Annotated in this window: 69 protein-coding genes and 5 pseudogenes; 20 read left to right on the top strand and 54 right to left on the bottom strand. The window is 39.9% G+C overall.

Going from position 1 to position 82,037, the window contains the following annotated elements; translation table 11 throughout:
• Positions 1-428 precede the first annotated feature (428 nt).
• Positions 429-1,712, bottom strand: coding sequence for a carbohydrate porin (locus AB1A03_RS08215; protein ID WP_354624183.1), 1,284 nt, complete (start codon positions 1,710-1,712; stop codon positions 429-431).
• A 458-nt stretch (positions 1,713-2,170) separates the two neighbouring features.
• Between AB1A03_RS08215 and AB1A03_RS08210 the strand changes: the two genes are divergently transcribed.
• A complete protein-coding gene (locus AB1A03_RS08210; protein ID WP_354624182.1) occupies positions 2,171-3,169 on the top strand; it encodes a LacI family DNA-binding transcriptional regulator in 999 nt (332 codons plus the stop codon).
• 364 nt (positions 3,170-3,533) lie between these two features.
• On the opposite strand, the gene AB1A03_RS08205 is transcribed toward AB1A03_RS08210, so the two are convergent.
• From AB1A03_RS08205 to AB1A03_RS08170, 8 genes are all read right to left on the bottom strand, one after another.
• On the bottom strand, positions 3,534-3,959 hold the full coding sequence (locus tag AB1A03_RS08205) for a hypothetical protein (protein ID WP_354624181.1): 426 nt from the start codon (positions 3,957-3,959) through the stop codon (positions 3,534-3,536).
• Between the two features lie 8 nt (positions 3,960-3,967).
• Positions 3,968-7,423 (bottom strand): 1,3-beta-D-glucan phosphorylase, GH149 family, encoded by a 3,456-nt coding sequence (locus tag AB1A03_RS08200; RefSeq protein WP_354624180.1) that lies wholly within the window; start codon positions 7,421-7,423, stop codon positions 3,968-3,970.
• A gap of 65 nt (positions 7,424-7,488) precedes the next feature.
• Positions 7,489-8,472 (bottom strand): ABC transporter ATP-binding protein, encoded by a 984-nt coding sequence (locus AB1A03_RS08195; protein ID WP_354624179.1) that lies wholly within the window; start codon positions 8,470-8,472, stop codon positions 7,489-7,491.
• Between the two features lie 10 nt (positions 8,473-8,482).
• Complete coding sequence (locus AB1A03_RS08190; protein ID WP_354624177.1) at positions 8,483-9,439, bottom strand: ABC transporter ATP-binding protein; 957 nt, start codon at positions 9,437-9,439, stop codon at positions 8,483-8,485.
• Positions 9,436-10,416, bottom strand: coding sequence for an ABC transporter permease (locus tag AB1A03_RS08185; protein ID WP_354624176.1), 981 nt, complete (start codon positions 10,414-10,416; stop codon positions 9,436-9,438). The genes AB1A03_RS08190 and AB1A03_RS08185 overlap by 4 nt, the downstream gene beginning before the upstream one ends.
• A 12-nt stretch (positions 10,417-10,428) precedes the next feature.
• Positions 10,429-11,403 (bottom strand): ABC transporter permease, encoded by a 975-nt coding sequence (locus AB1A03_RS08180; RefSeq protein ID WP_354624175.1) that lies wholly within the window; start codon positions 11,401-11,403, stop codon positions 10,429-10,431.
• Between the two features lie 53 nt (positions 11,404-11,456).
• A complete protein-coding gene (locus tag AB1A03_RS08175) occupies positions 11,457-13,103 on the bottom strand; it encodes an ABC transporter substrate-binding protein (protein ID WP_354624174.1) in 1,647 nt (548 codons plus the stop codon).
• 607 nt (positions 13,104-13,710) lie between these two features.
• Positions 13,711-15,126 carry a GH1 family beta-glucosidase gene (locus AB1A03_RS08170; RefSeq protein WP_354624172.1) on the bottom strand — a complete coding sequence of 472 codons (1,416 nt, stop codon included), beginning with the start codon at positions 15,124-15,126 and terminating at the stop codon, positions 13,711-13,713.
• A 312-nt stretch (positions 15,127-15,438) separates the two neighbouring features.
• Here AB1A03_RS08170 and AB1A03_RS08165 point away from each other — a divergent pair, with 312 nt between their 5' ends.
• From AB1A03_RS08165 to AB1A03_RS08155, 3 genes and pseudogenes are all read left to right on the top strand, one after another.
• Positions 15,439-16,374 (top strand): helix-turn-helix domain-containing protein, encoded by a 936-nt coding sequence (locus AB1A03_RS08165; RefSeq protein ID WP_354624170.1) that lies wholly within the window; start codon positions 15,439-15,441, stop codon positions 16,372-16,374.
• Positions 16,375-16,514: 140 nt separating this feature from the next.
• A pseudogene (locus tag AB1A03_RS08160) lies at positions 16,515-18,393 on the top strand (DUF294 nucleotidyltransferase-like domain-containing protein).
• Between the two features lie 10 nt (positions 18,394-18,403).
• Complete coding sequence (locus AB1A03_RS08155) at positions 18,404-19,120, top strand: 3'-5' exonuclease (RefSeq protein WP_354624169.1); 717 nt, start codon at positions 18,404-18,406, stop codon at positions 19,118-19,120.
• A 53-nt stretch (positions 19,121-19,173) separates the two neighbouring features.
• Here the strand turns inward: AB1A03_RS08155 and AB1A03_RS08150 are convergent, their stop codons facing one another.
• From AB1A03_RS08150 to frsA, 18 genes are all read right to left on the bottom strand, one after another.
• Positions 19,174-20,754 (bottom strand): BCCT family transporter, encoded by a 1,581-nt coding sequence (locus AB1A03_RS08150; protein WP_354624168.1) that lies wholly within the window; start codon positions 20,752-20,754, stop codon positions 19,174-19,176.
• A 347-nt stretch (positions 20,755-21,101) separates the two neighbouring features.
• Entirely contained in the window at positions 21,102-23,414 is a 2,313-nt protein-coding gene (locus tag AB1A03_RS08145) for a putative bifunctional diguanylate cyclase/phosphodiesterase (protein WP_354624167.1), read from the bottom strand.
• Positions 23,415-24,347 carry a transporter substrate-binding domain-containing protein gene (locus tag AB1A03_RS08140; RefSeq protein ID WP_354624166.1) on the bottom strand — a complete coding sequence of 311 codons (933 nt, stop codon included), beginning with the start codon at positions 24,345-24,347 and terminating at the stop codon, positions 23,415-23,417. It lies immediately after the preceding gene.
• Between the two features lie 130 nt (positions 24,348-24,477).
• Positions 24,478-24,906 (bottom strand): aminotransferase class V-fold PLP-dependent enzyme, encoded by a 429-nt coding sequence (locus AB1A03_RS08135; RefSeq protein WP_354624165.1) that lies wholly within the window; start codon positions 24,904-24,906, stop codon positions 24,478-24,480.
• Positions 24,907-24,972: 66 nt separating this feature from the next.
• Positions 24,973-25,233, bottom strand: a complete 261-nt coding sequence (locus tag AB1A03_RS08130) for an aminotransferase class V-fold PLP-dependent enzyme (protein WP_354624195.1) — start codon at positions 25,231-25,233, stop codon at positions 24,973-24,975.
• A gap of 26 nt (positions 25,234-25,259) precedes the next feature.
• Positions 25,260-25,886, bottom strand: a complete 627-nt coding sequence (locus AB1A03_RS08125; protein WP_354624164.1) for an aminotransferase class V-fold PLP-dependent enzyme — start codon at positions 25,884-25,886, stop codon at positions 25,260-25,262.
• Positions 25,887-26,042: 156 nt separating this feature from the next.
• Positions 26,043-27,173 carry a DUF6701 domain-containing protein gene (locus tag AB1A03_RS08120; protein WP_354624163.1) on the bottom strand — a complete coding sequence of 377 codons (1,131 nt, stop codon included), beginning with the start codon at positions 27,171-27,173 and terminating at the stop codon, positions 26,043-26,045.
• A 19-nt stretch (positions 27,174-27,192) separates the two neighbouring features.
• Positions 27,193-29,415 carry a DUF6701 domain-containing protein gene (locus AB1A03_RS08115; RefSeq protein WP_354624162.1) on the bottom strand — a complete coding sequence of 741 codons (2,223 nt, stop codon included), beginning with the start codon at positions 29,413-29,415 and terminating at the stop codon, positions 27,193-27,195.
• A complete protein-coding gene (locus AB1A03_RS08110) occupies positions 29,412-29,822 on the bottom strand; it encodes a hypothetical protein (protein ID WP_354624161.1) in 411 nt (136 codons plus the stop codon). The genes AB1A03_RS08115 and AB1A03_RS08110 overlap by 4 nt, the downstream gene beginning before the upstream one ends.
• 36 nt (positions 29,823-29,858) lie before the next feature.
• Positions 29,859-30,593 (bottom strand): prepilin-type N-terminal cleavage/methylation domain-containing protein, encoded by a 735-nt coding sequence (locus AB1A03_RS08105; RefSeq protein ID WP_354624160.1) that lies wholly within the window; start codon positions 30,591-30,593, stop codon positions 29,859-29,861.
• A complete protein-coding gene (locus AB1A03_RS08100) occupies positions 30,593-31,201 on the bottom strand; it encodes a prepilin-type N-terminal cleavage/methylation domain-containing protein (RefSeq protein ID WP_354624159.1) in 609 nt (202 codons plus the stop codon). The genes AB1A03_RS08105 and AB1A03_RS08100 overlap by 1 nt, the downstream gene beginning before the upstream one ends.
• Positions 31,194-31,700, bottom strand: coding sequence for a pilus assembly FimT family protein (locus AB1A03_RS08095; RefSeq protein WP_354624158.1), 507 nt, complete (start codon positions 31,698-31,700; stop codon positions 31,194-31,196). Before AB1A03_RS08095 ends, AB1A03_RS08100 begins: the two co-directional genes overlap by 8 nt.
• Before the next feature lie 167 nt (positions 31,701-31,867).
• Positions 31,868-32,308 carry a prepilin-type N-terminal cleavage/methylation domain-containing protein gene (locus AB1A03_RS08090; RefSeq protein ID WP_354624157.1) on the bottom strand — a complete coding sequence of 147 codons (441 nt, stop codon included), beginning with the start codon at positions 32,306-32,308 and terminating at the stop codon, positions 31,868-31,870.
• Between the two features lie 82 nt (positions 32,309-32,390).
• Entirely contained in the window at positions 32,391-32,864 is a 474-nt protein-coding gene (locus AB1A03_RS08085) for a prepilin-type N-terminal cleavage/methylation domain-containing protein (RefSeq protein ID WP_354624156.1), read from the bottom strand.
• Between the two features lie 257 nt (positions 32,865-33,121).
• Positions 33,122-34,369: a glutamate-5-semialdehyde dehydrogenase gene (locus AB1A03_RS08080; protein WP_354624155.1), complete on the bottom strand. Its 1,248-nt coding sequence runs from the start codon at positions 34,367-34,369 to the stop codon at positions 33,122-33,124.
• An 18-nt stretch (positions 34,370-34,387) separates the two neighbouring features.
• Positions 34,388-35,503, bottom strand: coding sequence for a glutamate 5-kinase (gene proB, locus AB1A03_RS08075; RefSeq protein ID WP_354624194.1), 1,116 nt, complete (start codon positions 35,501-35,503; stop codon positions 34,388-34,390).
• Between the two features lie 163 nt (positions 35,504-35,666).
• The gene (crl, locus tag AB1A03_RS08070; RefSeq protein WP_354624154.1) at positions 35,667-36,062 is read right to left on the bottom strand and encodes a sigma factor-binding protein Crl; all 396 of its coding nucleotides are present in this window, start codon (positions 36,060-36,062) and stop codon (positions 35,667-35,669) included.
• Positions 36,063-36,107: 45 nt separating this feature from the next.
• On the bottom strand, positions 36,108-37,367 hold the full coding sequence (gene frsA, locus AB1A03_RS08065) for an esterase FrsA (RefSeq protein ID WP_354624153.1): 1,260 nt from the start codon (positions 37,365-37,367) through the stop codon (positions 36,108-36,110).
• Positions 37,368-37,410: 43 nt separating this feature from the next.
• Between frsA and AB1A03_RS08060 the strand changes: the two genes are divergently transcribed.
• A complete protein-coding gene (locus AB1A03_RS08060; RefSeq protein WP_354624152.1) occupies positions 37,411-38,604 on the top strand; it encodes an NnrS family protein in 1,194 nt (397 codons plus the stop codon).
• Between the two features lie 150 nt (positions 38,605-38,754).
• Here the strand turns inward: AB1A03_RS08060 and AB1A03_RS08055 are convergent, their stop codons facing one another.
• From AB1A03_RS08055 to AB1A03_RS08045, 3 genes are read right to left on the bottom strand one after another with little or no spacing between them, the layout of a single operon-like run.
• A complete protein-coding gene (locus AB1A03_RS08055) occupies positions 38,755-39,078 on the bottom strand; it encodes a TrkA C-terminal domain-containing protein (protein ID WP_354624151.1) in 324 nt (107 codons plus the stop codon).
• On the bottom strand, positions 39,015-39,230 hold the full coding sequence (locus AB1A03_RS08050; protein WP_354624150.1) for a hypothetical protein: 216 nt from the start codon (positions 39,228-39,230) through the stop codon (positions 39,015-39,017). The genes AB1A03_RS08055 and AB1A03_RS08050 overlap by 64 nt, the downstream gene beginning before the upstream one ends.
• A 38-nt stretch (positions 39,231-39,268) precedes the next feature.
• Positions 39,269-40,717 (bottom strand): cation:proton antiporter, encoded by a 1,449-nt coding sequence (locus AB1A03_RS08045; RefSeq protein ID WP_354624149.1) that lies wholly within the window; start codon positions 40,715-40,717, stop codon positions 39,269-39,271.
• A 171-nt stretch (positions 40,718-40,888) separates the two neighbouring features.
• On the opposite strand from AB1A03_RS08045, the gene AB1A03_RS08040 reads away from it, so the two are divergent.
• Entirely contained in the window at positions 40,889-41,785 is an 897-nt protein-coding gene (locus tag AB1A03_RS08040) for a GGDEF domain-containing protein (RefSeq protein ID WP_354624148.1), read from the top strand.
• A 54-nt stretch (positions 41,786-41,839) separates the two neighbouring features.
• On the opposite strand, the gene AB1A03_RS08035 is transcribed toward AB1A03_RS08040, so the two are convergent.
• Genes AB1A03_RS08035 through AB1A03_RS08020 form a run of 4 tightly spaced genes read right to left on the bottom strand, consistent with a single transcriptional unit; the run spans position 41,840 to position 44,937 of the window.
• Positions 41,840-42,388: an FtsX-like permease family protein gene (locus AB1A03_RS08035; protein WP_354624147.1), complete on the bottom strand. Its 549-nt coding sequence runs from the start codon at positions 42,386-42,388 to the stop codon at positions 41,840-41,842.
• Entirely contained in the window at positions 42,385-43,026 is a 642-nt protein-coding gene (locus AB1A03_RS08030; RefSeq protein ID WP_354624146.1) for an ABC transporter permease family protein, read from the bottom strand. The genes AB1A03_RS08035 and AB1A03_RS08030 overlap by 4 nt, the downstream gene beginning before the upstream one ends.
• Complete coding sequence (locus AB1A03_RS08025; protein ID WP_354624145.1) at positions 43,023-44,258, bottom strand: ABC transporter permease; 1,236 nt, start codon at positions 44,256-44,258, stop codon at positions 43,023-43,025. The genes AB1A03_RS08030 and AB1A03_RS08025 overlap by 4 nt, the downstream gene beginning before the upstream one ends.
• The gene (locus tag AB1A03_RS08020) at positions 44,251-44,937 is read right to left on the bottom strand and encodes an ABC transporter ATP-binding protein (protein WP_354624144.1); all 687 of its coding nucleotides are present in this window, start codon (positions 44,935-44,937) and stop codon (positions 44,251-44,253) included. The genes AB1A03_RS08025 and AB1A03_RS08020 overlap by 8 nt, the downstream gene beginning before the upstream one ends.
• Between AB1A03_RS08020 and tesA the strand changes: the two genes are divergently transcribed.
• Positions 44,936-45,535, top strand: coding sequence for a multifunctional acyl-CoA thioesterase I/protease I/lysophospholipase L1 (tesA, locus tag AB1A03_RS08015; protein WP_354624143.1), 600 nt, complete (start codon positions 44,936-44,938; stop codon positions 45,533-45,535). The two genes, AB1A03_RS08020 and tesA, sit on opposite strands and share 2 nt — an antisense overlap.
• On the opposite strand, the gene tilS is transcribed toward tesA, so the two are convergent.
• The 20 genes and pseudogenes from tilS to AB1A03_RS07915 all read right to left on the bottom strand — a co-directional run bounded on the left by tilS (position 45,532) and on the right by AB1A03_RS07915 (position 70,649).
• Positions 45,532-46,761: a tRNA lysidine(34) synthetase TilS gene (gene tilS, locus AB1A03_RS08010; protein ID WP_354624142.1), complete on the bottom strand. Its 1,230-nt coding sequence runs from the start codon at positions 46,759-46,761 to the stop codon at positions 45,532-45,534. The genes tesA and tilS overlap by 4 nt on opposite strands.
• A 163-nt stretch (positions 46,762-46,924) precedes the next feature.
• Positions 46,925-50,443: a DNA polymerase III subunit alpha gene (dnaE, locus tag AB1A03_RS08005; RefSeq protein ID WP_354624141.1), complete on the bottom strand. Its 3,519-nt coding sequence runs from the start codon at positions 50,441-50,443 to the stop codon at positions 46,925-46,927.
• Between the two features lie 12 nt (positions 50,444-50,455).
• The gene (gene rnhB, locus AB1A03_RS08000; RefSeq protein WP_354624140.1) at positions 50,456-51,070 is read right to left on the bottom strand and encodes a ribonuclease HII; all 615 of its coding nucleotides are present in this window, start codon (positions 51,068-51,070) and stop codon (positions 50,456-50,458) included.
• Positions 51,071-51,088: 18 nt separating this feature from the next.
• Complete coding sequence (gene lpxB, locus AB1A03_RS07995; RefSeq protein WP_354624139.1) at positions 51,089-52,231, bottom strand: lipid-A-disaccharide synthase; 1,143 nt, start codon at positions 52,229-52,231, stop codon at positions 51,089-51,091.
• A gap of 73 nt (positions 52,232-52,304) precedes the next feature.
• Positions 52,305-53,093: an acyl-ACP--UDP-N-acetylglucosamine O-acyltransferase gene (gene lpxA / locus AB1A03_RS07990; RefSeq protein ID WP_354624138.1), complete on the bottom strand. Its 789-nt coding sequence runs from the start codon at positions 53,091-53,093 to the stop codon at positions 52,305-52,307.
• Entirely contained in the window at positions 53,093-53,545 is a 453-nt protein-coding gene (gene fabZ / locus AB1A03_RS07985; protein WP_354624137.1) for a 3-hydroxyacyl-ACP dehydratase FabZ, read from the bottom strand. The genes lpxA and fabZ overlap by 1 nt, the downstream gene beginning before the upstream one ends.
• Before the next feature lie 4 nt (positions 53,546-53,549).
• Complete coding sequence (gene lpxD / locus AB1A03_RS07980; RefSeq protein WP_354624136.1) at positions 53,550-54,578, bottom strand: UDP-3-O-(3-hydroxymyristoyl)glucosamine N-acyltransferase; 1,029 nt, start codon at positions 54,576-54,578, stop codon at positions 53,550-53,552.
• Positions 54,579-54,668: 90 nt separating this feature from the next.
• On the bottom strand, positions 54,669-55,103 hold the full coding sequence (locus AB1A03_RS07975; RefSeq protein ID WP_354624135.1) for an OmpH family outer membrane protein: 435 nt from the start codon (positions 55,101-55,103) through the stop codon (positions 54,669-54,671).
• A 90-nt stretch (positions 55,104-55,193) separates the two neighbouring features.
• Positions 55,194-57,615, bottom strand: a pseudogene (gene bamA / locus AB1A03_RS07970) (outer membrane protein assembly factor BamA).
• A gap of 187 nt (positions 57,616-57,802) precedes the next feature.
• Complete coding sequence (gene rseP / locus AB1A03_RS07965; RefSeq protein ID WP_354624134.1) at positions 57,803-59,179, bottom strand: sigma E protease regulator RseP; 1,377 nt, start codon at positions 59,177-59,179, stop codon at positions 57,803-57,805.
• Positions 59,173-60,372 (bottom strand): 1-deoxy-D-xylulose-5-phosphate reductoisomerase, encoded by a 1,200-nt coding sequence (gene ispC, locus AB1A03_RS07960; RefSeq protein ID WP_354624133.1) that lies wholly within the window; start codon positions 60,370-60,372, stop codon positions 59,173-59,175. Before ispC ends, rseP begins: the two co-directional genes overlap by 7 nt.
• Before the next feature lie 3 nt (positions 60,373-60,375).
• On the bottom strand, positions 60,376-61,227 hold the full coding sequence (locus AB1A03_RS07955; protein WP_354624132.1) for a phosphatidate cytidylyltransferase: 852 nt from the start codon (positions 61,225-61,227) through the stop codon (positions 60,376-60,378).
• 35 nt (positions 61,228-61,262) lie between these two features.
• Positions 61,263-61,985 carry a polyprenyl diphosphate synthase gene (gene uppS, locus AB1A03_RS07950; protein WP_354624193.1) on the bottom strand — a complete coding sequence of 241 codons (723 nt, stop codon included), beginning with the start codon at positions 61,983-61,985 and terminating at the stop codon, positions 61,263-61,265.
• 102 nt (positions 61,986-62,087) lie between these two features.
• Positions 62,088-62,645 (bottom strand): ribosome recycling factor, encoded by a 558-nt coding sequence (gene frr, locus AB1A03_RS07945; RefSeq protein ID WP_354624131.1) that lies wholly within the window; start codon positions 62,643-62,645, stop codon positions 62,088-62,090.
• Between the two features lie 42 nt (positions 62,646-62,687).
• Positions 62,688-63,431 (bottom strand): UMP kinase, encoded by a 744-nt coding sequence (gene pyrH / locus AB1A03_RS07940; protein ID WP_354624130.1) that lies wholly within the window; start codon positions 63,429-63,431, stop codon positions 62,688-62,690.
• Positions 63,432-63,752: 321 nt separating this feature from the next.
• Positions 63,753-64,625, bottom strand: a complete 873-nt coding sequence (gene tsf / locus AB1A03_RS07935) for a translation elongation factor Ts (RefSeq protein ID WP_354624129.1) — start codon at positions 64,623-64,625, stop codon at positions 63,753-63,755.
• Between the two features lie 100 nt (positions 64,626-64,725).
• Positions 64,726-65,464 (bottom strand): annotated as a pseudogene (gene rpsB / locus AB1A03_RS07930) (30S ribosomal protein S2).
• 487 nt (positions 65,465-65,951) lie between these two features.
• Positions 65,952-66,251: a hypothetical protein gene (locus AB1A03_RS07925; RefSeq protein ID WP_354624128.1), complete on the bottom strand. Its 300-nt coding sequence runs from the start codon at positions 66,249-66,251 to the stop codon at positions 65,952-65,954.
• Positions 66,252-66,397: 146 nt separating this feature from the next.
• Positions 66,398-67,285 (bottom strand): response regulator, encoded by an 888-nt coding sequence (locus AB1A03_RS07920; protein WP_354624127.1) that lies wholly within the window; start codon positions 67,283-67,285, stop codon positions 66,398-66,400.
• Positions 67,275-70,649 (bottom strand): hybrid sensor histidine kinase/response regulator, encoded by a 3,375-nt coding sequence (locus AB1A03_RS07915; protein ID WP_354624126.1) that lies wholly within the window; start codon positions 70,647-70,649, stop codon positions 67,275-67,277. The genes AB1A03_RS07920 and AB1A03_RS07915 overlap by 11 nt, the downstream gene beginning before the upstream one ends.
• 232 nt (positions 70,650-70,881) lie before the next feature.
• Here AB1A03_RS07915 and urtA point away from each other — a divergent pair, with 232 nt between their 5' ends.
• The 13 genes and pseudogenes from urtA (at position 70,882) to AB1A03_RS07845 (ending at position 81,861) form a co-directional block, all read left to right on the top strand.
• Positions 70,882-72,165 (top strand): urea ABC transporter substrate-binding protein, encoded by a 1,284-nt coding sequence (urtA, locus tag AB1A03_RS07910; protein ID WP_354624125.1) that lies wholly within the window; start codon positions 70,882-70,884, stop codon positions 72,163-72,165.
• Between the two features lie 75 nt (positions 72,166-72,240).
• Positions 72,241-73,859 (top strand): annotated as a pseudogene (gene urtB, locus AB1A03_RS07905) (urea ABC transporter permease subunit UrtB).
• Entirely contained in the window at positions 73,859-75,025 is a 1,167-nt protein-coding gene (urtC, locus tag AB1A03_RS07895; protein ID WP_354624122.1) for an urea ABC transporter permease subunit UrtC, read from the top strand. The pseudogene urtB and the gene urtC overlap by 1 nt, the downstream one beginning before the upstream one ends.
• A complete protein-coding gene (gene urtD, locus AB1A03_RS07890) occupies positions 75,025-75,834 on the top strand; it encodes an urea ABC transporter ATP-binding protein UrtD (protein WP_354624121.1) in 810 nt (269 codons plus the stop codon). Before urtC ends, urtD begins: the two co-directional genes overlap by 1 nt.
• Positions 75,835-75,836: 2 nt before the next feature.
• Positions 75,837-76,532, top strand: coding sequence for an urea ABC transporter ATP-binding subunit UrtE (gene urtE / locus AB1A03_RS07885; protein WP_354624119.1), 696 nt, complete (start codon positions 75,837-75,839; stop codon positions 76,530-76,532).
• A 34-nt stretch (positions 76,533-76,566) separates the two neighbouring features.
• Positions 76,567-77,475 (top strand): urease accessory protein UreD, encoded by a 909-nt coding sequence (locus tag AB1A03_RS07880; protein WP_354624117.1) that lies wholly within the window; start codon positions 76,567-76,569, stop codon positions 77,473-77,475.
• A 12-nt stretch (positions 77,476-77,487) separates the two neighbouring features.
• Positions 77,488-77,790 (top strand): urease subunit gamma, encoded by a 303-nt coding sequence (locus AB1A03_RS07875; RefSeq protein WP_354624116.1) that lies wholly within the window; start codon positions 77,488-77,490, stop codon positions 77,788-77,790.
• 11 nt (positions 77,791-77,801) lie between these two features.
• A pseudogene (gene ureB / locus AB1A03_RS07870) lies at positions 77,802-78,037 on the top strand (urease subunit beta); the annotation flags it as partial.
• Positions 78,038-78,107: 70 nt separating this feature from the next.
• Positions 78,108-79,811 (top strand): urease subunit alpha, encoded by a 1,704-nt coding sequence (gene ureC, locus AB1A03_RS07865; RefSeq protein ID WP_354624115.1) that lies wholly within the window; start codon positions 78,108-78,110, stop codon positions 79,809-79,811.
• Between the two features lie 14 nt (positions 79,812-79,825).
• Positions 79,826-80,299, top strand: coding sequence for an urease accessory protein UreE (locus AB1A03_RS07860; protein WP_354624114.1), 474 nt, complete (start codon positions 79,826-79,828; stop codon positions 80,297-80,299).
• Positions 80,253-80,984, top strand: coding sequence for an urease accessory protein UreF (locus AB1A03_RS07855; RefSeq protein WP_354624113.1), 732 nt, complete (start codon positions 80,253-80,255; stop codon positions 80,982-80,984). The genes AB1A03_RS07860 and AB1A03_RS07855 overlap by 47 nt, the downstream gene beginning before the upstream one ends.
• A gap of 42 nt (positions 80,985-81,026) precedes the next feature.
• Positions 81,027-81,638 (top strand): urease accessory protein UreG, encoded by a 612-nt coding sequence (gene ureG / locus AB1A03_RS07850; RefSeq protein WP_354624112.1) that lies wholly within the window; start codon positions 81,027-81,029, stop codon positions 81,636-81,638.
• Positions 81,639-81,672: 34 nt separating this feature from the next.
• Positions 81,673-81,861 carry a hypothetical protein gene (locus AB1A03_RS07845; RefSeq protein WP_354624111.1) on the top strand — a complete coding sequence of 63 codons (189 nt, stop codon included), beginning with the start codon at positions 81,673-81,675 and terminating at the stop codon, positions 81,859-81,861.
• The last annotated feature ends 176 nt before the right edge of the window (positions 81,862-82,037 follow it).

The following is an 82,037-nucleotide window of genomic DNA, read 5'->3' as shown; positions in this document are numbered from 1 at the left end:
ATTACGGAAGTTTGTCTATTTATTTTTAGCATATTTTTAAATTCCATTCTGAAAACAACCTCTCTCACAAGTAAACGCTTACTCTTTTTATTTATTAACTAGCAGTACATTTAGGGAATAATTGGTAGGATATATTACGGGGCACTATTATTTTATTTTTCAAAATCAGCCATTTCACAGCACCTAGAAAATTAAAAAATCGAGCTGTTTTCATCGATAGCAGCAATAACTACTGCCCAGATAAATGTAAGTTTACAGTCGCATCCTTGATATTATTTTTGTAGGCTAGTCAATTTATCTAATGATTTCAAAGCAACTGGGCAATCTATTGCCGAAAGCGTAGCGCTACAAATGCTGCAATATTAATAAAATAAAAAGGGCCATTACAATCGCGTATGGCCCTTTAAAGTGACAAAACTACTTATCGTTTACCACCACATGTCAGCTTGTAAACCAAGTATAAAGTCACTATCACCATTATTAGTTCCTGCATGGTCTAAATATGTACCTAGCAGTCTAATTTCAGGTGCAGGGCCTTGACCTGTTCCTATAATCCACGTTGGGGCAAGGGTTGCTTTCGCGTTATTGCCCTTATAAGTTTCATTACCGTTTGAGTCTTCTGCATAGGCATGAGACACACCAAATTCAGTTGCGATAAAGAAGTTATCAAAAACAGGGAAAGTTGGACGGATCATTGCCGAAGTCCAGTAATTATAGCTGCTATCATCATTATCATTGTACTGAGCTTGTAATGCAGGGAACAAGTTAATGCCGTTCTCTAGGAAGTAACCACCCCAAAGTAAAAAGCGCGCTGACTGATCCTTTTCGTCAATATAAGTCATTCTATCTGGACCTGGACCACCAGCAACCCAACCGTTATAAACATTAAGCGTACCACCAAGTAATTGATGAGAGCCTAAACCACGACCGGCTTGCAAAATAACTTTAGAGAAGCCATTACCAGGTAAACCCACGAAACTATCTAGATGAACAATACCTGTTACATCAAAGCCCTTTTCTGCGTATTCATTCCCAGCCTCATCCCAGTTATCTGGCATGCCCTTTAACTGGCCATGTAACTCGAAACTGCCAAAATTTGCACCGACGTGAATAGAGTGCATTAAATTATTGGTATTATTACCCCAACGACCATCTGGATTATTACAATCACTGGTCATGTATGCAAAATCATATTTAACATCACCAATTTCATAATCAGCCAGACCAATACCTAAGCCTGACATTTGTGTGTAGAAGAAATCCGTCATAAAGATATAATTGTCTTTACCGTAATCGCGTTTACCCGCCCAAAATGTTCCCGTTTCAGTCAAACCACCAAATTCAACATAGGTTTGTCCAAAACCCATACTATTAGACGTTGAATCAGCATCTACCGAAGAACCCAGTGCTTTATCATCCCCTGTACCAGCAACCGCAACATGAATACGGATAGATTTACCATCATCAAAGGCCCATTTTTTTACTAATTCAAAGTTCATATCATTATCAGACTCAATACCTAAACGCCCTAACTGCTCTTTCGATGCGGGGAATTTAGCGCGTTTATAATCATCCTTTGAACTAACTAAAACACCTGAACGAAAGTAACCGTGAAATTCTATACCATCTGTTGTAGCAGCATTAGATGTAGTCGTAACGGACAATGTTGATGTAGCAAGAAGACATGCGAGTGTTAATTTTGATAGTTTCATTGTAACTCCATAATGTATTTGTATTTCCGTGTATTGATCAAGATAACAACAAAGCGCACTGAAAGCGCTTTCTTTGATTGTTAAAAAAAAAGCCAAATATGATAAGGTAACAGTCAATAGAGCAGTTAAAATCCATTAGCTAACTTCAGATGCAAGTATAAAGAAAAAAAAGCAGATAAAAAGTGAGCCACATCACCAATGTAAGCGCTTTCATGTGATTATGATCTCACTCTATTAATTACGCAGTGAACTAATATTTACAACAACAATAAAGGTAGCGCATTTCTTAAAGCTTAAACTTACCTGTTAAACGATCACCTTAATAAAAAAATATATGTGCAGTCAACACCATAAATGTGTTTTCTTTACCATAATTCAACGAAAGCGCTTGCGCTGTATCCAAGCTAAGTTCAAAATCATCCACTTAGGTGTCACACAACATAGATAAGGAGAGTAAGTTGATCACCATCAAAGAAGTCTCAGAGCTTGCCCAGGTTTCGCAAGCAACGGTTTCAAGAGTATTAAATGGCCATCCAACGGTCAAGGACTTCAACAAAAAGAAGGTCTTTGAAGCAATAGAACAATTAGGTTACAAGCCCAATGCCTTCGCACAGGCACTCGCATCTAGCCGCTCAAACAGCATTGGAATGTTAGTAGGCTCTCTTGAAGGTCCCTTTTATGGGCCTTTGATGCATAATGCAGAAGATACACTTCGAAAAAAAAATATGCATTTAATTGTAACGAGTGGGCAAGAATCCAAGGAAAAAGAGAAAGATTCGATTCGATTTCTTCAGTCTAAGCAAGTAGATGGTTTGATTATTCATTCAGATATGTTGTCTGATGATGAATTGATAAAAATAGCAAATGACACGCCTGCCACCGTCATTTTAAACCGTTATATACCTGAATTAGCCAGCCAATGTATCTGTATCGATAATGAACTTGGCGGTTATCTGGCGACTAAGCACCTACTTGAATCAGGACACAAAATCATTGCATGTATTACCGGTCAGCTTAGTAAAATTGATAGCCGTGATAGGTTACAGGGCTATCGTAATGCTCTGACTGAGTATGGCGTTCAATACGACGCGAGCTTAATTGTCGAAGGACGTTTTGACCATGATGGGAATCATGAAAAGGTCAGACGTTTATTAGATAGACGTAATGATATTACAGCTATTTTCTGTCAAAACGATAATATAGCACTGGCAGCCTATGATATATGTAGTGAAAGAGAGCTAAAGGTGGGTAAAGATATCTCGATTGTTGGTTACGATAATGATACTTACAGCCAACATATACGGCCGAGACTCACCACGGTTCACTTTCCTGTTATAGAAATGGGTAGAGAGGCAGCCACTAGTGTACTTTCGCTGATCAGTAAATCAAACAATGCGTTACAGAACAAGTTGGAACCCGAACTTATATGTAGAAATTCAGTAAAAATTATAAAATAATTAAACTAACTTTTTAATCATAATCTCTTTTGCATTCTAAGTAATTATCAATAAAGAGGTAATGATATAACTCCTGTTTATATAGCCAGCCAGACTGGCTTCCCTCCTGTTTAACTTTTCAGACCAACCCGCATCAGCTCTATCTTATTGGTTAAAGCTAATCCAATAGTTTAGCAAACTGTGCCAACAATATTAAGCACCATTCTATATCTACTTTGGGAAAATTGTGTGCAAAAAAGGCAGTAAAACTGCCTTATATACATGCTGCTTCAAGATGCAAAGTCAGTAAGAGCAAGCGTGGTGATATGTGAAGCATAAAATTGCTAATGATATACTTTGCTCTCCCTCATTTTTCCTCAACAAGCTATGACCAAAGTTCAGTCGTTATTGCTAGCAACTGATGACGGACAGTATCGTCAATCATTATCTTTGGAGAATTAGCATCATCGGTATCCTGATTCTCGACAATTAAGACTTTAGCATCAGCACTTAGTGTATGAGTATGGTAAATACCACGCTTAATGTTATAGACCTTGTTAATTTCCATATTCCAACTCGCGATCCCAGCAATGTTATTTTTTTCATCTAGCTCTGCACAAAATAAAATACACTTACCAGATAACAATACAAACACTTCATCAGTTTCATTATGGCACTGAAAATTATCAATTTTATCTGCCTCTAATTCATTGATATAATTGAGCATTGCAACTCGCCATGTCTGAAAATCAACGACGGGAGCATATCCCGTCGCATTAAATTCAGACACCTCTAATAGGTGACTGTTCACGCTGACTCCTAATGAGATGGCAATAGCATACTTGCAGGAATATAAACATGTACCAGCTCAATGCCACCTTGACGAGAAAATATTTGACGACTTATCAATGTACTCAGTGCTAATGTATTTAGTTGCAGATCAGCACCACTTTCATTCGTCACGACCACTCTAGCAGCCCCTTCCTCTACAATTTCATAGACAAAAGGTACTTGGCAGTATGTGAATGCTAATTGTTTTTCCGTCAGCCCCAATATTTGTACTTTATTTTTGATATTAATGAACTCAAATTCATCGTTAGCAGAAAGGAATTCGGTTTGCTTAAGCAACGTAGGTTGGAAATAAATTTTACCATCCTCAACAAGCAAGCCTAATTCGCCGAAGCGTGTTAATATTTCCTCTTTAACTTGCCCTGTCATGCCAGGTTGCTGTGCCCCTGCTTGCTTAGGTGTATGTGAGTAAGGATCAGTTGGAAAAGCACCATAGACAGCGGGTGTTTTATTAAAGCCAATACCAGCACGTACTTTATAGTAATATTCAGCCAGTTTTTGCGTTGCTTCAGATTTAGCATCTATTTTCCAAGCAGCGAAATAATTTTCCTGAACGGCAAGTAGTAACTTAGAAACCATGTGCCAATAGATTGAACCTAAACCTTCATAGCCAAACATCGTCCCAGAACGGCCTGTAAACGATTGATGATTAAATACTTTTTCGTAAATAGTCAAAACATTCGCGATAACAGCGCTATCTGCATCTTGATAATCAGATGCAACTACTTTCAATGCTGCGGAAAGAACCCCTGCATTTTCAAAATTTGCATTGAAATGGTAAGCCCCTTTAGTATCTTTATCAATAATACGGCGGTCTCCCTTAGCTAGCATCTCTTTAAGAAGAGGATTAGCGTTGACCAGTGCTGCATTGATACAATTTTTTTCGGTGAAATGAGCTAAATCACGGTCAGGATAGAGCATGAAGGTGTTCTGATCTTCACGGAACATGTCACTCGCATACAAATTATCTAGCAAAGCAACCACTTGCTGTGGCGATAAGACACCCGCTGACAATACAGCTACTTGACCTTCAAGCATCGGATATAATAGATCTACATTTACGTTATTTTGCGTATAATCAATAATGTTATAGGCATTATATAGTCCATCTTTACGCAGATTAGCGGTAATACTTTCATCTAGCACCTGTAGAGACACTTCAAGCATAGCGAGTAAAGATTCACTTGTAACGTTGACCTTTCCTGAGAAACCTTTTGCATAAACATTTGCACGATAATCGGCCGCAGCCCCCGACAGTTGACGCAACACTTTACTACGTGCTTCACTGCTTACCGTACCTTGATTGATAATCGCATTCGCTTCTTGCAAAATTTGTGCTGTTGCACGAACCCATTCAGCCAACTCTGAAGAAAGTTCAACACTGCCTGAATTATCTTCTAGTAACGATTGCAAAAATGCAACATAACGGCGCATGTAGTACAGCGTCACCATTGAAAGACCCGTACCAACAATCGCATTGTTTGCATCATTCCACTCAGGTCTTTGTGTATTTAACCAAATACCACCTTCAACCACCAAATTACCCAATTTAGCCAGTAACGGTACAAGTAGTTTTTCAGTTAAATTAACCATATAAACACTATTATCAGCGTTTAATAAGAGCCTGCCATCACTTCCAAATTGGCTAACACGTTTTTCAATAACAACTTGTTTATCATGGTTAAAGATAACGGTATTTTTAGGATCGGCAAATAGTTTATCAACGCCTTCAATTTCATAGGGAACATTTGCATAACTAAATATTGCAACATTTAATAGATTTTTTAACTCTTCAGGTTGATATTTGTTAGATAATTCTAAAAATTTCAATAGATAAATAATCTGATGATCACCCCAATAACCGATATTACTCCATGGATCATCCGATTCTAACAGCTCCCAATCGATGCCTGCTTTAGTAATACGGTAAGGGTTATAGCCGTCTATCGTTGAAGCATTAACAAACTTAGAAATAAATGATTTGATAAAATTCGGATAACTTAGACCTAATGCTTCCCAGTTTTGGAAAATATCACGCCAGTTGCCCTGATAAGAGAGTAGGCGATCACCATTTTCATCTTTTAGCTTAATTTCAAAATGATTCCAAGGACGGCTAGGATCACCATGACGGCGGCCAAATGTCAACGGCAGATATTCATAGCAAAGGCGAACTAGTTGCGTATCATTTTGTTCCGTCACTAATGCAATTAATTTCTGATAATCAATGCGCTCCGGAAGTGTCTCGAAAAATGCGCGATGTTTTTCAGCAACAACTTGGTTTGAACGGAATAATGTCTTTTTAAAATCTTCTTTTTCTACCCAATATTGGTCAACAACAACACCGCCACGCATATTGTTAAATAACACATTGGCATAGTGATGTACGGTAGTCGATTCCTCTGCCGTTTTTTGGTAAGCATCGCTACCTGCCATTAGCATTAAAAGTTCACGATGATTAGCATCAATCGATTTATCAATATTCGACGTAACAGCATCCCCTGCCTGTAAAGCACTCTGTAAAGCGGCAATATCACTGTGTGTTTTGTCGATATCAGCGATGATCTGCCAGCTATTTTCCTGCCCAGCAGCAAGCTGACAACATTTATGGATAAAGTAAGCACCTCTTAAACCACGGCGCAGTGTTTCATTAACGATTTTTTCACCACGACGAAATGCACCAAGCTGCTCACTTGATAATAGAATTGACTGGCACTCATCAACAACACTAAATACCGTTGTCGCACGTAACGATTCTGCTGGCTCTGCACGGTCACTTAATTTGGCATATAAGCTGTATGTTGCTAACGTTGACTCAGGTAATAACTCATTCCATTTATAAGCATCTAATAACGCACTACTGCTCTGCATAAGTGAAAGCGGAGCATTAGGTGGTAAAATATTTTGAATACCATCGACAATTTCAAATTCAACAGCTTGCTGTGAATGGTTAATCACAGTTGAGGTGCGTACAAAACCATATTGTTCACTGGTCGCCCATTGATATTTGAACGTTAGCCCTAGCTCCTCGTTTATTTCTTCAAAAATAATCTTATCACCAGCCACATTTTTATAGAGGTTTCGTTGAACCTGATACAAACTATTATGTTGAAGATTAAACGGTTCCCATTGCTTACAACCATTTTCGGTTTGAACTCTTACAATGCTTTTACTACCCGTGTTTTCTGCACTTTCGTGAATATAATCGACCGATTTATATGGAAATAAAGCATTTTCTGGGCGAATTCTACCTGCAGATAAGCAACCTGTGGATGAAATAAATAACCAGTGGTCACTAGCTGATACAACGCTGATAAAAAAAGGTTTCATCTGATCTGCATTGGTAATTCGATAGTATTTATCGTCATCAATTGAAACAAACTGTCCTGTTATCTCTACTGATGAATTATTTAAATTATTGTTTGTCATGGCAATCCCAACCAAAAGTAAGCGCTTCCTAAAAAGCGCTAATTAAAAAAGAATATTAAAAAATATTAAATGTTATGACAGCGGATAAAATGATCGTCTGCTATTTGCGTTACTGCAGGGAAACTATCATTACAACGGTCTAATGCTCGTGGGCAGCGTGCTGAAAATGGGCAGCCTTTAGTATCGGGCTTCCACATTGGTATTTCACCTTTTTTAGCGCCCAACTCACGGCGTCCGCTTTTCCCCGCCTCGGGCACTGCGGAAAGCAGTAATTGCGTGTAGGGGTGCTGTGGTGTTTGTGTCACCTTATCACTGCTGCCCCATTCAACCATATGCCCAACATACATAACCGCTGTTTTTTCAGCAAAATATCTCGCTGTAGCAATATCATGGGTAATGTACATAAAAGAGATACCATGCTTATCTTTTAGGTCCGCCATCAAATTCAAAATGCCCAGACGTACAGAAACATCAAGCATCGAGATAGGTTCATCGGCTAAAATTACTTCTGGATCAACGGCCAATGCTCTGGCAATAGCAACACGTTGTCTTTGGCCACCACTTAATTCATGTGGATATTTTTCAGCGGTTTCAACGGCCGGATATAAGCCAACTAATTCCAACAGTTCATAAACCAATTTCTCAACTGTTTTTTTATCGCCGCGCTTGTGGATAAGCAACGGGCGTGCAATATGATGAAAAATAGAATGCACCGGATTAAGTGAACCAAATGGGTCTTGGAAAATCATCTGCACTTGACGGGCATACTCCAAAGTACCATGTTGATCTACATACTCCTTTAAAGGTTGCCCTTTAAAGAAAATATCACCCGCTGTTTTCTCATAAATACGCGATAACACACGAGCACCGGTACTTTTGCCTGAGCCTGATTCACCCACTATCGCTAAGGCTTCGCCTTTACGTAAATCAAATGAGACATCATTCACTGCGCGCATATAATTTTTTTTACTGCTAGATTGACCAATTGGAAAATCTTTAATCAAATTTTTAACCGAAAGTACAACTTCAGCTTTATTTGTTGTATCCATCATTGATTCCTTATAATTTATGACATGCGGCTTTGTAGTTGTCATGTAGCTCAGTCAGTATTGGATCATCTTTTTTACAGATTTCCATACATTCTGTGCAACGATCCTGGAAATTACAGCCTGTTGGTAAACGTAACAAATTAACGGGATCACCAGGAATACCATAAAGACGCTCTTTAGGTCCATGAATCGTCGGGAAAGATGCAATCAACCCTTTTGTGTAAGGATGCGATGGCTTGCTAAATACGGTTTTGGCATCACCGATCTCAATTAAGTTCCCCGCATACATCACACCAATGCGATCAGCAATTTCCCCCATTAAACTCAAATCATGACTGATGAACAAAATTGAGAATCCGAATCTTTCTTTTAAATCATATAACTCATTTAAGATTTCACGTTCCACTACCACATCAAGTGCCGTTGTCGGCTCATCCATGATAATGAGCTTAGGTTCAAGCGCTAACGCGACGGCAATAACGACACGTTGTCTCATACCACCACTCAGTTGATGAGGAAAACTCTTCATACGGTCGCCATGAATACCAACAATGCCTAGTAACTCTTTTGACTTTGCTACCGCTTCTTTGTAGGTGACCGGTTTATGCGCTAAAATTACATCCGTTAACTGCTCACCAATCGTAATTACCGGATTTAAAGAGTTCATCGCACTTTGAAATACAATTGAAACATCATTCCAACGAAAATCGCGTAATTCCTTATCAGACATTTTTAGAATATCACGACCATCGTAAATAATTTCACCTTCAGAAATTAGTGCAGGTGACTTATGCAGACGTGTTATCGCAAATGCCATCGTACTTTTACCGCAACCAGACTCCCCTGCTATGCCAACGGTTTCACCGGGAGCAATTGTTAAACTAACATTGTTAACCGCTCTTGCCACACCATTTGGAGAAACATAATCGACACATAGGTTTTTTATTTCTAAGAGTGGTTTTTTCATACTAGACCTCGACGTTTCTCTGTTTCATTTTTCATTTTTTTCCACAACTTAAGATGTGGGCCAGTTTTAAGTTTAGGGTTACTAACCTGATCAATCGACATATTGATTAGTGCTAATGCACCACCTGTTAATGCTAATGCCATTGCGGGTACAAGCATTTCCCACCATGCTCCAGTATATAAAGAAGATGATACCTGAGCCCAATATAACATTGACCCCCAACTAACCTCTGTTGCATCACCTAGCCCAAGAATACCTAGTCCAGCTTCTGCACCCATTGCATAAATAACTGTTCCAAGGAAACCACCGAACACAATAGAAATAAGATTAGGTAAAATTTCTACCAAAATAATGCGTATTTTAGACTCCCCCATTACCTCAGCTGAGATAATAAATTCTTTATTTCTAATTGCCATTGTCTGCGAGCGAATGACTCGCGCACCCCATGGCCAGGAAGTAACACCAAGCAACACAGTGATCACGGTCGATCCAACTTGCCCTAAGAAGGCTGCTAATACTATCAAGAGAGGAAGCTGCGGAAAAACCAGAAATACATTGGTAATAAAGTTCATCCACTCATCAATTTTTCCTCCCATATAACCAGATGTAACTCCAACGCCAATGGCAATAGTCATCGCAATAATTCCGGCAAAAAATGCCACCGTTAGCGATTTTCTTGCACCATGCAGCACCTGACTAAAGACATCTCGCCCATTTCGTGTTGAACCTAGTACATGCTCGGCATTTGGTGCTTCATGGGATCGAGCTACACGTTTCTCTGGATTATGGGTAGATAATACCGGTGCAAATAATGCCCCGAGTAAAATCACCGTAATTAATGACACACCAATAATTGCGGGAGGATTGCCATGAAAAAAATCTTTAGCTTTCTTCCATGCTACACGACACTTCTGTTTAAACACGCTTTGATGATTTGGGATGGATACATTCGCATCAGATGTATTTGAATTGTTCATCTCTTCTATACCTTATTTAGAAATTCGTGGATCAAGCCATACATAAAGCAGATCCGCTATGAAATTGGCTGTTAGAACAGCAGAAACAAGAATCAACAGGATGGCCTGAATAAGCGGGTAATCTCGAGCCATGATGCCTTTTAACAAAATATTTCCAAGGCCTTGGTAGTTGAACACTACCTCAGTCATAATTGAGCCTGCGAAGGAAAATCCAATCGCCATCGCGATAGCTGTTGCAACGGGTAATATTGCATTACGACCTGCATAGCGATACATCACACGAAAACTGCTTAATCCTTTTGCCTCGGCCATGGTGACATAATCTTCGCCAAGTACATTGATCATCGCGTTACGCATATTAAATACCCAGGTGGCAATCCCCACGACGATCATGGATCCCATTGGTAATACGGCATGTTTGGCAACACTGCTAATAAATTCCCAAGTAAAGCCAGGATCGATAGCTGGATCGTAGGTATAGGCGAGGGGCAACAGCTCAAGTTGTAATCCAAAAAAGTAAAACAGTAATAACGCCGTTACGATATATGGGAAGTTACTAATGAAAGCTAAAAATGGTGGCACAAATTGTCCGAAAAATCCTTCACGACGATATGACGCATAAGTGCCTATTGTGACACCAAGAATTAAAGCGACAATTAATGAGCCTAATGCTAAAAACATGGTCCAAGGCAGCGACATGCCGACAACTTTGGTTACATCAACAGGAAACATCAATACTGAAGGCCCAAGGTCCAGAGTGAACACACTTTGCATGTATGAGATGTACTGATCAAAAAGAGAACCATCCATAAAACCATACATTTCTCTAACGGCTTCCATTTGAGCTGGATCCATTTTACCTTGCGCAGCTGCAAACATTGCGTCAATAGGATCACCAGGCATCATTCTTGGTAGCATAAAGTTAAAAGAAATTGCTAACAGGAAGGCTGTGAAATAAAAACTAAGTCGGCGTAATATAAAACTCATAATTTGTTCCAATAATTAAAGAGCCACAAAGTGGCTCTTTTGTTACATCTAAGTTACTTGAGGTGAAGATTGTTAATAATCAAGTTACGGTTACCACCGCTGTAAAAAACAGGTTGAACGTAAGGGTCTTTCTCACTTGGCCAACCGACAAATTTAGCCGTGCTGTATTGGAACCAGGTAGCATTTGAAAACAGCGGGATAAAAGGTAGATTTTCAGCAGTAAACTCCTGTAATTCATCCAATATAACTTGCTGTTTTTTCGGATCATTAGTAAGACCAAAACTATTAATCAACTCATCAATTTTAGGAGAATGCACACCATGACCTGCATGCCAGCTTTTTCCTATTTGAGATGTTAAGAAATAAGTTTGATAAGCTTCAATCGGATTCGTACCTACCATCGACCAGTTGATAGACATTTTATATTTGCTATCTTTTAAGCCTGAATCATAAACAGCCCAATCGACCGTTTTCACGTTCGCTTTAATACCGATTTCTTCATAGTATTCAGTAACCATCTGTACTACTTGAATCCAATCAGTCCAGCCATTTACCACATTGATATCAAACTCGATGCGTTTGCCATCAGCCATATCTCTGAATCCGTCACCATCAAGATCTTTATAGCCGGCTTGGTCAAGCAACTGCTTCGCTTTTTCAGGGTTATAGGTAGTCAGATACTTATATTTTTCTGAGATAGATTTATTAATGAATGGTGCATATAACTCACCAATACCACCAGCATTAAAGTTAGCTGTTGGATAACCATAAGCGGCAATATCAACAATTTCATCACGGTTAAGTGCCATTGATAACGCTTTACGTACATCAAGGTTATCAAATGGTTTCTCTTTGGTATTAACATAAAGATGAATAGCATCATTGGCAGGGTACCAATAATGGTTATTTTTAGGATCTGCGGCGATAAAAGTATTATCAATATCAGCAATAAAGTTTGATCCCCAATCAATTTCACCTTTCATTAAAGCAGGCTGAATTTGAGAGTTATCATTGTATGAACGGAAAGTAATACAATCAATATAAGGACGGTTTTCTAAGTAATAATTGGCATTACGGCAAATTTCAAGTTGTTGTGCTTTAACATACTTGATATCAGTCATTGGACCACTACCAACAGGATTTGGATTAGTAAAGGTTGCTAAATCTTTAGCTGCGACTTTACTCCAAATATGCTCAGGTAGTATATGGTACTTAGGCAAGCCCCAAATAAATGTTGAATCGGCTGTATTTAATTTAAATACAATCGTAGTTCCATCCGTAGCAGTAACGCTCTCTAAGTTACCCGTTGACCAGATAGCTTTTTGATCAAATGCAGGTGCACTTTTAGTAATATTATAACTAAATGCCACATCTTTCGCGGTTAATGGCTTGCCATCTGACCATTTCAAACCATCACGCAATTTGACAGTGATAGTTTTAAGATCCGTTGAATATTCAGCTGATTTTGCTAAACGATATTCAACTTTGCCGGTCATGTTGTTAAACATCATTAATGGTTCAAATAACACACCGTCATATAACCCACCGGTTGTGTAAGGGTTGAAATTGTCAACAAAGCCAGTATTAATAATAGGAACAACTAATGTTCCCCCCTGTTTAATATCTTCAGCCATAACGGCATTTGAAGAGACCAATAGACCACAAATGATCGATGCTAAAATTTTTTTACTACTACGCATTAATTAATCCTTTTTAGTTTATGAAAACTGTAAGAAAGCGACCACTATTTGATGTATAAGCAAATACTATTCTCTCTATATAAAAACACACCCTCGAGAAAGCGCTTTCTTTTAATGATAATATGCTAGCAAATGCAGCGGATCAACCTGATAAATGATAAAGCGCTACTTCGATCACACTTCCCTTAATAGCTGTTAATCTCAGTAACGGGTGGGATACTTATAAGTAACTAAAATTCCATGGAATTATTAAAAATTTAACAAAGTTATTATTTAGGTCATAAGTAGCAACAGCGACTAACTTATTCATTTCGACGCAGTAAAAACAACGCCTACCACTGTCCCTCAAAATTTTTTTAGACGCTAGCTTGGATATCAAAGCATGGGCAACACAAGAAAGTTGGTTATATTTAACCGTTCGGTAATTTTTCATAATATCTCCCTTTTTTATATGATTCTTAGCTGAAAATAAATAAGAGAAATACAAAAAAGAAAGTGCTTACTTAATGTTTGGTAAATATCGAGATGGATAAATTGTGGTGCCATCTTTTATACTGAAACTCTACGTTTCCCGATAACAGCAACCACAATTAACTATTGTGCGAAATTATTTGATATTTTTATTAAAATTCTCAGGCTCGACCCAATTTTGTAGTGGCGAAGCGTTACCTAATTTTTCACCCTTTGATTCAATCACGCTCTTGTACCAATATCCAGAGTCTTTGATGGTGCGTTTCTGTGATGCGTAATCGACATGAACCAGGCCAAAGCGTTGCTCATATCCCTCAGCCCATTCAAAGTTATCAAGAATAGACCATTGGAAATAACCAATAATATCAGTGCCATTTTCAATCGCTTGTTTTGCACCTAAAAGATAACGGTGTAAAAAATCAACCCGCTTTGGATCATGTACTTTACCATCTAAACTGACCCAGTCATTGAGGCTTAGCCCATTTTCAGTCACTATAATCGGTTTATTATAACGTTCATACAAAAATTGCGTTCCCCAACGCAGTGATTCAGGACTAACTGGCCACTTGAAATAAGTCATTGGATGGTCATTAGGATACGCTACGACTTCCGGATTACCATCCTCGCCCGCTTTTACCAAAGTAGAAGAATAGACGTTAAAACCGACAAAATCTAATGGCTGGCAAATAATATCCATATCCCCCTCTTTGATAACGGGAGAATCATCTGCGAATAATGTTAAACCATCCATTGGATATTCACCTTTAAATGCAGGGTCCATCCACCAGGTCGCATTAAACATTGAATCATCCAACATACTAAAAGTATGCTGACGCGCCGCTTCAATATCCTCTGGCGAGTGGCTAAATGGCACTGCCGTTCTAAAGCATGGTGCAGCTCCTATTTTAGCTGGCAATTTAGCTGTTTCCCTTATTATTTTTACTGCTTTGCCATGTGCAAGCAGGGCATTATGCCATGCCTTGTTAACCTCTTTAGTCGCGAGTTGTAGCCCCGGTGCATGGATGCCTGTTTGATGCCCATGACCAATAAAACACGCTTGTTCATTTAAGGTAAACCAATGGCTAACCCGATCGGATAATTTTTCAACAATGATGCGTGTGTAGTCTGCAAACCAATCGCTTGAGTCATCATTTAGCCACCCTCCCTTGTGAAATAGAGCAAGGGGATAATCCCAATGGAAAAGCGTCACCCAAGGGTCGATTCCTTTACTTAACAATTCATCAATTAAACGGTCATAATAATCTAAGCCTTGTGCATTGACCTTTCCCACACCTTGCGGTATGACTCTTGGCCACATGATGCTCAATCGATAAGCCTGCAGTGACATTTCACTCATAATCGCTACATCATCTTTAAAACGATTGTAATGATCGCATGCAATAAATCCTGTATTACCACCTTTTACAAAGCCTTCTTTACGGCAGCACATATCCCAAACAGATTCCGCACAACCATCAATAAATTGCGTGCTGCCTTCGATCTGGTAACTTGCAGCAGCTGCTCCCCATATAAAATCATCTTTAAATGCCATGTAACACCTCAGTATTCGCAATTATATTAATTAACTCAGTTTTTGTGATGGTACTTTTTATGCCGCCGCATTCTCGCTAAGCTGCATCAATTTTAGGTGCGATTCCCACAAAAGGGATTAATTCATGATTATATTGATCATCATTAGTAATAATTTAATCACCAAAACAAAAACCATTACGTCCTACCTCTAACGTCTAAAAAAGAGAACGAAAAACACTATTTACATTGATTTGTAACAGTGATTAGCGTAATTTTTATTAGTCATCAGCATCCTTTTATATAACACAAACTATAAAATGGTAGTGAACAAATGAACATGTGCAAAAATAGAGAAAAGCTGTGTAAATCCGTCATAAGTAAAATGACACCGAAATCGATATGGGTTGATTATGTCTTTTTATCTGAGGCATGCAAGGAGCGATTTTTAACCCATTCAGACATTCCTGAATTAGCGCAAGATGATATTTTCATGGCAGGTATGGCTGATTTAAAAGATGGTTATCAAGTGGAGAGAGATGGTGTTAATGTACATACCATCTTATTTACACTCAAAGGAGGCGGCATATTAACCACCAACAATAGCATCTCACTTATTGAACCCTATACAATGGTAATACTGCCTGCCCATACCCCTTTCCGCTTTGAAATAAATCCAGTAGATAATGAATGGAAAATGGTATGGTTTCTACCTAACCCAACCGCAAAATGGCAGTTTGTCGAAACGATAGGCCAGAAAATTTTACCATTTAATCATTGTGAACAAATTTGGTCTTTAATGAATTTAATTCATTATGAAATTGGCGGACGCCCCAGTTTTAGGCGATTATTAGTAAGTGAAGTGTGCCGTTTGTTAACCGGTTTTGAAACAAAATCATCTCGTTCAGTTGCGCGCGTGCAGGCATTATTTAATGATGTAGAAAGTCAACTTCATTTAACTTGGACGGTAAAAGCGATGGCACAGAATTGCTACATTAGTGAAGAACAGTTTAATCGTATCTGTAAGTCTCTCTTTGGCCTTTCTCCTCGTGCAAAACTTATTCAATTGCGTATGGATAAAGCCGCCAACTTACTTAATTATAATGATTGGACCGTCACTATGATTGCACATCGTTTAGGCTATAAAGATCCTTATAATTTCACCCATCGTTTTGCAAAATATTTCGGTTGCTCCCCGAGTCGCTTTAGAAAAAAAATCAAAGCGCAACATGAGCAGCAAATGCAACAGAATGCGTTAGAAAATCAATAAAAATTGAAGAAGCAAAGTTAAAACCATTTTTTATTATGTTGAAAAAATGCCTTCACATACGGCGAGTATTTGTTCTACAAAATAAAAACGCTCCTTTTACAAACATTTTGAAATAAAGACAACTAAATATAGAGTAAATAATGGAAATCGAACTACTAGAAATTCAAGATTTTATTGGTCGACACGCCCCCTTTGACCAACTTCCAGAAGAGGCGTTACGCGAAATATCGCAAAGTGTCGAAATATCCTATTATCGTGCAGATAGCACCATTCTTACTTTTACTGATAAAATTCAGGAACTGTATATGATTCGCAGTGGTGTTGTGGAAATTTATCGCCGTAATGGGGATCTTTATAATCGTCTTGACCAAGGTAAACTGTTCGGACAAATGGGCTTACTGACTAATAATAAAGTTCGCTTTCCGGCAAAAGCGGTCAAAGATACGCTTTTATATTGCATTCCAGGCACTATCTTTAATGAATTATGCGAACGCTATGAAGATTTTGCAGATTTTGTTGAAATAGAGGACAGCACCCGTTTAAAACAAGCTGTTGAAAGTAAAAGTGATGATGCCAATGCACTAACCACTTCAAAAGTTAAAACCTTGGTCACCCAAGCACCGCTTATTTTGCCCTGCAGCAGCGCTATTCAGGCTGTTGCCCAAATCATGGCTGAAGAGAATGTTTCCGCCCTCTTAATTAACGATCCGGATATCAAAGATGATCAAAGCAGCAGTTTTGTCGGCATTATTACCGAGCATGACCTTTGTGCAAAAGTCATCGCTGTGGGGCTAGATGTAAATAATCCTATCTCACAGGTAATGTCTACTGAGCTAATTTCTTTAGACCATAATGCTTATATCTTCGAAGCGATGCTGTTAATGTTGCGTTACAACGTTCACCACCTACCTATTCTTAAAAATAAAAAACCGATTGGTCTCATTGAAGTTGCGGATATTATCCGTTACGAATCACAAAATAGTTTGTTATTTGTTAGCAGCATATTTCAACAAAAAAATAGTGAAGATTTAGCCTTACTATCAGGGCAATTGAAGGGCTGTTTTGTACGCATGGTTAATGAAGATGCAAATTCACATATGATAGGCCGGGCGATGTCAGAAATTGGGCGTAGTTTTAAACAACGTTTACTAGAGTTGGCAGAAGAAAAATTCGGCCCACCACCTATCCCCTACTGCTTCTTAGCCTTAGGTTCAATGGCTAGGGATGAGCAGTTAATTGTCACGGATCAAGATAATGCGATTATCCTAGATAATGCTTATCAAGCAGAATTGCATAATGATTACTTTGAAAAGTTAGCCAATTTCGTCTGTGATGGGCTCGCCTCCTGTGGCTACAGCTACTGCACTGGTAATATTATGGCAAGTAATCCAGAATTTCGTAAAACTCACTCAGAATGGGAAAATTGTTTTGCCGACTGGATAGATAATCCGAACCCGCAAGCGTTGCTTAATTGCTCCATTTTTTTTGATCTTGCAGGCGTCTATGGCCGCGTCAAATGGGCCGAGCAATTAAATGCCTTTATTCTGCGCCGTGCTAAAAAAAATAACCGCTTTTTAGCTTGCCTAGCACACAATGCACGAAATCGGACTCCTCCTCTGGGTTTCTTTAAAGATTTTGTGATGGAAAAAGATGGCCGCCATAATAACTCAATTAACTTGAAACGTCGTGGTACCGCTCCACTTGCTGACCTTGTACGTGTTCATGCATTGTCAATTGGTTCCTCATCACAAAACTCATTTGACCGCTTAGAGGATATTATCGAAAGCCGGTATTCTTCCTAAATCAAAGGCTGAAGATCTCAAGCATGCAATGGAACTTCTTTCGTTGGTTCGTTTGCGCCATCAAGCACTCGATGTCGAATCCAATATCGAACCAGACAATAATATCGAACCAGAAAATATGTCTGACTTTGAAAGACGCAACCTTAAAGATGCTTTTTTAGTGTTAAGTAATGCGCAAAATTTCTTGAAATACCGTTTTAGTGGCAATAAATTTTAAGGCTGAAGAGATGAAAAATTTTCATAACCATGAAATTTTAAACTGGTCTGCTTATCTACAACTACAGGCACGAAACAGTATCGATCCTCGTTTACAACATTTCTATAATGTCGCTACCTACCACGATGAAACACCATTAAGTGATATTGAATTTGTGGCATTAGATTTTGAAACAACTGGCTTGGATGCCCAACAAAATAGCATCATTAGCATTGGGCTTGTCCCTTTTGATTTACAACGTATTTATTGCCGTAAAGCCCAAAAATGGTATATCAATCCAGAGGATAAGTTACAAGAAAACTCCGTGATTATCCATGGTATCACCCACTCTGATTTACAGGGTGCACCTGATTTACTACGCATTTTAGAACAACTTTTAAATGAGTTAGCGGGTAAAGTGGTGGTGGTACATTATCGCCATATTGAACGTAATTTTCTCGATCAAGCTTTGCGCAGTTTGATTAATGAAGGGATCAGCTTTCCTGTGATTGATACCATGCAAATTGAAGATAACATACAGCGTGCAGCGTCAAGGGGGATTATTAATTGGATTAAGAGAAAGCAACCAGGTTCAATTCGGCTTGCCAATAGTCGTATCCGCTACAACTTACCATCCTACTCTCCTCACAATGCACTAACCGATGCAATTGCTACTGCAGAGCTATTTCAGGCGCAAATAAAGTATCATTACAGCACCGATACTGCGATCAAAAAACTGTGGTTATAAATAAAAAAACCGATGAACTACGCATCGGTTTTTTAATAACATCAAAGTGATGATTAGCTACGATTATGCTTTTCCGTACGCATTCCCATTAGCAAACTAACACACATCGCTAATAGAACAATAGTAAAGGGTAGCGCCGTCGAAATAGCCCCCGCTTGCAAAGCCTGAATTGCTTCTGTACCACCAACCCAAAGTAAAACGGCCGCAATAGCGCCTTCGGTTGTAGCCCAAAAAACACGTTGTGGCACAGGTGCATCGAGTTTTCCACCAGCTGTAATACTGTCGATAACCAATGATCCCGAATCAGAAGAGGTAATAAAGAAAACCAATACTAATACAATCGCTAAGATTGATAAAATATTGCCCAATGGCAGTGCATCGAACATCTGGAACATCGCCAATGGAACTTCCGTTAAGCCTGCACTTCCTAATGTTCCAACTTGATTGATAACTTGATCAATCGCCACACCACCAAAAATGGACATCCATAAAACAGTGACAACAGTTGGAATAATTAATACCGCAGTAAGAAATTCACGAACAGTTCTTCCACGAGAGATACGAGCAATAAACATACCTACGAATGGTGACCATGAAATCCACCATGCCCAATAAAATACAGTCCAACCATGCATCCAAGCTTCATCTTCGCGACCGACGGGATTACTTAACGGAATAATATTCTCGATATACCCCATCACCGTTGTTGGAATGGTTCCCATAGAAATAGCAAAGGTCACTAAAGCCACAAAAACAAGCAAGACAAAAGCAAGCAACATATTGATATTACTGATTACTTTCACACCACCATCAATACCACGTACGACCGATATAATGGCAATGCAGGTAACGACTGCAATAATGGTTACTTGTAAGGAAAGATCTGCATCAATACCAAATACATGTTGAAAACCACCAGCGGCTTGTTGCGCCCCTAAACCTAAAGAGGTAGCAAGACCAAATAGTGTTGCCAATACCGCTAAAATATCAATGATGTGTCCAGCCCAGCCCCAAGTACGATCTCCCAATAAAGGATAAAATACTGACCGAATCGAAAGCGGTAATCCTTTATTATATGCAAAGAAAGATAATGATAGCGCGACCACACCATAAATAGCCCATGGATGTAACCCCCAGTGGAACATCGTTGCACCTAATGCTAATTTGGCTGCTTCTGGTGTATTTGCAGCGACATTAAGTGGCGTTTCATACCAGCCTGTAAAATAGGCTAAAGGTTCAGCTACCCCCCAAAACATCAACCCAATCCCCATTCCTGCAGCAAAAAGCATTGCTATCCAAGAAAGTCTTGAATGATCCGTTTTGGCATCGTCACCACCCAAACGAATTTTACCATAGGGGGAGAATATTAATGCCAGGCAGAAGAGTACAAAAATATTAGCAGACCACATAAACAAACTGTCAAATGCGCCTATAATCTGCCATTTTGTCCCATCTAAAAAGGCCTTGGATGTTTGAGGATCAATTACTAAAATTGCAATTAAAAAAATAATAATTAAACCCGCACTAATACCAAAAACGGTATTGTGGATATCAAATCCCCATTTTTGAATATTATCCTGACCGACAGTATAATCGGTATTATCTATACTATATTTATCCTTATTTAAACTCATTCATCCTCATTTAGAGCACTTTCGCCCTGTTGGTGCATTTAGTATAACGAGGGACCGCAGAACTTTAATATTCGTTTTATCAACTATTTGCACATACTCAATGCAAGTTAAAGCCTTTACTGTCACGATTGTACATAACCAGGCGATAACGCAGTAAAAAGTGCAAAAAGATGCATACCTTAATGGGTTCATCTAAAAGCATCCTAGTCTATGTTGCTCGGTATACTTTCAAATTGAACAAATTCGAATAAGAAAGGTTCTCAGCCCCTAATTACCCTAACATTTTTGTCGCTTAATTTGCGAAAAAAATTTATAAAAGTGGTGATAACGCCTTATAATTAATCAATTTATTGGCAGTCGTTCATTAATAATTGTTTAAACTCATCTGCAGGAACGGCTTTGCTAAATAGATAACCTTGTCCATAATCACATTGCATCTCCGTTAACAGATTCGCTTGATAATTATCTTCTACCCCTTCCGCTATCACCTGTAAATTGAGCGCTTTAGCCATTGCAATTATTGCTTTAACTAGGGATTTATCTGCGGGATTACTTTGTAAGTTATTAACAAAAGCCTTATCAATTTTTAATTTAGAAAATGGAAAGCGTTGTAAATAACTCAATGCAGAATAACCTGTACCAAAATCGTCAATTGAAAGTGCGATACCACGTTGATCAAGCTTACCGAGCAATTCACTTAGTTCCTTATTGTGATTCACTAACAAACTTTCAGTTAACTCAATGGTTAGCTTATTGGCGGGCAGCTGACTCTCTTTTAATGCCGCTTCAATTTTTGTTAACAATTCATGGCAATAGCGAAATTGTACACTGGAAAAGTTAACGGCAATATCTATTGCCCGAATAGATTGCCATGACCCCGCGTGATAACAAGCTTGAGTGAGTGCTAAGTCCCCCAACTGATGAATCAACCCATTTCTTTCAGCCAGCGCGATAAATTCATCGGGAGAGACAAATCCTAACTGAGGATCATTCCAACGCATTAATGCCTCGGCTGCAATAATTTTTCGACTCTTCAGATCAATAATAGGTTGATAGTACATCTCAATAACATTCTGGTTAATTGCTAACCGTAACCGGCTATCTAATAATAAGCTCCGCTGTAAGGAATTATTCAAACTTGCATCGTAAAAACTAAAACCATTTCGACCAGAATCTTTCACTCTGTAGACCGCCATATCGGCATTTTTAAGCAATGTTTGAGGATCTTTTCCGTCCCTAGGATAAATGGCCATACCGATACTCGTTGTAGTAAAGAATTCATGGTCATTGACTTTAAAGGGTTCAGTAAAAATATTAAGAATTTGTGTGGCGAGGAGTGTCGCACCATCACTATGAAGCAGAGAAGGAATAATAAGTAAAAACTCGTCTCCCCCTAATCGAGCAACAACATCTGTTTTACGTACTGCATTAAGCAAGCGAGCGCTAGTAATTTTAAGTATCTCGTCCCCAGTTATATGCCCTAATGTGTCATTAATTTGTTTAAAGTTATCTAAGTCGATAAACATCACTAAGATTTCAGTCTGATGTCGCTGTGATTGTTGGATTGCTTGTGTTAAAAAAGTAATACTAAAATTTCTATTTACCAACCCAGTTAAGCCATCGTGAGTTGCTTGATAAGCCAGCTCTTGCTCTGAACTTTTGCGTTTTTTAATTTCGCTTTCTAATAAAAAATTCTGTTTGCGTAATTTATATCTCTCTTTAGATGAGACATCGATTTGAGTTTTTAATATGGTGTTACTTTTATCTATTTTTATTAAATAAAAGAGACCAAAAAGAACCGGAATGGCAAGTAGTGATATAGCGACAACAAATTGCGATGAAGTAAATAGTTCTCGGTCATAGACGGGTTCAAACCACGTCTTTAAAACCAGTTTTATTCCTGTAATTGGTCGTTCAATATAAATGCTTTGTGCTAACTCCTCAGCAACTTCTGCATCACCTTTATTGTCAGATAGAATGGAATCCCAGATTAATAGGGACATGCCACTTGATGAGGAGAGTTGTAAACGGCTATGGCTCTCTGCATGCTCTTGGATACTAAGTTGCTCTACGATTATTTTCATGTTGAGGTCTGCAATAAGTAACCCAACCGCTTTTTTTTGCTGAAATATCGTCCTTAAAAATTGAATTTTTAAACCTGAAGGTGCCTCTACAAGTAAAATTTTCGCTTCTTGATGCTGCATTTGGGCAAATGGAATCGGATTACTATCAAAATTTTCATCAGGATCGCTATCAACAATAACCTGTTTAGAAAAATCAGCTAAAACAACACGTTGAAATATTTTATAATCGTCAATTTGGCTATTTAAAACGAACAAGGTGAGCAATCTTTGCACATTTATTAAGCTCGATCCCAGTCCATATTCCATCGACATTCCAGAACTTCGATTGGCAAAAAAGGTACTAACCGTTTTATCATCCCCTAAATCATCAATATTATTTTTACTAATTGCAAAAATAAAATCGAGCGTTTTTACATAGTGGCTCACTTTGAGGTGTAACTCATTAATCTTTGACTGCTTAAGTTTACTTTGACCTAAATTAGTTACCGTTAAAATTAATGCAAGGTAAGCGGTCAGCAAACAAGCTCCAAAGAGAATTACGAATTTATTATTAAACCATTTGGCTTTTTTCATCATTTACTTATCTTTTTCTGTTGTTACAAAAAAATCATTATAGAAATAAAAGACATTCGGATAATATTTTTCTACTAATTGATTATAGCTACCATCGAATTGAATCATTTTAAAATAGCGATTAAACGCTTTTCTCAATTCTGGAGATCCCTTACGAAAGGCCACCGCCATGCTCTGCTGTTCTGATATCGGGCCAATGACTTTTATTTCCCCCGGCCATTTTTGCAATGCGATAAGCGAATCAGGCAGATCAAGTAGCGTACTCTCTGCATCATTATTCAAAATAGCAGGTACCATTTCATTTAATTTTCGTTCTTTTACAGGCAATACAATATTCGCCCCAGTTTCCTCTAAATTATAAAGATCCGCATCAAGACAAGATTGTTTCAATGCTAATACTTGCCGCCCAGTAAGCAGTAATTTTACTTTTTCGATATCAACACTTATTGAACCCGACGGTTTAATGGGTTTTAAATCAGAGTCTGCTCGGGCAACTAGCCAAACTTCAGAGGGAAAATAGACATCAGAAAAATCAACGAGTTGAGTTCGCCATGGCAGGATCGTGACCCCACTAGAAATTACATCACCTTGTATAGCCACCCGCTTACCGAGTACTATTTTTTTATCTATATAGCTGGCATTTTGGCCGTTTAATTTGCCGAAAACATCATTCCATGATGCACTAACAAATTGATATTTAACGCCTAAACATTCTGCAAACCCCTGCATGAGTTCGACATCCAACCCCTCATGGACAGTGATCTCTCCCTGCGTATATTGAATCACAAAATTCGCATAGGGTATGCCAATATGCCTAAGTACCCCCGCCTCTTTTACCTCCTTAAGATCATAGGCAAGGGTAGGTTGGCTAATAAGCAACAGACAACAGTAACCCATTATTTTCAATACAGTTAGATACACCCTTTTATTTAACATTATCTTTCCTTTTACTCAGCTCATAGAAGTACAGTAAAGACAAACAACGTGACATAAAAATGGCAAAAAATAGAGTAAAATACATTTGTTTTTAATAACTTACCAAAAAAAGTTACACTTTTTTGTAAATTCAAATGATCGCTTGATAAACATTTTGCATTGCATCAACCAGCCCAGCAATCTCCTTTTCATTGTTGAATAGATGTGTTGAAATACGAAGTGCATGCGTATCTAAGGGATCATCTATTCTAACTTTAAAACTTGTCGTGCGGATCACATACCCATACTCATCTCGTAAACGATCTCTAAATAATATTAACAATTGTTCATCATGCTGATCCGCAAAGGGATTAATAGTGCTCATGGCACTGGATAAGTCTTCCGAGGTCGGTGCATATAAATGGGCTAATGGGAAGGCTCGGTGTAACTGCACTTTACACAAATGACTTAAAGATAATACCCGTTTCTCTATTTTATCTCGGCCTATTTGATCCCACATTAAACATGCATCGGTTAATGCTTGTTTAGCTGGATAATTATCGTTACCAATATATTGCAATTGTAATTGTGTACCAAGGTAAGAAGCATGAGATAAAGAAGAGTTGATAAACCAGAGTGGGTTTTGTCAATCAGACCAATATTCATCTAAACGGCTGGCATTATCCCGTACATATAAAATACCCGTAGCCCCTGCTCCACATTGCCACTTATGACCTGAGCCACTATAAAAATCACAATCAATATCATGAAAATCAAGATTCAACATGCCAATAGTATGCGCACCATCAATCAACGTTGGAATATTATTGGGGATAGCAACTTCTTTACAAATACGTTTAGCGGGTAAGGTGGTACCTGTTTTATAGGTAACATGTGAAAATGAAATTAAACGTACACGCTGTCCATATTCCTCTACCGCTTTTTGAACACATCGACAAACTGTTGTGCACTGATCGGTTTATCGGTATACACCGGAATTTCAAGATAAACGACTTCGACAGCAAAACGTTTACTTATCACATCAAAGGGAGAAACGGCTGCAACATGCTCATGGTGCGTTGTTAAAATGACATCCCCCGCTTCAAAATGCAAACCATTAAGTATGGTGCACATGCCATCGGTGGTATTTCGAGAAAGTACTATTTCATTTGCATCCGCACCAAATCCAGGGGCTATAGCAGTAACCATATTGGTTACATAGGGCCAAGTTGAAAATTTATTTTGCATATCCCATGGATTACTAGCGACGATATTGTTATTACGATGATACTCTCTAAGGACATTTTTCGGCATTGATCCTGTTGTCCCCGTATTTAGGTAGACCGTATTTTTATCGAGGATAAACTCTTGACTAACTTTATGCCAAAATTTCTTATCGTCATGTTTATCATGAGCGTAGCCGCTGTAATCATCTATAGGTGCAGCCTGCAATTTATCATTGATTAGCGCGGCACTCACGCCTGCTAGCGCCAACCCTGATGTTTTTTTAAGAAAATCTCGGCGGTTAATTGACATAATACTCGATGACCTATTGCTCATGACAAATTCCTTTTTATTGAGTTCACACTAAAGCGTAGTATGAAAAAATTAAAATTTGACTACAAATTTACTTTTTATGTAAAAATGTTAGCAATAGCAAATTGTAACCTAGTAAATGTTTTTAATTTAGCAAAATACGATGTGCTAAGCAGCTTTTTAATTAAAGGTTTGTAAACGGTAAATAATGCGCTCATTACCTCGGTATAGGCCAAACTGTACCTGTCCCGCCACACAATTTTGTTCGCCAGTTGCAGGACAGAAAACAGCATTGCTGCTATCCAATAGCCATGGAGCAATGTCTTTTAAATCAATAAAATAATCTAATTTCCCTGGCGAATTAGGCGCTGAAAAATCAAAATAGCTAAGCCCATTAATTAAGCTTGTATTGATGACATTTAGTTGCGTTTTGCCACTACCGACTATTATTTCATTATTTGTGTCTTTTATCGGAACACTACTAATATCATCGTTGCCTATTGTCGTACATTGATCCCGGTACATAGGCGCAAAATCTACGCCATTAAAATAGGTCGTTCGTACATTAGTGCGAATCGCTTGAAATTCACTGCCGTAACCATTTCCCGCTTGTAAACGCCCGTACATTAAATCATTTAACTTGCCGATTTCACATCTGTCATCAGCGCAAAATTGAGATAAGCCAGTTTGTAATTTTTCACCATCAGTGCCTGTAAGCTCAATACGATAGCCTACTTCGTTGCCATTGCTAAATGGGCCATCAGGTACGATCTTATTAGTGCTATCGACTGTTCTTTTTAAACCGAGACTAAACTTTTGCATACTGCTAGATAGCGGATTATATACCCCCTGATTCCAAAGATTCGGATCATAGGAGTTATTCGAAAATATTCGGTTAAAATAAGGGTTGTCTTTAAAGCCAATCAGCTCAGTTCCGTTAGAATCGTAGGCAAAATGTTGAAAAGATGTCGCCACTGGATACGTATAATTAGCATCGTAATTACGCGTTATTTTAGCTTCGTTACCGCTATGTGTTTGTGCAAATGCCGCCAATTGATAACTAACAACTAAGGCGTCAGGTTGCCCCATATAGGCAAAATCGTTCGCACTACAAACAGGCTCACTATGATAACTATCCGCTGTAAAAGCCAAATAATCGGGATAAAAGCGCCCGATCTCTTTTACATCAACAGTGGAAATGGAGTTTCCGTTAGCAATATAATTATCACTATTAGCCATTAATCCTAATGTCCCCACTTCATCAAACGCTAAATCATGATAGGTTACACTGCCTTTATCTGATAGTTGCATTGGCTTCGTTAATCCATTTTCAGAGTACAGCGTCCCTTGCGCTGCAGAAGCTGAAGTCGGGAAAACAAGAAGGATCTAAAGTTATATCATTAGCAAAACTCGGTGTTTTATTCTGATAATTGGCTTCACCTTTGCAGTTCTTATTTGTTGTCTCATCATCACAGTACTTAAGCGCGTTCACCGTGACATTAAAGGTATCTACCGTTAAATCTGCATAATTAGGCACGCTTGCTCGAATAAATCCTTCATCAGAGACATCTCGAGTCGAGTCGACATTACGTGGCTGTTCGGTGACCGTATCAATCATTAGTTGATAGGGATTAACAATAGTAACGGCTGCACTTTGCATAGCGGCATCATCAACATCACTAACATGCACAGCTATTTCACCAGCATCGGGGTAGTTAGTAGAGACAGTTGCAACACCACCACTAAAAGGAATAGTAATTGCAGTCGGCGTGAGTGGGTCCTTAGAAATGGCATTTTCCGCAACCTCAACCGAGAGACCAACAGGCGCAGTTGGATTACGATATTCCGACCAAAAAGAGATGGCAGAAGGGTTATAATTGATACATTTGGAGTCTGCCGGATTCACTTTCAGTGCCGTTAACGTTAAATAAAAGGGGCGATTAGCAGTAGGAATACAATTATCTGCGATTGGCGGCTTATGACAATGAAATTCGCTTTTAATGATCGCACTGCCAAAATTAATATCGAAGCTGGCAGTCGCATCACTATTTGCAACGCTGATAGTGACATCCCCCGTTTGCTTGTGATCCAAAAAAAGCGTTATTTCACCATTATCAGCAGTCGAAAATAGGTAGCTGGCCACGCCATCGCCGGGAATACCATTGTCTAAACTGCCATTCGCGTCAGCAATGCGCCAATCACCAAAATCTGTACGGGTTTTTAACGTAACCTGCTTCGCGTAACTGGTGTCAATGCTATTCCCGAGCAAGACTTGGATTTTAACGGGGTGAGGTTCACAGCTTATTGCTGTGCTTTGTGTACCAGCAAAAGTGAAGGCATATAAATCAGTGGGAGGTGGGCTATCACAAACTTCTGTATTAATAATCTCGGCGTTACCTGTCATCGTTAAATTTTTTGCAGAGACTCTACCGGTAATTTTTACGCTATTATCAAGTTGTAAGTCACCATTAACGTAAATCGAAGCGGGTATTTGAGCATTACTATTAAATTGGACGGTTTTATTTAAAATAATATGCAGCTTATCGGGAAGCGAATTAACCTTAAATTGCATATTACTGGGGTTTTGAATAAAAAGATAAACTTCACCATCTCCTGCAATATTTATTGTCCCCCCTCCTTGCGCATTGAAATTATTAATAGCATAAACACCAGAATTAAAAGTCACAGAGGCTTTAGAATCCTCTAAGGTAAGAGTATTGATCATATATGGGCGATCAATAGCGTCATTTTGCTTTAAAAAAGTGATACTTGCTCCATTTTCAACGTTGTTCGCATTCACTTTTAAATCACCAAAAATAATTCCCTTATAAATACCATTAGTTATACCATCAACAGATGCGCCTAGCGTCAAATGAGAAGGTGTCTTCCATTGCACCGCTTCAATGTGCTGCCCTTGAATTGTCGGGATATAGAAAGGTGACAAAGGCGTAGATTTTCCACCATTTACAGAACATTTACTTCCTTGACAATTGGAGTCTCCTCCTTGAAGGGTTGTAAACTTAAAACTAGTGCTATCATCAACAATGTTAGAATCATTCCACATGGTTAATCTACTATTTTCGGTAAAACTCTGCGCTGCATCTGAAAAGATTTCGTTACATTGCCCAATTAATTCATCAACGGGAAGATCAATGGGCATGTTTTCACAAATATCTCCAATAATGACTGTATTACCATTATTTTCTTTATCAACACTCCCGTGTACATAGGCAGAGCCAGTAATTTCTGATTTTTTATTTAGCTTAAGATCCCCCAAAACATAAACGTTTCCATCTATCCTAGTAATACGATTGCCACTCGTTTCCGCAAGCGTCAAATTTCCGGTCACATAATAATTATTTACTAAAGTTGTACCGCTTGGCACGGTTAAATTGCCATCAATACGAATATAGGTGCTAATATCTGGCGGCGCATCACAAAATGATGTGGGTGTAGGTGTAGGTTTTGCAGTAGGCCTCCAACTCCAAGCATCAACAGAGAGCGCGGGATAAAAACAAAGCACCAATAAAAGTAGATAACTAAAACGCATCATAGCCCCGTTGCCTCCACCGTAATTTGTCGGCGTGTATTAATTTCGTTTGTTTGACACACAGCAGTGCTCACTATCTGATAACGCGTAGCCACACCTGCTGAAATAGGCAAAGTACAGGCAATATCTACACTACAGCCATGAAAACCAACATTGCCACTGGGTAAAACTGGTTTTTCGCTAACATTATTACAAGTTGCGACAGAGTCACTCATCCCTAATGGAAATAGCTCAAGCAGAGCCAATTCGGAGGCTGAGTATGCCGCCATATAAGCACGCGTTGCATAAATTTCATAACTCGTTCCCTTGGCATTATCACGCTGTAATGAGACTAAACTAGCCCCAAGTAAAGAGATGATAATGACAATAAATATTGCCAGAATAATTGCGCTACCCATTTGTTTTTTCACAAAAACCTCATTAAATCTATATGTATATTAAGCTCACTAGGGAACATTATTGATGGCTAGTGTTTGTAGGACAGATGCTGCTTTACCATCAAAATCCATGGTAAAGGTTGCTAATACTAAACCGTTTCGCTGTAACGTCGCCTCGCTTACTTGAAAAAAACCAGTGACATTCTCAGCCATTAATTGATCTGCACCACTATTAACACGACGATTAATGTTATTCCCACTAAAACAGTAGCTCACACTATCATTAATAAAATAGACCCGTTTAGCCGGAGAAGAAAAAGGAAAACTGATCGCACTGGGAAAAGTCACCTGAGACTCTCCGGCCGTATATTGCCCGATAGTTTGCACCTTACTGCTACTTAATTCACTCGCAGATAATAGATAAACAACCGCTTTCACATTAACCATATCGCTATTTATTGGCGCAATCGTACCTCTATTTGCAATTACGGGAAAAATAGGAAAGTTATCATTGTAAATAGTGCTTGTGATAATCGGTGTAAAAGTTAAACATTGGCCACTGGCATCAGTTAATGCGCTATTTGGCAATGCATTAGCAACTTCTCTACGTAAACGCTCCATCACGAACCGTACACTATTTAAAGATTCATCTCGTTCGGCATTGTCCGTGTAAATATCCACACCGGTGCTGATGTAAGTGCTGGTCATTATCCCCAATAGGGATAACAACACAATAACAACAACTAACTCGACTAACGTAAAGCCCCGGTGGATAATAGCCCCCCCTTTCATTTTACCTCGCATTAGTAATTTCCCTTCAACGCCGAAAATAAAATCTCTTCTCCGCTTGGTGTGCGAATAGTCACTTCAATTAACTTCATTGCCGTTGAATTTATATAAGGCGTAACGGCAATTTTCACCAAGTAGTTTGTGTACTCTGTCGCATAGGGTTGATCCAAGGCATCACCATAGTTTACGACGCTGACAAAATTCACCTCAATAAAATCATCGACATCATTATAGTGGCTATGATTATCGGGATCTTCACCACTATCTGGCCCATAATCAGCGGGATTAGTACAGGGCACAGCTTGTTGCGGTGAAATATCAACCCACGTTTTACTATTAGCGTCATACCACAAATCACCATTGCGCCATATTTCACCACAACGAAAATAACCGCCATTAGGATCGGAATTTTGATCAAAGGAGCGTGCTAATATATCTTGCAAAATGCTTTGCCCAAGTTGTGCAGCACGCAAACGATAGAGTGGCTCGAGTGCATCTTTACTTTGCGAGGTTAACATCGTATTCATGCTAAGCATAGCAATCGCCAAAACCACCATGCCAATGACCAACTCTACCAAGGTAAAGCCTCGAACTCTTTGCTCACAGAAGGGACGCTTATTCATGTATATAGCCCTCTGACTCAATTGATATACTACGATGATTATCACCATTTAGAGGAATAAATGACGGCCCCGCAATCGGTTTCCCATGTTGACCAAAGGTGTAATTATCAGCACTTAACATACCGTTCGAATAAGTAACAATATGGCGATCATCGTAACTATCACTATTACAAGTATTACTATTTGCGGAGGGAGGTGTTTTACAGAGGCCATTTTCTCTGGCTGTGTGTGTATTATAAAAACAATCCGCAGTTACCACCACCCAATAACAAGCATTACGCGTGGCGTTAGGGCTAGGATCTGCATTCATGTTTTGTAACTGTACTAAACGTAATCGTGCGATTAACTGATCTTGTACGGTGTAATCTTCAAAACTCGATTTACCAATAAATCGCGGTACTGCGGTTGCAGCCAATAACCCTAACACAATAATTACGATCACCAATTCAATGAGGGTAAATCCCTTTGCAGATGTAATTGATTTATTAGCTAATATCATTGTTAAAGGCTACCTAAAAAACAGGGTGAGATGGAGAAAGTATAAATGGCTTTGCAACGATTGTATCGCTAAGCGTCACTTTTTAACAAAGTAACAAATAAAAAAATGCCGCTCTCGGTGAACGGCATTGTATCGATAGTAAAATATGTTCTTTTATACTTTAACGATTAACAACCAGGAACAACGGTAATCGTTGGTCGAGCACCACTGCCAGCGGATTGGGTGTATCTCACCAAACAAGTTGAAGGTGAACCTGATACATCTGCTGAGAAAATAAGAGCCGCGCTTCCGCTAACAGAAATAGTCCAATCAGCAGAATCTAAATTAGCAGCGGTACCCAGTGCGTCTTCAGTAGCGGCAGGATAACCATTAACGATTGCGATCCCATCAACAGTGCCTGAGGATGCATTTTCAATCCCATCAATTGCCGCCTTTGAGTAAACGATGGTTGCCGCCCCTTCCAATGCACCTTTTACCCCACCTAATGCAGCCTCTCGCGCATCGCTTTGTAGGTTAATAAATTTTGGCACTGCCGTTGCCGCTAAAATGCCAAGAATAATAATGACAATGACTAATTCAATTAATGTAAAACCCGTTTGCTTTTTCATGGTAAACCTTTTTATTAGAAATAAACCAATGCAGTCTCAAGAGGAGTGCATCATGTAATGAGTAATATATATTATTAAATAATTAACAACCCGTCGCATCAACAGTGATAGTTGGTCGTGCATCACTTGTGTTGGCAAGTGTATAAGTAACCTGACAAGTTGCGGTTGAACCAGATACCGTGCCTTTTGAATAGATAGTTGCTGAGCTACCTAGGGCGCCAGCTGAGCCATTAATAATCCAATCCGTTGAGTCTAAATTAGCTGCAGTGCTCAGCGCTACCGACGTGGTGCTAGGGTAACCGTAGACAATTGCAATATCACCGTTTGGTGAATTAAGCGTCGTACTATCTATTTTATCAAGGCCGTCTATCGCCGCCTTAGAATAAACGATACTTGCAGCCCCTTCTAAAGCGCCCTTCACGCCGTCAAGCGCAGATGCACGAGCATCACTTTGTAAGTTAATAAATTTAGGCACTGCCGTAGCGGCTAAAATACCTAAAATAATAATTACAATAACCAATTCGATTAATGTAAAACCAGCCTGTTTTTTCATCATAATGCCTTAATGTTTAATAATAATGCTTGCTATTTTAATGATTAATGAACCATTTACTAGCTTACTTAATGTTGCAGATAAATAATTTGTGATACATATTTTATATCGCATCACAATCTAGCTATTCAATAACAAAGGTATCTCATTTGCATGCTTTGTCGAAATAGAGGCGGAATAGCTTGCTATAAAACAACTAGACCAATGAATTTTATTGCATTAATCATGCCAACATAACAAACCCGATAAAAAATATGCCTTTATTGACGTATTAAATAATCACCAATACCAATCCACTTATAGGTCGTCAGCTCTTTTAACCCCATTGGTCCACGCGCATGTAATTTTTGCGTCGAAACAGCCACTTCAGCACCTAGACCAAATTGACTACCATCGGTAAAACGTGTGCTCGCATTAACATATACCGCAGAAGAATTAACGGCATTAACAAACTGATTGGCAAGTGTGAAATCATTCGTCAAAATACCGTCAGAATGTTGTGAACTATGTTCGCGAATATGTACTAATGCTTGACTCAAATCAGCAACAACTTTAACGCCCAGATGTAACGACAACCATTCACGAGAGAAATCGCCTTCTTGGGCTGCTTGTGCATTGTCACCTAAAATAATTTTTGCCTGTTGGTCGGCAACTAACGTCACACCTAATGGTTGTAAATGTGCAGCTAATTTAGGTAAAAATAGATCCGCGATGGACGCTTCGACTAAGAGTGTATCTAAAGCATTACACACACTTGGACGCTGTACCTTGGCATTTTCAACAAGCAGTAATGCTTTATCTAAATCGGCACTTTGTTCAACAAATAGATGACAAATGCCAATCCCACCAATAATCACCGGTATGGTACTGTTCTCTTTACAAAATTGTTGTAACCCCGAATTACCGCGAGGAATGATCATATCCACGTAGTTGTCCATTTTAAGTAATTCAGAAACCAAAGCGCGGTCAGTATTTTCAATGTATTGTACCGCTGTTTTAGGTAAGCCACTTGCTTGCAGAGCCATTTGAATCACTTCAACTAACACCATATTAGAGCGGATTGTCTCTTTACCACCACGTAAAATCGCAGCATTGCCTGTTTTTAAACAGAGCGCGGCAATATCAATGGTTACATTAGGACGCGCTTCATAAATAACACCAATCACACCCACAGGTACACGACGCTTGCTCAGTTTTAATCCGTTTTCTAGTAATTTACTATCAAACTCTTCTCCCACAGGATCATCGAGCTGAATCACACTGCGCAAATCGGCAATGATCCCAGCTAAACGCGTTTCATCAAGTAGTAAACGATCCAATAGCGCAGCGCTTAAACCGGCCTCAACACCAGCTTGAATATCTTCTTGATTCGCGGCAACTATTTTTGCTTGATTTGCTTGCAGCGCCTGGGCAATAGCCTCTAACGCCGCATTCTTTTTCTTACTGTCGGTAATAGCAAGTTCATAACTTGCTTGTTGTGCTGCTTTACCCATCTTTTGTAAATTCATTTGCATTCCTTTATTAATTTATAACAGGACTAAATCATCACGATGAATGACCACTCGACCATGTTCAAACCCTAAACAGGCTTCAATTTGATCCGAATGTAAGCCTTTTATTTTATCGACATCAATACATTTATAACGAACGATCCCACGGGCTATTTCAGTGCCCGATTGAGCGCGAATAGAAACGACCTCCCCTCGTTGGAAACTACCTGATACCTTAGTAATACCTTTGGCTAATAAACTACTGCCAGACTCTATAATCGCCTTTTGGGCACCGTCATCAACAAGAATACTGCCCGCGGCCCGAGAACCGGCATGAATCCAATTTTTACGCGCTTCTAAGCGGCAATTCTGTGTTACAAAACGGGTACCTACGGGTACATTATTAACGGCATCAATAATCACATCTTTTTTATGTCCAGATGCAATAATAACTTCAATACCACCACGATGCGCCACCGTCGCCGACTCAATCTTAGTGGTCATGCCGCCTGTCCCTAAACCACTGACGCTGCCTCCCGCTAAAGCATGTATTTCATCGGTAATAATGGCGATTTCTGGCAATAACTTTGCATCGGGATTACTACGCGGATCAGCATCAAATAATCCAGCTTGATCAGTCAATAACAGTAGTTGATCCGCATCAGCTAGTAATGCAACTAATGCAGAAAGGTTATCATTGTCACCGACTTTAATCTCACTAGTTGCAACCGCATCATTCTCATTCACTAAGGGAATAATGCGGTGTTTGAGTAGTGTTTTAATCGTATCTCGTGCATTTAAATATCGAGAGTGGTCATCTAAGTCAGCACGCGTCAGTAGCATCTGCCCAACATGCAGACCATAAATTTTAAATAGATTTTCCCATTCTCGTACTAATTGCCCTTGCCCAACCGCCGCAAGCATTTGCTTATTGGCGATCGTCGGTGCGATACCGGGCATATTTAAATGCTCTTTGCCAGCTGCAATAGCACCAGAAGTAACAACTATCATTTGATGCCCTTGCTGCTGCAGATGTGCACACTGACGGACTATCTCAACCATATGAGCACGGTCCAATTTTGCAGTGCCACTGGTCAGCACACTGGTCCCCAACTTTACCACTATCGTCTTTGTATTGATTTTCATGTTTATTTCATTTTAAATTAGACGTAAAAAATCCCCCTGCCAAAAAAGACTCTTCGTAAGGGGTTATCCAGCAATAAAAAAACAGCAACGACATGTCGTTGCTGTTTTCAAGTATATCATTATTCATTATCGCTTCGCACGTATAGCCGTCAGCTTGATCGAAAATTAATTATGCCTCGGTTAAACTAACCTCTTCTAAGGCGATTAATTTGCTACTTGCTTCCACTTCAAGCATGTTAGATAAACGAGTTAAAAACAACTCAAATGCCTTATCTATCTGTATTTTTTGAGATTCATCGAGTGGATATGCAACCCAATTACCCGCTAAATTATAAATACCATCAAAGCGTTGATAACGGAATCCTGTTTCATCTAAAGTTACTAACATCGACCAACCTAAAAACTCTCGCTCTTCAGGCTCTTTATTATCATCAACACAAATTTCTAAACAATCAAAAAAGAAAGTCGAATCCGTTGAGCTTTGGCGACGAAAATAGGGTCCTAAATCGGTAAATAATTTATATAATCTACCTCGTGAAGGTCCACTGCTACTGTTTACTGTCATGAAAAACTATCCTTATTCGAGATTCATCGATGCTTAATTTAACATTCACTCAGCAAGATGTCTTGCTAGCCACTCACTAGAATACCGTAAAGAGTTCAAATATGATTCAAAAATGGGAGGTTTATCAATAATATGAGACTCCCCTTCGTGGCTTGTTCTCGCAATCATACGCAAATCATTTTCATTACAGACGATATCGTTTTTATGACCAATACTCAGTAACGGTGTATTGATACGTTTACGTCCTAATAAACCTTGCGTGACTAGCGAGAAAGGAACGCAATGTTGATAAAGCAATTCAGCATCGGAATTATTTAATTGCATACGTGAAGCAAGACAATCTAACAACATCGGTGGCAATTTTTTAAAGTTATCCAATTTATCAAATAAGCTTGCTACTGCGGCCCCAACTGCCACCACAGATTTGACCGATTTAGGCTCTAAAAAGGCCAATCTTGTGGCGATATTACCACCAAAACGCATGCCCATTAACGAGATTCGATTATGATCAACCCAAGGAACGTTTTTCAGTTGATGAATTATCTCCTGGTGTAGGGAGGATGAATCTTGACTCAGTTTAACATGCGTAGACAACCCTATACCCGGTAGGTCAACGGTCAACATTGCTATTTTTGCTGGTGCCAAATCCTTTTCAAATAGTGGTAACAAATCGCATTGTAGAGAATCGAGTCCACCACTAACAATGACCACGGGATGAATGGTCTCAGTATCGGGCAAATGCAAATAGCAAATGACATCTTTACCTTGAAAGGGAAACTTAACCTCTTTAATAATATATTGGTCGGTGAATTTAAAAGACTCACGATAATTTGAAAATGCTAACGCTTGAGACTGTCCTGCTAATTCATCGTTTCTTAAATGCGGATAACTGGCCACACTATAAAATTGCGAGGCGGTATAATAGGCTTTTCGTGCAGATTCCCGTTGTCCCAATTTAGCGAACTCATTAGCTTGCTTTTGATACTGCATGGCCTTTTGTGTCCACTCATAGTTCCAATTCCCCGATCGAAAACCAGTGACACTATCAAGAATATGCGGATCGCTACGTTTATTTGTAGCGGAGGTAATATGTGCAAGTACCTCGTAACAATCTATGATATCCAGCCCTTGCCAAGCCCAAAGCATAAACTTTAATAAACGATACCAGTTATCTTGCAACTCCCCTTCCATAATAACATTATTCGTTGCATGGTTTTTTTTACTGCTGGAATTAGCGATAATGGTTGACGTTTCTTGAACAGTAATTTTATCGCTAAAAAGTACTTCTGATAAGTTTTCTGACATAAGTTGCCCTCTAATCCACATTGACCAATATTAGGAATTAATTATGCTACAGATTACCGACAATCACACAGAACAGCAATTATTGCCTCTGTTTCGGCTAGCTTTTCGTCCATTTTTTTTAGTTGGCACATTATTCGCCATATTTAGTGCAATCACATGGGGGCTATTGCTCTTTGCTACCATCACGCTACCATCGCAATTGCCCCCGACACTGTGGCATGCCCATGAAATGCTCTTTGGTTTTGCTGGCGCAATTATTTTAGGTTTTCTATTAACGGCAGTACAGAACTGGACGGGGCATCCAGGGCTAAAAGGCTATAAATTAGGCGCTTTAGTCACGCTTTGGTTATTAGGACGTATTGCAATATTTACTTTTCCACCTAACCTATATTGGCTAACCATGATTTTAGAACTAAGTTGGATGCCGCTAGCAGCTATTGTATTAGCACGCTCTGTATTATATGCAAAGCAGTGGCGTAACCTATTTTTTGTGCCATTACTATTTGCCATGACGCTATTAAATGGCATTAGCCTCTACGCCTTTCAAAAATACGATTATCTACTCGCCCAAGATGCTATTTGGAGCATGCTTTTTTTAGTGTTATTTATTATCGCGGTAATGGGTGGACGCGTTATCCCCTTTTTTACGAGCAAAGGAACCGACTCAGAAAAAGTACAACCCATAAAAGTACTAGAGTATTGCGCGCTACTCCCTTTACTATTACTCGCATTCACTGTTTTTTTTACGCCACTAAATATCTTTAGTGGCTATTTGGCTTTACTCGCGGGAATCAGCAACAGCATTCGCCTAATACGCTGGCGACCACAAATAACTTTGCCTGTACCTTTACTTTGGTCATTACATTTAAGTTACTTACTGCTTGCCATCGGACTTATTCTCTATTCTATGGCACTATTTATTCCCGCCATTAACGCAATCACCATGATACACCTTTCAGCTATTGGTGGTATTGGCGGCGTTATTTTAGCAATGATAAGTCGCGTTTCTTTAGGCCATACAGGGCGACCATTAATTTCTGAAAAATGGATGAATATTGCCTTTGCGAGCACAGCAATATCGGGTTTAATACGCCTCATTTATCCATACATACAACCTAATTCTCCGATAATGGGGTATTGGTTGTCGATTATTTTCTGGTGCACAGCCTTTGTTCTGTTTGTTATCTGCTATGCCAAAATGTTACTGTCGGCACGAATTGATCAACGCCCGGGGTAGGTTATAACAATTCACATAATATTATGGTCATAGCATGTTGAGGAAAAATGATACAGAGCAAGGCGCATTTAATCGTAATCGCTAGCTTTTACGATTAAATGCAACGCGGTTATCTATTATTTTTAACCAACAAGATAATGCGGATTGCTATTAAATTGGCGATTCGTGGATTTGTCGTTGTAATATTCTTTCAGCTTCTAATAGGGTCGCTTTTTCTCCCTGTAATATGACCGTGTCACCCGTTACAAAGCGGGTATCATGGGAAAGAATAACTTCTTCACCATCTGCTCTGTGTAATGATTTAATGATCACACCTGACAAGCTAAAGTCAGCGATGTAACTGCCTATCATTTGTGACTGTGGTGATAAAACCACGGCATGAATTTGCTCAATTAACCAGGCATTCTTCTCTAATTGACTATCTTGTCCGTAGTAAAAGCCATGTAAATTTTGATATTTACTTTTCCTTTCCAATCCAAGCGCTCAATGATTTTACGATGGGGAATACCTGATAAAAATAGCACGTGGGCAACCAACATCAACCCCCCCTCTAACACCTCAGGAACAACTTGCGTAGCTCCAGCTTCCTGCAATTGATCTATTCCTTGGTCATTTTTAGTTCGCACCAATACCTTTACCTTTGGGTTTATTTGTCTAATTTGTCCTAACAAGGCCATCGAGCGCTTAGATCATCAAAGGTAATAATTAACAACTTTGCCTTTTCAATACCCGCAATAAGTAATATTTCACGGCGGCTTGCATCACCAAACTCAACCATCTCTCCGCCTTCTCGCGCTTCCTTAACACGCAGAGGATCTCTATCTAAAACAATGAATGGCAGAGATTCTGCCCTTAAAAAACGCGACAGTATTTGCCCAACACGACCATAACCACAAATAATCGTGTGATTAGCAAATTGGCCAGGCAAAGGCTGGCGAAAATTAAATACTTTGGCTGAATGGTGTAGCACTTCTACGGCTATTTTTTGGCTATAATTAACCAATAAAGGCGTTAAAGACATACTTAACACGCCAGTTGCTATCAATAATGAAGATAGTTGTTCATCAAGCAAATGATACTTATTGGCTAAAGCAACTAAAATAAAACCAAACTCGCCCATTTGTGCGAGTGCGATACCAACTCCCAAGGCTGTTTTAAGCTTTTCACGCATAATTAATGCCGCGCTAGTAATGGTCACAACTTTTGCCAACATCACACAAAAAACGATTAAAATTAACGTGCTCAAATCATTGCGCAGTACATCAAAATTCAGCAGGGTGCCAATAGAGATAAAAAACATCGCCATTAATATATCTTTAAATGGCCTTATATCCGCAGAGATTTGGTGACGATAATGACTCTCGGCAAGCATCATCCCAGCTAAAAAAGCTCCTAACGCCATCGATAAACCCAGTTTTTGGGTAAACCAAGCAGCAAACAGGCTAATAAATAGTGTTGAAAGAATAAAGGTTTCATCGAAACGTAGCCGCCCCATTTCATAAAAAAATCGCGGCAATAACCAATGTCCAATGGAGAGTAATAATGCAACAGCAAAACCGCCTTTCATCGCAGCAATGGATAATGGTACGACTAATCCACCTTCAACATTAGGCACAGCGATGATTGGAATAATAATTAAAAATGGGACAACGGCCAGATCCTGAAACAGCAAAATGGCAATAGACAACTTACCAACCTGTGAATGTAATTGCTGTTTGTCTGACAAAAGTTTGACGATAATAGCAGTTGAAGACATGGTCAACACAGAGGCAACGGCAAAGGATTCCTGCCAGCTCATGGCAAACAATTGACTTAATGCGAAAAATAGAAAAAACGAAACAACAACTTGTAATATACCTACGCCAAATACCGAACGGCGCATATCAATCAGTTTTTTTAGAGAAAACTCCAACCCCAGCGAAAACATCAAAAACACAATACCAAATTCAGCCACCAACTCTATCTCATGGTAAGAGGCTAGGTAATTCAGTAGAGACGGGCCAAGTACAAAGCCAGTAAAAAGATAAGCAACAATATTAGATAAACGTAATTGCCTGAAAATAATCACACTAATGATGGCAAAAAATAGTAGTAATAAAAGATCGTTAAGCACTTAGCTCCCCCTTTTTTTTTGCCAAAAAACAGATAACCAATATCCCTTTAAGCATAGCCAACATCTTAAAAATAAAAACACAACGAATTGTCAATATTACTTGGCATAGTTCATGCTTAGATAGGAGCAGGATAAAGGAAATCATTGGTTTGCCAAATAACGGGGTATTCTATGGAAGCAACCACACAAGATAAAATTCAGACACTACCGCTTAGCGACAAGATATTCACCGTATTTAGCAATGATACTTTGCTAAAGCCTGAGGATAAATTGTTGTCTATCGAGTTATTGCAGGAATCTTTTCAATTAAAGGAATTAATGAACAATTTTGCCACCTTAGTGGCAAGATTTGTCCGCCCTTTTAATATTCGTTTTCAATCGGCACATGGTTTCTTTAGTATCAAACTAGAAAAGAAATTTAATTATAGCCATACCTTCAATTTATCGCGCACGGAAAATGGTGAGCGAATAGGTGCGATTACCTACCAAAGCAGTAAACCTTTGGGTACGAAAGAGAGTAAAATATTAACCGAATTACATATATTATTAGTGCCTAACCTGCGCTATGTATTAAAGATATCAGAACTTAACGCGATGATATTTAAGGATCACCTGACCAATGTCGGCAATAGAGCCTATTATGATGAAGCGATTTTGCGGGCCATCGATCAAAGCAACCGATGTGAACAGGATTTATCTATCATCGTACTAGATATTAATGATTTCAAGATAATCAACGATACCCTTGGACACCTTAAGGGAGATCAGGTTCTACAACATTTTGCAGTGGTATTAACCAAGAGCGTACGTACGACAGACATGGTGTTTCGCTTAGGGGGCGATGAGTTTGTTATTATTTTGCAGCCAGGTGAGCAGCAATCGGTCAATATCGTTACTCGGCGTTTATTTAAAGAGATCAATCAAAACCATTTATTACGGGAAATTAATTTTTCCTGTGCCGTTGGCTTTAGTCATTGGCAAATGGGACAAACAGCAGATCAGCTATTTGCCATCGCCGATCAAAATTTATATGTCAATAAACTATCCCGCAAAAAAGCGCTCAATTAATAACCAAGCAAGGAGTTGTCAATAATTTGGCAACTCCTTTAGCGTTCACTACTGTCATGTTCGTAATAACTTTCTAATTACACGGCTTAAACTAATAAAGACAATCATAACGGCAATAGCGGGTACTGCAAACCATAAACTGAGATGCAAACTCGGTGTTAATTGAAATCCCCATTTCATTAAACTATAAATGACTATTTCAGCACCTAATGCAGCAATCACGCCAGCTGAAAGCGCCATCAAGCCGTATTCACTTAGCAAAGTTTGACGAATATATTTTCGACTCGCCCCCAAGGTGCGATATAGTAGAACTTCTTGACTACGTTGCTGCAGACTTAGCCGTAACAAAGTAAAAATAAGTAATATACCACTGATCACTCCTAGGGCTGCTAACACCGTTAATGACCAACTAATTTGCGCTAATAATGATTGTATTTTTTCCCCTATAACACGGAAATTTAGCAGGCTAACCGTGGGATAATCACGTCCAAGCTGATTTAATAAGGTATTTTGCTGCTCGCCAATATGAAAACTAAGTAACCAGGTGGCAGGTAGATCATGTAAAATATCCGGTGTAAATATAAAATAAAAATTTGGTTTCATACTTTGCCATTGCACCGTTCAATAGCATTAACACTTGCCATAATAGTTTGACTATTCACCGTAAAGGTTAATTTATCACCGAGATTAATATCTAAATTCTGCGCAACACTTTGCTCAATCGAAACACCATTTTTAACGCTCCACTGCCCAGCAACCACTTCATTATAGGAAGGCAGCTGCTCCGCCCAAGTAAAATTAATTTCTCGTTTTAATACATTGAAATTTTGCTGCTCTTGCCTCACGGCCTGTTTAATATCAACACCATTAATTTGTGTTAACCGTCCACGGACAATCGGGTAGGCAGCAGATCGCGCAACATTATTATCATCTAACAGTTGTAAATAGTCGCGATATTCAGTTGGTGCAATATTAATAGCAAAGACGTTAGGCGCATCAACAGGCATCGTTTGTTGCCAATCTCCAAGCAGATCATGGCGTAACAACCAAATAATCGCTACTAACATCAATGAACCAGATAGTGCAGCTAACTGCATCATGCTCTGTTTGGGCGATCTTCTAATTCGACTTAAGGCCAATGTCATCGCTGCATTCCATTGACGTTGATGAAGCAGATATAAAAGACCATAACTACACAATGCCAGTAGCAAAAACAGAGTAATTAATGCCCCAAAAATCATCCATACAAGCGTATTATTTCCATAATAGAGTATAAAAGCAGCAATCGGAAAGATAACAAGCCAACGCCCTTTACTCGATGATAGACTTTTTTTCCCTGCAATACCGCAATCGCCGGAGTATCTAGTAACCGCAAAAGGGGAATACCCAGTGACGGTAGTGCGATTAACAAAGCAACGCTAGCAGCTAGCAAAAAAGGTAAATAACCATAACTTGGTAACTCCGCCGGCAATACATCCGTTAACGGAAGACGTAATAAGATCTCCAATATAAAGCCGAACAAACTCCCTAACAGTAAACTACTTATAAATATCACACCAATTTGCGTTAATAACCAAGCGGATAACCACGTTTTACTCGCCCCCATGCTTTTTAACATGGCGACCATTTCAGTTCGGCTATCGGCATAATGCAAACACGTTAAAACAAGTGTTACCGCGGCCATTAAAATAACCATCACGATCGTTAACGATAAATACTGCTTCGCTTTAACAATCAAATCGGCACTCCGCCCTTGCGCATTTTCACTGCGCCAACGTTGTGATGGTTGCAAGGTGTAATTTTCTTGTAAGCGCGCTAAGTCACTCTCCTCTCCACTAAAGAAAGTACGATATTGAACACGACTACCTACTTGCAGCGCACCGGTTCTCGTTAGATCATCTTGATGGATGAAAACATTAGGTAACGCACGAAAAGGATTAAAGGAAAGTTCCGGTTGTTCAACAACCTTACCAGAGATGACGAACTGCGCATCACCAATGTCAAGTTGGTCTCCTACAGCGACAGATAATAGTGAAAAAAGCCGCTCTGAAAGCCATAATTCACCTGGCTGAACCTGTTCGTGTACTGCCTGATTCTCATCCGCTAGTATTAACTCGCCACGCAATGGATAATTCGATTGTACCGCTTGTACACTCACCAACTGCATCTCTTCATCACTAAAGGCCATGGTTTGAAAACGGGTTTGTATTGAACTGTTTAAATTGAGCTGATGCGCACTTTCTAGTAATAATGGCGGTGCTGGAGTATCCGAATGAAATACAAGATCTGCAGCAAGCATTGCGCGACTATGGTTTGTCATAACGCCTTCAACACGTAACGCTAATGCGGATAATGCAACGACACAGGCGACAATTAAAGTGAGGGCGGCAAAGACAGGCCAAAGCTGTCCATGATAGATTTCCCGCAAACTCCAACGTAGCACCATTTTTTTACCCGATATGACGTTACCCATTCTTTGACTCCTGCAACAATTGACCTGCGTGGATTGTCAAAATACGATCGCAGCGCTGCGCCAAAGCGGGATCATGGGTAATTAACACGAGCGTTGTGCCATGATTGCGATTCATGGCGAATAATAGCTCGATGATCTGCTCTGCCGTTTTTTGGTCTAAATTACCCGTAGGTTCGTCAGCAAAAAGAATTTTTGGTTGCGTCATAAATGCGCGCGCCAAGGCAACCCTTTGCTGTTCACCACCGGATAACTGTGCGGGTAAATGGGTTGCTCGGCCGGTTAAACCGACGGAATCAAGAAGCTGCTGTGCTCTTTGGCGATCTTCACCTTGCCCGCGTAAGATGGCTGGAAGCGTGACATTTTCAAGAGCCGTTAGGGATGGGATCAATAAAAAATTTTGAAACACAAAACCGAGTGATTCACTGCGGATTTTAGCACGCTGCTCATCATCTAATTGTGATAGGTTCTCGCCAAGCAATTCAACATCACCACAGGTTGGTGTATCTAATCCAGATAGCAATGTCATCAATGTTGATTTACCCGCACCAGATGTACCAATAATAGCGACACTCTCATTAGCGAAGACTTCAAAGGAGATATCGTTTAATATAGATAATTCACTGGCATTAGAAATGACCGATTTACTTAATGAACTCACTTTGATAATGGATGATGACATGGCAAAAGTTTCCCTTGGTATTATTGTTTTTCTCTTTTCAGCGATGGTAAATAGTACGACCTTACTCATCGTTGGAGACAGTTTAAGTGCAGGTTATAGAATGTCCAGTGAAGAAAGTTGGCCTGTATTGTTAGATAAACAACTACAACCCCTTGGTAAATCAGCAAAGATAATCAATGCAAGTATATCTGGCGACACCACCGGTAATGGTTTAGCCCGTTTACCTTCTCTATTGGCTCAACATACCCCTGACTCAGTACTCATTGAGCTTGGCGCTAATGATGGATTACGTGGTTTTCCCGTCGCACGCGTCAAGGAAAATTTGCAAAAAATGATACAACTCATTAAAGCACAAAATGCGCAACCACTGCTAATGCAAATTCATATCCCGCCTAACTATGGTAAACGATACACAACGGCTTTTAGTTCACTTTATATTTCGCTCAGTGAAAAAAATCAAATTCCATTGCTGCCCTTTTTCCTTGAACAGGTGATACAAAAACCACAATGGATGATGGAAGATGGGCTACATCCAACGCCACAGGCACAACCTTGGATTGCTGAATTTATGGCCAAGGAGTTAGCCCCCTATCTCTAATCATTTAACAGCTTGATATGTAACTGGCCAATTTCAGAACTTTCGTTAGTAATCTGACACTGCCATAAACCAACCGCAGCAGCTAACTCGCCATTTACTAAAATAAATGGTACTAAATCGCGTAACCAAGGCGCAACATGGTATTCATGCAGCAGTTTTTTAATACTACGGGATCCCTGTCGGCCTGTGGGTTGACAACGTAGATTGGTTGGTAAATGTGAGCGAAAACAGATCTCTATTTGCGCATCTTTAGGGCAATTAATCACCATGTCTGCAGCTTCGCATTGTTCGGAAAATGCCAACTGTAGCTGAATGCGATCATTCGCAAGACTAAGTAATGATTGCCCTTGCCAGTAAATTTTTTCACTGCGATTAATCGCGATATCTTGATCTTTTAGCAGATAAATATGGTCACGATAACGGCGCAGCGAGTAGTTTTTAAATTGCATAATTGGCGTGGCATCGTTTTTTGCCAACACGACATTCTGCCAAATAGCTTGCATCTGCGTTGCTGAAGGATAATCTATCTGCTGCAATTTAAACCATAAACGCAACACGTTATTACGCCGACCAACGCTCAACAATTTTAAGCCACTAACCGTTAATGCCTGCTGATTTAAACAGGAATACAGCACGGCGGCGTGATCCTGCGCGGCGAGTTCATCAAGGATCTGTTGTTGCTCTTGGCAAATAAAGGCGCTGCGTGCCACCGATTTACCAATACTAGGCCAACGCCCTTTTAATAGTGGCGTAATGCTATGACGAATGAAATTGCGATCAAAGTCTTGATTACTATTGCTCTCATCTTCAATCCATTGCAGTTGAAATAAGCTTGCATACTCCTCTAGTTGAGCGCGAGAAAAAACCAACAGTGGACGGATTAGAAAACCAGATGATAACGTTTGTCTTCCTTGAATACCTTGCAAGCCAGTAATACCAGAGCCGCGTTTAAGGGCTAATAAGACCGTTTCCAATTGATCATCTTGATGGTGAGCGGTCACTAAACAACTCTGTTCCGATAAGTTTTTTTGCAAAGCGTGATAACGCTTTTCGCGTGCAAGCGCTTCTAAACTAATACGATTTTTTTTATTTAATTGTACCTTCGTAAGAGTAAAACCCACTTGTAAATGACGACAATAATCGGCACAAAAATCACTCCAGCATTGTGCGTTCTCACTCAGTCCGTGATTAATATGATGGGCAAAAACAGCGATTCTTTTTATCACGTTCACGTAGACGTGAAAAAAGGTGCAATAACACAATAGAATCTAAACCGCCGCTTAAGGCGATGTGAAAATCGCCTCCATTTTGTAGAGTCAAAGAAGTTAATTGCTGCCTGAATGTTGTGAATAAATCATGCTTGTTCATTTTATAAATTTCATTAATCCATTAAGCAATATGGTCGAAATGTAAGGTGACATTTTCTTCCCCCAGCAGACGAGCTAAGGCGAATAACAAATCATCCGACGGCGTCACTGACCACGCTAATCCAAGAGAGAGTTCAACCTGCGCTTGTTGGTTAGTATACTCGATATAAACAGGGCATAATCCCCCCATAGCAGGCTCTAAAGCGGCATTTAATTGCGTTTGAAAGTCAGCGCCAACTTGTTGATAATGTATTTTTAAACGTAATTTACAGGCAAAACGTTCGCGCGCTTGGTCAATACTCATCACTTCACGCGCATTCATCTTTAAACCGCCATTAAAGTAATCTTCGCTCACTTGCCCTTGGATCACGATAACGTTATCGCTTACTAACAACGCTTCATATTGATCTAAAAGATCCGCAAATACCGTTATCTCCATACGCGCACTTTTATCGTCTAAGGTTAAAATGCCCATCCGTTTACCAGTTTTGGTCACCATCACGCGCATACTTAAAATCAAACCAGCAACACGGCTATTTTGACCGCGACGATTGGCGACTAGATTGGCCAACTTAGTACAATGGAATGCACTAAAATGCGCTTCGTACTGGTTGATTGGATGCCCTGTTAAATATAAACCTAGGGTCTCTTTTTCACCCGCTAGCCACTGCTTTTCAGGCCATTTAGCAACCGATGCAAATTTATGGGCAACTTCATTACTGTCGGTGGTTAGGACACCAAACAGATCGCTTTGGCCAAAAGATTCTGCTTTTTTATGCTGCATGGCCGATTGCAATGCATCGGGTAGTGTTTCCATTAATGCAGCACGATGCGGTCCTAATTTATCTAACGCGCCCGCCAAAATCAGTTTTTCAAGAATACGTCGATTACAACGTTTCAGGTCAATACGGTTACAAAAATCAAAAAGATCGGTAAACTTTCCGCCTGACTCACGCGCTTCTATGATTGCTTCGACAGGCGCTTCACCAACCCCTTTTACGGCACCAATCCCATAGACAATACGCAGGTCTTGATCAACATTAAATTTAAAGACCCCTTCATTAACATCGGGCGGACCGATCGTTAATCCCATACTTTGGCATTCAGCAACCAAGACAACGATTTTCTCGGTATTATCCATATCAGCAGACATGACTGCCGCCATAAAATAGGAAGGATAAAAGGTCTTCATCCATAATGTTTGATAGGAGACCAATGCATAGGCAGCAGAGTGCGATTTATTAAAACCATACCCTGCAAATTTTTCCACTAAATCGAAGATCTTCATGGCAAGCTCACCATCAATACCATTTTCAATAGCGCCCTGCTCAAAGGTTGCTCGCTGTTTAGCCATCTCCTCCGGTTTTTTCTTACCCATTGCACGGCGCAACATATCCGCACCACCGAGCGTATAACCAGAGAGCACCTGAGCAATTTGCATAACTTGTTCTTGGTATAAGATAATGCCGTAGGTCGGTGATAAAATACCTTTTAGTGACTCATGTTGCCATTTTTCATCGGGATAAGAGACAACTTCTCGACCATGTTTACGTTCGATGAAATTATCTACCATCCCAGATTGTAAGGGGCCCGGACGAAATAGGGCAACTAAGGCGATCATATCCTCAAAACAGTCAGGTTGAAGGCGACGTATTAAATCCTTCATACCACGCGATTCTAGTTGAAAAACAGCCGTTGTTTCATAACGTTTTAATAAATCAAAGCAAGCCGGTTCGGTTAGGCTAATTCGCTCAATATAAATAGGCTCTTCACCACGTGCTTTTTTATGGGCGTTAGCCATATCCAGCGCCCACTGAATAATAGTGAGCGTCCGCAGTCCCAAGAAATCAAACTTAACCAGACCGGCATATTCAACATCATTTTTATCGAACTGGGTAACGGGGTTATTACCCTCTTCATCACAATATAACGGAGCAAAATCGGTGATCGTCGTGGGCGAAATAACTACCCCACCAGCATGCTTACCGGCATTACGGATTGTGCCTTCAAGAATTCGGCACATATCAATTAACTCTTTAACATCATCACTACCGTCATAGCGTTCCTGTAAACGCGGCTCCTCTACAAAGGCTTTTGCCAACGTCATACCCGGTGTGGGGGGAATAAGTTTAGAAATGCCATCGACAAAGCCATAGGCATGACCCAATACACGCCCAACGTCGCGAATAACGGCTTTAGATGCCATTGTACCGAAGGTAATAATTTGTGAGACCGCATCACGGCCATACAATTGAGCAACGTGATCGATAACTTCATCACGTCTATCCATGCAGAAGTCGATATCGAAGTCGGGCATTGAAACACGTTCAGGATTCAAAAATCGTTCAAATAATAGCTCTAACTCGAGCGGATCGAGATCGGTTATTTTCAGTGCATAGGCGACCAATGATCCCGCACCAGATCCTCGACCAGGCCCAACTGGGATATTGTTATCTTTACTCCATTGAATAAACTCCATCACAATCAAGAAGTAGCCAGGAAAGCCCATATTATTAATAACATCTAATTCTATTTGTAAACGTTCATCATAGGGCTTACGAATTTCAGCAAAATCAGGACTATTTTTATCAAATAGAAACGCTAAACGCTCTTCTAGCCCTTCACGTGAGACCTTGCAAAAAAATTCATTAATTGGCATTCCATCAGTTGGAAAATCGGGTAAAAAATATTCGCCTAAACGTAAAGTAACATTACAACGTTTTGCTATTTCAACACTATTAATAAGCGCTTCTGGTATATCTTCAAATAACGCACACATTTCCGCTTCACTACGCAGGTATTGCTCAGGACTATATGCTTTAGGTCGGCGATCATCACCGAGTGTATACCCTTGATTAATACAAACTCGAATTTCATGGGCATCAAATAGCGATTGCTCCGCAAATACAACTTGATTGGTTGCAACAACGGGTAATTGGTATTTTTCTGCCCAAGCAATGGCATGATGAAGGTAATTTTCTTCATGAAGACGATTGGTACGAATTAGCTCGATATAGTAACGCTGCGGAAAATGGCGCAGGTAAAAGTGAGTGATCTCTTCGGCATGTTGCCTATTCCCTTTTAACAGCGCTTTTCCTAAATCCCCCTCTTTTGCACCAGAGAGTAAAATGACACCTTTGTTATGTTCAATTAGCCACTCTTGATCTATGATAGCGCGACCAGCGACATGGCCACGTAAATAAGCTTTAGAAATTAATTCGGTAATATTTTTATAGCCTTCATTATCCATGGCTAATGCCGTAAGACTAAACTGCTCACCTTCCATTAACTCACTTTGCACCCAAAAGTCAGTACCAACTATCGGTTTAATACCTGCTGCATGTGCTGCACCATAGAATTTAACTAGACCACAAAAATTCATTTGATCGGTTAATGCTAATGCCGGCATATTCATCGCTGCCGTTTTGCTTACCAAAGGTTTAACTTTACTTAAACCATCGACCATCGAATAATCACTGTGCACGCGCAAATGAATAAATTTAGGCTCTATACTGGTCGTGTTATTTAGGCTATCTGACATAAAATCTCTAGATTATTTGGTCGCAAGAATATTTTGTACGGGTTTAAAACTTTTTCTATATTCGGCAATCACGCCATACGTTTGTAATGCTTGAAAATGCGCCTTAGTGGGATAACCTTTATGTTTAGCAAAACCATATTGCGGATAACGGCGATCTAACTCAACCATCTCTCTATCACGGGTGACTTTAGCGATAATTGACGCCGCACTTATTTCCGCAACGCGCAAATCACCTTTAACTACCGCTTCACAGGGCATAGTAAGTTGTGGACACCGATTACCATCAATAAAAACAAATTCAGGCTCTATTGTTAAATTATCAACCGCTCGTTGCATCGCTAACATAGTCGCATGGAGAATGTTCAATTGATCGATTTCGGAGGGTGTGGCACGTCCTATCGAAATAGATAACGCTTTTTCTTGGATCTGATCAAACAGTAGAGCAAGTTTTTTTTCACTCAGCTTTTTAGAATCAGTTAAACCTGTAATCGGGTTATTTACATCTAAAATGACAGCGGCAGTCACAACGTCACCAACTAATGGTCCTCGCCCCACTTCATCAACACCGGCAATCAGCTGATAATTTGGATAAATAATATCGGGGTAAAACGTTTCAGATTTTGCCATGCTCATCTCTACTCATCACTATGGGGTCTTCAATAAATCGACAACGGCTTGAGCCGCCTGTTTATCAGCATCACACTTTATTAATTGGTGTAACTCACTAAATGTATTGATTAATTCTTGGTTATCTTCGCTTAGTAAACGCTGCAATTCTGCAACAATGTTCTCGACTGTACAATCTTCTTGGTTTAACTCCTTCACAACGGCTTTATCGGCAATTAAATTAGGCAAAGAAGTAAATTTAACTTTAACCAGTAATCTCGCGATCACCGCCGTAAACCAATTAACTCGATAGGCAACAACCATCGGCGCTTTCGCTAACATCGCTTCCAGAGCGGCAGTACCCGATGCGAGTAATACTGTATCGGCCGATTGCAATACGGCACTGGCTTGACCATCAAAGACGCGTATATCCAATCCAGCTGCATAGTCTGCTTTCAATGATAAAAATTGCGCTTTTCGTCTCGCATTGACCATTGGCACAATAAACTTAAGCGCTGGGAATTGCTCTCCAATAATCGCTGCAGCTTGCAAAAATATTGGCGAAAGCATTTGCACCTCAGCTTTACGGCTGCCAGGTAATATCGCTAATATTTTATCCTGTTCATTAAGCCCGAGTTTTTGCCGTGCAATATTTTTTTCAGGCTGGATAGGAAGCTGGTCTGCAAGGGTATGACCAACAAACTTACAGGGCACATTAAACCTATCATAAAAGGCTTTTTCAAAGGGCAAAAAAGCCAATACCAAGTCGGTGGCTTTGGCTATCTTATGGATACGCCACTGTTTCCACGCCCACACTGATGGGCTGACATAATGAATTGTTTTGATATTGCGTTGCTTTAATTTAAGCTCAACCGTTAAATTAAAATCAGGTGCATCAATACCAATAAAAATATCAGGAGGGTTATCAATAAAGTAGTTAATAATGCCTTTACGAATAGCTAAAATACTACGTAACTTGCCCAGTACTTCAGCAATCCCCATCACCGATAAAGCTTCCAGTGGATATAATGCATTACATCCTTGCGCAATCATTTTTGGGCCCGCGATACCTTCAAAAATAGCATCAGGATAATGGCATTTTAGCGCTTTAATTAGCCCTTCGCCCAATATATCACCAGATGCTTCACCTGCGATTATTCCAATTCTTAATGGTTTAGTCATACAACTCTTCTTCATTTAATAGTTAAAAAAAAAGGCTCCAACGAGCCTTTTAAGATAACTTTAACTATCAAGTTTACCGTACAATTCCGCGACTCTCTGCGCAAATAAAATCGTATAATACTTTTAGCTCAGGACAGCTATCTAATTTTGCGGCAATCTCGATTTTTGCTTGCTCAAGCGTAAGTCCTTGGCGACAGAGCAGTTTATATGCCCGTTTAATTTCCATAATCGCCGCACTGCTAAAACCACGACGTTTTAGACCAACAGAATTAATTCCCTGTGCTTGGACATAATTTCCACTCGCCATAAAATAGGGTGGAATATCTTTGTTAACCGCTGAACAACCACCAATCATTGCATATTCACCAACACGAGTGAATTGGTGTAAGGCAGATAACCCGCCAATAATAACATTATTCGCAAGTTTGGTATGCCCTGCTAGCGTTGCATTATTCGATAAAATAATATTATCACCAAGAATACAATCGTGGGCTACATGCACATAGGCCATTAATAAATTATTGTTACCAATGCGCGTCGTTCCTTGATCCTGTGCAGTACCACGGTGAATGGTACAACTTTCTCGAAAAACGTTATTATCGCCAATTTCTAAAAAAGTCTCTTCGCCATTGTATTTTAAATCTTGGCAATCTTCCCCCACAGAAGCAAATTGAAATATCTTGTTACCTTTACCCATTTTAGTTGGGCCTTTTACGACAACGTGTGGGGCGATCCAGCAATCATCACCAATTTCAACACGATCGCCAATAATAGAGTAGGGACCAATTTGAACATTTTTACCGATTATTGCATTTTCGTGAATAATCGCCGTTGGGTGGATTAATGCCGTTGAATCTGTCATTAGATTTCTCTTCTTGCACACATGATCATTGCTTCGCAAACGATTTCACCATCAACTTTTGCGACACATTCAAATTTTCCCATACCACGGCGATCTTTTAAATAGATGACATGTAAATGTAAAATATCGCCAGGAACAACGGGTTTACGAAAACGTACTTTATCTACAGATGCTAAGAAATATAGTTCATTATCAGCAGGCTTACCAAAAGTTGCGAAAGCAAGTATGCCTGTAGCCTGTGCTAATGCTTCAACAATCATCACACCAGGAAAAACCGGTGTTCCCGGAAAATGACCTTGGAATTGAGGCTCATTAAAAGAGATATTTTTAACACCATGCAAGGTTTCACGCGGTACATAATCTAATACTCGGTCAACCAGTAAAAAGGGGTAGCGGTGTGGTAAAAGATCCATTATCTCTTTAATATCTAGCGAATTTAACTCATTGCTCACGTTGTTATCCTTTATTTTTTTCTTTGAATATTTTCTCAAGCTCTTTTACCCGCTTGAATAAACTGTCTATTTTTAACGTATACGCAGTCGTTTTACGCCAATCTTTATTTTTTTGTGCTGGTACGCCAGAGGAGTAGATACCAGGTTCATCGATACTACGCACAACCATGGTGTTACCAGTAATAATAACATTATCAGCAATATTAATATGTCCATTCATTCCGACGCCACCACCAATAATGCAATTTTTCCCTATCTTGGCACTACCTGCGATGCCAGTACTGCCTGCTACTGCGCTATTTTCTCCAATACAGACATTATGTCCGATCTGACATTGGTTATCAATTTTGACGCCATTAGCAATAATAGTATCGGATAACGCACCACGATCTACAGTGGTCGAAGCGCCAATTTCAACATCGTCACCAATAATCACTCTGCCAATTTGTGGTATTTTCACCCATTTCCCTTGGTGGGGTGCATTGCCAAAGCCATCTGCCCCGATAACACTATTGGCATGAATGCAAGTCCGGTCACCTATTTGACTATCATGATAGATAGTAACATTAGGGTAAATTTTGCATTGCTGCCCGATATTTGAGTTTAAAGCAATCACTACATTTGCTGATATTTGACAATTGTCACCAATTTTGACACCAGCTTCGATGACAACATTATCCGCAATGGCAACATTTTCACCAATTTCAGCCGTCGGATGAATGCTCGCAGATGCTGCAATCGTAATGGGTAAACTAGGTGTTGTATCGAATAGTTTAGCCAATAATGCATAGCCTACGTAGGGATTATCCATAAAGATAGCGTTGCCTTGGTAATACGCTTTTGCTTCGTGAGGCAGGACAATGGCACTAGCCTGACATTGCTCTAGCTTAGCAAGTAATTTTTTATCGGAGACAAATGTAATATCGCCTAGGCCAGCGTTATCAAAGGTGGCAAGGCGACCGATCATTAATGCGGGCTCCCCATTTAGCTGACCATTTAATAGCTCAGCTAACTGCTGCAAACTGTATTTCATTGCAATAACCTATCTATTTTTTGCTAATTTCTTTAATGATTTTATCGGAAATATCTAGTGAAGGTTTAGAAAATACAATTTGTTCACCATTTAAAATAAATCATATCCCTCTTTTTCTGCCACAGCATTGATAACATCTCGAACCATATTAAGCGCCTTTTGCTGTTCTTCACCTTGACGACGACGATTATCTTCTTCAAATGCTTTACGTTTTAATTTATATTCAGAAACCTTCACTTCAATGTTGCGTTGCATACTCGTTAAATCGCTTTCAGCCATCATTTCAGCGTCACGATTCAGGGTCGTTTCAAGTGTTGATATTTCTTTACCTAACTTTTGCAACTCTTCATAGCGCCCTTTAAACTCTTTCTCTAACTGTTTAATGATTCTTTCGCGTTGAGGAGTTTGTTGCATAATTTTGCTCGGGAAAACCACCGCTATTTTGTCTGCTTTTTCAGCAGCACTGAATGTTGATACCGATGTTAATGCAACTGCTAATGTCACTGCCTTAAAAAACATATTCATTTTGTAATTCCTTAAAATAAGTAAAGAGTCAGAAATGATAACCGAGAATATGAAGGTTACCATTTGCAAATTATATTGATAAAAATAAAGTTAGAAAGTTTCACCTATATTGAATGAGAAAATTGTACTAACGTCGCCTTTATATTCTTTAATTGGTTTTGCTAAGGTAAAAATAAGTGGTCCCATTGGTGAAATCCAAGTTAACTGCGTTCCAGCTGACACTCGAATTCGCCCTGGTTTTGAATAATCACCTAAATAGTCACAGTTATAAGAACAACTTAATTGACTGTAGTAACTATGGTCATATTCAGTATCCCATACTTCACCAGCATCAACAAAAATACTACTACGTACTTGGCGTGTATATGCTTCATCTAAGAATGGGAGCGGATAAATTATTTCTCCACTAATCGTATATTTCGCATTACCACCGACAGCGCTATTACTTGCAACAATTGAACTATTACCACCATCACTACCTTTATAAATAGCACGAGGTCCTACTGTATTACTTTCAAAACCACGTATGGTTCTATAACCACCGACAAAATAGTTTTCAAAGAAAGGCAGTACTTGGTCTTGGCCTTTATGTGTTCCATAGCCATTACCATAAGCCGCAGAGAAACGAACTAGTGTTGTCCAATCGCCATCTTCAGTAATACGCTGGTAATTACTAAAATCATAATTAACTTTAAAATATTGTAAATCAGAGCCTGGAATAGTGACTTTACCCCCTAAGGTATGTTTCATACCTTGCGTAGCTAACTGACCTTTATCAAGCGTGTTTCTCGTCCATCTTGCAGTAAAATCAAAGTTTTGGAAATTAACCGTTCCATCTGAATCTAATTCAGAACTGTAGATGCTCCAAAATTTACTAATTTGCTCATAGGATTTTAACTGTGAAATACCATTATTCTCCCAACCAATACTGAAGCCCAAACGGTTGGTTTCATTAACTGGGAAACCTGAACTCAATCTTAGACCATAAGTGGTATTGGTATAATCAACAATATTAGCATCGCCAGCTGTAAATTTATCGTAATAAATACGACCGCCGCCACTCACACCGTCTTTGGTTAGATAGGGAGTCGTATGGCTAAGATTAACACCAATGCTATATTCATTCTTTTTCGCTTCAATAGCGACTTTATCACCCGATCCAAGAAAGTTATTTTGTTGCACACCAGCAGTCAAACTTAAACCAGACTCTGTCCCGAAACCAACCCCCGCATTAAATGAACCTGAAGGTTGCTCCTCTACCTTAATCGCAACATCAACCAAATCATCGGAAAGTCGTTCAGTTTCAATATCCACTTTGGAGAAAAAACCAAGGCGATTTAATCGCGTTTTAGATAACTCTATTTTTTCACTAGATAACCAACCACCTTCCATTTGTCGTCGATTCGCGACGTAACACGACATCTTTGGTCACTGTATTTCCAGAAATATTGATGTGGCGAACATAACCACGTTGTCCTGGCTCAACTGAAAAGTTAACCGCAACGGTCTTCGTTTCATCATCTATTTCGGGGTAGGTCGTTATTTCAGGGTATGCATAACCTAAACGACCAAAATATTTGCTGATACTCTGTTCGGCAAATGAGATTTCAGATGCGGAATAGACATCACCTTTTTTAAAGGGAATAAGCGAGGCAATATCATCATCTTTCCCTAATAAGTTACCAATGAATTTAACATCAGCAACTTTGTAAATGTCACCTTCTTTAATATTGACAGTGACATAGACACCTTTTCTATTTGGTGTTAATGCAACTTGTGCTTCATCAATAGCAAAGCGAATATAACCACGGTCTAGGTAATAACTTTTAATGACCTCTAAATCACCCGCCAATTTTTGCTTTTGATAATTATCATCTGCAAAAAAGTCCCACCAACCACCAGAATCACTTAACGTTAAACGTTTGAGGAGATGCTCATCAGAATAAATAGTGTTACCAACAATGTTAATTTGTTCGATTTTCGCTGTTAATCCTTCATGAAAAACGAACTGTAAAGAGACTCGATTACGTGGTAGATTCGTCACCTTTGTATCAACTTGTGCACTGTATTTACCAACGCTATGGTAAAAATCTTCGAGACTTTTAGCGATACCTGCAAGCGTTGTTCTATCTAATGTTTCACCCACTTGAATTGAAGATGCTTTTAAAGAATCAAGAATCTGTTCTTCAGTTAACTTATTATTATCAACCAAATCAATATTACTGATAGTAGGACGTTCTTCCACTTTAAATATCAGAACATCGCCTTCTTTGTATAACTCAATTGCGTCAAAGTGCCCACTGGCATAAAGCTTTTTTACCGCCTTAGATAAATCATAATCATCAACCGTATCACCTTCTCGAATAGGTAAACTTAACAAAGCAGCACCCAATGTTACCCTTTGTAAACCTTTAAACTGTAAATCGCTTATGGTGAATTTCTCAGCAGCGACAGAGAGAGAAAAACAACTGCTGATAATGAATGCAATTATAAATAGATGTCTATTGATCATTTTATTCGTTAGTCCTTTGCAACACTTATATTGGTGTTTTTTTATACAACGCGCTAGAGGCCGTTTTCTTATATAATCACAAGTTTCAACACAGGGAAAAAACCATTCGCGATCACGATATAATTATTATTTAAGTAATAATCGCAGTTAATAAAGTAATGTAGTGCAATTCATACAACCGTTCACTTTACAGTAAGTTAAAATCATTCAAAATGGCGACGCTCATTAACATCATTAAAAGTGCAGCCCCCACCTTAAAACCAATTTCCTGAACTTTCTCGGGAATAGGTTTTCCAGTTACTAGCTCAACAAAATAATAAAACAGATGCCCTCCATCCAATACAGGCAGGGGTATTAAATTCATTAACCCCAAATTAACACTAATTAAACCTAAAAAACCTAAAAAATATTCAATACCGTAGTTGGCACTCATTCCAGCGCCTTTGGCAATGGAAACAGGGCCACTCAAATTGGTAATCGCAACATCACCCGTTATCAATTTAACGAGCGTATCAAAGGTTAATTTTGTTAACTGTGCAGTTTTTTCTACCCCTTTAATAACAGCATCAATCGGTGAAAACTGTAATTTAACACGGTATGACTCAGGAAATGAATCAATTAATGGTGCAGCCCCAATATAACCTTGCAACAAATCCGACTCTACCCGCCTTGCATCTGGTGTCAAGTTTAATAGCGAGGTCATTGTGCCTCTTTCAATTTCAACTTTCAGCGTTTGATTAGCATTTTTCTGAATTAGTTCAACAAATTCATTCCAATCGCTTAATTTAACGCCGTTAATAGCTTGTAACTTATCCCCTACTTGTAGGCCCGCTCTCTGTGCAGCCCCTCCTTCAACGACATCTGCTATCTCAAGATGAATATTAGGAAAATAAGGAATAAATCCTAAACTTGAGATTATCGACTTTTTTTTGGCATCGAATGCCCAATTTTGTAATGAGACCACAAATGTTTGTGAAGGTTCACTAGCAGTTAAGCTATTATCACTATTTACAGGTTGAACGGTGATATTAAAAGCATTTTCGCCAATTTGCGCGACGAGTGCTAAGTTAAGTTCTTCCCAGTCATTTATTTTCTGGTCATTGATAGCAATAACTTGAAAAGGTGTTGCACTTTTAACAATACTAACGGGGCTATCAACGATAGTGTCATTAATAATAGGTTTGCTGCTATTGACTCCAATCATATACATCATCGCAAAGACAATGATGGCAAGTAAAAAATTTGCCAATGGACCTGCAGCAACTATCGAAATACGTTGCCATACACTCTTTTTATCAAACGCATATTGTTGTTCATCATCGGCAACGGATTCAACACGGCCATCTAACATTTTCACATAGCCGCCAAGTGGAATCGCTGCAATGACGAATTCAGTACCAAAACGGTCAATACGTTTATAAAGTACTTTGCCAAAACCGATAGAAAAACGATGCACCCGAACACCACAACGCCTAGCTACCCAGAAATGTCCAAACTCATGAATAGCAACTAGAATACTTAAGGCGATAACAAATGCCGCCAAATTCCATAAACCACCTAACATAAAATATCTCTTTTAATTATCTCTTTAGCCTGGCGCTTGGCATCGCCATCGACAAACAACAAATCTTCAATAGCTGTTATCTCTTGATGCGCAGTCAAATTTAGGACGCGCTCAACAAGCTGTGAAATTTGTGTAAATTTAATCTGCTTATTTAAAAATGCAGATACGGCGATTTCATTAACTGCATTTAGTATCGTGGTAGCATGCTGCCCTTGATAACAGGCATCTATCGCCAATTTCAAACAAGGGTAACGCGCATAATCAGGCTTTTCGAAGGTAAAATTAACACCGGAGGAAAAGTCAAAAGCCCCCGCCCCGCTGTTAATTCGCCTATTACCGCCCATTACATAGGCAATAGGAATGCGCATATCGGGATTCCCCATTTGTGCAATCACACTGCCATCTTTGTACTGTACCATTGAATGAATGACGGACTGAGGATGAATAACAACCTGCAACTGTTCCTGTGATGCATTAAATAACCAACGCGCTTCGATATACTCAAGCCCTTTATTCATCATCGTTGCGGAATCGACAGATATTTTTTGTCCCATCGACCAATTAGGGTGCTTAACTGCTAATGCGGGGGTAATTTCTGAGAATGAAGCAAGAGTCTTGTTAAGAAACGGCCCGCCAGAGCCGGTCAACAATATTTTATCAACACCGGCAGCATTTAAATCACAGGCGCCGATGCTAGTTTGTAGTTCAGGGGATAGCGCTTGATAAATGGCATTATGTTCGCTGTCCACTGGCCATAACTTGGCGCCCGATTTTAATACAGCCTCAATAAACAAAGCCCCTGACATGACCAATGATTCTTTATTGGCTAAGAATATTTCCTTACCTGCGTTTACAGCGGCCATCGTCGTTTTCAAACCAGCACCACCGACGATTGCGGCCATCACACTATCAATTTCATTGCTAGCAAGTAATTGTAACAGTTCAGATTCACTATCGAGTATATGACAGGGTAATTTAGCTTGTTTACACAACTCAGCCAAACATAATCGACTGACTGAATCACTCATTGAAACATAGCTAGGGCGAAATTCTTGACACAGAGAAAACATTTTATCAACGCTAGTCGACGCCCCCAATAACGTTATTTTGTATAACTCGGGATTAGCGCGACAAACTGCGAGTGTACTTGCTCCAATAGATCCTGTCGCACCTAAAATGGCCAGTTTTTTCATAAATCAATTAAGCCATGTTAAATAAATAAAAGCAAAAACAGGCACTGCGGCGGTTAAGCTATCAATGCGATCTAGAATACCGCCATGACCAGGTAATAAATTACCGCTATCCTTTAAGCCAGCTTCACGCTTTAAAATACTTTCATTAAGATCACCGAGTGCAGAAACGATGTTAGTAATCAAAGCAGCTACAAAAAAGATGACCATTTTATCATTAGGAATCGCAAAATAGAGACTGGCCAAAAAAGCCACCAACATCGAACTACATAAACCGCCAAAAAATCCCTCACGAGTTTTACCTGGGCTTACATTAGGAGCTAATTTATGTTTACCGAACTTTTTACCAACAAAATAAGCACCAGTATCGGCGGCCCAGACGATTAAAAATACCAACATTAAAAGTTGAGCGCCAAAATAAAAGTCATGGTGCATATTAATTGAGCGTATCGTGACCATTCCCCAGAAAAACGGAATCAAAGTGCATAAACCAAACAAGCTCTTTATGGTTTTACTATTTTTCCAAATAGCAGCGCTACGCGGGTAGGAACTCACTATTATTAATGAAATACCCCACCAAATAACCGCAGCCATTAAGCCATAATTAATATAAGGGTTAATGACGCCATTTACCCATATTAGCGGAACAGGCATAAACAATAACGTTGCACCTAAAATGAGTGCGAATGAATAAAATACAAAATTGCACCCACCTTGATTAACAAAGCCTCCCCACTCTTTACTTGCAAGCAAAAATATAGCAGCGCTAAGCAGCATAAATAATTTAAGTGGTAGAAAGAAAATGCCAGCAATTGCCAGCGGTGCCAAAATTAAAGCCGTTATAATTCGTTGTTTCACAGAAATACCCTGTTAAATTCAGTTGTTTTTTGCAACTAGGCTGAACTGTTGCCGTTTACCTGTTCACTTGTCATTCCGAAGCGGCGCTCTTTACCTGAGAATATATCTAATGCATGTTGAAAAGCCACATTATCAAAGTCTGGCCATAAAACATCTGTGAAATAAAGCTCGGCATAGGCAAGTTGCCATAGTAAAAAGTTACTTATACGATGGTCGCCACCCGTTCGAATCATGAGATCGACCTCAGGTAGTTGATGTAAAGTCATTAACTTACTTAGCAAAGCCTCATCAATATCTTGCTCAGCCAATTCCCCCTGAGCAACTAATTTAGCTATTTTTTTAGCCGCTTGGGTCATATCCCATCGACCACCATAATTTGCAGCTACATTAACGACTAAGCCTGTATTATTTTCAGTAAGTTGCTCAGCTTCAAGTACTTTTTTCTGTAAACGCTGACTAAACCCCGTTAATTCACCAATTATCTTTAATTTAATATTATGCTTATTTAATTTTTTGACTTCACTACCGAGGACAGTAAAAAAAAGTTCCATTAACATATTGACCTCGCGTTCGGGTCGTTTCCAATTTTCACTGCTAAATGCAAAAATTGTCAATGCTTGGATCTTTTTTTCTGTAGCAAATGCGATTGCCTTACGTAACGACTTTACACCATGTTTATGACCAAAAACACGATGTTTACCATTACGTTCAGCCCAACGTCCATTGCCATCCATAATAATAGCAACGTGTTGAGGCATTTTTTTTTGCAGATTTGATGCTACCACATAGAACCTTAATGATATAAAAATCTATTATTGTGGCCCAACGTAGCTAGAAAAAGCCACATTGGGCAAATTGAATTAAACTTCCAATAACTCTTTTTCTTTTACCGAGAGGATCTCTTCAATTTGTTTAATATACTCATCCGTTGTTTTTTGTACTAAATCTTCACCAACACGTAGTTCATCTTCACTAATATCTTTATCTTTTTCCAACGTTTTAAGGTCATTATTTGCATCTCGACGAATATTACGAATAGCAATACGCGCATTTTCAGCTTCACCACGAACGACTTTAATTAAATCTCGACGTCTTTCTTCCGTCAACGGAGGTAATGGAATACGGATAACCGTTCCAGCAGACATAGGATTTAATCCCAAATTAGATCCCATGATTGCTTTTTCAACTGGCTTAATTAGCGATGCATCAAAAACAGTTACCGTCAAAGTACGTGCATCTTCAGTTGATACATTACCGACTTGACGCAATGGTGCATTACTGCCGTAATAAGGAACAGTAATACCATCTAATAGGCTAGGATGAGCACGACCAGTACGAATTTTTGCAAGCTGTCCTTTAAACGACTCAACAGTTTTGCCCATGCGAACTTGCGCATCATTTTTCACTTCATTTATCATAATATTCCCCGTAATAACTTAATCTTCGTTGTTATATTATTGCTATTCATTCGGTTGGTTGCAATGCGTAATCGTTGTACCTTCTTGCTCACCTAAAACAACGCGACTCAATGCGCCTGGTTTGTTCATGTTAAAAACACGTATTGGTAAGCTATGATCTCTCGCTAATGTAAATGCAGCTAAGTCCATGACTTGCAGCTCTTTTTCAAGTACAACTGAATAGTCTATCTCAGTATATAGTTTTGCGTCAGGATTTTTAACCGGATCTGCGTCATACACCCCATCTACTTTCGTTCCCTTTAACACAGCATCAGCTTCAATTTCGATACCACGTAAACAAGCTGCAGAATCAGTGGTAAAAAAAGGATTGCCAGTACCCGCTGAAAAAATAACCACGGTACCTAATTTTAGATGCTTAATGGCAGCTGCCCAGTTGTAGTCATCACAGACTCCGTTCAGTGGAATAGCAGACATTAAACGAGAATTAACATGAGCGCGATGTAGGGCATCGCGCATCGCCAAACCGTTCATTACCGTTGCTAGCATTCCCATGTGATCGCCTACAACACGGTTCATACCTGCATTAGCTAAACCAGCGCCACGGAATATATTACCACCACCAATAACCAAACCAACTTGAACACCAGCTTCAACTAAAGATTTAATCTCTAACGCCATGCGATCCAATACTTTAGGATCGATACCAAAACCCTCTTCTCCGACTAATGCTTCACCACTTAGCTTTAATAGAATTCGACGATATGCAGATTTAGGATTTGTGCTCATAATGTGTGTTCCTCGATGTAAACATATTAGTAATCATGTTAATTAACTAACTTTCAACTCTTTTATATGAAATTAATGAATTAACAAAACAACTACTTATACCAATCGGATTAAGTATGTGATCTAAATTTTGCGCAGGAAAAATGGCTTAATTTGAGGCGTAAGTTGACGCAAATGGTTGTTCCCTTTGCGAAACTTACAACAAAAAAGTAAGTTATTTTAACCAGTAAAATAGAGCCGCTATTTATTCCGATTGGTATTATAATATAAAAGAACCGCAGGCTGGCCGCGGTTCTTTTCAAAAGCCTATTTTAAAATAGATTATTTAGAGCTAGCAGCCATAGTAGCAGCAACTTCAGCAGCAAAATCTTCTACTGGCTTCTCAATACCTTCACCTACTTCTAAACGGATGAAAGTAACAACATCTGCACCAGCACCTTTAAGTAACTTAGCAACAGTCATTGATGGATCTTTAACGAACGCTTGACCAGTAAGACTAACTTCACCAGTAAATTTAGCCATACGACCAGAAACCATTTTTTCAGCGATTTCAGCAGGTTTACCGCTATCAACTGCGATTTGTAGTTGAATTTCTTTCTCTTTAGCAACTACTTCTGCAGGTACATCTTCAGGTTTAACAAACTGAGGTGAAGCCGCAGCAACATGCATCGCAAAATCTTTAGCAAGATCTTCATCACCGCCTTTAAGTACAGTAATAACGCCTATTTTGCCACCATGCACGTATGCACCAAGGTTTTCACCTTCAACAATTTGCAAACGACGAATAGAGATGTTTTCACCGATCTTAGCGACTAAATTTTCACGAGCTTCTTCAACTGTGCCGCCATCGTATGCTGCAGCGCTTAACGCTTCTACAGAATCAATTTTGTTTGCAAGCGCAATATCAGCCGCTGCATTAGCAAACGCAACAAAACTTTTGTCCATTGCAACGAAGTCTGTTTCACAGTTAACTTCAGCAATAAGTGCCACATTACCAGCAACTTTAGCTAGTACCACACCTTCAGCCGCAATACGTCCAGCTTTTTTAGCCGCTTTAATTGCACCTGATTTACGCATATTTTCAATTGCTAGCTCGATGTCGCCATCCGCTTCAACTAATGCTTTTTTACAATCCATCATACCCGCTGCAGTGCGGTCACGAAGTTCTTTAACTTGCTTAGCCGTAATAGCCATTGTCGAATTCCTATTATTAGTTCTATAAAAAAGGGGCCACTAAGGCCCCTGATAACCAACCAGAGATTGGCTAATAAGAGCTTCTATATTATAGAAGTGCTTATTTCTCAGCTGTTTCTTCAACAAAACCGTCTGCTTCAGCCGCTACTACTAAATCTTGTGCACGACCTTCTTTAACAGTCAATGCAGCTGCATCTAAGTACAGTTTGATAGCACGGATAGCATCATCGTTACCAGGAAGCGATGAAATCGATGTTATCTGGGCATGAGTTAGTATCTACAACAGCAATAACAGGAATACCTAGGTTATTCGCTTCTTTGATTGCAATGTGTTCATGATCAGCATCGATTACGAAAATTACATCTGGGATACCACCCATGTTTTTGATACCACCAAGAGTTTGCTCAAGCTTCTCTAATTCACGAGAACGCATTAGCGCTTCTTTCTTAGTTAGCTTGTCAAAAGTACCATCTTGGCTTTGAACTTCAAGGTCTTTCAAACGTTTGATCGATTGACGAACTGTTTTCCAGTTAGTCAACATACCACCTAACCAACGGTGATTTACATAGAATTGATCACAAGCAATTGCTGTTTCTTTGATCGCTTCAGATGCAGCACGTTTAGTACCAACAAATAGAACTTTACCTTTTTTAGCTGCTTTAGCTTCTAAAAAGTTAAGTGCTTGGTTAAACATTGGAACTGTTTTTTCAAGGTTGATGATATGAACTTTATTACGAGCACCAAAAATGAAAGGTTTCATTTTTGGGTTCCAGTAACGAGTTTGGTGACCAAAATGTACGCCAGCTTGTAGCATATCGCGCATTGATACGTTTGCCATTAGAATTTCCTTTATAGGGGGTTAGGCCTCCACACATCCCATACGCTCGACCCCATATTCATTAGAATAAAAGGCACCCCGAGTTACGTGACGATGCGTGTGTGTTATGTAAAATAGTCCATCCGTTTTCATAGTGAAAAGTACGGTTAAACTAAAAATTAAGTTATCGAGATAAATGACAACAAACTGAAGTCATAAACTCGGTGCGCTTTATACCACATTTAGCTATGAAACTTCAAGATACAATATTCAAATGAGAAGGAAACGTTTCTAGTTAGTGTTTTAAAATTCCACATAAATCGCAGCACCTAAGTGGCATAATTAAACGTAAAACAAGGAATGGATTTAACTTCGTCATTGATAATAAATAGTGATAGCGATAACAGAGGTTATCGCTATCACTAACTAAAGCTGAGCGACAACCAATTTTATTAATAGGAAAAATTTTTTTGCACTGATTGCCCGCAACATAGCAGGTTGTTATTGCTTACTGTTCCTCCACATCTTGCTCAATGAACTCCTCTTGCTCTGCGGCCTCTTCGCTATATTCCTCTTGCTCTACAGGCTGCTCATCGGCGTATTCATCCCTCTCAGCCACCTCATCAATATATTCCTCTTGCTCTGCTGGTTGCTGATCAATAATTTCCTCTTGCTCAACGCCCTCATCTAAATATTCTTGTTGCTCTAATGTTGCAATATTTTCTTCACTTTCGTTATTATATTCATCGCTATAAGCAATGCTTGCTAGCATATTCATTGAAATAAAAACAACTAGGAATTTTTTCATTATAATCTCCATTTTAATTTTGTAATGACAAACTTAGTTCGTTCATCCAAGATATAATTTACTACATCAATTAAAGCAATTATTTACAAAAATAAATACGACGATTCAACTAACAAACATAAATTTCACAGCGCTTCTTTAGTAACTTAAGCTTCCAATATACGGATTGAAATTGCTGCGGCAGAGGTACGGTTATCAACCCCTAATTTTTTATAAATTTGCTCCAAATGTTTATTCACCGTGCGCGGACTCATCGCTAATATTTGCGCAATTTCCCAGCTAGTTTTACCATACGAGAGCCAATATAGAACCTCTGATTCTCTATTGGTGATCGGTAATTTTTCCTTTAGATCCTGTGGACTTTTCTGCAGTTGCTTTTGCACTATGCGCAAAAGATGCATGTTATCCTGCTGTCTTTCATACAGCACTTCAATCGCTTCTGCGAAACAAGTAACGGTTAAATTAGCGCGTTTCTCCTGACTTAGCCAACGCTCAATTAAACTGGCTAACGTTGCCCATGGGCTAATATCATCGGCTGATATTTTTTCTATTAGCTCATGCACATGAGGAGTGGCCCAAGATAAGCGCCCTGCGTTACTCACACAAAAAACATTTTTACCAGCATGGTCAAGCGCACTTTGTGCACTTAGCGCTAAACGTGCTGTTTCAATATGTCTTTTAATACGCACGATAACTTCATCGGGTAAAATAGGCTTGGTCACGTAATCGACGCCACCTGACTCAAAACCTTTGACGATATCCTCAACTTCACTTAATCCCGTCATAAAAATGATCGGAGTATGAGGTAGAATCGCTTTCAAACGCCGACAGGTTTCAAAGCCATCCATTTCAGGCATCATGGCATCCAAGAGCACCACATCGGGCGGCACTTTTTCAGCTATCGATAGTGCTTGTGCTCCATTGAGTGCAACAAGTGCCGTATAGCCTTGGCTATTAAGTGCGACATTTAGCATACCTAATGATTCCGGTGAATCGTCAACCACTAGTACTACATCACTGCTTTCATGCTTCATTGCTAAGCTCTCTTAAATATTCAATAATTTTAGGGAAATTACACACATCAACATACTCTATAATTTGTGCTGCGCTATCTTCCGGAAAATTATAGTTGCTTTCTATCTCAGCAAATTTATCTTTAAAACCAGAAAGATAACCGATTTCAGCAAGCGATATTAAAGCTTGATATTGTTCGCTTGGCACCGACGGCATACTGTTTTTAATCAAGCTTTCTTTCTGTAACAACGGATCAACTTCACTTTCTTGATAGCGCCATTGCAGATCCAATAATTGTGCTATTTTGCCTAGTAATGCATTTAAATTAACGGGTTTAGCAATATAACCGTTATGGTAACCTTCAGCCTGTAAATTATATTCTGCATCACGGGCATTCGCCGACACCATTAAGACAGGCAGAGTATAATGGTCGTCACGTATCATTTTGACCATCTGCCACCCATTGATATCGGGCATACGCACATCTAATAAAATCAAATCAACATTTCTTGTCTGCAAATGCACAAAACCTTGCTCAGCATTTTCAGCGAGCAACAGATCAAAACCGAGTGGGATGAGTAAATCAGACATTAAAGCCCGTTGATTCGGATCATCATCAACCACTAATAGCACTTGTTTTCTGCCCGTGTAGCCAACCACATCCGATTGGTTATATTCTGGTTCTTTGGGATCTTTGTGCAATTTGAATAACATTAAACGAAAATTGAAGGTAGAGCCTTGACCCACACCACTTGTTAAACTAATTTCCCCCCCCATTAACTCCGCTAATGAACGTGAAATCGTTAAGCCAAGCCCAGTTCCTGCAATTGCTTGGGTACGCGCATTGCGGATCTGTTCAAAGGGTTGAAAAATACGTGCTTGATTGCTTTTGGCAATACCGACACCAGTATCAATAATACTAAAATTAGCAACCTCACTGCGATAAGTAACCTTGAACGTGACGGAGCCTTGTTCCGTATATTTAATAGCATTAGAGATGAGGTTAATTAGAATCTGTCTAAATCTTTGTTTATCGGTTGCCACATAATCAGGCAAATTAGGGCTCGCGATATAATAAAATTTCAACCCTTTTTTACTTGCCTGCATCTGAAACATGGCGACCAGTTGCTGTAAAATCGCTTTTAAATTAAATTCATCGCGCTGTAAATTAACCCGCCCCGCTTCAATTTTTGATATTTCTAATAAACCTTCAATTAAATCGGCCAAATGCTCGCCATTACGCTTAACAATGGCAATGGTTTCGCGCTGTTTAGCTGGTAATGCTTGGTCACGACTTAATAGTTGGGCATATCCTAGCAAGACATTTAATGGGGTACGTAATTCATGGCTTAACCCCGCTAAATAACGACTTTTCGCTTCATTGGCAGCCTCGGCAACTTCCTTGGCACGCTGTAGCTCTTCCGAAGTCTTTTCATGGGCACTAATTTCATCGGCAAGGGCATCGGTTTGTGAACGCAACTCTTGCAACGCATATTGATTGCCACTTCGCGCAAGAATAAATAACCAACTCACCACACCAATAATAATCACCAACAGAAAAAAGATTTTTACTAAGGTAATAGCAAACACTTGCTTAACGTCGGGTTCATTGACCGGAACTTGTAGATAAATCAGAAATAAAATACCCGCTCCGATACAGCTTATACCAAGGGTAACCGCGATAAATTGCATTAACGGAGTGGTCATTTTTTGTAACAATTGCGTTGTAAAAAAACGGCTAAAAAAGTGCTGTGCTTGCTGTGAAATGGTTGCCTTAGCACGACATTTATCACCACAACGAACATCTAAACTACAACATAAGGAGCAGATAGCTTTACCATAAGCTGGGCAAAAGGTCATATCTTCACCATCGAATTCATTTTCACAAATATGACAGCGGGTAATTGATGTAATACGTTTGTTATCCATACCAACCAAATAATACTTCCCCTTGGTAAGCCAGCCAATTAAAGGGACCGTGATAAAAGGTATGAAACAGGCTACAAATGAGGCAAGAGCCTCAACCGTTTCTCCATAAAACCCCAAATGTGCAGTAAATCCAGCAAATGAAGCCAAGCACATTGAGCCAACACCAACGGGGTTAATATCGTAGAGATGTGAACGCTTAAATTCGATATGCTTAGGGCTAATCCCCAAGGGCTTATTAATGATTAAATCTGCAACCACAGAACTCAACCACGCCAACACAATAACCGAATACACCGATAACATACTGGCAATCGTTTGATAGATCCCCAACTCCATTAACAGCAGTGCGATGGCAATATTAAAAAGCATCCACACCACCCGCCCAGGATGGTTATGGGTCACCCGCGAGAAAAAATTAGACCAAGCTAAGGATCCCGCATAGGCATTCGCAACATTAATTTTAAGTTGAGAAATAACCACGAAAGTACAGGCAACAATCATACTGACATTGGGGTTATCAAAGACATAACCGTATGCCAATTGATACATGTGTGCAGGATCGCCCGCTAGATCAATCGCCACCCCTTGCTGCAAGGCAAAATATGCTAAAAAGGAGCCTAACAATAACTTCAAAGCACCAAAAATCATCCAACCTGGGCCGCCAGCAATCAGCGCAACCCACCAACGCCAAGCCTCTTGCTGCGGTTTCTCTGGCAAGAAACGCAGAAAATCAACTTGCTCACCAATCTGTGCCACTAGGGATAACAACACCGCAGAAGCGGCACCAAAGAGGAGTAGATTAAAAGAGCTAGCAGCCTGCCCAGCTTGCCCCGTAAAGGCAAGCCAATCATCAATCTGCGTATCTGCATGTGTAAAAACAAAAAATAAGGGCAGTAATTGTAATGCAATCCAGATAGGTTGCGTCCACACCTGAAAACGGCTGATATAGGTGATACCATGTGTCACTAAGGGGATGACTAATAGGGCGCTAAGCACATAGCAGATCGATAGTGGTATTGCGAAAAGAATATGTAACGCCATCGACATGATTGCCGCTTCTAGCGCAAAAAAGATAAAGGTAAAGGAAGCATATATCAGCGACGCAATTGTCGAACCAATATAACCAAATCCAGCGCCTCGGCTGAGCAAGTCAATATCAACGCCATATTTGGCGGCGTAATAACTAATCGGTAATCCCGTAAAAAAGATGATCAGTGTGACCGCTAAAATCGCCCAAGCGGAATTCTCAAAACCGTAATTTAGGGTAATAGCCCCACCAATCGCTTCGAGTACTAAAAATGAAATAGTCCCCAATGCCGTAATGGCAATGTGATTTAAGGACCATTTACGCGCCCGTTTTGCGGTAAAACGTAATGCAAAATCTTCCATCATCTCGTTAGCAACGAGCTTATTATAGGTACGACGTGCCGTTATTATTTTTTGGTTAGAGAGCATAGATTACTGCTTAGTTGAATTATCCATTTTTCATTTTTACGCGCTAATCTTCTCATATTCTACATCAATAAGAGCTAATCAATATGCGTAATTTTACGTAGTCCCTTGCGCGTTTTTACGCATTTATTGCTTGTCATAATTCATAGATACTAATTCCACTTGAAGAAAGGTTGTGATTAAGGTTTTCACATCTACACAGTTAACACGTCATCATAAAGAAAGGGAACTAACTATGAAACTTAAAAAATTAATTGTTGCAAGTTCGATTGTTGCGAGCGGATTAATGACCAACGTTGCACATGCTGCAGATAACATTAAAGTCGGTGTTTTACACTCGTTGTCAGGCACGATGGCCATCAGTGAAACGACCCTTAAAGATACGGTATTAATGATGGTCGCAGACCAGAATGCCAAAGGCGGATTGCTGGGTAAAAAATTGGAAGCCGTGGTGGTAGATCCCGCCTCTAACTGGCCGCTATTTGCAGAAAAAGGACGTGAGCTGCTAGCAAAAGATAAGGTCGATGTCATTTTCGGTAGTTGGACTTCCGTTTCACGTAAATCGGTATTGCCCGTTTTAGAAGAGCTGAACGGCTTAATGTTCTACCCTGTACAATACGAAGGTGAAGAGTCATCTAAAAACGTATTCTACACGGGTGCAGCGCCAAACCAACAGGCGATTCCAGCCGTTGATTATCTAATGAATGATATCGGCGCACAACGCTGGGTGCTACTAGGAACAGATTACGTATATCCTCGTACAACCAATAAAATCCTGGAAGCTTACCTTATTTCCAAGGGTGTGAAGAAAGAAGATATTATGATCAACTACACCCCATTTGGTCACTCAGATTGGCAAAACATCGTTGCTGACGTGAAAAAATTCGGTTCAGAAGGTAAAAAAACAGCCGTGGTTTCTACCATTAATGGTGATGCAAATATTCCATTTTACAAAGAGTTAGGTAATCAAGGTATCACAGCTGAAGATATTCCTGTGATCGCATTCTCTGTTGGTGAAGAAGAGTTATCAGGCTTTGATACTAAACCTCTTGTCGGTCATCTTGCTGCATGGAACTACTTCCAAAGCGTTGAAACGCCAGAGAACACAGCCTTCATTGCTAGCTGGAAGAAGTACATTGGCGATAGCAAACGCGTTACTAACGATCCGATGGAAGCGACCTATATCGGTTTCAAAATGTGGGTGAAAGCGGTAGAAAAAGCAGGAACAACTGATGTTGATGCCGTTGAACAAGCGATGATTGGTATTGCTGTACCGAACTTAACGGGTGGTATCGCGGTCATGAATGCTAACCATCACCTATCAAAACCAGTATTAATTGGTGAAATCCAAGAAGATGGTCAATTTGAAGTGGTTTGGTCTACTCCTGATACGGTTATTGGCGATGCATGGTCTGACTTTTTACCAAGCTCTAAAAACCTCATTTCAGATTGGACTGCGCCAGTTAAATGCGGCAACTTTGATGTCACTACTGCCAAATGTTCTGGTCAAAAATTCTAAGCAAAGTTAAATAACCTTGACGGGAGGTGAGTTCACCTCCCTTTTTATGTAGTAAAAAATATAAAGGAAGAGATCATGTTGCGACTTTTTTCTGTGTTATTTTTCTGTTTAATGTCGTCATATACCTCTGCTACTAGTGACACACAAGAAACATCAACACTGGCACCACTCATCAAACAGTTACCAACGACTTCATTAAGAGAGATGGATGCATTAATCGAACAGATAGCAGATATACCATCACCGCAAGCAAAGCTGCTTCTCGAGAAATTACTCGATGGTGACCTCTATTATCTAAAAGCGAACAAACAAATCGTAGCGGTACAAATCAATGCAGAAAACAAATATCAACTCACGGATATTTTAACTAACGAAACACTCAACGCTGTCAGTAAATCCGCTATCAAAAAAGTAAAAACCAATAACTCACTGCGCGGACAAATTCGCACCCTCTTAGCGAACCTAAACTTAAGCAACAGCGATAGAACAATACGACTCGATGCCCTTAATCAATTACTTAATAATCCCAATGAATTAGGCTTAAAAACAGTAAAAAAACGAGTTAAAACCGAACAAGATAGAGAGATCCGTGAATTAATGGCTGATTTGTTATTAATCCATCAACTCGAAGTGGGCAGTGATGCTGAAAAAATGGTCGCGGCAGCACAATTAAAAGATAGCCTACAACCCGCAGTGAAAAATGCACTGGTACAACAGTTAGATAAATTAGCAACACAAGGTGAAAAAACAGAATTAAAAAGTGCATTAACCAATGCGATTGACAAAATAGAGCAACAAGCGACCATCTATCAGTTCGCAGAGCATCTCTTTTTTGGTTTGAGTTTAGGCTCGGTATTATTACTCGCGGCGATCGGTCTTGCGATTACCTTTGGGGTAATGGGCGTTATTAATATGGCGCATGGCGAAATGATGATGCTCGGTGCCTATACCACCTATGTTATTCAACAAACTTTTCCAACACTGATTGAGTATTCGCTATTAATGGCCATTCCTGCAGCTTTTGTCGTTTCAGGGTTAGTCGGCATATTGATTGAGCGTGGCGTGATCCGTTTCCTAAAGGGACGCCCCCTCGAAACACTATTGGCAACCTTTGGTATTAGTTTAATTTTACAACAATTAGTTAGAACCATATTCTCCCCCTCAATCGTCAAGTAGAAGCCCCCCAATGGATGACGGGTTCACTGCAAATTAACCCTATTTTCTCATTAACTTATAACCGTTTATATATCATTCTCTTTTCGCTAATGGTGTTTTTCTCACTATTAATGATATTAAAGAAATCATCGCTGGGTTTACATGTGCGCGCTGTTTCACAAAATCGCGATATGGCCAGAGCACTGAGTATCAAAAGCTCATGGGTAGATGCCATTACCTTTGGTTTAGGATCTGGTATTGCTGGGATTGCCGGCGTTGTACTTAGCCAATTAACCAATGTTGGCCCCAACTTAGGACAAGCTTACATCATCGATTCCTTCCTCGTCGTGGTATTTGGCGGTGTTGGTAACCTATGGGGAACCTTGGTTGCGGCACTGACATTAGGTACATTTAATAAATTTTTAGAACCATGGATGGGGCCTGTACTGGCGAACATCATTGTTTTAGTCGGTTTAGTGCTGTTTATTCAAAAACGACCTAAAGGACTATTTCCACAGAAAGGGAGAGCAGCAGAATAATGAAAACTTTACTCAACTCAGCGACGTTTAAAGAACTTAAAAGTTTACATGTTGTTATCGCGATCTTATTTATCTCGACCCTTTATGTAAGCAGCTGTAATTTACTCTTTAGCGAGGGGACATTACTGCATGTCAGCGATTATACGGTTAGTTTATTAGGTAAATATCTCTGTTATGCCCTGCTTGCCCTCGCCGTTGACCTCGTTTGGGGCTATTGCGGTATTTTAAGCTTGGGTCACGGCGCATTTTTTGCACTCGGTGGTTATGCCATGGGGATGTATCTGATGCGTCAAATAGGGGATCGTGGTGTTTATGGCAATCCTGAACTACCCGATTTTATGGTCTTCTTAAACTGGACGGAACTGCCATGGTATTGGCTTGGTTCAAATAGCGTATTATTCACTATTGTGATGATCTTTGCGGGCCCCGGTTTATTAGCTTATATTTTTGGCAGCCTTGCTTTTCGCTCTCGGGTGAGTGGGGTTTATCTCTCGATCATGACACAGGCGATGACCTACGCACTGTTACTCTCATTCTTTCGCAATGAGATGGGCTTTGGTGGTAACAATGGATTAACCGACTTTAAAGAGATATTTGGTTTTTCATTGCAATCACCCAACACTAAATTAGCACTCTTTATCGCCACCGCTATTGCACTCGCGATTGGCTATGCGATCAGTGATTTCATTGTTAACTCGAAGATGGGACGCGTCGTGACCGCGATCCGAGATGCAGAAGATCGTGTACGCTTCGTCGGGTATAAGCCTGAGCACTATAAAGTATGGATATTTGTTGTCTCTGGGATGCTTGCTGGCTTAGCTGGCGCACTTTACGTGCCGCAGGTTGGTATTATTAATCCCGGTGAGTTTTCACCACTTAACTCAATTGAAATGGTTATTTGGGTCGCGATTGGTGGACGAGGAACCTTATATGGCGCATTGATTGGGGCGATAGTTGTAAGTTATGCTAAAACCCGTTTTACCGCCATCATGCCAGAAGCCTGGTTATTCGCTTTGGGAGGGTTGTTTGTATTAGTGACCTTACTATTACCAAAAGGTTTAGCGGGCCTACTTGGTAATCTACTTAATAAAATAGATCCCCCTCCCACATCCGACCAATTGGAAAAATCCCCCGCCACATCGACTCTTGCTGCGGAGAATAAATAATGATTATTGATAAAACAGGATCGCCCATCTCCTCAAAAGAGAATATCAGACCAGATACCACGCATGGCGTTATTCTTTATGTGGAAGGTGTTAGCGTTAGCTTTGACGGCTTTAAAGCCTTAAACGATCTCAATCTGTATATCAAAGATGGTGAATTGCGCTGTTTAATTGGTGCCAATGGCGCGGGTAAAACCACACTAATGGATGTCATAACGGGTAAAACTCGCCCTGATAGTGGCAAGGTAAACTTTGGTCAGCAGGTCGATCTGCTAAAATTAAATGAGTCGGAAATTGCACGTGCGGGTATTGGCCGTAAATTTCAAAAACCGACGGTCTTTGAGGCACTCTCTGTGGTTGAAAATATCGAACTCAGTCTTAAGGGCGATAAAGGTATTTGGACAGCACTGTTCCATAAATTAAGTGGCGAACAGCAAGATAAACTTGATGATGTACTTACAACCATCGGCCTCACCGCTGAACGCAACTATCCCGCAGGACGTCTATCACATGGACAAAAACAGTGGTTAGAGATAGGCATGTTACTCGCTGCTGAGCCTCGTTTACTCTTAGTTGATGAACCCGTGGCAGGTATGACGGCACAGGAGACAGAGCGCACGGCGGAACTATTAACCTCCTTAGCAGGAAAACATTCCGTTGTTGTGGTTGAACATGATATGGCTTTTGTTCGCTCCATTGCCCGTAAAGTGACCGTACTACACCAAGGTTCGGTGTTAGCAGAAGGAAGCATGGATGAAATACAAGCCAACAAAAATGTCAGAGAAGTTTATTTAGGTGAGGAGCAAGCTTAACCATGATTGAATTAAAATCAGTGAATCAAAAATATGGCGGCACACAAATTTTGTGGGATCTTGACCTAAAAATAGAGAAAGGCTCACGCACCTGTATCATGGGACGTAATGGGGTAGGTAAAACCACCCTACTCAAAACCATCATGGGACTATTACCCATTAGCTCAGGCAGCATCACCATTAACGATATCGACATGAGTAAAAGTAGCGTCGAGAAACGTCCAGAGATTGGGGTTGGCTACGTACCACAGGGGCGACACATATTCCCACAACTGACGGTAGAAGAGAATTTAAAAATAAGTTTGAACTGTTCACGCCAAGAGAGCCGTATCATCCCTACTCACATCTATCGACTTTTTCCCGTGCTAAAAGAGATGCTTAATCGTCGAGGGGGGGATTTATCCGGCGGGCAGCAACAGCAGTTGGCTATTGCCAGAGCCTTAGTGCTCAACCCAGATATTTTAATATTAGATGAGCCCAATGAGGGCATTCAACCCAACATCGTTCAACTCATTCGAGATGTGTTGTTGAAATTAAATAAAGAGATGGGGATGACCATTATTTTGGTGGAGCAAAAACTCCCCTTTGCACGCGCTGTGGGTGAAAATTTCCACCTCATGGAAAAAGGTCAGGTCATTGCCTCGGGTGAAATGAGTGAATTAACTGATGAATTAGTTGGCAAACACTTAGCAGTGTAATAAATTAACCCATAATGAAAAATGATAACCATGGATGTCTCATTTAATCATGTTAACAAGTACAGTAGAAAAACCGATAAAAAATCAATGGCTTGCTAGTTTAAGGTTAGAGTTTAGTGATACCGCTGTTGGTACACAACTAACCCGGACGCAACGCCAAGGGCCATTATCGGTCCAAAAAGCCTTTTATCCTGAAGGCCGAGATTGTGCACATATTTATCTGTTACATCCACCTGCAGGGATAGTCTCAGGCGATGAGCTACGTATCTCCGTTGCGATTAATACCAATGCCCATTTACTTTTCACCACCCCTGGTGCAGGGCGTTTCTATCGCGCGCGTGAAGATTTATCCATTGGTGATACTAAACAGAGTCAAATCACCACACTGCAAATCGCGAAACAAGGTAAATGTGAAAATTTTCCACAGGAAACCATTGTCTATGAAGGCGCAGATGGCTTTAACTGCGTTGATATTGAACTCAGCTCAGAGAGCACTTATCTGGGTTGGGACATTACCTGCCTTGGTTTACCCGATTCAGGGCAATATTTTAAAAAGGGTAAATATTGTCAATTAAATCGCCTTTTCTGCGATGGTAAGCTGATTTACCATGACCGTATCGCCCTATCAAGTGATAATAATATTCTCCACCATCCAGCAGGCTTAGCTGGTCATAGCGTATTTGCTACTTTTTTAGTTTACGCTCGTCAACAATTAGGCAGCGCCTTGCAACGTAAAGAGTTAGTCGAACAACTACGTGAACTAATGATTAAATCACAATCTGAACAAAAAATTAGTATCACCGATATTAATGGCTTATTAGTGATCCGCTATTTAGGCCAGCATGCACAGGAGTGCAAAGGGTTATTTATCTCTCTATGGCAGATATTGAGGCCGCTTCTGTTAGATAAAATAGCTATTCAACCGCGTATTTGGCATACATAAAAAGAGACCATTATGGATTTATTACCGAGAGAAAAAGACAAGCTATTAATTTTTACCGCAGCGTTATTGGCTGAGCGCCGTTTAAATCGCGGTTTAAAACTCAATTATCCAGAAGCGATGGCTTATATTTCGATGGAGATCATCGAAGGGGCGCGTGATGGAAAAAGCGTGGCTGAGATGATGGATTATGGCCGTACCCTACTGACTCGAGAACAGGTGATGGAAGGCGTTGCAGAATTAATCCCCGAAGTACAAGTTGAAGCAACCTTTCCCGATGGCACCAAGTTAGTCACAGTGCACAACCCGATTATTTAGTGGAGTAAATTATGATTCCAGGTGAAATAAAAACAGACGCCGGCGAACACCAACTCAATGTCGGATGTGAAAAAATAGAGGTGAACGTTGCTAACTCAGGTGATAGACCTATCCAAATCGGGTCGCATTATCATTTTTATGAAGTGAATCCAGCCTTAAAATTTGATCGTGAAAAATGTAAAGGCTTCCGTCTTGATATCACATCAGGCACCGCGGTGCGTTTGAACCCGGGCAACAACGACAAGTTACATTAATTGCCTATCGTGGTAAACGTCGCGTGTTTGGCTTTCGCGCAACAGTTCAAGGAGATCTCTAAGATGGCTACAATTGATAAGCATTCCTATGCCCATATGTTTGGACCAACGGTCGGAGACAGAGTGCGCCTTGGTGATACCGACCTTTGGCTAGAAGTAGAAAAAGATTACACGGAGTATGGCGAAGAAGTTAAATTTGGTGGCGGTAAGGTGATCCGTGATGGCATGGGACAAAGCCAAGCATCCTGTTTTGATACCGTCGACCTCGTCATCACCAATGCACTAATCCTCGACCACTGGGGAATAGTTAAGGCCGATATTGGCATTAAAGATGGCCGAATCACGATTATTGGTAAAGCGGGTAACCCAGATATCCAAGATAACATTGATATTGAAGTGGGCCCAGGAACCGAGGTCATTGCAGGTGAAGGGCAGATTGTTACAGCTGGTGGCATCGATGCCCATATTCACTTTATCTGCCCACAACAAATTGAGGAAGCCTTAATGTCGGGTGTTACCACCATGATTGGAGGCGGTACGGGCCCTGCTACTGGCACAAAGGCGACAACCTGTACACCGGGGCCGTGGAACATTCATAAAATGTTACAGGCGACCAATGATTTTGCCATGAATTTTGGCTTTCTCGGTAAAGGCAATGCCAGTTTACCACAGGCATTAGAAGAGCAAATTGAAGCAGGTGTATGTGGCTTAAAACTACATGAAGATTGGGGAACAACACCCGCAGCCATCGATAACTGTTTATCCGTCGCAGAGCGCTATGATGTCCAAGTGGCCATTCATACGGACACCTTAAATGAGTCTGGATTTGTCGAAGATACCATGGCGGCATTTAAAGGAAGAACCATCCACACTTACCATACCGAAGGGGCTGGTGGTGGCCATTCTCCCGATATTATTCGCGCCTGTGGTGAGCCCAATGTACTGCCATCATCGACCAACCCGACGCGCCCGTACACAATTAATACCATTGATGAACATTTAGATATGTTGATGGTATGCCATCACCTTGATCCCTCTATTCCTGAAGATGTCGCCTTTGCCGACTCACGTATTCGTAAGGAAAGCATCGCCGCTGAGGATATTATGCATGATTTGGGAGCGATCAGTATGATCTCCTCTGATTCTCAAGCGATGGGACGAGTTGGCGAGATGATCACTCGTACATGGCAAACAGCTCACAAGATGAAACAACAACGCGGCCCCCTTGCCCCCGATACTGAGCGCAATGATAACTTCCGTTTAAAACGTTATATTGCAAAATACACCATCAACCCGGCAATCAGCCATGGCATTAGTCATGAAGTTGGTTCCGTCGAAGTGGGAAAATTGGCTGATTTAGTGCTATGGAAACCCGCCTTTTTTGGTATAAAACCAGCTCTGATCTTAAAATCAGGCTTCATTGCAGCCGCCCCAATGGGCGATGCCAATGCATCGATTCCAACACCACAGCCCGTCTATTACAGACCAATGTTTGGCTCCTTTGGATTAGCGGCAGCAAAAACGTCGATGACCTTTTTATCTCAAGCGGCAATTGATAAAGGCGTTCCCGAAAAAATAGGTATGACACGTATGGTTGGCGTCTGTAAAAATACCCGTAATATTGGTAAAGACGATATGGTTCATAACAGTTGGCAACCTAAAATAGAAGTCGATGCGCAAACCTATGAAGTGCGAGCCAATGGTGAGCTACTCACCTGCAAACCTGCCACGGAATTACCCCTTGCACAGCTGTATAGCTTATTTTAAAAATGGATATAAAAATGTTACAAGTTTATGAAAGACTCGACCATACCCACGATAGCATCAATGATTCGATCACTTTAGACCATGACACGCGTAAAAAGGCGCGCATCAAAGGGCAAACCGATAACGGCATAATGGTGGGGATTTTTGTCGAACGTGGCCACCCTCTTTTAGTCGGTGAAATATTAAAAACAGAATGCGGTTTACTGATTGAAGTAAAAGGCAAAGAAGAAGCGGTATCCACTGCCATTGCTAATGATTGGATGAGCTTTAGTAAAATCTGTTATCACCTCGGAAACCGTCATACATCACTACAAATAGGTGAGTTATGGGTACGTTTTAAGCCCGACCATGTATTAGAAGAGCTCGCTGAAAACTACGGCTTAACGATTGACCGCACCCCCGCTGTTTTTGAACCCGAAAATGGCGCCTATGGAGCACGTAGTGGACATAGCCATGGGCTCGGTCATGGGCATAGCCATGCACATTAATCGCGCGGATCCACTCAAACTTAATCGCCTATTACAGCTTTGTAGTGCAAATTTACCCGTAGGTGGATTTTCATTCTCACAGGGGCTCGAATATGCCATTGAAATGGATTGGATCCGTTGTCCGATAAGTACACAAAGTTGGATCGAATTAAATTTAAGTCAATCCATTGCACGAACTGACTTAGCGATATTAAAACGTCTCTATCAGGCACTACATGAGCAAGACGTTGAACGCTTTAAATTTTATAACCAACACTTAATTGCCTGTCGGGAAAGTAATGAATTACGCATGGCTGACCTTGCCATGGGGAAAGCCTTAGTACGCTTATTAAAACAGCTAGATAAAGTTGATATAGATGATTATTTACCGCTTTTAAATGAACCTGAAATCAGCTTTGTTAGTGCATTTGCAATCACAGCCTATCTCTTTGAGCTAGATTTAATCACAGCACAAAGTGGCTTTTGCTGGACCTATATTGACAATCAAGTGGCTGCTGCAACTAAGTTAGTTCCCCTGGGGCAAACTCAATCGCAAAATTTACTCTTTTCCCTAACAGAGGGGCTAGAGAACATTATCGCTATTGCAAATCAACTTGACGATCACGAAATTGGGGGAAGTTTACCGCACTTAGCGATGGCAAGCGCATGGCATGAAACACAATACACAAGATTATTTCGTTCTTAAAAACGTCAATCTATAGACACATAATTTAATGAGAAAGCAAAAATGAGAAAAAAACAGTTATTACGCATTGGTGTTGGCGGCCCAGTAGGATCGGGTAAAACCGCCCTACTCAGCCAATTATGTTTAGCGCTACGCGACAAATACGATATGGCGGTCGTGACTAATGATATCTATACCCACGAAGATGCACAGTTTTTAACACGTAACGATGCACTATCTGAAGATCGCATCATCGGCGTAGAAACGGGTGGTTGCCCTCATACTGCCATTCGCGAAGATGCATCGATGAATTTAGCTGCCATTGATGAATTACATGAACGTCATCCCAACCTAGATTTCGTCTTAGTCGAAAGTGGTGGAGATAACCTGAGTGCCACCTTTAGCCCAGAACTATCAGACTTAACACTTTATGTTATTGACGTTTCTGCAGGCGATAAAATTCCGCGTAAAGGTGGCCCAGGGATCACCAAATCAGACCTATTAATTATTAATAAAATTGATGTTGCCGAATTAGTAGGTGCTTCATTAGAGGTCATGGATAGGGATGCGAAAAAAATGCGCGGGGATAAACCATTTATCTTTAGTAACATGAAAACGCAACAGGGTTTAGCTGAAATTATTGAATTTATTGAAACGGAAGGCATGCTCAAGTAAGCCTATCACTATGACGACTAAAAAAGGAAACACCATGAAATATTTTACACTTATGTTTGCACTACTACTGAGTTCACAAGCTTTCGCTCACGATGACCATGCGCTAGGTGATGGTACTTTACATCTTATATATCATGCGATTTTTTGGGGGCTATTTGCTCTTATCATCGTAAAAGCGGTCACTTATTTTAAAGCAAAGAAAAAGCATCACACAGATAACTAATACCATTTCACATGGTATGTGGTCATAGCTTATTGAAAAAATGAGGGTTAGTTAGATACATGATTGAGTAATAGCAGGCTATTGCGATTAAGTGCCACGTAACTATCCCTTATTTTAACCAATAAAATAAATCCAATACTTTTGCGGATTGATATTAATAGCAGCTAATTAGCTAT

It is taken from the genome of Psychromonas sp. MME2 (genome assembly GCF_040566515.1).
Lineage (GTDB): Bacteria > Pseudomonadota > Gammaproteobacteria > Enterobacterales > Psychromonadaceae > Psychromonas.
The sequence above is the reverse complement of the archived record's forward strand: the minus strand, read 5'-3'. Positions and strand labels throughout refer to the sequence as shown.

Bases quoted from the DNA above. Each gene is read 5' to 3' on its own strand.
- AB1A03_RS08155 (WP_354624169.1), top strand. From the start codon at position 18,404: ATGAAAAATTTTCATAACCATGAAATTTTAAACTGGTCTGCTTATCTA.
- AB1A03_RS07880 (WP_354624117.1), top strand. From the start codon at position 76,567: ATGTCTCATTTAATCATGTTAACAAGTACAGTAGAAAAACCGATAAAA.
- crl (WP_354624154.1), bottom strand. From the start codon at position 36,062: ATGACAGTAAACAGTAGCAGTGGACCTTCACGAGGTAGATTATATAAA.
- lpxA (WP_354624138.1), bottom strand. From the start codon at position 53,093: ATGACAGATTCAACGGCATTAATCCACCCAACGGCGATTATTCACGAA.
- urtA (WP_354624125.1), top strand. From the start codon at position 70,882: ATGAAACTTAAAAAATTAATTGTTGCAAGTTCGATTGTTGCGAGCGGA.
- AB1A03_RS07860 (WP_354624114.1), top strand. From the start codon at position 79,826: ATGTTACAAGTTTATGAAAGACTCGACCATACCCACGATAGCATCAAT.
- AB1A03_RS08190 (WP_354624177.1), bottom strand. From the start codon at position 9,439: ATGAAAAAACCACTCTTAGAAATAAAAAACCTATGTGTCGATTATGTT.
- AB1A03_RS08090 (WP_354624157.1), bottom strand. From the start codon at position 32,308: ATGAAAAAGCAAACGGGTTTTACATTAATTGAATTAGTCATTGTCATT.
- rseP (WP_354624134.1), bottom strand. From the start codon at position 59,179: ATGTTAGGTGGTTTATGGAATTTGGCGGCATTTGTTATCGCCTTAAGT.
- AB1A03_RS07875 (WP_354624116.1), top strand. From the start codon at position 77,488: ATGGATTTATTACCGAGAGAAAAAGACAAGCTATTAATTTTTACCGCA.
- ureC (WP_354624115.1), top strand. From the start codon at position 78,108: ATGGCTACAATTGATAAGCATTCCTATGCCCATATGTTTGGACCAACG.
- AB1A03_RS08125 (WP_354624164.1), bottom strand. From the start codon at position 25,886: ATGAGCAATAGGTCATCGAGTATTATGTCAATTAACCGCCGAGATTTT.
- ispC (WP_354624133.1), bottom strand. From the start codon at position 60,372: ATGAAAAAACTGGCCATTTTAGGTGCGACAGGATCTATTGGAGCAAGT.
- AB1A03_RS08145 (WP_354624167.1), bottom strand. From the start codon at position 23,414: ATGATGAAAAAAGCCAAATGGTTTAATAATAAATTCGTAATTCTCTTT.
- urtE (WP_354624119.1), top strand. From the start codon at position 75,837: ATGATTGAATTAAAATCAGTGAATCAAAAATATGGCGGCACACAAATT.
- AB1A03_RS08165 (WP_354624170.1), top strand. From the start codon at position 15,439: ATGAACATGTGCAAAAATAGAGAAAAGCTGTGTAAATCCGTCATAAGT.
- AB1A03_RS08150 (WP_354624168.1), bottom strand. From the start codon at position 20,754: ATGAGTTTAAATAAGGATAAATATAGTATAGATAATACCGATTATACT.
- AB1A03_RS07845 (WP_354624111.1), top strand. From the start codon at position 81,673: ATGAAATATTTTACACTTATGTTTGCACTACTACTGAGTTCACAAGCT.
- AB1A03_RS08030 (WP_354624146.1), bottom strand. From the start codon at position 43,026: ATGATTTTTGGGGCATTAATTACTCTGTTTTTGCTACTGGCATTGTGT.
- frsA (WP_354624153.1), bottom strand. From the start codon at position 37,367: ATGTCAGAAAACTTATCAGAAGTACTTTTTAGCGATAAAATTACTGTT.
- AB1A03_RS08035 (WP_354624147.1), bottom strand. From the start codon at position 42,388: ATGAAACCAAATTTTTATTTTATATTTACACCGGATATTTTACATGAT.
- AB1A03_RS08200 (WP_354624180.1), bottom strand. From the start codon at position 7,423: ATGACAAACAATAATTTAAATAATTCATCAGTAGAGATAACAGGACAG.
- AB1A03_RS08195 (WP_354624179.1), bottom strand. From the start codon at position 8,472: ATGGATACAACAAATAAAGCTGAAGTTGTACTTTCGGTTAAAAATTTG.
- urtC (WP_354624122.1), top strand. From the start codon at position 73,859: ATGAAAACTTTACTCAACTCAGCGACGTTTAAAGAACTTAAAAGTTTA.
- AB1A03_RS08185 (WP_354624176.1), bottom strand. From the start codon at position 10,416: ATGAACAATTCAAATACATCTGATGCGAATGTATCCATCCCAAATCAT.
- uppS (WP_354624193.1), bottom strand. From the start codon at position 61,985: ATGCCTCAACACGTTGCTATTATTATGGATGGCAATGGACGTTGGGCT.
- dnaE (WP_354624141.1), bottom strand. From the start codon at position 50,443: ATGTCAGATAGCCTAAATAACACGACCAGTATAGAGCCTAAATTTATT.
- AB1A03_RS08080 (WP_354624155.1), bottom strand. From the start codon at position 34,369: ATGAATTTACAAAAGATGGGTAAAGCAGCACAACAAGCAAGTTATGAA.
- ureG (WP_354624112.1), top strand. From the start codon at position 81,027: ATGAGAAAAAAACAGTTATTACGCATTGGTGTTGGCGGCCCAGTAGGA.
- AB1A03_RS07975 (WP_354624135.1), bottom strand. From the start codon at position 55,103: ATGAATATGTTTTTTAAGGCAGTGACATTAGCAGTTGCATTAACATCG.
- AB1A03_RS08100 (WP_354624159.1), bottom strand. From the start codon at position 31,201: ATGAATAAGCGTCCCTTCTGTGAGCAAAGAGTTCGAGGCTTTACCTTG.
- AB1A03_RS08020 (WP_354624144.1), bottom strand. From the start codon at position 44,937: ATGTCATCATCCATTATCAAAGTGAGTTCATTAAGTAAATCGGTCATT.
- AB1A03_RS08105 (WP_354624160.1), bottom strand. From the start codon at position 30,593: ATGCGAGGTAAAATGAAAGGGGGGGCTATTATCCACCGGGGCTTTACG.
- urtD (WP_354624121.1), top strand. From the start codon at position 75,025: ATGATTATTGATAAAACAGGATCGCCCATCTCCTCAAAAGAGAATATC.
- AB1A03_RS07920 (WP_354624127.1), bottom strand. From the start codon at position 67,285: ATGAAGCATGAAAGCAGTGATGTAGTACTAGTGGTTGACGATTCACCG.
- AB1A03_RS08095 (WP_354624158.1), bottom strand. From the start codon at position 31,700: ATGATATTAGCTAATAAATCAATTACATCTGCAAAGGGATTTACCCTC.
- AB1A03_RS08060 (WP_354624152.1), top strand. From the start codon at position 37,411: ATGCTACAGATTACCGACAATCACACAGAACAGCAATTATTGCCTCTG.
- rnhB (WP_354624140.1), bottom strand. From the start codon at position 51,070: ATGGCAAAATCTGAAACGTTTTACCCCGATATTATTTATCCAAATTAT.
- AB1A03_RS07915 (WP_354624126.1), bottom strand. From the start codon at position 70,649: ATGCTCTCTAACCAAAAAATAATAACGGCACGTCGTACCTATAATAAG.
- pyrH (WP_354624130.1), bottom strand. From the start codon at position 63,431: ATGAGCACAAATCCTAAATCTGCATATCGTCGAATTCTATTAAAGCTA.
- lpxD (WP_354624136.1), bottom strand. From the start codon at position 54,578: ATGAAATACAGTTTGCAGCAGTTAGCTGAGCTATTAAATGGTCAGCTA.
- AB1A03_RS08115 (WP_354624162.1), bottom strand. From the start codon at position 29,415: ATGATGCGTTTTAGTTATCTACTTTTATTGGTGCTTTGTTTTTATCCC.
- AB1A03_RS08140 (WP_354624166.1), bottom strand. From the start codon at position 24,347: ATGTTAAATAAAAGGGTGTATCTAACTGTATTGAAAATAATGGGTTAC.
- AB1A03_RS08085 (WP_354624156.1), bottom strand. From the start codon at position 32,864: ATGATGAAAAAACAGGCTGGTTTTACATTAATCGAATTGGTTATTGTA.
- AB1A03_RS08040 (WP_354624148.1), top strand. From the start codon at position 40,889: ATGGAAGCAACCACACAAGATAAAATTCAGACACTACCGCTTAGCGAC.
- AB1A03_RS08215 (WP_354624183.1), bottom strand. From the start codon at position 1,712: ATGAAACTATCAAAATTAACACTCGCATGTCTTCTTGCTACATCAACA.
- AB1A03_RS08175 (WP_354624174.1), bottom strand. From the start codon at position 13,103: ATGCGTAGTAGTAAAAAAATTTTAGCATCGATCATTTGTGGTCTATTG.
- frr (WP_354624131.1), bottom strand. From the start codon at position 62,645: ATGATAAATGAAGTGAAAAATGATGCGCAAGTTCGCATGGGCAAAACT.
- AB1A03_RS08120 (WP_354624163.1), bottom strand. From the start codon at position 27,173: ATGCAACTATCAGATAAAGGCAGTGTAACCTATCATGATTTAGCGTTT.
- lpxB (WP_354624139.1), bottom strand. From the start codon at position 52,231: ATGACTAAACCATTAAGAATTGGAATAATCGCAGGTGAAGCATCTGGT.
- tsf (WP_354624129.1), bottom strand. From the start codon at position 64,625: ATGGCTATTACGGCTAAGCAAGTTAAAGAACTTCGTGACCGCACTGCA.
- AB1A03_RS07925 (WP_354624128.1), bottom strand. From the start codon at position 66,251: ATGAAAAAATTCCTAGTTGTTTTTATTTCAATGAATATGCTAGCAAGC.
- AB1A03_RS08180 (WP_354624175.1), bottom strand. From the start codon at position 11,403: ATGAGTTTTATATTACGCCGACTTAGTTTTTATTTCACAGCCTTCCTG.
- AB1A03_RS08170 (WP_354624172.1), bottom strand. From the start codon at position 15,126: ATGGCATTTAAAGATGATTTTATATGGGGAGCAGCTGCTGCAAGTTAC.
- AB1A03_RS08025 (WP_354624145.1), bottom strand. From the start codon at position 44,258: ATGGGTAACGTCATATCGGGTAAAAAAATGGTGCTACGTTGGAGTTTG.
- tesA (WP_354624143.1), top strand. From the start codon at position 44,936: ATGGCAAAAGTTTCCCTTGGTATTATTGTTTTTCTCTTTTCAGCGATG.